The organism is Streptomyces sp. NBC_00461, from assembly GCF_036013935.1.
Lineage (GTDB): Bacteria > Actinomycetota > Actinomycetes > Streptomycetales > Streptomycetaceae > Streptomyces.
On sequence record NZ_CP107902.1, the window covers coordinates 4,217,808 to 4,332,089 of the forward strand.

Annotated in this window: 101 protein-coding genes, 1 tRNA gene and 4 pseudogenes (2 of these 106 running past the window's edge); 50 read left to right on the top strand and 56 right to left on the bottom strand. The window is 69.6% G+C overall.

Annotated features, from left to right (window positions below; genetic code table 11):
* On the top strand, positions 1–912 hold the end of the coding sequence (fxsT, locus tag OG870_RS19690; RefSeq protein ID WP_327691196.1) for an FxSxx-COOH system tetratricopeptide repeat protein. It extends 3,045 nt beyond the left edge of the window; 912 of the gene's 3,957 nt are visible here — the last part of the coding sequence; the start codon falls outside the window, past its left edge; its stop codon occupies positions 910–912.
* A 6-nt stretch (positions 913–918) separates the two neighbouring features.
* On the opposite strand, the gene OG870_RS19695 is transcribed toward fxsT, so the two are convergent.
* The 3 genes from OG870_RS19695 to OG870_RS19705 form a co-directional block, all read right to left on the bottom strand.
* A complete protein-coding gene (locus OG870_RS19695) occupies positions 919–2,784 on the bottom strand; it encodes an HEXXH motif domain-containing protein (protein ID WP_327692321.1) in 1,866 nt (621 codons plus the stop codon).
* Between the two features lie 109 nt (positions 2,785–2,893).
* Positions 2,894–3,094: a hypothetical protein gene (locus OG870_RS19700; RefSeq protein WP_266516023.1), complete on the bottom strand. Its 201-nt coding sequence runs from the start codon at positions 3,092–3,094 to the stop codon at positions 2,894–2,896.
* 130 nt (positions 3,095–3,224) lie between these two features.
* Positions 3,225–4,799, bottom strand: a complete 1,575-nt coding sequence (locus OG870_RS19705) for an MFS transporter (RefSeq protein ID WP_327691197.1) — start codon at positions 4,797–4,799, stop codon at positions 3,225–3,227.
* Between the two features lie 62 nt (positions 4,800–4,861).
* Between OG870_RS19705 and OG870_RS19710 the strand changes: the two genes are divergently transcribed.
* Entirely contained in the window at positions 4,862–5,827 is a 966-nt protein-coding gene (locus OG870_RS19710; RefSeq protein WP_327691199.1) for a helix-turn-helix transcriptional regulator, read from the top strand.
* A gap of 599 nt (positions 5,828–6,426) precedes the next feature.
* On the opposite strand, the gene OG870_RS19715 is transcribed toward OG870_RS19710, so the two are convergent.
* Positions 6,427–7,050 carry a TetR/AcrR family transcriptional regulator gene (locus OG870_RS19715; protein ID WP_266588366.1) on the bottom strand — a complete coding sequence of 208 codons (624 nt, stop codon included), beginning with the start codon at positions 7,048–7,050 and terminating at the stop codon, positions 6,427–6,429.
* A gap of 636 nt (positions 7,051–7,686) precedes the next feature.
* On the bottom strand, positions 7,687–8,685 hold the full coding sequence (locus tag OG870_RS19720; RefSeq protein ID WP_327691200.1) for a sigma-70 family RNA polymerase sigma factor: 999 nt from the start codon (positions 8,683–8,685) through the stop codon (positions 7,687–7,689).
* 195 nt (positions 8,686–8,880) lie between these two features.
* Here OG870_RS19720 and OG870_RS19725 point away from each other — a divergent pair, with 195 nt between their 5' ends.
* The gene (locus OG870_RS19725) at positions 8,881–9,399 is read left to right on the top strand and encodes a GNAT family N-acetyltransferase (protein ID WP_266516037.1); all 519 of its coding nucleotides are present in this window, start codon (positions 8,881–8,883) and stop codon (positions 9,397–9,399) included.
* 76 nt (positions 9,400–9,475) lie between these two features.
* Here OG870_RS19725 and OG870_RS19730 read toward each other — a convergent pair whose 3' ends face one another.
* The gene (locus tag OG870_RS19730; RefSeq protein ID WP_266516039.1) at positions 9,476–10,267 is read right to left on the bottom strand and encodes a dioxygenase family protein; all 792 of its coding nucleotides are present in this window, start codon (positions 10,265–10,267) and stop codon (positions 9,476–9,478) included.
* Between the two features lie 139 nt (positions 10,268–10,406).
* On the opposite strand from OG870_RS19730, the gene OG870_RS19735 reads away from it, so the two are divergent.
* Positions 10,407–10,937 (top strand): MarR family winged helix-turn-helix transcriptional regulator, encoded by a 531-nt coding sequence (locus OG870_RS19735; protein WP_266516042.1) that lies wholly within the window; start codon positions 10,407–10,409, stop codon positions 10,935–10,937.
* A gap of 109 nt (positions 10,938–11,046) precedes the next feature.
* On the opposite strand, the gene OG870_RS19740 is transcribed toward OG870_RS19735, so the two are convergent.
* Positions 11,047–12,594: an MFS transporter gene (locus OG870_RS19740; protein WP_327691201.1), complete on the bottom strand. Its 1,548-nt coding sequence runs from the start codon at positions 12,592–12,594 to the stop codon at positions 11,047–11,049.
* A gap of 138 nt (positions 12,595–12,732) precedes the next feature.
* Positions 12,733–13,398: a TetR/AcrR family transcriptional regulator gene (locus tag OG870_RS19745; RefSeq protein ID WP_266516047.1), complete on the bottom strand. Its 666-nt coding sequence runs from the start codon at positions 13,396–13,398 to the stop codon at positions 12,733–12,735.
* 316 nt (positions 13,399–13,714) lie between these two features.
* Between OG870_RS19745 and OG870_RS19750 the strand changes: the two genes are divergently transcribed.
* Both OG870_RS19750 and OG870_RS19755 read left to right on the top strand, forming a co-directional pair.
* A complete protein-coding gene (locus tag OG870_RS19750; protein ID WP_327691202.1) occupies positions 13,715–14,992 on the top strand; it encodes a M6 family metalloprotease domain-containing protein in 1,278 nt (425 codons plus the stop codon).
* 68 nt (positions 14,993–15,060) lie between these two features.
* The gene (locus OG870_RS19755; protein WP_266924691.1) at positions 15,061–16,728 is read left to right on the top strand and encodes an IclR family transcriptional regulator domain-containing protein; all 1,668 of its coding nucleotides are present in this window, start codon (positions 15,061–15,063) and stop codon (positions 16,726–16,728) included.
* Between the two features lie 159 nt (positions 16,729–16,887).
* Here OG870_RS19755 and OG870_RS19760 read toward each other — a convergent pair whose 3' ends face one another.
* Positions 16,888–18,381, bottom strand: coding sequence for an RICIN domain-containing protein (locus OG870_RS19760; protein WP_266583850.1), 1,494 nt, complete (start codon positions 18,379–18,381; stop codon positions 16,888–16,890).
* A gap of 306 nt (positions 18,382–18,687) precedes the next feature.
* Between OG870_RS19760 and OG870_RS19765 the strand changes: the two genes are divergently transcribed.
* From OG870_RS19765 to OG870_RS19780, 4 genes are all read left to right on the top strand, one after another.
* Complete coding sequence (locus OG870_RS19765) at positions 18,688–20,622, top strand: glycoside hydrolase family 97 protein (RefSeq protein ID WP_327691203.1); 1,935 nt, start codon at positions 18,688–18,690, stop codon at positions 20,620–20,622.
* Positions 20,623–20,975: 353 nt separating this feature from the next.
* Positions 20,976–23,666: an RICIN domain-containing protein gene (locus tag OG870_RS19770; protein ID WP_327691204.1), complete on the top strand. Its 2,691-nt coding sequence runs from the start codon at positions 20,976–20,978 to the stop codon at positions 23,664–23,666.
* 179 nt (positions 23,667–23,845) lie between these two features.
* Positions 23,846–25,396: an alpha-L-arabinofuranosidase B gene (locus OG870_RS19775; RefSeq protein WP_266839962.1), complete on the top strand. Its 1,551-nt coding sequence runs from the start codon at positions 23,846–23,848 to the stop codon at positions 25,394–25,396.
* Positions 25,397–25,560: 164 nt separating this feature from the next.
* Entirely contained in the window at positions 25,561–27,117 is a 1,557-nt protein-coding gene (locus tag OG870_RS19780; protein WP_266516065.1) for an alpha-L-arabinofuranosidase B, read from the top strand.
* Between the two features lie 353 nt (positions 27,118–27,470).
* Here the strand turns inward: OG870_RS19780 and OG870_RS19785 are convergent.
* Positions 27,471–27,911 (bottom strand): annotated as a pseudogene (locus OG870_RS19785) (ricin-type beta-trefoil lectin domain protein); the annotation flags it as partial.
* Positions 27,912–28,778: 867 nt separating this feature from the next.
* On the opposite strand from OG870_RS19785, the gene OG870_RS19790 reads away from it, so the two are divergent.
* Positions 28,779–30,731 (top strand): RICIN domain-containing protein, encoded by a 1,953-nt coding sequence (locus OG870_RS19790; RefSeq protein WP_266583841.1) that lies wholly within the window; start codon positions 28,779–28,781, stop codon positions 30,729–30,731.
* Between the two features lie 473 nt (positions 30,732–31,204).
* On the opposite strand, the gene OG870_RS19795 is transcribed toward OG870_RS19790, so the two are convergent.
* From OG870_RS19795 to OG870_RS19805, 3 genes are all read right to left on the bottom strand, one after another.
* Positions 31,205–33,547, bottom strand: coding sequence for a xyloglucanase (locus OG870_RS19795; protein ID WP_266583839.1), 2,343 nt, complete (start codon positions 33,545–33,547; stop codon positions 31,205–31,207).
* Positions 33,548–33,619: 72 nt separating this feature from the next.
* Positions 33,620–33,748 carry a hypothetical protein gene (locus tag OG870_RS19800; RefSeq protein ID WP_266520619.1) on the bottom strand — a complete coding sequence of 43 codons (129 nt, stop codon included), beginning with the start codon at positions 33,746–33,748 and terminating at the stop codon, positions 33,620–33,622.
* 44 nt (positions 33,749–33,792) lie between these two features.
* On the bottom strand, positions 33,793–34,218 hold the full coding sequence (locus OG870_RS19805; RefSeq protein ID WP_266516075.1) for a hypothetical protein: 426 nt from the start codon (positions 34,216–34,218) through the stop codon (positions 33,793–33,795).
* A 1,219-nt stretch (positions 34,219–35,437) separates the two neighbouring features.
* Between OG870_RS19805 and OG870_RS19810 the strand changes: the two genes are divergently transcribed.
* From OG870_RS19810 to OG870_RS19820, 3 genes are all read left to right on the top strand, one after another.
* On the top strand, positions 35,438–35,974 hold the full coding sequence (locus tag OG870_RS19810; RefSeq protein WP_327691206.1) for a zinc-binding dehydrogenase: 537 nt from the start codon (positions 35,438–35,440) through the stop codon (positions 35,972–35,974).
* Between the two features lie 100 nt (positions 35,975–36,074).
* Positions 36,075–36,380, top strand: coding sequence for a hypothetical protein (locus tag OG870_RS19815; RefSeq protein ID WP_266583831.1), 306 nt, complete (start codon positions 36,075–36,077; stop codon positions 36,378–36,380).
* A 240-nt stretch (positions 36,381–36,620) separates the two neighbouring features.
* Positions 36,621–36,696, top strand: a tRNA-Arg gene (locus tag OG870_RS19820).
* Positions 36,697–36,919: 223 nt separating this feature from the next.
* Here the strand turns inward: OG870_RS19820 and OG870_RS48185 are convergent.
* Positions 36,920–37,042: pseudogene (locus OG870_RS48185) on the bottom strand (helix-turn-helix domain-containing protein); the annotation flags it as partial.
* Positions 37,043–37,433: 391 nt separating this feature from the next.
* Between OG870_RS48185 and OG870_RS19825 the strand changes: the two are divergent.
* Positions 37,434–37,793, top strand: a complete 360-nt coding sequence (locus tag OG870_RS19825) for a hypothetical protein (protein WP_266516089.1) — start codon at positions 37,434–37,436, stop codon at positions 37,791–37,793.
* 105 nt (positions 37,794–37,898) lie between these two features.
* Here the strand turns inward: OG870_RS19825 and OG870_RS19830 are convergent, their stop codons facing one another.
* From OG870_RS19830 to OG870_RS48190, 8 genes are all read right to left on the bottom strand, one after another.
* Positions 37,899–38,210 carry an SCO5918 family protein gene (locus tag OG870_RS19830; protein WP_266839959.1) on the bottom strand — a complete coding sequence of 104 codons (312 nt, stop codon included), beginning with the start codon at positions 38,208–38,210 and terminating at the stop codon, positions 37,899–37,901.
* A 54-nt stretch (positions 38,211–38,264) separates the two neighbouring features.
* A complete protein-coding gene (locus OG870_RS19835) occupies positions 38,265–38,666 on the bottom strand; it encodes a CBS domain-containing protein (RefSeq protein ID WP_266839957.1) in 402 nt (133 codons plus the stop codon).
* Positions 38,667–38,712: 46 nt separating this feature from the next.
* The gene (locus tag OG870_RS19840) at positions 38,713–40,221 is read right to left on the bottom strand and encodes a DEAD/DEAH box helicase (RefSeq protein ID WP_266516095.1); all 1,509 of its coding nucleotides are present in this window, start codon (positions 40,219–40,221) and stop codon (positions 38,713–38,715) included.
* A gap of 319 nt (positions 40,222–40,540) precedes the next feature.
* A complete protein-coding gene (locus OG870_RS19845; RefSeq protein ID WP_266516097.1) occupies positions 40,541–40,744 on the bottom strand; it encodes a cold-shock protein in 204 nt (67 codons plus the stop codon).
* A gap of 252 nt (positions 40,745–40,996) precedes the next feature.
* Entirely contained in the window at positions 40,997–41,155 is a 159-nt protein-coding gene (locus tag OG870_RS19850) for a cold-shock protein (RefSeq protein WP_405660538.1), read from the bottom strand.
* A 3-nt stretch (positions 41,156–41,158) separates the two neighbouring features.
* Positions 41,159–41,284, bottom strand: coding sequence for a hypothetical protein (locus OG870_RS19855; RefSeq protein ID WP_327691208.1), 126 nt, complete (start codon positions 41,282–41,284; stop codon positions 41,159–41,161).
* A 109-nt stretch (positions 41,285–41,393) separates the two neighbouring features.
* Positions 41,394–41,732: a helix-turn-helix domain-containing protein gene (locus tag OG870_RS19860; RefSeq protein ID WP_266583825.1), complete on the bottom strand. Its 339-nt coding sequence runs from the start codon at positions 41,730–41,732 to the stop codon at positions 41,394–41,396.
* 1,077 nt (positions 41,733–42,809) lie between these two features.
* On the bottom strand, positions 42,810–43,103 hold the full coding sequence (locus OG870_RS48190) for a hypothetical protein (RefSeq protein ID WP_443063435.1): 294 nt from the start codon (positions 43,101–43,103) through the stop codon (positions 42,810–42,812).
* Between the two features lie 324 nt (positions 43,104–43,427).
* Between OG870_RS48190 and OG870_RS19870 the strand changes: the two genes are divergently transcribed.
* Complete coding sequence (locus tag OG870_RS19870; RefSeq protein WP_266516107.1) at positions 43,428–43,976, top strand: DUF5994 family protein; 549 nt, start codon at positions 43,428–43,430, stop codon at positions 43,974–43,976.
* Between the two features lie 650 nt (positions 43,977–44,626).
* Here OG870_RS19870 and OG870_RS19875 read toward each other — a convergent pair.
* The 3 genes and pseudogenes from OG870_RS19875 to OG870_RS19885 form a co-directional block, all read right to left on the bottom strand.
* A pseudogene (locus OG870_RS19875) lies at positions 44,627–44,812 on the bottom strand (tyrosine-type recombinase/integrase); the annotation flags it as partial.
* Positions 44,813–44,925: 113 nt separating this feature from the next.
* Positions 44,926–45,333 carry an SseB family protein gene (locus OG870_RS19880; protein WP_266583823.1) on the bottom strand — a complete coding sequence of 136 codons (408 nt, stop codon included), beginning with the start codon at positions 45,331–45,333 and terminating at the stop codon, positions 44,926–44,928.
* 220 nt (positions 45,334–45,553) lie between these two features.
* Positions 45,554–45,808: a hypothetical protein gene (locus OG870_RS19885; RefSeq protein ID WP_266924766.1), complete on the bottom strand. Its 255-nt coding sequence runs from the start codon at positions 45,806–45,808 to the stop codon at positions 45,554–45,556.
* Positions 45,809–46,336: 528 nt separating this feature from the next.
* Between OG870_RS19885 and OG870_RS19890 the strand changes: the two genes are divergently transcribed.
* Genes OG870_RS19890 through OG870_RS19900 form a run of 3 tightly spaced genes read left to right on the top strand, consistent with a single transcriptional unit; the run spans position 46,337 to position 48,853 of the window.
* Entirely contained in the window at positions 46,337–46,615 is a 279-nt protein-coding gene (locus tag OG870_RS19890) for a polyprenyl synthetase (protein ID WP_266516113.1), read from the top strand.
* Positions 46,605–47,660, top strand: coding sequence for a polyprenyl synthetase family protein (locus OG870_RS19895; protein ID WP_266516116.1), 1,056 nt, complete (start codon positions 46,605–46,607; stop codon positions 47,658–47,660). Before OG870_RS19890 ends, OG870_RS19895 begins: the two co-directional genes overlap by 11 nt.
* Positions 47,661–47,692: 32 nt before the next feature.
* The gene (locus OG870_RS19900; RefSeq protein ID WP_327692322.1) at positions 47,693–48,853 is read left to right on the top strand and encodes an oxygenase MpaB family protein; all 1,161 of its coding nucleotides are present in this window, start codon (positions 47,693–47,695) and stop codon (positions 48,851–48,853) included.
* Between the two features lie 219 nt (positions 48,854–49,072).
* Here the strand turns inward: OG870_RS19900 and OG870_RS19905 are convergent, their stop codons facing one another.
* The 9 genes and pseudogenes from OG870_RS19905 to OG870_RS48195 form a co-directional block, all read right to left on the bottom strand.
* Positions 49,073–49,933, bottom strand: coding sequence for a thioesterase II family protein (locus tag OG870_RS19905; protein WP_266583819.1), 861 nt, complete (start codon positions 49,931–49,933; stop codon positions 49,073–49,075).
* 160 nt (positions 49,934–50,093) lie between these two features.
* A complete protein-coding gene (locus OG870_RS19910; protein WP_266924770.1) occupies positions 50,094–51,041 on the bottom strand; it encodes a GNAT family N-acetyltransferase in 948 nt (315 codons plus the stop codon).
* A 177-nt stretch (positions 51,042–51,218) separates the two neighbouring features.
* Complete coding sequence (locus OG870_RS19915; RefSeq protein WP_266583815.1) at positions 51,219–51,446, bottom strand: hypothetical protein; 228 nt, start codon at positions 51,444–51,446, stop codon at positions 51,219–51,221.
* Positions 51,447–51,548: 102 nt separating this feature from the next.
* Positions 51,549–52,688 (bottom strand): ATP-grasp domain-containing protein, encoded by a 1,140-nt coding sequence (locus OG870_RS19920; RefSeq protein ID WP_327691209.1) that lies wholly within the window; start codon positions 52,686–52,688, stop codon positions 51,549–51,551.
* A 20-nt stretch (positions 52,689–52,708) separates the two neighbouring features.
* Positions 52,709–53,131 carry a hypothetical protein gene (locus OG870_RS19925; RefSeq protein ID WP_266924775.1) on the bottom strand — a complete coding sequence of 141 codons (423 nt, stop codon included), beginning with the start codon at positions 53,129–53,131 and terminating at the stop codon, positions 52,709–52,711.
* 108 nt (positions 53,132–53,239) lie between these two features.
* The gene (locus tag OG870_RS19930) at positions 53,240–53,683 is read right to left on the bottom strand and encodes a hypothetical protein (RefSeq protein WP_327691211.1); all 444 of its coding nucleotides are present in this window, start codon (positions 53,681–53,683) and stop codon (positions 53,240–53,242) included.
* Positions 53,684–53,717: 34 nt separating this feature from the next.
* Positions 53,718–54,725: a guanitoxin biosynthesis L-enduracididine beta-hydroxylase GntD gene (gene gntD / locus OG870_RS19935; protein ID WP_327691212.1), complete on the bottom strand. Its 1,008-nt coding sequence runs from the start codon at positions 54,723–54,725 to the stop codon at positions 53,718–53,720.
* A 17-nt stretch (positions 54,726–54,742) separates the two neighbouring features.
* Positions 54,743–57,250, bottom strand: a complete 2,508-nt coding sequence (locus tag OG870_RS19940; RefSeq protein ID WP_266583807.1) for an amino acid adenylation domain-containing protein — start codon at positions 57,248–57,250, stop codon at positions 54,743–54,745.
* Positions 57,251–57,569: 319 nt separating this feature from the next.
* Positions 57,570–57,842, bottom strand: a pseudogene (locus OG870_RS48195) (IS6 family transposase); the annotation flags it as partial.
* A gap of 299 nt (positions 57,843–58,141) precedes the next feature.
* Here OG870_RS48195 and OG870_RS19950 point away from each other — a divergent pair.
* Positions 58,142–59,362 (top strand): helix-turn-helix domain-containing protein, encoded by a 1,221-nt coding sequence (locus tag OG870_RS19950; RefSeq protein ID WP_266583801.1) that lies wholly within the window; start codon positions 58,142–58,144, stop codon positions 59,360–59,362.
* A gap of 187 nt (positions 59,363–59,549) precedes the next feature.
* On the opposite strand, the gene OG870_RS19955 is transcribed toward OG870_RS19950, so the two are convergent.
* The 3 genes from OG870_RS19955 to OG870_RS19965 form a co-directional block, all read right to left on the bottom strand.
* On the bottom strand, positions 59,550–61,622 hold the full coding sequence (locus tag OG870_RS19955; RefSeq protein WP_266583799.1) for a hypothetical protein: 2,073 nt from the start codon (positions 61,620–61,622) through the stop codon (positions 59,550–59,552).
* Complete coding sequence (locus tag OG870_RS19960) at positions 61,622–62,887, bottom strand: helix-turn-helix domain-containing protein (RefSeq protein WP_266516143.1); 1,266 nt, start codon at positions 62,885–62,887, stop codon at positions 61,622–61,624. The genes OG870_RS19955 and OG870_RS19960 overlap by 1 nt, the downstream gene beginning before the upstream one ends.
* 451 nt (positions 62,888–63,338) lie before the next feature.
* Positions 63,339–63,542 (bottom strand): hypothetical protein, encoded by a 204-nt coding sequence (locus OG870_RS19965; protein WP_266583797.1) that lies wholly within the window; start codon positions 63,540–63,542, stop codon positions 63,339–63,341.
* Positions 63,543–64,046: 504 nt separating this feature from the next.
* Between OG870_RS19965 and OG870_RS19970 the strand changes: the two genes are divergently transcribed.
* The 10 genes from OG870_RS19970 to OG870_RS20015 all read left to right on the top strand — a co-directional run bounded on the left by OG870_RS19970 (position 64,047) and on the right by OG870_RS20015 (position 73,949).
* On the top strand, positions 64,047–65,117 hold the full coding sequence (locus OG870_RS19970; RefSeq protein WP_266583792.1) for a GNAT family N-acetyltransferase: 1,071 nt from the start codon (positions 64,047–64,049) through the stop codon (positions 65,115–65,117).
* Entirely contained in the window at positions 65,110–65,487 is a 378-nt protein-coding gene (locus tag OG870_RS19975; protein ID WP_266516151.1) for a nucleotide pyrophosphohydrolase, read from the top strand. Before OG870_RS19970 ends, OG870_RS19975 begins: the two co-directional genes overlap by 8 nt.
* Positions 65,484–66,158, top strand: coding sequence for a hypothetical protein (locus tag OG870_RS19980; RefSeq protein ID WP_266583790.1), 675 nt, complete (start codon positions 65,484–65,486; stop codon positions 66,156–66,158). Before OG870_RS19975 ends, OG870_RS19980 begins: the two co-directional genes overlap by 4 nt.
* Entirely contained in the window at positions 66,155–67,441 is a 1,287-nt protein-coding gene (locus OG870_RS19985) for a hydroxymethylcytosylglucuronate/cytosylglucuronate synthase (protein ID WP_266583788.1), read from the top strand. Before OG870_RS19980 ends, OG870_RS19985 begins: the two co-directional genes overlap by 4 nt.
* Before the next feature lie 14 nt (positions 67,442–67,455).
* Positions 67,456–68,448: a cytosylglucuronate decarboxylase gene (blsE, locus tag OG870_RS19990; RefSeq protein ID WP_266583786.1), complete on the top strand. Its 993-nt coding sequence runs from the start codon at positions 67,456–67,458 to the stop codon at positions 68,446–68,448.
* A 55-nt stretch (positions 68,449–68,503) separates the two neighbouring features.
* The gene (blsF, locus tag OG870_RS19995; protein WP_266583784.1) at positions 68,504–69,442 is read left to right on the top strand and encodes a CGA synthase-related protein; all 939 of its coding nucleotides are present in this window, start codon (positions 68,504–68,506) and stop codon (positions 69,440–69,442) included.
* A 52-nt stretch (positions 69,443–69,494) separates the two neighbouring features.
* Positions 69,495–70,658 (top strand): DegT/DnrJ/EryC1/StrS family aminotransferase, encoded by a 1,164-nt coding sequence (locus tag OG870_RS20000; protein WP_266583781.1) that lies wholly within the window; start codon positions 69,495–69,497, stop codon positions 70,656–70,658.
* A 67-nt stretch (positions 70,659–70,725) separates the two neighbouring features.
* A complete protein-coding gene (locus OG870_RS20005) occupies positions 70,726–72,045 on the top strand; it encodes an MFS transporter (protein ID WP_266583779.1) in 1,320 nt (439 codons plus the stop codon).
* Entirely contained in the window at positions 72,042–72,176 is a 135-nt protein-coding gene (locus OG870_RS20010) for a hypothetical protein (RefSeq protein WP_266583777.1), read from the top strand. Before OG870_RS20005 ends, OG870_RS20010 begins: the two co-directional genes overlap by 4 nt.
* Positions 72,177–72,329: 153 nt before the next feature.
* On the top strand, positions 72,330–73,949 hold the full coding sequence (locus OG870_RS20015) for an ABC-F family ATP-binding cassette domain-containing protein (protein ID WP_266583775.1): 1,620 nt from the start codon (positions 72,330–72,332) through the stop codon (positions 73,947–73,949).
* Positions 73,950–74,203: 254 nt separating this feature from the next.
* On the opposite strand, the gene OG870_RS20020 is transcribed toward OG870_RS20015, so the two are convergent.
* The 8 genes from OG870_RS20020 to OG870_RS20055 all read right to left on the bottom strand — a co-directional run bounded on the left by OG870_RS20020 (position 74,204) and on the right by OG870_RS20055 (position 83,722).
* Positions 74,204–76,237 (bottom strand): sensor histidine kinase, encoded by a 2,034-nt coding sequence (locus tag OG870_RS20020; RefSeq protein WP_266583773.1) that lies wholly within the window; start codon positions 76,235–76,237, stop codon positions 74,204–74,206.
* A gap of 440 nt (positions 76,238–76,677) precedes the next feature.
* On the bottom strand, positions 76,678–77,331 hold the full coding sequence (gene dhaL / locus OG870_RS20025) for a dihydroxyacetone kinase subunit DhaL (protein WP_266516176.1): 654 nt from the start codon (positions 77,329–77,331) through the stop codon (positions 76,678–76,680).
* A gap of 58 nt (positions 77,332–77,389) precedes the next feature.
* Entirely contained in the window at positions 77,390–78,382 is a 993-nt protein-coding gene (gene dhaK / locus OG870_RS20030; protein WP_266516183.1) for a dihydroxyacetone kinase subunit DhaK, read from the bottom strand.
* Positions 78,383–78,400: 18 nt separating this feature from the next.
* A complete protein-coding gene (locus OG870_RS20035; protein WP_266516187.1) occupies positions 78,401–80,089 on the bottom strand; it encodes a phosphoenolpyruvate--protein phosphotransferase in 1,689 nt (562 codons plus the stop codon).
* Positions 80,086–80,748 carry a dihydroxyacetone kinase subunit DhaL gene (dhaL, locus tag OG870_RS20040; protein WP_266516190.1) on the bottom strand — a complete coding sequence of 221 codons (663 nt, stop codon included), beginning with the start codon at positions 80,746–80,748 and terminating at the stop codon, positions 80,086–80,088. Before dhaL (OG870_RS20040) ends, OG870_RS20035 begins: the two co-directional genes overlap by 4 nt.
* 136 nt (positions 80,749–80,884) lie before the next feature.
* Positions 80,885–81,883, bottom strand: coding sequence for a dihydroxyacetone kinase subunit DhaK (gene dhaK / locus OG870_RS20045; RefSeq protein ID WP_266516191.1), 999 nt, complete (start codon positions 81,881–81,883; stop codon positions 80,885–80,887).
* A complete protein-coding gene (locus tag OG870_RS20050) occupies positions 81,880–82,650 on the bottom strand; it encodes an MIP/aquaporin family protein (RefSeq protein ID WP_266516195.1) in 771 nt (256 codons plus the stop codon). The genes dhaK (OG870_RS20045) and OG870_RS20050 overlap by 4 nt, the downstream gene beginning before the upstream one ends.
* Positions 82,651–82,942: 292 nt before the next feature.
* Complete coding sequence (locus tag OG870_RS20055; protein ID WP_266516198.1) at positions 82,943–83,722, bottom strand: IclR family transcriptional regulator; 780 nt, start codon at positions 83,720–83,722, stop codon at positions 82,943–82,945.
* Positions 83,723–83,783: 61 nt separating this feature from the next.
* Between OG870_RS20055 and dhaM the strand changes: the two genes are divergently transcribed.
* From dhaM to OG870_RS20090, 7 genes are all read left to right on the top strand, one after another.
* Entirely contained in the window at positions 83,784–84,176 is a 393-nt protein-coding gene (dhaM, locus tag OG870_RS20060; RefSeq protein WP_327666994.1) for a dihydroxyacetone kinase phosphoryl donor subunit DhaM, read from the top strand.
* Positions 84,160–84,459, top strand: a complete 300-nt coding sequence (locus OG870_RS20065) for an HPr family phosphocarrier protein (protein WP_327691214.1) — start codon at positions 84,160–84,162, stop codon at positions 84,457–84,459. Before dhaM ends, OG870_RS20065 begins: the two co-directional genes overlap by 17 nt.
* A 76-nt stretch (positions 84,460–84,535) precedes the next feature.
* Positions 84,536–84,991, top strand: coding sequence for an ATP-binding protein (locus OG870_RS20070; protein ID WP_327691215.1), 456 nt, complete (start codon positions 84,536–84,538; stop codon positions 84,989–84,991).
* 808 nt (positions 84,992–85,799) lie between these two features.
* Entirely contained in the window at positions 85,800–86,771 is a 972-nt protein-coding gene (locus tag OG870_RS20075) for an STAS domain-containing protein (protein ID WP_266583764.1), read from the top strand.
* Positions 86,772–87,019: 248 nt separating this feature from the next.
* A complete protein-coding gene (locus OG870_RS20080) occupies positions 87,020–87,532 on the top strand; it encodes a DUF5994 family protein (protein ID WP_266583762.1) in 513 nt (170 codons plus the stop codon).
* Between the two features lie 140 nt (positions 87,533–87,672).
* Positions 87,673–88,866, top strand: coding sequence for a PP2C family protein-serine/threonine phosphatase (locus OG870_RS20085; protein WP_266588362.1), 1,194 nt, complete (start codon positions 87,673–87,675; stop codon positions 88,864–88,866).
* A 273-nt stretch (positions 88,867–89,139) separates the two neighbouring features.
* The gene (locus tag OG870_RS20090; RefSeq protein WP_327691216.1) at positions 89,140–90,900 is read left to right on the top strand and encodes a SpoIIE family protein phosphatase; all 1,761 of its coding nucleotides are present in this window, start codon (positions 89,140–89,142) and stop codon (positions 90,898–90,900) included.
* Between the two features lie 390 nt (positions 90,901–91,290).
* Here OG870_RS20090 and OG870_RS20095 read toward each other — a convergent pair whose 3' ends face one another.
* Both OG870_RS20095 and OG870_RS20100 read right to left on the bottom strand, forming a co-directional pair.
* A complete protein-coding gene (locus OG870_RS20095; RefSeq protein WP_266516220.1) occupies positions 91,291–91,554 on the bottom strand; it encodes an SHOCT domain-containing protein in 264 nt (87 codons plus the stop codon).
* Positions 91,555–91,588: 34 nt separating this feature from the next.
* Complete coding sequence (locus tag OG870_RS20100; RefSeq protein WP_266516223.1) at positions 91,589–92,068, bottom strand: DUF6325 family protein; 480 nt, start codon at positions 92,066–92,068, stop codon at positions 91,589–91,591.
* Positions 92,069–92,372: 304 nt separating this feature from the next.
* Between OG870_RS20100 and OG870_RS20105 the strand changes: the two genes are divergently transcribed.
* Both OG870_RS20105 and OG870_RS20110 read left to right on the top strand, forming a co-directional pair.
* A complete protein-coding gene (locus OG870_RS20105) occupies positions 92,373–92,720 on the top strand; it encodes a carboxymuconolactone decarboxylase family protein (protein ID WP_327691217.1) in 348 nt (115 codons plus the stop codon).
* A 113-nt stretch (positions 92,721–92,833) separates the two neighbouring features.
* On the top strand, positions 92,834–93,253 hold the full coding sequence (locus tag OG870_RS20110) for an SHOCT domain-containing protein (RefSeq protein WP_327691219.1): 420 nt from the start codon (positions 92,834–92,836) through the stop codon (positions 93,251–93,253).
* 134 nt (positions 93,254–93,387) lie between these two features.
* On the opposite strand, the gene OG870_RS20115 is transcribed toward OG870_RS20110, so the two are convergent.
* The 3 genes from OG870_RS20115 to OG870_RS20125 form a co-directional block, all read right to left on the bottom strand.
* Positions 93,388–94,806 (bottom strand): DUF2252 domain-containing protein, encoded by a 1,419-nt coding sequence (locus OG870_RS20115; RefSeq protein WP_327691220.1) that lies wholly within the window; start codon positions 94,804–94,806, stop codon positions 93,388–93,390.
* A 335-nt stretch (positions 94,807–95,141) separates the two neighbouring features.
* Positions 95,142–96,488, bottom strand: coding sequence for a chloride channel protein (locus OG870_RS20120; protein WP_266516234.1), 1,347 nt, complete (start codon positions 96,486–96,488; stop codon positions 95,142–95,144).
* Between the two features lie 218 nt (positions 96,489–96,706).
* Positions 96,707–97,075 (bottom strand): amphi-Trp domain-containing protein, encoded by a 369-nt coding sequence (locus tag OG870_RS20125; protein WP_266583752.1) that lies wholly within the window; start codon positions 97,073–97,075, stop codon positions 96,707–96,709.
* A gap of 373 nt (positions 97,076–97,448) precedes the next feature.
* Between OG870_RS20125 and OG870_RS20130 the strand changes: the two genes are divergently transcribed.
* Positions 97,449–97,823 (top strand): hypothetical protein, encoded by a 375-nt coding sequence (locus OG870_RS20130; RefSeq protein WP_266583750.1) that lies wholly within the window; start codon positions 97,449–97,451, stop codon positions 97,821–97,823.
* Positions 97,824–98,087: 264 nt separating this feature from the next.
* On the opposite strand, the gene OG870_RS20135 is transcribed toward OG870_RS20130, so the two are convergent.
* The gene (locus OG870_RS20135; protein ID WP_266583748.1) at positions 98,088–98,918 is read right to left on the bottom strand and encodes an alpha/beta fold hydrolase; all 831 of its coding nucleotides are present in this window, start codon (positions 98,916–98,918) and stop codon (positions 98,088–98,090) included.
* A gap of 334 nt (positions 98,919–99,252) precedes the next feature.
* Here OG870_RS20135 and OG870_RS20140 point away from each other — a divergent pair, with 334 nt between their 5' ends.
* The 3 genes from OG870_RS20140 to OG870_RS20150 all read left to right on the top strand — a co-directional run bounded on the left by OG870_RS20140 (position 99,253) and on the right by OG870_RS20150 (position 102,355).
* Positions 99,253–100,461, top strand: a complete 1,209-nt coding sequence (locus OG870_RS20140; RefSeq protein ID WP_266516251.1) for an argininosuccinate synthase-related protein — start codon at positions 99,253–99,255, stop codon at positions 100,459–100,461.
* A gap of 83 nt (positions 100,462–100,544) precedes the next feature.
* Positions 100,545–101,276 (top strand): 2OG-Fe dioxygenase family protein, encoded by a 732-nt coding sequence (locus OG870_RS20145; RefSeq protein ID WP_266516255.1) that lies wholly within the window; start codon positions 100,545–100,547, stop codon positions 101,274–101,276.
* 74 nt (positions 101,277–101,350) lie between these two features.
* Positions 101,351–102,355, top strand: coding sequence for a DMT family transporter (locus OG870_RS20150; RefSeq protein WP_266516258.1), 1,005 nt, complete (start codon positions 101,351–101,353; stop codon positions 102,353–102,355).
* Here the strand turns inward: OG870_RS20150 and OG870_RS20155 are convergent.
* Positions 102,290–103,282, bottom strand: coding sequence for a helix-turn-helix transcriptional regulator (locus OG870_RS20155; RefSeq protein WP_266516260.1), 993 nt, complete (start codon positions 103,280–103,282; stop codon positions 102,290–102,292). The two genes, OG870_RS20150 and OG870_RS20155, sit on opposite strands and share 66 nt — an antisense overlap.
* A 353-nt stretch (positions 103,283–103,635) precedes the next feature.
* Between OG870_RS20155 and OG870_RS20160 the strand changes: the two genes are divergently transcribed.
* The 3 genes from OG870_RS20160 to OG870_RS20170 are packed head-to-tail and all read left to right on the top strand — an operon-like array spanning position 103,636 to position 104,829.
* On the top strand, positions 103,636–103,767 hold the full coding sequence (locus OG870_RS20160) for a hypothetical protein (protein WP_327691221.1): 132 nt from the start codon (positions 103,636–103,638) through the stop codon (positions 103,765–103,767).
* Between the two features lie 4 nt (positions 103,768–103,771).
* Positions 103,772–104,584, top strand: a complete 813-nt coding sequence (locus OG870_RS20165) for a hypothetical protein (protein ID WP_327691222.1) — start codon at positions 103,772–103,774, stop codon at positions 104,582–104,584.
* Positions 104,585–104,604: 20 nt separating this feature from the next.
* Positions 104,605–104,829, top strand: a complete 225-nt coding sequence (locus OG870_RS20170) for a cold-shock protein (RefSeq protein ID WP_266516269.1) — start codon at positions 104,605–104,607, stop codon at positions 104,827–104,829.
* 15 nt (positions 104,830–104,844) lie between these two features.
* Here OG870_RS20170 and OG870_RS20175 read toward each other — a convergent pair whose 3' ends face one another.
* Positions 104,845–108,036 carry an amidohydrolase family protein gene (locus OG870_RS20175; protein ID WP_266583742.1) on the bottom strand — a complete coding sequence of 1,064 codons (3,192 nt, stop codon included), beginning with the start codon at positions 108,034–108,036 and terminating at the stop codon, positions 104,845–104,847.
* Between the two features lie 72 nt (positions 108,037–108,108).
* Positions 108,109–108,909 (bottom strand): alpha/beta fold hydrolase, encoded by an 801-nt coding sequence (locus tag OG870_RS20180; protein ID WP_266583740.1) that lies wholly within the window; start codon positions 108,907–108,909, stop codon positions 108,109–108,111.
* Positions 108,910–108,996: 87 nt separating this feature from the next.
* On the opposite strand from OG870_RS20180, the gene OG870_RS20185 reads away from it, so the two are divergent.
* Positions 108,997–110,028 (top strand): phosphotransferase family protein, encoded by a 1,032-nt coding sequence (locus OG870_RS20185; protein WP_266583738.1) that lies wholly within the window; start codon positions 108,997–108,999, stop codon positions 110,026–110,028.
* A gap of 198 nt (positions 110,029–110,226) precedes the next feature.
* Here OG870_RS20185 and OG870_RS20190 read toward each other — a convergent pair whose 3' ends face one another.
* Positions 110,227–111,432, bottom strand: a complete 1,206-nt coding sequence (locus OG870_RS20190; protein ID WP_266583737.1) for an MFS transporter — start codon at positions 111,430–111,432, stop codon at positions 110,227–110,229.
* An 87-nt stretch (positions 111,433–111,519) separates the two neighbouring features.
* Between OG870_RS20190 and OG870_RS20195 the strand changes: the two genes are divergently transcribed.
* The 3 genes from OG870_RS20195 (at position 111,520) to OG870_RS20205 (ending at position 113,960) form a co-directional block, all read left to right on the top strand.
* Positions 111,520–112,506, top strand: coding sequence for an ArsR/SmtB family transcription factor (locus tag OG870_RS20195; RefSeq protein ID WP_266583735.1), 987 nt, complete (start codon positions 111,520–111,522; stop codon positions 112,504–112,506).
* Between the two features lie 9 nt (positions 112,507–112,515).
* Positions 112,516–113,025 (top strand): glutathione peroxidase, encoded by a 510-nt coding sequence (locus OG870_RS20200; RefSeq protein ID WP_266516285.1) that lies wholly within the window; start codon positions 112,516–112,518, stop codon positions 113,023–113,025.
* 68 nt (positions 113,026–113,093) lie between these two features.
* Complete coding sequence (locus OG870_RS20205) at positions 113,094–113,960, top strand: MerR family transcriptional regulator (RefSeq protein WP_266583733.1); 867 nt, start codon at positions 113,094–113,096, stop codon at positions 113,958–113,960.
* A 4-nt stretch (positions 113,961–113,964) separates the two neighbouring features.
* Here the strand turns inward: OG870_RS20205 and OG870_RS20210 are convergent, their stop codons facing one another.
* Positions 113,965–114,282, bottom strand: the 3' portion of a protein-coding gene (locus OG870_RS20210; RefSeq protein ID WP_266583731.1) for an MFS transporter. The gene runs 1,542 nt beyond the window's last position; the window shows 318 of its 1,860 coding nt (coding positions 1,543–1,860); its start codon lies beyond the right edge, outside the window; its stop codon occupies positions 113,965–113,967.

Genomic DNA, 114,282 nt, shown 5'->3' on the forward strand with positions numbered 1-114,282 from the left:
CTGCGGCTGGTCGGCGACTTCGGCCGCGCCCGCGAACTGGACCAGCTGACCTGGCACAGCTGGACCGAGATCTACGGCCAGGACCATGTGAACTCACTGCGCACCTGGCTCGGCCTGATCCTGGACACACGCGAACTCGGCGACTACGCGACCGCGTTGACGTACCACCGGGAGATCGTCGAGCAGGCGGGCACGCTCCTGGGCAACGACAACCCGCTGACCCTCTCCTGCTTCCGCCATCTCGCGGTCGCCCTGCGCAAGGCGGGCGAGCACGTGGAGGCGGCGGCCACGGCGGAGCAGGCACGCACCGAACTCGTACGCCGCTACGGCGACCACAACCCCGAATCCATGGCAGCCACCCTGGAGTTGACGGTTCACCGGCGGCACAGCGGGGATCTCCAGGAGGCGCTGAGGCTGGGCACCACCATCTGCCAGCAGTACGAGGGGACGTACGGCACACACCATCCGCACGCGCTGTCGGCGGCGCTGAACCTGGCGATCACCTACCGGCTGCTGGGGAACGCGGCGGCCTCGCAGTACATCAACTCGGTGGTGCTGGAGGAGTTCACGGCGACGCTGGGCGAGAACCATCCCTCCACCCTGGTCTGCCGCACCAACCTCGCCAGCGACCATTTCGCCCTCGGCGACTCCGCGACCGCGCTGGAGCTGGACACGCAGACGCTGCGCCGCTCGCAGGCCGTCTTCGACGAGGACCATCCGTCCACCCTGGCCTGCGCCGCCAACCTCGCCATGGACCTGCGCACGCTGGGCCGCACCGAGGAGGCGGACGCCCTCCACACCGACACCCGCGAACGCCTCGCCCGCAAGCTGGGCAGCAGCCACCCCGCGGTGACCCAGGCGGCCGACTGGGAACACCGGGCCGACTGCGACATCGACCCGATGCCGTTGTGACCGGCCCTACCGCACCGGCCGGCGGGCCAGCCAGCGGGCCAGCGCCACCGGGTCGGGCGGGGTGGGCAGCAACCGGCTGACGCCCAGGGCGAGTTCGGGCTGTTCGGTGAGGACGGCACCGGCGGCCGTCTCCCCGCACTCGGACAGCGCCAGCCCGAGGCCCGCCCAGGCCGCGGGTCTCGCACCGCCGTCGGCGAGTTCGTCGACGTACAGCTTGACCGCGGCCTCCGCGTCCCCGCCCACCAGCGCGAGATCGGCGACCCCGACCCCGGGCACCAGCCGGGCGGGCTCCTCCTCCGCACGCAGCGCGTCGAACTCCTGCGGCGCGATGATGCTGAGCCGCGCGAGCAGCGCCAGGGCATCGAGCCGACAGGCACCGGGGTCGGTACGAAGCACCGGTCGCATGTCCGGTGCGTCTGCCCGCCCTCCGCCCGCCTCCCAGGCCCGCGCCAGGGCCTTTGCATGCGAGGAGGGCGTGTGCAGGTGGTGGGCTCGCCAGGTGGCGTGGTGGTGGGTGGCGGCGAGGTGGGCGAGGTGGTGCTCGTGCGTTCCTGCCGGTTCCTCGTGCCAGGGTGCGGTCTGTTCGTCCAGCGTCTTGACCAGGTCGCGCCCCAGCGGCGTGAGCGCCGGATGGTCACGCAGGGTTTCGAGCACGGCCTGCACGGCGCTGCGCCACAACGCGAACTCGAAGCCCGCGAGCCCGTCCGCACCGCGTGTACGCCAGTAGTGCGCGACCCCCGAGAAGGCGTACGCCCCGTGCACAAGCCCCCCGAGCGGGCGCGGATCGTCACGCCACGGGGCATGGAACAGCTCGCCGCACTCGTCGAAGAGAGGGGTGAGGAAGATGAGGCCGTTCAGGAGCGTGTGCCGGAACTCGTGGACCAGGGCCACGCCCAGTTGGGCCGGCAGCCACTCGGCGTCGTCGTCCGGCTCGGACAGCAGCACGCATCCGAAGGCGTCACTGGACGAGGCGGCCCGGGCCCGCAGTCGTTCCCCGCGCGGCAGCGGGACGACGGACAGGAGGCCGACGGACAGGGCGCGCGCCGCGGCGGGGTGGCCGGTGGCGAGGACGGGCCACATCTCGTCGAACCAGCGTTGCCAGCAGGCGAACTGGGCGGGACTGAGCCGCCCGGAGGTCTGCAGACCGGGCACGGCCGGGTAAGGCCCGAGGTCGTCGAGCGTGAGGGTGAGGGTGAGCGCGGTGCCGGCATCGACGGAGCGGAGCCGGCGCAGTCCCTGCCAGCCGGGGCCGTCGGACTCGGGGTCCACGGGAAGCGTGACGGTCTCCTGCGCGACGTCCGCCGTCACCGCCGCCCGCGCACCATCCGCCGTCACGGTCGCCACTCCGTCGCGTGCTTCCACCTCGGCCCAGCCCCATGCCTCGCCCCCGACGAGCGCGCGTCCGAGTCCCGGCAGGAACACCGCGCCCTGCCACACAGGCACCCGGACACGGAAGTCGGCGCCCGCGACGAGGGAGACGGACGCGGCGAGGAGGCTCAGAAAACCGAGTTCGGCGTGCAGGGGCGGCTCATCGGGCGCCGCGTCCCCGGCATCCGCCGCATCCGCCGCATCCGCCGCCACCCGGGACAACCGCCTGAACACACTCGCCGCCCACAGCCCCACCTGCGGATCGAGCAGCGCCGTACGGAACCCCGCGGGTTGAAGTTTCTCGGCGTCCTCCAGCAGCCGCCACGCCTCCCGTACGCCGGCCGGCCCGGCCTCGGGAACATCGTCCGAGGCGTCCAGAACCGCTCGTAACAGAAGCAGCCGCCGGCTGACTTCGGCGTCGAGGAGTTCGGCCACGGCGTGCTCGTCCTCGGTGGTGGACAGCAGCGCCCGCAGGGCGGAGTCGGAGAGGTGGTGATGGTGCATCGGCACGACGTTTCCTCGTTCACGGCGGGAGAGACGTGCGGTGCACCCTAATCGCTACCCGGGAGTCCGGGCACGGCGTGTGCGGACCCGGGATCCGGAAGACAGGCCCTCAGCTGCCGGAGCTGCCCGCGACGGTGCTGAGCGGCCGGTTGACGCGAAGCCTGAGGTGCTCGACGGACGGCTCCAGGGCCGTGCTGTCGAGGGCGGCGATCTCGCCCAAAGACAGCAGGGACAGGGCGGGAAGCCAGTTGGACTGAGCCGCTTGCGGCGCCGCCGCCTCGGGTGAGGAGGCCTGTTCCCTCGTTGCCATGACGTCCGCCGCTTCCGGGGTTCCAAGAGGTGCACGGGACTGCTCGCGCCCGCGCGGGACAGGATTCAGCACGCAGATTACAGGGTGCCCGCCGCCCGCACATCGCGGGAGGCGGGCGGAGCTTCGCCGGTCACCCGACCAGCTCGGGAGCACCCTCGGACGCCGGCTCGCGCGCGGGTCCACCGGCGGTCCGCTCGGCGTCCGCGCCTTGGTCGGCCTCCAGCTGCGCGCCCCCCTCGACGTGCTGCACGGCACGCCTCGGCAAGGCGAACATCAGCAGGAAGATGACACCCATCACGCCCGCGACCCAACCCAGCGCGTGCTGGAAGGCGTTCACGAACGCCGGCCCCACCTGAGCCTGCGTCAACCGGTCGCCGATCTCACCGAAGAACACCACCGAGACCAGCCCCAGCCCCAGCGCGTTGCCCATCTGCTGCACGGTGTTGATGAGCCCCGAGGCCGACCCGGCGTGCTCGCGCGGCACGTCCGACAGCACCGCGTCCGTCAGCGGGGCGACGATCAGGCCCATGCCCACGCCCATCACGACCAGCGGCAGCGCCATCTGCCAGGATGCGATCGCCATGCCATAGCGGTCGGACTCCCAGATGTAGAGCAGGACGCCGAGGGCCATGAGCAGTGCACCCGCCTGGAGCACCCGGCGGCCGAAGCGCGGCACCAGCTGCTGCACGGACAGACCGGCAGCCGTGGAGACGGCGATCGAGAACGGTACGCCGGTCAGCCCCGCCCGCAACGGGCTCCAGCCCAGGCCGGTCTGCATGTACAGCGTCCACACCAGGAAGAACACGCCGAGCGCGACCCCGAAGACGGTCTGTACGGCGATCCCGGCCGCGAAGCTCTTCACACGGAACAGGGAGAGCTCGACCAGCGGGGAACCGTCCCGCACCGCCTTGCGCTTCTCGTACGCCACCAGCGCCGCGAAGACGACGAGCGCGCCGGCCATCGACAGGTGGCCCCACAGCGGCCAGCCCAGCTCACGGCCGCGGGTCAGGGGGTAGAGCAGCATCGTGAGGCCGAGGGTGACGAGGACGACGCCGACCAGGTCGAGCTTCAGCGCCCGCGGGGCCTTCGACTCGGTGATGAAGCGGCTGCCGAGGATCAGTCCCGCGATGCCCACCGGGAGGTTGATGAGGAAGATGGGCCGCCACTCCAGGCCCCACAGGTTCCACTCCGTCAGCAGCGCGCCGAGCAGCGGGCCGGAGACGGCTCCCAGCCCCACGATCGCGCCGAACAGGCCGAACACCTTCCCCCGCTCGTGCGCCGGGAACGTGGCGTGCACGATCGACAGGACCTGCGGCACCATCATCGCCGCCATCGCGCCCTGGAGGATGCGGGAGGCGACCAGCATCTCCGGGTTCGCCGCGAAGCCGCACAGCGCCGACGCGGCGGTGAAGCCGCCGATGCCGATGAGGAACAGCCGTTTGCGGCCGTGGATGTCACCGAGCCGTCCACCGGTGATCAGACCGGCGGCGAAGGCGAGGGCGTAACCGGCCGTGATCCACTGGATCTGGCTGACGGACGCACCGGCGTCGCGCTGGATCGAGGGGATCGCGATGTTGACGATCGTGACGTCGACGAGGTCCATGAAGGCCGCGGTCATCACGATCGCGAGAGCGAACCAGCGGCGGCGGTCCGCCGCGGGGGCCGTGCCGGCCGTACTCGGAACTGGTGTTTCTGTGGAGGTCATGTCTTGAAGCTACGGCCTCACTAGGTCAGATCGTGTCCTAGTTGTGCGGCATGCTCGAACTCATGACGACGGACACCCCGGCCCGGCTGCTCCAGCTCCTCTCCCTCCTCCAGACGCCCCGCGAATGGCCCGGCGGTGAGCTCGCCGACCGGCTCGGGGTGTCCCGGCGCACGGTGCGGCGCGATATCGACCGGCTGCGTGAGATCGGCTATCCCGTGCAGGCCACGATGGGCGCGGACGGCGGCTACCGGCTGGTCGCGGGCAAGGCGATGCCGCCGCTCGTGCTCGACGACGAGGAAGCGGTGGCGATCGCCATCGGGCTGCGGGCGGGGGCCGGACACGCGCTCGAAGGCGTGGACGAGGCGTCCGTGCGGGCCCTCGCCAAGCTGGAACAGGTCCTGCCCTCCCGGCTGCGCCACCGCGTCTCCACACTGCAGGCCGCGACCATGCCGCTGACCAGCGGGGACGGGGCGAGCATCGCGCCCGAGACGCTGACCGTCATGGCGTCCACCGTGGCGGGGCGGGAACGGCTGCGGTTCGCCTACCGCGCAGGCGACGGGACCGAGTCACGGCGCGTGACGGAGCCCTACCGGCTCGTCTCGACCGGGCGTCGCTGGTACCTCGTCGCGTACGACCTCGATCGCGCCGACTGGCGGACCTTCCGCGTCGACCGGGTGCGCGAGCCCTTCGCTACCGGCGCACGGTTCGCCCCACGGGAACTGCCGACCGGCAGCGCGGCGGAGTATCTGCGGCGTTCGATGCAGCGGCACCAGGAGTCGTACGACTTCGAGGTCACCTTCGCCGCCTCCGCGGAGGCCGTCGCCGCGCGCGCCCCGTCGTGGCTGGGCACGCCGGACCCACTCGACGCGGATTCCTGCCGACTGCGCGGACGAACCGGAGACGCGGTGGAATGGCTGGCAGCCCGCCTCGCCCTCCTGGGCTTCGACTTCACGGTGCACGAGCCAACAGAACTGGTCCAGTCCGTACGGGAGTTGGGCGAACGCCTGGCCCGAGCGTCAGGCGCCTGAAGCCCACCAGCACCAGGACACCAGCCCGCCACACCGACAGCCGCCACGCCGTCACACGCCGAGCCAACAGGCGTCAGGCCGCCACCCCCACCCCACCACGCCGTCAGGCGCCAGCCCGCCAGACCGTCGGCACCAGCCCGTCGACGTCGGACATCAGACCGCCACCCCGCCCGGCGTCGGGTGCCAGGACGCCACCCCCACCACGCCGTAAGGCGCCAGAGCGCCATCCCGCCAGACCGTCGGCCTCGGACATCAGACCGCCACCCCGCCCGGCGTCGGGTGCCAGGACGCCACCCCCACCACGCCGTAAGGCACCAGAGCGCCATCCCGTCGGCGTCGGACGCAGGCCGCCAGGCCGCCAGGCGTCGGGTGTCAGGACGCCACCCCACCACGCCGTCAGGCGCCAGGACTCCAGCCCGCCGGCGTCGGACATCAGGCCGCCAGGCGTCAGGCGTAAGTCCGTCACGGCGCCAGCCCTCCACGTCGCCATCAGGCGCCAGCCCGCCAGGCCCCGCTGGGCGCTGGGCCGCTGGGCCGCCAGCCCGCCACCCGTGCTGCACCCGCTGCACCCGCTGCACCCGCTGCACCCGCGCCGAGCACTACGCCCCCACAAGGTCCGTCCACGGAAAGTCCCGTAGCGCTTCCAGGTTGTGCAGTGCCAGTGCGGCCGGGCCCCCGGGGCCGCTTGCCGGTGCTGTGCCGGCCGCCCAGCTCTCGACCGCCACGCGTACGGCGGCACCGGCGACGGCTGCGGCGAAGCGTCGTGTGGAGGAGTGCCCGGGGCTCGTCGCCGCGTCCTTGCCAACGTTGTCGGAGTCGCCGGCCTCGCCCCGACCTGCCAGTACCTCCGCCAGCCTCCCCTCCGACGTGTGGCACACCTCCGCCCACACCTTGCCCAGCGCGGGGCTGGTGTCGGTCAGGCGGATCAGGGTGCGGACCAGTTCCCAGGAGGCCGCCGAGACTCCCTGGCCGGGCGTCAGCGTGTGGCGCGCGGCGTGTTCCAGGGCCTGTGGGAGGGGCAGGTCGGCGGGGGCTGCGGCCACCGCTTCGGTCCAGCGCTGGGCGCCCGCCGCGTAGAGGGGCGCGACGGCCTCCTCCTTCGACGCGAAATAGCGGTAGAAGGTGCGCGGGGCCACTCCGGCGGCCTGGGCGATGTCCTCGGCGCGGGTGGCGCGAAGTCCCTGTTTCACGAACAGTCCCGCGGCCGCGCGGGCGATGTCCATACGGGTTGCGGCCTTGCGTCGCTCGGTGAGGGAGACCTGCGCCGCCCGGGGGGAAGTACGGGGGTTCGATGCGGGGGTGGGGCTGCTCACACCGGCAGGCTATGCCCATGTGGCACAATCTGCCATCCGGCGGGCCACCCCGGGGTTCAGGTACGGGGTGCCCCGCCCATCAGCATGCTCGCACAAAGAGAGCCGGGCCCCGGCACCCGGGGGGGAAGGGCGCCGAAGCCCGGCTCAGGGAAGTCCCGGCACCGGGGGGGTGTGCGTCGGGACTTGGTTCAGGTGGGCCAACCGGGGGGCCTGGACGTGATGTAACGGCATGGGACGGCGTGGAACAGGGAGTGACACAGGGCCCGAACTCCTGTGCCCTGAAGTCTTGTTCCCTCGGCTCCGACGGTTGAAGCGGCGTTACATCGCCATGTTTGCGCGGTCTTTCGCCACCCGGCGTGCGCGGCGCAGGGCGTCGTACCCCGCCCGGCGCCGGCCGAGCACCGTACGCGCCCCGTCACCGCCCCCGGGCTAGCCGCTCCCGGGCCCGCCGCTCTCGGCCTCGGCGGCGCTCCCGAGGCCGATCCTCGCCCCTCGGACTCCGGCCGCCCCTCGGATTCCCGTCGCCCCTCGGACTCCCGTCGCCCCTCAGGCCGCCGCCTCGAAGCCCGTGGACCGGGCCAGCTTCTTCAGCTCCAGCAGGGCGTGCTTCTCGATCTGGCGGATGCGCTCGCGGGTCAGGCCGTGTTCCTTGCCGACCTCCGTCAGGGTGCGCTCGCGGCCGTCGTCGATGCCGTAGCGCATCTTGATGATGGAGGCCGTGCGCGGGTCGAGGCGGCCGATGAGGTGGTCGAGCTCCTCGCTGCGCAGCAGGGTCAGGACGGACTGCTCCGGGGAGACCGCCGAGGTGTCCTCCAGCAGGTCGCCGAACTGGGTCTCGCCCTCGTCGTCCACGGCCATGTTCAGGGAGACCGGGTCGCGGGCCCAGTCCAGGACGTCGATCACGCGCTCCGGCTTCGTGTCGAGCTCCGCGCCGATCTCCGCGGGCTCCGGGTCGCGGCCGTGCTCGCGGTTGAACTCGCGCTGCACACGGCGGATCCGGCCCAGCTCCTCCACGAGGTGGACGGGCAGGCGGATGGTGCGCGACTGGTCCGCTATCGAGCGGGTGATCGCCTGACGGATCCACCAGGTCGCGTACGTCGAGAACTTGAAGCCCTTGGCGTAGTCGAACTTCTCGACCGCGCGCACCAGTCCGGCGTTGCCCTCCTGGATCAGGTCGAGGAGGGGGAGGCCGCTGCGCGGGTAGCGCCGGGCCACGGCCACGACCAGGCGGAGGTTGGAGCGGATGAAGACGTCCTTCGCCCGCTCGCCGTCGTCGACCAGGGCCTGAAGCTCCTCGCGGGAGGCCTCGGCCTTGGACTCCTCGTCTCCGTCGAGGACCTGTCGCGCGAACACACCCGCCTCGATGATCTGTGACAGCTCGACCTCCTTGGCAGCGTCGAGCAGCGGCGTGCGCGCGATCTCGTCGAGGTACATGCCGACCAGGTCACGGTCGGCGATCTCGCCGGCGTGAGCGCGAACACTGCTTGCCGCGTCGGCCGTCTCGCCGGTGGCGGACTTACGACGGGCGACGGCACGGGTTGCCATGCGTGCTCCCTTGCGATGGTGGGCTGGCGGGTCATCTTTCAGAGGCCGGGCACTCGCGGGCGAGTACCACTGAGCACCTTGGTCGGGTGCCCTGCTTCTGAAGGAAACAACGACTGGAATCCGGACAGAATTCCCAACCCGCCCCCCGATTTTTCTGATCTTGCAGTATCCTGTCCGGCCACCGGAGGAGGCCTGATGTCGTCGAAACGTACAGAGGTGCAGGTGAGGCCAGGAGTCGAGGGAGACCTCGACGCTCTCACCGACATCTACAACCACTATGTACGTGAGACGCCCATCACATTCGATACCGCCGTCTTCACTCCGGAAGAGCGCCGCCCTTGGCTGCTCTCCCACCCTGAAGACGGCCCGCATCGCCTGATGGTTGCCACAGAGGCGGACACACAGGAAATTCTGGGTTACGCCACATCCAGTCCTTATCGCGCCAAGCGCGCCTACGACACCTCGGTCGAGGTGACGGTGTACGTCGCCCCGAGCGCGGGCCGGCGCGGCATCGGCACGCTGCTGTACAAGGCGCTCTTCGAGGCCCTGGCGGACGAGGACCTGCACCGCGCCTACGCGGGCATCGCCCAGCCCAACGAAGCGTCCACGCGGCTGCACGAACGCTTCGGATTCCGGTACGTCGGCACCTATCGGGAAGTGGGCCGCAAGTTCGGGCGGTACTGGGACGTGGCCTGGTACGAGAAGGACCTCTAGCCCTCCCAGCCCCCGACCCCGACCCCGTCAGCCGTAAACCGCCATCGGGCGGCCGTCAGCCGTCAGCCGTCAGCCGTCAGCCGAACTGTACGGACCTCTTGGCCATGCCCATCCAGAAGCCGTCGATCACGGACTTCTGCGCGTCCAGCTCGCCGGTCACCTCCGCCGCGCCCATGGTCACGAACAGCGGGGCGAAGTGCTCGGTGCGCGGGTGGGCGTAGCGGCCGGCCGGGGCCTTGTGGAGGAAGTCGAGCAGGCCGTCCCAGTCCCGCCCCTCCAGCGCCTTCCTGCCCCAGTCGTCGAACTCCGACGACCAACTCGGCACTCCCGCGCCGGTGTGCCGCAGCGCGGCCAGGTTGTGGGTGAAGAAGCCGGAGCCGACGATCAGCACGCCCTCGTCGCGCAGCGGCGCCAGCTTGCGGCCGATGTCCATCAGCCTCACCGGGTCGAGGGTCGGCATGGAGATCTGCAGGACCGGGATGTCGGCGGCCGGGAACATCTCGACGAGCGGGACGTAGGCGCCGTGGTCGAGGCCTCGGTCCGGGATGTCCTGCACGGGGATGCCGGGGGCGCGCAGCAACTTCCGTACGGACTCGGCGAGTTCGGGAGCGCCCGGCGCCTCGTAGGTCACCTGGTAGTAGTGCTCGGGGAAGCCCCAGAAGTCGTAGACGAGCGGGATCGTGTCGACCGCGCCCAGCGCGAGGGGGGCCTCCTCCCAGTGGGCGGAGACCATGAGGATCGCCCTGGGGCGGGGCAGATCGGCGGACCAGGCTGCGAGTTCGCCGGGCCAGATCGGGTCGTCCGCGAGCGGTGGGGCGCCATGGCTGAGATAGAGGGCGGGCATGCGCTCCTGGGTGGCGGCGGACATGACGGCGGCTCCCTTCGGAGAGCAGTTGCTTCGAGTCGTTTCGAGTCGCCGCAAGTTGCTTTAACTCTAAAACGTCTGTCGAACAAAAGGGTACGCGCCATTTGTTTAAGTTTCAAGGAGAGCCTCGTACAGTGGATACATGAACACGGCATCCACATCCGCGCCCGACCGGGAGACCTCCGCCGGGGAAGCGCGCTGGCTCAGCGATGACGAGCAGCGCGTCTGGCGCTCCTACCTGCACGCCACCACGCTCCTGGAGGACCACCTCGACCGCCAGCTCCAGCGGGACGCGGGCATGCCGCACGTCTACTACGGGCTGCTGGTCGGACTCGCCGAGGCCCCGCGGCAGCGGCTGCGGATGACCGAGCTGGCGATGAAGTCGAAGATCACCCGCTCCCGCCTCTCGCACGCCATAGCGCGTCTGGAGAAGAACGGCTGGGTGCGCCGGGAGGACTGCCCCTCCGACAAACGGGGCCAGTTCGCGGTGCTGACCGACGCGGGTGCCGAGGTGCTGGCCCGGACCGCGCCGGGTCATGTGACAGCGGTGCGGCAGGCGCTGTTCGAGCGGCTGACGCCACAACAGCAGGAGTCCCTCGGCGAGATCATGGAGATCGTCGCCGAGGGACTCCAGCCGAACGAAGCGGGTGCGGACCTGCCCTGGCTCCGCTGAGCCGCTCACTCAGGGGAGCCAGGGCACAGGCCCCGGGGTCGTACGTGGGAGGCGTCCCCTTCCTCCCACGTACGGATGGTTCCGAAGGGGTATGACCGGGCGGTCGCCGTCAGTGGGCGACGACCGGGACGGCCAGCTCCTCACCGGCGTCCTCGCCGGAGGACGAGCCGGACACGACCGAGGTGTCCGGACGGCCGGCGTTGACGAGGGTCACGACGATCACCGCGGCCAGCGCCAGCATGCCCACCGCGAACCAGATCGCGTTGGTGTAGCCGTGCACCTGCCCCTGCAGCTGGACCAACTGCTGCTGCGACTTGGAGGCCGCACCACCGATGTGGTCCTTGATGTACGCGGTCGTCGCCGAGGCGGCGATCGTGTTCAGCAGGGCGGTGCCGATCGCGCCGCCCACCTGCTGCGAGGTGTTGACCATCGCGGAGGCGACACCGGCGTCCCGGGGCTCGACACCCAGGGTGGCCAGGGACATGGCCGGCATGAACGCCGTACCCATGCCGAGGCCGAGCAGCACCATCGCCGGCAGGATGATCGAGGCGTACGACGAGCCGATCTCCAGCTGGGTCATCAGGAGCATGCCGACGGCCGCGACCAGGAAGCCGGGGCCCATCAGCGCCCGGGCCGGAACGCGGGTCATCAGACGCGTGCCGATCTGGGTCGAGCCGATCATCATGCCGACGATCATCGGCAGGAAGGCGAAGCCGGTCTTGATCGGCGAGAAGCCCTTCACGACCTGCAGGTAGTAGGTCAGGAAGAGGAACGTGCCGAACATCGCGATGATCGCGATACCGAGCGAGAGGTAGATGCCACCGCGGTTGCGGTCGGTGACGACGCGCAGCGGCAGCAGCGGCGCCTTGACCCTGGTCTCGGTGACGACGAACGCGATCAGGAGGGCGGCCGACGCGACGAACAGGGAGATGGTCGTGGTGTCGCCCCAGCCGTCGGACTCGGCGCGGGTGAAGCCGTAGACCAGCGAGACCAGGCCGAGGGTGGACAGGAGCACGCCCGGGATGTCGAGCGGGTTGCGGTTGCGGCCGCCCTCCGGCTCACGGATGACGAAGTACGCGCCCAGCGCGGCCACGATGGCGAACGGGATGTTGACGAAGAACGTCCAGCGCCAGTCCAGGTACTCGGTGAGCACACCGCCGAGGATGAAGCCGACGGCGCCGCCGCCACCGGCGATCGCACCGTAGATACCGAACGCCTTGGCGCGCTCCTTGGCGTCCGTGAACATCACGGCGAGCAGGGAGAGCGCGGCGGGCGCGAGCAGCGCGCCGAAGGCACCCTGCAGGGCGCGGGCGCCGAACATCATGGCGCCGGTCGTGGCCGCTCCGCCGAGCGCGGAGGCGGCGGCGAAGCCGGTCAGACCGATGACGAAGGCGCGCTTGCGGCCCCACAGGTCGGCGATCCGGCCGCCGAACAGGAGGAGTCCGCCGAACGCGAGGGCGTAGGCCGTGACGACCCACTGACGGTTGCCGTCGGAGATGCCCAGGTCGGTCTGGGCGGACGGCAGAGCGATGTTCACGATGGTCGCGTCGAGCACGACCATCAGCTGGGCGAGCGCTATGAAGACGAGCGCTTTCCAGCGGTTGGCGTCGCCGCTGTTCTCGACGGCGCCTGGAGCCTTTGCGGCTGTTTCAGACATGGGTCTACCCACTTCGGGACTTCGTGACGGAAAAAAGGTGTTGGTACGGGGACGGCTCACCCAGGGGGACGGCCGGTAAGTCGCAGGAATCTCAGTAGTGGTGGGAGTCGTAGGAGTTGACTGGCTTGGAGCGCTGAACTAATCGGTGCAGGACCGGCGCAGATCCTCGACGGTCACGGCCGTGCCCGGCAGGACCGACGGGGCCGGTGCCCGCAGTCCGTCCAGGAACAGCTGCAGATGGCGGTGTACGAAGCGGTCGTTGACGACGCAGTCGGTGCCGGCCGGGGGCCGGCTGAGCTGGGCCACGACGATCATCAGGTCGCCGACGCCGACGTCGGGGCGGAGTTGGCCGGCCTGCTTGGCGCGGTCCATGAGCTCCGCCACGAGCTCCTCGACGCGCTCGCGCGCCGCTTCCAGGTCGGGGTGGTTCTGGTCGAAGGTGGTCTGGATCATCGGGCACAGCGCACTGATCCGCTCGTCTGCGGAGGTGTGCACGAATCGTTCGAGCGCCTCGAAGGCGTCCCCGGTCTCGGCGAGCGCGAGCTCGGCCGCCTCGGACGTCCGGTCCATGACGGAGCAGACGACCTCACGGACGAGTGCGTCGCGGTCGGGGAAGTTGCGGTACACCGTGGCGTTGCCCACGCCGGCCCGGCGGGCGATCTCGTCGAGCGGCACATCGGGGCCGAACTCGGTGAACATCTCCCGGGCTGCGGTGACGATCCGCTCCCGGTTGCGCAGGGCGTCGGCGCGCGGCCGGGTCACCTTGCGCTGCACGGGGTCCGGCGCGGTCGTCGTGGCGGTCACGGCGCACTCCTCGTAAATCGGCGGTTCCGCGATCCGGGGAGGCAGTCCCCGTTTCGCTCGGACGCCTGGTTAAACGGGGAAACGATCCCCGGTTATTTCCCGGACTCGAAGAACTTTTATGTGACCTGAGTCACACCTCCCCGCCGGCCTCCCCGCCGACCTCCCCGCTGGCCCCCACCGGCCTCTCCTCTGGCCCGCTCCGCCCGAGAAACCCACGTTCGGGCCCATCCAGCGCGCGCCCGCGCAGCCCCCGAATCAGGGTGATCGAAAGGGCGCAGCCCGAAGACCGGCGGCTGCCACGACGAAGGGCCCGTGCATGCAGCTCAGCCGTCGGATACGCCCACGCCGCACGGCCGCCCTCGCCTTCGTCACCGCCCTGGTCCTCGCGGTCGGCACCTCGGCCGGAAGCGGGCATCCGACGGTACGTTCCACCGCGGCCGGAGCGGGACCGATCGCACCGGCCCGCACCGCCGCGCTCAACCCCTGCATGATCAGGGGCGGCCATGCCATCCAGCTGTCGGAGGGCGTCCCGACCAGCACCGGCTACTCCCGTTCCACGGGCACCGTCCACGCCCTGACCCTGATGGTCGACTTCTCCGACGCACCCGGCCCGGGCAAGGCGCTCGACCGCTTCCACGAGTTCTTCCCCCGGACCCAGCAGTGGTTCCGCACCTCCTCCTACGGCCGCCTGGACTACCGCCCCGAGACCCCGGTCCCGCACTGGCTGCGCATGCCGAAATCGTTCAAGGCGTACGCCATAGAGCGCGGCGCCCCCTTCGACGCCGGCTACCGCGACCTCGTCCAGGACATCGTGAGCGCCGCCGACCCCGAGGTGGACTTCCGCGACTACGACTTCCTGAACGTGCTGATGACGCCGAACGCCGGGCCGTCCGCCCTGGACACGGTCCTGTCGGTGACCTTCGCCGGGAACCCGGACGCCCCGGTCGCCGACGGCGTCCCCGTCGCCAACGCGTCCTTCGTCTACTCCCGCCAGGACGACGGCTCCGGCTCCTACGACCGCACCGGCTACCGGGTGCTGCCGCACGAGAACGGCCATGTCTTCGGCCTGCCCGACCTCTACACCCAGGAGGGCGGCGGCGCGGTCGGGCACTGGGACATCATGAGCGAGGACTGGGGGGCCAACAACGACCTGCTCGGCTGGCACAAGTGGAAGCTCGGCTGGCTGGACGCGTCCCAGGTCAGCTGTGCGTCGGCGCACGGCGCCACGGAGTACACGCTGACGCCGCTGGAGCGCGCAGGCGGCCCGAAGATGGTCTTCGTCCCGCTCAGCGACCGGACCGGGTACGCCGTCGAGGTGCGCGTCCGCGCGGGCAACGACGAGGCCGTGTGCCGGCCGGGGGTCCTGGTCTACAAGGTCGACGCGGACGTGGACACCGGCATGGGACCGGTGACGGTGTACGACTCCCGGCGCGACAGCGGCGGCTGCACCCGCAGCCCCAACGTCCACGCGGAACTCTCCGACGCCCCCTTCACGGCGGGCGAGGTCTTCAAGGACCCGAAGAAGGGGATCAGGATCGCGGTGACGGGCGCCAACTCGACCGGAAGCTACCGGGTGCTGGTGACCCGGAGGTGAGCAGGCCGGAGTGAAGGTGGGCCCGCGCATTACGGTAGGCGTGCCCCGACCGCCGTACCGGAGATCCGATGCCCGCGAAGCCCACGACGGCCCCCGACGCCGCTCCTGCCGTACCGGCCGAGGCGGTCACGCCCCTCATCCGTGGCGTCGCCGTCCTGCGACGGCTGACCGAGGCGGGCGGGACGCTGAGCCCGAGCGCGCTGGAACGGGCCACGGGTCTCGCCCGCTCCACGGTCGACCGGATCACCGCCACCCTGGCCCGCATGGGATACGTCCGCCTCGACGGCCGTGACGTGCTGCTGGCCCCCCGCCTGATGGAGCTGGGCAACGCCTACCTCTCCGCGCTGCGCCTGCCCGCGCTGCTGGACGCGCGCGCCGACGCCCTCGCCGACGAGCTGGACGAATCCGTGTCCCTGGCGGTCGCCGACCGCGACGGCATCCGCTTCATCCACCAGGCCACCCGCCGCCGCGCGATGTCCCTGAGCTTCCGCATCGGCGACCTGCTGCCGGCCGAACGCACCGCGCCCGGCTCGCTGTTCGCGGCCGAGTGGACCAAGGAGGAGTGGAGGGCGTGGCGGGAGCGCAGGGCGGCGGACCCGCAGGCGACGGCCTTTCCGTCCGTACCGCCTCCCCAACACACCGAAAAGGACGAGGAGTTCGAACGCCGGGTCGCCGGATCGGCCGCGGACGGCTGGGCGTTGGACGACCAGCTGATCGAACCGGGGCTGGTGGCCGTCTCGGTGCCGGTACGGGATCCGCGTACCGGCAGGATCGCCTGCGCGGTGAGCGTGGTGAGCCACACCAGCCGGCACACGGCGACGGGCCTGCGCGACACCCTGCTCCCCCGGCTGCGGGCGGCGGTACGGGCGATGGAGGACGACCTGCGCGAGGTGCCGCCCGCGGAGCCGGCCGCCGCACCCTCCGGGCTCGCGACCTGGACCGGCGCGTCCAAGCAGGAACTCGGCAGGGAGTTCGTCGAGTCCCTGGCGCGCGGCCTGACCGTACTGACCGCCTTCGGGGAGGGACGCGCCGAACCGACCCTCACGGAGGTGGCGAAGGCCACGGGACTGGCACGGGCGACGGTACGCAGGGCGCTGATCACTTACGAGCATCTCGGGCTGGTACGAGCACGGGAGCGCACCTTCGAGCTGACGCCACGCGTCCTGGAGCTGGGCTTCCCGCCCCTGTCCCGGATCTCCCTGCCCGAGATCGCCGCCCCGCACATGGCCGAACTGGCCCACCGGGTCCACGAGTCGACCTCCCTGTCCGTCCTGTCGGGGGACGAGATCCAGTACACGGCGCGGGTCGCCACCAGCCGCATCATGAGCGTGAACATCACGGTGGGCACGCGCCTGCCGGCCTACGCGACCTCGATGGGCCGCGTCCTCCTGGCCGACCTCCCCCCGGCAACCCGCCGACTACCGCTCCCTCTCGCACCCCTCACCCCGCACACCCTCACCGACCCCGACACTCTCACCCGCCTCCTCGAAGACGTACACACCAAGGGTCACGCCCTGGTCGACGAGGAGCTGGAGGAGGGCCTGCGCTCGATCGCGGTCCCGGTCCACGACCGCACCGGCCGCGTGGTCGCCGCCCTGAACGTCGCCATGCACGCGGCCCGCCACACACCCGAGGAATGCGAACGCGACATCCTGCCCCACCTGCGCACCACAGCCGACCGGATCGAGGCGGAACTGGGGGTGGCGGGCCGCTTCACGCGGGTGGGTTTGTCCTGAGCGGGCGCGCCTTGAGCTGCCGGTGGTGACGTGAGGCCCGGTGTTCGCCGAGCACTGTGCCGTATCCGTTCGGCAGCTCCTCGATGAACAAGGCGGCAAAGGCGGCGCGGGGCGCCGCCCGTACCTCGCGTGATCCGCGTCAGTGGTCCTGGCGCACCGTCAGGAAACGCTCCACTGCTGACTGGTCGCACCGGTGCCGGTTTCCTGGTCCACCATCGCGCCCTGAGTGGTCGAGGCGCCCCCGACACCGATGTGCAGGTCGCTGCCCACCCCGGCGAGCAGGTAGGTGTGGCCGGTGTAGCTGCCGACCAGGTCGAGGAACCACTGCTGGTTGGTCCCGCCGTTACAGGTCCACTGCTGCAACTGGACGCCGGTGTCGGTCGAACGGCTCGGTACGTCCAGGCACAGGCCGCTCTTCACGTTCTTCAGCGTGTAGACGTTGTCCGCCAGCTTCGTCAGGGTCCACTGCTGGTTGGCGCCGCCGTTGGACGGCCACTGGATGATCTTGGCGCCGTTCGCCGTGGAGCCGCTCGCCGCATCCATCAGCATCGAGCTGTTGACGTTCTTCAGGGTGTGGACGCCCTCAGCGGGGATCCCGCTGCCGGCCGTCCAGGTTCCCGCTGCGGTGTCGAGTGACCAGGTGGGGTACTGGCCGAGGTTCACTGACGTGCCCCGGATGGTCAGCGGCAGCCAGATCAGCTTCGAGGTGCCCAGGTTGGAGGGGTCCCAGCGGTCGCCCGCGTAGATGTAGGTGGTGCCGGAGGTGCCCTGGACGGTGATGACGTTCGCCGTCTGGCTGCCGTAGGTGCTGGTGCCGGGGGCGGCGAAGTTCTTGAACCCCGACCAGGGGCCGCTCAGAGAGGTGGCGGTGGCGTAGATGTTGTCGTTGAGCCTCCAGCCCGTCAGGCGGGAGCCGAAGACGTAGTAGGTGCCGTCCTTCTTGATCATGGCGGGTGCCTCGACGCTGCCGCTGCTGCCGCCGCTGCCGAGCACCGCCACCGCGCTGTCCACGGACAGATAGTCGGCGGACAGCCTGTCGATGCGCAGGCCGTTGTTGCGGTCCTCGCTCAGCAGGTAGCCGGTGCCGTCGGTGTCCTGGAACAGGCCGAGGTCACGGCTGATGTTGCCCAGCGGCCGGAAGCTTCCCCGGTAGGTGTAGGGGCCGCACGGGGTACTGCTGGTCGCCACGCCGACCTTGGCCTCGGAGTAGTCCCTGCTGTCGATGTGCATGTACATCACGTACGTGCTGGTCGACTTGTTGTAGATGACCTTGGGCCGCTCCACGACACGGCTGGGGCCGAGGTCCCCGCTGCTCTGCCGGCTCAGGGCCTGGCCCTGGTAGGTCCAGTCGGAGAGATTGGTGGAGGTGTAGCAGGGGATGTCCTGGAAGGACGTGTCCGACGAGGCCTCGCCGGTCTTGTCCTCGCCGAAGCCGTACCAGGTGTCTCCCACCTTGATGATGCCGAGGCCGTGCAGCTGAAGGGTGTTGCCGTTCTGGTCGGTGCGTGCGGCACCCGTGGTGAACGACACCGTGGCCGCGTGCGCCTCGGCCGCCGGAAGCAGCAGCGCCGCAAGGCCTCCCAGCAGGGTCAGGAACGCGGCGGCTCCGCGCCCCCATCGGCCGGCGGGGGGTCGGGGAACTCCCTTGAACATGCGCGTCCCTCTTTCCCGAAATTTGACGGTCTCTTGTTGCCAGCGAGGACCAATGAGAGTCGCGGCATGTTCGCGGCGTCAAGAAGCGCGTTCGAGTTTGTTTAACCTTGACTGGCTCTGGGTGCCCCCAGTGGGGCTCGCCAGGGCCGTAAGTCGCCCGGACTGTCCGGGATTTCGGACATATGAGGGGCGGGCGCGAGGGGTTGACCATGGGTCGGGGGAGGCGTAGAAACTTCGCGACCGTCAGAATCTGTTACTTGCTGGTTGAGTTTGTTGGAAACCGTATCCAAGCGAGGTGGACCGACAGTGGACGTGCCAGGCCGTCAGGAACCTTCCCGCCGCAGAGTGCTCAAGGGCGCGGCTGTCGCCGCCGCAACGGCCGCGCTGGGCATCGGCAGCACGTATCCGGCCGAGGCCTCGGACGCCTCGGTCACCGCGACGTCGCTCGACGGCACCACCAGCATCACCATGTCGCTGACGGGCGGCACGCTCCAGTGGTCGGCCCGGCGTAACGGCGCGACAGTCGTGGCCGGTTCGGCCATGGGCCTGCGCCTGAGCGACGGAACCACCCTCGGCACCGACGTCGTGCTGACGAACTATCAGCACTGGCACGTCGACACCACCTGGAACCCGTTGTACGGGCGCAACGCCACCGTCTCCGACGCCTACCAGGAGATGCGCTGGAACCTCCGGGACAACCAGACCTCCATCAACTTCGGTGTCCAGATCCGGGCCTACGCGACCGGCGTCGCGTTCCGTTACGTCCTGCTGGACTCGGGCACCGCCGGCATCGCCGGCGAACTGACGACGTTCGTCTTCCCGGACGGCACACTCGTCTACAGCGCACGGGACGAGGACGACTACAACCCGGTCGCGCCCGGCTCCATCCCGTCCACCGGATCCTCCTCCACGGACACCGGTCCGCTGACCGACCTCCCCCTCACCGCGACCTACAGCGACAGCGGGCTCATCGCCTGCGTCTGCGAGTCGGCCCGCGCCAACTACCCGCGTACGATGCTCAGTTCGGTCCCCGGACAGCCCAACACCCTCGCGGCGTATCTGATGCGGCACACAGCGCGCGGCTCCGGACCGGTCCAGACGACGTTCACCGTCCCGACGCCGTTCGCGACGTCCTGGCGCGCCGTGGTGATCGGCTCCACCCACGCCGAACTGGTCGACAACGCGGAGCTGGTACTCAACCTGGCCCCGGCAGGCGCCCTCGCCGACACGTCGTGGATCAAGCCGGGCAAGGTCTTCCGGAGCAATCTGACCACCGCGGACGGGCTGGCGGGCGTCGACTTCGCCGTCGCTCGCGGCCTGCAGTACATCGAGTACGACTCGGGGTGGTACGGCCCGGAGCACACCTCGACCGACGCCACGCAGCCCATCGCCGCCATCGACCTGCCCAAGGTCATCTCCTACGCCGCCGGCAAGGGAATCGGCGTCTTCCTCTACGTCAACCCCATGGCCATACCCAACGCGGACAGCCTGTTCGCCCTGTACCGGAGCTGGGGCGTGGCGGGCATCAAGCTGGGCTTCATCAACGACGGCACCCAGGCGATGACGAATCAGATCATCGCCTGGGCCAGGACGGCGGCGGCGCACAAGCTGCTGATCGACATGCACGACGACGTGCGGCCGTTCGGCTACGAGCGGACCTACCCCAACTGGATCAGCATGGAGGGCGTGCGGGGCAACGAGCACTTCCCGACCGCCACCCACAACGTCACCCTGCCCTTCGCCCGCAACATCGGCGGGCCGATGGACTACACCATCTGCTACGGCCAGTCCCGCGACCGGACGACCAACGCCCACCAGATGGCGATGGCCGCCGTGTACTACCAGCCCCTGGACTTCCTGTACTGGTACAGCGCCCCCTCGCAGTACTCCAACACCTCCAACTGGCCCGGGCTGCCCTGGTTCGACGCCATCCCCACCGTCTGGGACCAGAGCCGGACCCTCGCCGGTTCGATCGGCGAGTACATCGCCGTCGCCCGGCGCAGCGGCACCACCTGGTACCTGGGGGCGATGACCAACGAGTCCGCCCGGACCCTCTCGATCCCGCTGTCCTTCCTCGGCAGCGGCACCTACACCGCCACGATCTACGCCGACGGAACGCCGGGAAGCAGCCCGTACCGGACCCCCGTCACAGTGAGCACGCAGACCGTGACATCGTCGACCACACTGCGCCTCGCGATGGCCCCTGCGGGCGGCCAGGCAGTCGTCCTGAGCCATGACTGAGGGGTCGTAACCCGGGATTTCGCCGCCTCGAACCCCGCATCCGCGCCCACCTGTTGCTGTGATGGACGGCGACAAGGTTGCGAAATGAGTACTACTCATTTCGAGAAGCGGCTTCGCTGAACAGGCCGAGTGGATGCGGTCGGCGGTCGATCGACACGAATAACTGCACTGCCACCTGGGGCTTTTCTTCGCTACAGGTGGTTCGCGCAGCGCCGAGTCTGATGCGTTCGCATGTCATCGGTGTTGCACCAGTGAAAAATAAGTATGCCTATCGTCTTGACTGGGGCGCCTGCTTGCACTGATAAATGCAACTTAAAAGTAGCCGGGGGGGTTGGCGAAAGGGACACCACACAATGAGACCTCTACGCATCGGTGCGGGGACGGTCAAGGCGCTTGCGGCGGCGGCTGTCGTCTTCGCGGCCGTGCTACCCGCTCAACCTGCCTACGCGGCCACGACGAACTTCTACGTCGACCCTGTCAACGGCAGTGACAGCAGCTCGGGAACCAGCACCGCCGCGGCGTTCAGGACCGTCCAGGCCGCCCAGGCCGCGGTCCGGGCAGTCAACGCGAACATGTCCGACGACATCGTCGTGAACCTGCGCGGAGGCACCTACCCTCTCACCGCTCCGGTCACCTTCGGCACCAGCGACTCGGGCACCAACGGCCACACGGTCGTCTACCAGGCGTACAACGGTGAGACGCCCGTGATCACCGGCGGCAAGGCGGTCACCGGCTGGACGGCGGCGGCCAACGGCGAGTACAAGGCGCCCGTGGGCAGCCTCAACTTCCGGCAGCTGTACGTCAACGGGGTCCGCGCCACCCGGGCCCGCTTCCCCGACGTCGGCTCGGACTTCCAGCTGCAGGGCAGTGACAAGACCAACAAGCTGCTGAAGGTGCTCAGTTCACAGGTCTCCAACTGGGACCAGCTCAGCAAGGTCGAGATGATGCTGGAAACGCAGTGGGGCGAGAGCTACCTGCGGCTGAAGTCGATCAGCTCCAGCAACGGCACCGCCAACATCTCGATCCAGGACCACGAGGCGGGCATCCTGTTCCAGCGCCCCTTCCCGGTGCTCTCCGACGGCGTTCCCCTGCACTTCGAGAACGCCCACGAGTTCCTCAACGAGCCGGGTGAGTTCTACGTCGACACGGCCGCGCAGACCGTCTACTACAAGCCCCGTCCCGGCGAGGACATGTCCACGGCCACCGTGCAGGCGCCGACGCTCAAGACGCTCTTCGACATCAAGGGCACGAACCTCGGCAGTCCCGTCCACGACCTGCGCTTCTCCGGGATCACCTTCACCCAGACCACCTGGATGGAAGCGACCGACAACGGCTACCTCAACGCCCAGGGCGGCAACTACAACCTCTCGGCCGACAACTCCAACAACCAGTTCGTGGGTCGTCCGCCGGCCGGGGTCCAGGCCGCGAACGCCGACCGTGTCTCCTTCACCGGCAACACCTTCACGCAGATGGGCGCCACCGCCCTCGACCTGTCCCACGGTGTGCACGACAGCACCGTGACCGGCAACCTGATCCACGACATCGCCGGCAACGGGATCATGGTCGGCAAGTTCTCCGACCCGACCGTGGAGTACCACACCGTCTACAACCCGCCCACCTCACCGGCCGGTGAGGACGCCCGGGAGGTGGTCAAGAACGTCACCGTCAAGGACAACCTGATCACCCGGATCGGTGAGGACTACCTGGGCACCGCCGGCATCGACGCGGGCTTCGTCAACAGCACCACCATCGACCACAACGACATCTCCGACGTTCCGTGGGCCGCCATCTCGCTCGGCTGGGGCTGGCAGTCGGCGGCCAACGCCGAAGGCAACAACAGCATCAGCTACAACCGGCTCGGCAACGTGATGAACCGGCTCTGCGACTCCGCCGGCATCTACCACCTCTCGAACGACCCGGGCACGGTCATCAACGGCAACTACATCCACGACGCGATACGAGGGCCGGCCGCCTGCGGCTCCGCCGTGGCCGGCATCTATACCGACGAGGGGTCGAACAACATGACCCTTTCGAACAACGTGCTGTCGCACACCGACGGATTCATCAACCAGAACCGCAACGGCTCCAGCGTCACGCTCACCAACAACAAGACGTCCGGCGACTCGGTGATCAAGGCCTCCGGTCTCGAGTCCGCCTACCAGGGACTGGCGGCGAAGCTCAACCTCGCCTACAACAAGCCGGCGTCCTCCTCGTCGGTCTTCGGCACCGGCACGGAGCCCTCGAAGGCCGTCGACAACAACGGCGCGACCGGCTGGTCGCCGACCGGCAGCGACACCTCGGCCTGGTGGCAGGTCGACCTGGGCAAGTCCTACCAGCTCGGCCAGTTCGCCCTGACCACCCGTCAGGACCTTGACCAGTCCGAGACCCGCGGCAACTTCGAGGTCCGGGGCTCCAACGACCCGAACTTCGGCAGCTACACCGTCCTGGGACGCCAGACGAGCACCCTGCCGCTCGCCTCGACGCGCACCGGCGACATCGACGTCCGCCAGGCCTTCCGCTACGTGCGGGTCGCCAAGACCGACGGCGCGTACTTCTACATCACGGACTTCAGTGTGCAGCGGGCCGGCGGGGCACTGGAGGACGCCACCGGTACGCCGAACATCAACCCGTCGACGAACTACACGATCAAGAACGTCAACAGCGGGCAGCTGATGGACGTCAACGCGGGGTCCACCGCCGACGGTGCGAGGGTCATCCAGTGGCCGTCCAACGGCGGCGCCAACCAGCAGTGGAACATCGTTCCGGTCAGTGGGCAGCTCTACAAGATCGTGAACAGGAACAGCGGCAAGGCCCTCGACATCAACGCCTCCAGCCATTCGAGGGGGACCGCGCTGCAGCAGTACGGCTACGGAGGCGGCAACAACCAGTTGTGGTACTTCGAGCCGACCAGCGGTGGATACGTCATCCGCAACTTCGAGAGCAGGCAGATCCTGGAGGTGAGCGGCGGATCGACGGCGAACGGAGCCGCCGTCGCTCAGTACATGCCCTTGAACCAGTCCAACCAGGCTTGGACGATCCAGTGACAGCGTGACCCACACGTCGGCGGATCCGCTCGCCCGGACGCGTCCGCGCGCCTGGACGCGTCCGCGCGCCTGGACGCGTCCGCTCGCCTCACTCCCCCAGCAGCCCGCCCCTGCCATCAGCCCACGCGAACCCACAGGGGCACGGCGTGCTGTCCCCGTATCGATGAACAAGGAAGTTCATGGTGCCCGAGTTGCATATTTTCCGCCGACTGCGCCGGGGGCTCATTGCCTCCCTGGCCGCGGTGGCCCTCGCCCTCACCGGCCTTGTCGCCTTCAGCGAAGCCTCGCACGCCGCCACACAAGGGCCGTGTGACATCTACGCGGCGGGCGGCACGCCGTGCGTCGCGGCGCACAGCACCACCCGCGCGCTGTTCGCCTCCTACAACGGCCCGCTCTACCAGGTGCAGCGGGCGTCGGACAGCACCTTCAAGAACATCGGGGTGCTGTCCGCCGGAGGCGTCGCCGACGCCGCGGCGCAGGACTCCTTCTGCGCGGGCACCACCTGCACCATCACCCGCCTCTACGACCAGACCGGCAGCAGCGGCAACACCCTGGTCTACCAGGGCCCCGGCGGGACCGGCGGCGCCGACACCGCGGCCAACGCGACAACCGAAGCGGTGAGTGTGGGCGGCCAGAAGGCCTACGCGCTGTACATCAACCCCGGCAACAGCTACTTCGCCGGCGGCTCGGGCGTGCCGACCGGCAGCTCACCCGAGGGCGCGTACATGATCACCAGCGGCACCCACGTCAACAACGGCTGCTGCTTTGACTACGGCAACACCGAGACCGACCACCACGCCGACGGCAACGGCGCCATGGACGCGATCAACTTCGGCACCGAATGCTGGTTCGGCGGCTGCAGCGGAACCGGTCCATGGGTGCAGGCCGACCTGGAGAACGGCCTGTTCACCGGCGGCAGCAAGGCGTGGAACCCCAGCCAGGTCTCCGAGACCAGCCATTTCGTCACCGCGATGCTCAAGAACAACGGCACCACCCAGATGGCGCTCAAGGGCGCCAACGCCCAGTCCGGGAGCCTGACCCAGTTCTACAGCGGCGCACTGCCCACCGGATACAACCCGATGCACAAGCAGGGTGCCATCATCCTCGGCAGCGGCGGCGACTGCTGCCAGACCAACCGCAACGCGAGCGCGGGCACCTTCTACGAGGGCGCCATGGTCAAGGGTTACCCCTCCGACGCCACCGACGCCGCGGTCCAGGCCAACATCACCGCGGCCGGCTACAGCACCACCAGCCCCTTCACCCCGGGTGCGAAGGTGTCGCTGCAGGCCACCACCTCCTGCTGCACCGGCGACTACCTGCAGCACGACGCCGGCGACGACAAGGTCGTCATCGCGCCCGTGACCTCCTCCAGTTCGGCCACCGACAAGGGCGACGCCACCTGGATCGTCCGCGCCGGGCTGGCCAACAGCAACTGCGTCTCCTTCGAGTCGGCCAACGCATCCGGCAAGTACCTCAGGCACTACGCGTTCCAGCTCCACCTCCAACCCAAGGCCGACACCAACCAGTTCGCCGCCGACGCCACCTTCTGCCCCAAGCCAGGAAACAGCGGCACAGGCTACTCGCTGCAGTCCTTCAACTTCCCGACCAAGTACATCCGCCACTACAGCTTCACCGGCTACGTCGCAAGCAACGGCGGAACCAACGCCTGGGACAACCCGTCCTCGTGGGCCCAGGACACCAGCTGGCTCGCCGCCGCTCCCTGGAGCTGACGAGCAGCCCACGCCGGGTCCGGTGCCGGAAACAGCCGAGGTCGCACCGGACCCGGACCCGTCAACGCAGCTCGCTGTCCGCACAGCCGGACAACGTCCGATGAGCCGTACAGCGCGGGTTCGTCGACACTCACCCTCTCCCCCACCTTGAGAAGGAGTTCTTCATGATCAAGTCACCGTGGATACGCAGCGCCAGACGCGCGCTTCTCGCGGCGGGCGCCACCGCCGCGCTCGCCGCCGGCCTGCTCACCGCCACAGCCACCACCTCGCAGGCCGCCACCCAGGGGCCGTGCGACATCTACGCCACGGGCGGCACCCCCTGCGTCGCCGCGCACAGCACCACCCGCGCCCTGTACGGCGCGTACAACGGCCCGCTGTACCAGGTCAAGCGCGCCTCCGACAACGCGACCAAGGACATCGTCCCGCTGACCGCCGGAGGTGTCGCCGACGCCGCCGCGCAGGACTCCTTCTGCGCCAGCACCAGCTGCGTCATCACCGTCATCTACGACCAGTCCCCCAAGGGCAACAACCTCACCCAGGCCCCGGGAGGCGGAGCCGCCGGCGGGCCGGACAACCTCGCCAACGCCGTCGAGGCGCCGGTCACCGTCGGCGGGCACAAGGCGTACGGCGTCTACGTAGCCCCCGGCACCGGTTACCGCAACAACAACACCAACGGCATCGCCACCGGCGACCAGCCCGAGGGCATGTACGCGATCTTCAACGGCAAGCACTTCAACGGCGGCTGCTGCTTCGACTACGGCAACGCCGAGACCAACAGCCGCGACACCGGCAACGGCCACATGGAGGCCCTCTACTTCGGCAACAACAAGGGCTGGGGCTGGGGCAGCGGCAACGGCCCCTGGGTCATGGGCGACCTGGAGAACGGCCTGTTCTCCGGCGTCAACCGCGGACTCAACGCCAATGACCCCAGCGTCGACAACCGGTTCCTGACCGCCATGCTCAAGGGCGGCCCGAACCAGTGGGCCCTCCGCGGCGGCGACGCCCAGTCGGGCGGCCTGTCCACCTTCTACAACGGAATGCGCCCCACCGCCTCCGGCTACAACCCGATGCACAAGGAAGGCGCGATCATCCTGGGCATCGGCGGTGACAACAGCAAGGGCGCCCAGGGCACCTTCTACGAAGGCGTCATGACCCAGGGCTACCCCTCGGACGCCACCGAGAACGCCGTCCAGGCCAACATCACCGCCGCCGGCTACAACAGCGGCTCCACCGGCACCGGCTCACTGACCCCCGGCTCCCGGATCTCCCTGCAGGCCACCACCGCGCCCTGCTGCACCTCGCACTACCTGCGCCACAACGACGCCGACTCCAAGGTCGTCATCTCCAGCATCAACTCCTCCAGCCCGGCCACCGACAAGGCAGACGCCACCTGGATCGTCCGCGCCGGCCTGGCCAACACCTCCTGCCTGTCCTTCGAGTCCGCCAACACCCCCGGCCAGTTCCTGCACCACTTCAACTACCAGCTCAACCTGAACTTCGACAGCGGCTCCGGCTCCTTCGCGAAGGACGCCACCTTCTGCCCCACCACGGGCAACAGCGGCGTCGGCACCTCCTTCCAGTCCGTCAACTTCCCCACCAAGTACCTCCGCCACTACAACTACACGGCCTACATCGCCAGCAACGGCGGCTCCAACACCTGGGACAACACGAAGTCGTGGGCCCAGGACACCAGTTGGCTCACCGCGTCTCCCTGGAACTGACGAGCAACCGGCGTCTCTGAGCGCCACCAGCATCTGAGCGCCACCAGCAGCGAGCACGGCAACCCTGCACAAGTGCGGGGAGGCCGTGCTCGCTTCCTTCTTACTCTCGCCGGAGCCCGGGGCCCCCTGCGACCGTGCGAACAGCGGAACATGAGCACGTGCCGGCTCTGTCTCGTCTGCGGGAGCCCGGGCCGTGTCACTGCAGCGCCCGGCCGGTGACCGCGGCGATGGGCTCGAAGTCCCGGTCCCGATGAGAGAGGGCGGTCCCCGCAGCGTGGCGCGCTGTCGTGGGACCGCCCTCTTCGGATCGGGCTTCTCCCTGCGTGGTCAGGGGTGGCGGGTTACGGGAGCGTGGTCCACTTCTGGTTGTTCTGGCCGTTGCAGGGCCAGATGATGACCTGCGTTCCGTTGGTGGTGCCCTGGTTGGAGGCGTCCAGGCACTTGTCGCCGTAGACGCGGATCTCGCCTCCGGCCCATGTGGTCCAGAGCTGGTTGGCGGCGGTGTGGCAGTCCCAGATCAGCGTCGTCGACCCGGCCGCGGTGGAGGCCTCGTCCACATCCAGGCAGCGGCCGGACCCGGTACCGCGCAGGCGGGCGGTGGTGGAGGCCAGCGGGCTGCCGCCGGTCATCTTGAACACGGCGACACCGTGCGCCGGGACGCTCGCCGAGATCTGGCCGGAGGTGCTCTGTGTGCCGCCGGTCCACAGGTCGGTGAGGGTGAACGGCCCTCCGGTGAGGCCGACCTGCGCGGCCGTGGCGGTGATGGTCGCGGTGCTGCTGCCCCGGTTGAAGATGCTGGGGTCCCGGATCAGACCGGACGGCGGGGTGTAGGCGGGGCCCTTCTGCAGGGTGAATCCGGTGGCGTCCGGCGAGTCGTACACATACATGTTCGACTCGCTGCTGTTGGTGAACGCGGTCATCGTGTACCGCGTGGCCTGCCCGGCCGGTGGGGCGACGGGGCGACGGCGGAGGCGGTTCCCTGAAGGGCGGGGACACCCAGTAGGACCAGCAGTAGTGGGCCCAGCAAGGCGAGCAGGGTTCTTACGGCTCTGTTCAACTCTTCCTCCGGGCTCGGCCAGTCCGCTTGGCCAGTCGCCGTGAACGAGTGGCAAGCTTGTTCGACATTGCGAACAACGTGCGGCACTTCGAGCAGAAGATAGGTTTGAACGGTGATTCCGTCAATGTTTCTGACGGGTTCCGTTCCGGTACAGCTCGCGCTCGTCGGCGGCGACCATTTCCGCAGATCGACCCACGTTCGGAGCACCGGACACACACGGTGCGACAGCGGTCCGGCCTCCGTTGGAAATCGAGCGCGAGGGAGAGTCCGTGGACCGTGAAGTCTGCCCGCAGGGACCGTTCCTGAAATGGTTGCGGCGTCTCCGCCGGCTGCCCTCCGCCGCTGCGAGACATCGCATGTCTACGGCAGAGCAAGCAGGTTCTTAGTGGGATGAAACAGCCCATTCCGCTTTCCGCGGGCGTACTTTCATCCTCTTACCTGTTGACACAGGGCAGTTACGTCATCGAACTTCATGCGTAACATCCGGCGCCTTGGAGCCCAGAGGGAGGGCCGCGCCTGAAGGCCTGAGACCGCACGCCCTCGGGCTGCCACCCCAACCGCCTCACCCCGAACACCTGAGCCACCCCACGCCGGAGGTACACGCATGCCGTCAGGAAGACTGTCCCGTCGCACGGTGCTCGGTGCCGCGGGCGCCGCTGTGGCCGCGACCGCGCTGCCCGTGATCCCCGCGTTGTCGCCCCTGTTGGCGGAGGCGGCAGCCGCCGACCCGCAGACCAACCTGGAGAAGCTGGTGAACATGCGGTTCGGCATGTTCAACCACTTCAACCTGGGCACGTTCACCAACGAGGAGTGGGCCGCCCCGAACCAGAGCCCCACCCTGTTCGCCCCCACGGCCGTGGACTGCGCCCAGTGGGCGGACGCCGCCGCGGCGGCGAAGATGAGCTACGGCATCCTGACCACCAAGCACCACGACGGCTTCGCCCTGTGGCCCAGCGCCCACGGCACCCAGAACGTCGCGAACAGCTCCTACAAGCACGACGTGGTGCAGGCGTACTGCGACGCCTTCCGGGCGAAGGGGCTGAAGGTCGGGCTCTACTACTCGATATGGGACCGCACCTTCGGCGTCGAGGCGTGGGAGAGCCGGCACAAGGTGTCCGGTCTCGAGATCACCGATGCCATCCAGCCCAGCGACATGACCTTCATCCTCGGTCAGATCACCGAACTGCTCACCAACTACGGCACCATCGACCTGTTCGTCACCGACGGTTACGGGTGGCAGATGGGCCAGCAGGCCGTCTCCTATCAGCGGGTCCGTGAGCTCGTGAAGTCGCTCCAGCCGGACATCGTCATGCTCGACCACGGTGCTCTGTCGGTGCCGTTCCTCGGCGACGCGATCTACTTCGAGGAGCCGCTGGGTGTCTCGTCGCCGGCCGGGAACACCTACGCCTCCACGCAGGGGCAGACGATCAGCAACGGCTGGTTCTGGCACCCGGCCACGCCGACCACCGACCCCATGAGCAAGGCGGCGATCCTGTCGCACCTGGCGGACCTGGAACCGAAGTACACCTCGTTCATCCTCAACTGTCCGCCCAACCGTGACGGCAGGCTGGACACCAACATCGTCAACCGACTCGCCGAGGTCGGGGCGGCCTGGAGCCCGAACACCTCCCGCCCGCCACTGCCGACGCAGATGCTGCGCGCCGAGCACCCCGTGACGCCCGTCAGCGCCTACGCGACCGGATTCCACACCGGCGAGGGACCGCTCAACGCCATCGACGGACTGAGCGACAAGGGCTACGAGACCTGCTGGTCGACGTGGGGGCTGTCCCCGGCCCTGCCGCACTCGATCACGATCGATCTGGGCGGGGTGTGGAGCAACGTCTCCACCCTGGAATACCTGCCCAAGCAGTGGAACCGCAGCAACTCAACCGACGGCGACATCACCTCCTACACCATCTCCACCAGCACCGACGGCACGAACTTCACCCAGGTCGCCACCGGAACCTGGGCCGGCGACCGCGCCACCAAGGTGGCCGAATGGCCCGCCCGGAACGTGGGCTTCGTACGGATCCAGGCCAACGCGGCCACCGGCGGCTACGCCAACATGGGCGGCGTCCACATCGGTGGCCGGACGGCCAAGCCGGCCCTGGTGTCGAGTGTCCTGCCGGGCGACGGCACGGTCTACCGCATCGTCAACCGCAAGAGCGGCAAGGTCGTCGACGTGTTCAACTTCGGCACCGCCAACGGCACCAACATCCAGCAGTGGCCGTGGCTGAACAACACCGCCCAGAAGTGGACCTTCGCCTCTACCGGAGACGGCTACTACGAGATCAAGAACATCAACAGCCGCAAGCTGATGGAGGTGGCCGGACTCTCGCGGGCGGACGGCGGGAACGTCTCCATCTACGCGGACAACAACGTTCCCCAGCAGCACTGGGCGGTCACGCCCACCGGCGACGGCTACTACTACCTCACCAACCGGTTCAGCGGACTGTCGCTCAACGTCGAGGCAGGCTCGACCGCCGACGGGGCCAACATCAACCAGTTCACCTACACCCGTGCGCCCGAGGAGCAGTGGCAGATCATCGCCCTCTGATGATTCCGCCGCCGATCATCCTGTGACCGGATCGCTCAACGCTTGTCCTTGAGGTTGTTGGCGGCCGCATGAAGGGACGGGCGAAGTCGACCGTCGTGGCACGCAGTTCACCGCGGATGGCCTGACCGCGTTCGGCCGGCGCGGACCCGCCGGGGTGCCGGAGAGTCGGACGCCGTCTCCGCACCGCCGGACTCTCCGTACGGAGAGTCCGGCGGTGCTTGCGGTCAGAGGCGGTTCGTCACTGGTCCGCCTTCTTGGTTTGTCGTGGCGTCAGAAGCCCGCGGTGCCTCAGGAGCCGGCGGTGTGGTTGCCCGGCCCGAAATCCCAGCAGGGTTCGGCCAGTTGTACTCGTAGATGTCCCAGGTGCGGCCGCCGAGGCTGATGTTGGTCGCGGTCGGGACCCTGGCGGCAGGGCTACGTCGGTCTCCCCTTCGGGACGGCGGGTGCGGAGCGCGGCGTGCGGGAGTCGGACCTCACCTGGGGTCGCCGTAGATGATTCCGCGTCCGTTGGTCCCGAAGTAGACGCGACCGTGGACCCGGGGGTCTCCGGTGATGGTGTTGCCGGTCCAGGCGTACTGGTGGCGGTCGTCGTTGATGCGGGTCCAGGTGCGGCCCGCGTCGTCGGAGCGGAAGATGCCGCGCACGCCGTGGATCTTGGAGCTGGTGTAGACGGCGGGGTACTTGGCGCCGGGTGCGGCCTTGCCGAATCCGACGACGTCGCCCTGGTCCACCGCCGTGAACCTGGTGAAGGACGTACCGGAGTCGGTCGACCGCCACATCCCGTACGGCGTGGGGGTGGCGGGCTTGGTGGTGCCGCCGGCCAGCCAGATGTCACCCTCGTGACCCGGGACCGGCTTGAACCGGACGTTGCCCGCGGTGGGCAGACCGGTGGCCGCCGTGGCCGTGAAGCTCTTGCCGCCGTCGGTGCTGAGGTAGAAGACGCCGGAGTCGCAGGCGTAGAACTTCGCCGGGTTCACGCGGTCGGAGCGTACGGCGGCCCCGGCAGGCAGCCCCTTCGACGCCGTCCAGGTCGCTCCGTGGTCGTCGGACCAGCTGACCGGCGCGCCGGCCGGTGACCACACGATCCGCCTGCCGTCGGCGCTGACGGCGACTGCCTGGTCGTCGACCCCGGCCCCGGTGACGCCGGGCGGCTCACTGCCCGAGGGCGTCCAGGTCGCGCCGCTGTCGGTGGAGATGGCGAAGTGCTGGGTCCAGCCGCTGGTGGGGTTGCCGACCCGCACGATGGTGTGGGGCGCCAGCTCCGCGTAGTCCATGGCCGGGGTCGCGCCGAAGGTCGGGCTGTCGTACATCTTCGGCGCCTTGTGGAGATCCGTGTGCCGGAAGCCGCCGACGTCGCCGACGCCGGAGAAGAGGTGAGCGGCACCTGCGGGCGGGCTGATCACGCAGCCGATCGAGGTCTCCTCCAGGCCCTGCGCCCGCACGGACAGGTGAACCGTGCCGCCGCTGTCCCAGTCGGTCAGGTTGTCGGCGCCGTAGATCGTCGCGCCGGTTCCGTACATGAAGTGGCCGGAGTCGAAGGGGTCGATCTGGACGGACTCCATCATCCAGCCCAGCTTGGGGGTCATCTCGGGCAGCGACGGCGAGGCGTTCCAGGTCAGCCAGGGGGCGGCGGAGATGTCCATGTCGTAGCGCAGGGTGCGCCCGGAATCCGTGCCCAGCTCCCAGGCGCGGGTCCAGCTCGCGCCGCCGTCGGTGGAGCGGAACAGGAGGCAGTCGGGATACCAGTTGATCTGGGTGGACACCATCAGGGTGTCCGGGTTCTGCCGGTCGATGGTCAGGCCGCTGTAGCCGTACTTGTTGTCGTCGCTGGTGGAGGGGACCGGGCTGATGCGGGTCCAGGTGTCGGTGGCGGTGTCCAGCTTCCACACGTCGCCCTTGGAACCGTCGTAGGGGCCGGCGGTGTTGCTGGTCGCCAGGTACAGGTAGCCACCGGCGTGGTCGAACACCGCGTGGTGCGGGATGAAGCCGGTGGGCTGCCCGGGCACGCGTTCCCAGGTCACTCCCGCGTCGGTGGACCGGTACAGGATGTTGTCCTTGTCGGCGACGGTGACGTAGAGGGTCCGGGTGGCCCTGCCCGCTCTGCCGGTGCGCTTGTCGAAGACGACCTGCAGCACGCCCAGGTTGTCGCCGTTGTAACCGTCGGGGTCCGTGGGGTCGATGACGAAGTTGCCCGGGTTGGGGAAGCTGGTCACCTTCGCGAACGTCCTGCCGTGGTCGGTGCTGCGCCACAGCCCGTGGCCCCCGCGCACTCCCAGGTACAGGATGCCGTTGCGGTTCGGGTCGATCACCAGCCGCTCGCCGATGCCCCGGCCGGGCATGTTGCCGCCCAGCCGGAACGGCAGGGCAGTGGACTTCCAGGTGCGGCCGCGGTCGGTCGACCGCAGGATCGCCGCCATGCTCGGGTCCCATTCGGGCATGGTGTAGGTGCCCGCCGCCAGGTAGACGCGGTCGGGGTCCACCTCGTCGGTGGCGACGCTGATGATGCCGGTGTGTCCGTACTCGTCCCAGCCGATCCAGTCGGTGAGCGGAATCCACCGTTTGGTCGCCGTGTCCAGCCGGTAGGCGCCGCCGATGTCGGTGCGGGCGTACACGAGTCCGGGCTCGCGCTGGTTGAAGACGATGCCGTGGACGAAACCGCCACCGACTATCTCCGCGTTGCGGAAGGTGTACGGCGTGCGTCTGGTCTTTCCGTTCGCGTGAGCAGATGCGGTGGAGGGGGCGAGCACAGGGAGTGCGGCCGCGGCCGCGCCGGCGGCCAGCAGCCCTCGGCGGGAGAGGTGCGAGTCAGGGGACATCGGCAAGTCATGCCTTTCTGATGTGGACCGGTGGCCGTCGTGCCCAGGAGGAGCGAGCCAACGGCCCTGCGGTCAGGGGACTGGTGGTGTCCACTCGAAGCTGGAGCAGACGATGTGGTGGTCGCCACCGACGCGGCGGTCACCGGGGTCGGGGCGGAAGCCGGGGATCACCGGGTTGGCCACGGTGGCGTACGCCCGCAATGTCCTGACACTCCGTCAATCCCTTCCGGTGGGGGTAAGCGCGCTCAGGGTGCGTCCGGCGCTACGTGGCCGAGGCGGAGCAGTACCGCGGACGGGGCTGTGGGAAGCGTCAGCGTGAGGTCGGCGGTGTCGCGGTTCCAGGAGGAGACGGCCTGGGTCGCGGCGGGGTAGAGCACCTCGACGTCAACCGCGTGGCCGCGGAGGTGAGTCAGAGGAAGAGCCGTGGTGGCCTCGGTCCCGGGGCGGCGCCAGACGGTGAGGAACGTGGTGGTGGGTGTGTGCAGGGCGAGGGCGAGCCATGGGTCGTCCCAGGCCGGCAGCCCGAGCGGCCACGCGGGGACGGCCTGGGCCAGGTCGGCTCGGATGGTCTTGTACACGGTTACGGCCTCGTGGACGAGCGCGCGGGCCTGCGGGCGCAGTTCCGGGAGCAGCCCGGAGAGATGCATACGGCCGAGCAGAGCGTTGGCCATGGTGAAGGCCACCTCGTCCGCCGAGTCCTCCGGCAGCGGCTAGGACCAGACGGCGCCCTGCTCGGGGTGACGGCGGTGGGCGCGGAGGCGGCGATGGGCGCGTAGAGCTGGAGGTTCTGCTGGTCGCTGGTGGACTGCAGTTGCAGCCGGGACAGCAGGGCGTGGTCCCAGCGCATGCCGCCGGAGGAGCAGTTCTCCTCCGCCCGCGCAGCCGTCCCGCAGGGCCAGGTTTCGGCTCCGGCCCGGGACTGCCGCCGCATGAAGGGGACACCCCGCGAACCGCGTGCGATGTGGCCGGGTGTGTGGCGCAGGACGTCCCCAGGCTCCTTGGCGAGGACCCGATCACGGTCGTTGTCGGTGCTGGTGCCGTGCTCCATCAGCAGCCGGAGTGAGGGCGGTGTACCTGCCGCCTTTGCCGGGCACATGGGCGGGCAGCGTCTTCTTCAGGCCCGCTGTGCCGTTCCCGTCGGTCTGCTGAGGCCCGCCGTCTCCGCACGCGGAGGGCACAGAGGCCATCGCGACCCCTCCCGCCACGACGGCGGCTCTGCCGACGAAGCGTCTGCGGTTCAACTCGTTTCTCATGACGGCGGCCCTTCCCCGAAGAGGGTGTCGAAGCGCTTCACTGGCGGCGAACGCTAACGGCGCATTTCACGCGGAACAAGAGGGCCCACAAGAAGAAATTTTCTTGCATTCCAGTCATTGACAATCCGACAGAAGCGGTGGCAGCGTCGAAGCGCTTCAACACTCTGTACCAGCCCGCTTAGAGGTCATCCTCGTGCGTTCTCCGTCCCTGCCTGCCGCCGAGAGGCTTCCGTTCCGCACCGCCGCGCTGCCGATGGGCAAGCGCATCGACGATCTGCTCGGTCGGCTGCCGACGCTCACCCTCTCAAGCGCTTCCCCACCACGCCGTTCTGCCAGTACGTCAGGCGGCCGCCGATGCCAACGGGACGACACAGCAGCCGAGTTGCCGACACGAACGGCGAGCAGCCCCCAGATTCAGCGCTCACTCGCAGAAGAGGACGTCTGCATGAGAAAGCCTTGGATCCTGCCCCTCATCACGCTGGTCACTGCCGCGCTCGGGATGACGGCAGCAGGTGTGGCACCTGCCTCCGCCGCCTCGAACACGCCTTTACGGGTCATGCCGTTGGGCGACTCCATAACCTGGGGGGGTGGGAAGCAGTACGGGCAACGGCTACCGGGGTCCGTTGTGGAAAGGGTGTTGGTCACCGGGGCCTCCGGCGGGGTCGGCCGGTTCGCCGTCCAGCTGGCGGCGCGGGCCGGTGCTCACGTGATTGCGTCCGTGGGCTCGGCAGCCCGCGGGGAGGGGCTGGCCGAGGCCGGCGCCAACGAGGTGCTGATCGGACTGGACGGACTCCAGCGACCGGTCGACGTGGTTATCGACAGCGTCGGCGGACCTCAACTGGTCGCGGCATGGAACCTGCTCAGTCCCGGGGGCAGCGTGCAGAGCGTCGGCTGGACATCCGGGGAGCCGGCAGTCTTTCCGCCGTATGCGACCGTCGGCCCGGCAAAGTCGCTGACCTCCTTCGTCATCGAGGGCGGAGTCGGCGCGGACCTGGCGGTTCTCACGGAGCTGGCCGCTGAGGGGTTCCTCACCGTCGAGATCGGCTGGCAAGGATCCTGGGACCGCTTCGACGAGGCCTCCAAGGCCCTCCGCGGGCGCCGTGTCTCCGGAAAAGCGGTGCTGGCGGTGGCATCCGGTGAACTGCATGCCCCGGTACCTTCTCTGCAGGATTAGGAGGGTGACCCGACCCATGGCGTCACCGACGGCCAGACGGGTGCCTTCGCGACTGAACGCCACGACGCTGATCGTCTCGTCGCCGAGTACACGTGACTCCATGCGTCCCCGGCGCAGGTCGGCGACCAAGCCCTCCTGCGTCACACGCTGCCGTTGCCGGGGCGCAGGACCCTGCGCGCGGTCCCACTCGTCGGCTGAGGACGCGGACCGGCTGCTGCCTACCGTCTTCTCAGGGGATTCCGCCAGGACAGCGAGTCACCACTCCCGCTTCGACCAGTGCTACCCGCACAAGCACGTCCCTACCTACGGCGCCAACACCGCCCTCCTGATCTACATCGGCTACGCCTGGGTCGACAACTCCATCACCCGAGGCCTGGCCCATGGGCAATACGACCTCGCGGCCTGACCCCGTCATCCTCACGGTCGGACGCCCGGCCCTGGGCTCCCACACCGGGCTGTCTGCCCGATCTGCCTTGCCACCCGGCAGCCGGCAAGACCAACGCCTCAGACACACCAGCGCCAGCCGCTACACTGTGGGCGGTGGCACGGCTGCACGCCAGCCATGCCGCCACACCCTGCCGGGAGCACGTCTGACGCCCGCACCATCTGGGCAATAGTTTTCAGACACGTTTTCCGACAGATCCCCGCCTTCGTAGCTCAGGGGATAGAGCACCGCTCTCCTAAAGCGGGTGTCGCAGGTTCGAATCCTGCCGGGGGCACCACAAAGCTGCAGGTCAGCACACTGAAGGCCTTCCAGGGAAACTCTTTGGAAGGCCTTCAGGCATGCAATGGGAACGCCTTGGGAACATCGAACTGGACATTGCTCATATTTCTGACATTTTTGCGCTTCCGGGGTCACTCATCGACCACTTCGGGGTCCCCGTAGTACTCGCTGCGAAAACAACCGATACCGCTGACCAGCAGGGATGCGGCCCGGATCACTGATCAGTCTTTGTGGCTGGTGCGCTCGCGGTGCTTGCGTAGCTCTCGGTACAGCGTGGAGCGGCTGACGCAGAGTTCGGCGGCGACCTGCTCGGGGATCGCGCCGTCCTCGATCCGCTGGGCGGCCTCGGCCCGGTTTGGTGGCGTTCAGCTTCGCCGGGCGTCCGGTCGGCAGTCCCCGGGCCTCCTTGGCGGCGCGGAACCTGCGTCAGCGGCGCCATGCACCAGCACGCGAGCCTCCACGGCCGTCAACAGCCGTTGCTGCCGCTCGTCCAGATGTGGGAGCAACACCGCGAACTTCACGGCGAGTTGGTCACGAGTCTCGTCCGGGATGCGCATACCACACCAACAAGCATCAGGACGGGAAGCAACACCTTGATTCCCTGCAAGCCCCTAGCTGGGCAAAGAAGGAACGCAGTGGCCCGCGACGTCCTCGTCTGCGCGGTTCGATCTTGCATCTTCCATGTAGCACCACTGCTCAAGCTGACCGGACGGCCGGTGATTAAAATCGTCTCTCATGTCGAAGCCTGACGAACTGCTCGTTGACGTCGCCGCCCTGGTGGAGTCCGGGCACAGCAATCAGATGTCTCTGACCGTGGTCGCCGGTGGTGCTGTTATCACGGGTCGGCTGGCTCCCGAAGCCGTCTGGAGGCAGCGGGTGTCGGAGGTTCTGGCGGACTCGGCCCGCCTGAGCGATTTCTCCGCCGCCTTCACCGCTACTGCGCGCAAGGAGGGGCCGCCCACACATCTGCATTTCCATGTGGCGCGGATTCTGCAGGGCACGGTGGGGATCCCGGAGACGGGCGGGATGTACCGCGTGGCGATCGAGGACGTCAGTGCCTGGACCATGGGCGACTTCAGCTACTCCGACCACTGACCCCTGCCGCGTGTGGAAGCCGCTGGTATGCGTTGAGGGCCCGACCGGTGCATGCCGGTCGGGCCCTCAACGCTGTTTTGGCGGCGGCTCGCGCCTGCCCGTCGGTCAGACGACCGCGGGGGCGCCGAGCATCGCGGAAGCGTGTTGGAACGGGTTGAGGACGCGCCTGGGCACGGCGGCCTTGGGAAGCCCGCGGCAGGTGAAGCCGAGCTGGGTCATGGCCCGGAGGACTTCGCCGGCGCTGAAATCGCGGCGGTCCTGGCGCGTGACGACCTGGCCGACCTGCTTGACGGGGTAGGTGCGGCGGCCGATGATCACGGACTCGCCGAAGACCTGCTCGGGCCTGATGCCCTTCATCGATTCCAGGACGCCGCTCTTGGTGAGGTCGAACGGGAAGCGGGCGATGACACAGCGCATGATGCCTCACAAGGAGAAGAACGAACTGGGATGGTTCTGCCGTGGTGAGGCGGTTCAGCCGGCAAGGGCGAGGACGCCCAGAGCACTGCCTTGTTCGTCGACGACAGGCAGGGCATCGAGCCGGCGGCAGCGCATGGCGTGCTCGGCTTCGGCCATCGAGGTCTCGGGCGAGGTGAACGGCAGGCGGTCGCCGAGGATGTCGCGCAGCTGGACCCGGTCCGTGTACGCGGAGCTGTCGCGGACTGCGGCGAGCTGGGCCTGGGTGACCAGTTGGGTGCACAGGTCGTCGTTGTCGCAGACGAGCAGGTGCCCACTGCGGGCGCTGTCCATGACGGACAGGGCGACCTCGATGGTCATGTCGTCGCAGACCTGCGGTGCGCCTGTGTCCATGTCGGCCGCCGTCCTGTGTACGGGGGTGGCATTCGCCGAGCGGGGCTGCATCTGAATAAGCGTCACAACGTGCCTCCTGCAGAGATGGGTCAGTTTCCTGATCACGAAGGTTCTAGGCCGCCGCATTGAACGAGGACTGCCGCACGGTCACGCGCCGGGCAGCCGAAGCGGGGCTGCGTCGGCCGCGTGAGGCCGCGCTGCGCTTACGCCGCTCGGCCACCGGCGCGGTGATCGTCACGGGGATGCCGGAGGGGGTCTGGGCGCCGGTGATCCGGCTGAGTGCCTCTTCGCCGGAGCGGACCTGGGTGGTCTGGGGCACGATGCCGGCGGCCGTCATGAGCCGGGTCATGTCGCGGCGCTGGTTGGGGGTGACCAGAGTGACGACGCTGCCGGACTCGCCGGCCCGCGCGGTACGGCCGCCGCGGTGGAGGTAGTCCTTGTGATCGGTCGGCGGGTCGACGTTGACGACAAGGTCGAGGTTGTCGACGTGGATGCCGCGGGCGGCGACGTTGGTGGCGACGAGGACGGTGACGTGGCCGGTCTTGAACTGGGCCAGGGTCCGGGTGCGCTGCGGCTGCGACTTCCCGCCGTGCAGGGCGGCGGCCCGGACACCGCTGTTCAGCAGGTCCTGCGTCAGACGGTCGACGGCGTGCTTGGTGTCCAGGAACATGATCACCCTGCCCTCGCGCGCCGCGATCTCCGTCGTCGTCCGGTGCTTGTCGGCGCCGTGGACGTGCAGCACGTGATGCTCCATCGTGGTGACCGCGCCTGCGGACGGGTCGACGGAGTGGACGACCGGATCGGTGAGGTAGCGGCGGACCAGCCGGTCGACGTTGCGGTCGAGGGTGGCCGAGAACAGCATCCGCTGGCCCTCGGGGCGGACCTGGTCCAAGAGCGAGGTGACCTGGGGCATGAAGCCCATGTCGGCCATCTGGTCGGCCTCGTCCAGGACGGTGATCGCGACCTGGTTCAGTCGGCAGTCACCGCGGTCGATGAGGTCCTTGAGGCGGCCCGGCGTCGCGACGACGACCTCGGCGCCACCTCGCAGCGCATTGGCCTGCCTGCCGATCGACATTCCGCCGACGACCGTGGCCAGGCGCAGCTTGACCGAGCGGGCGTAGGGGGTGAGTGCGTCGGTCACCTGCTGGGCCAGCTCGCGGGTGGGAACAAGGATCAGGGCCAGCGGCTGGCGGGGCTCGGCGCGCTGTCCGGCGGTACGGGCCAGCAGGGCCAGGCCGAAGGCGAGGGTCTTGCCGGAGCCGGTGCGCCCGCGTCCCAGGGCGTCGCGGCCCGCGAGGGTGTTGGGCAGCGTCGCGCCCTGGATCGGGAACGGGACGCTCACGCCCTGCGCAGTGAGCGCGGCCAGCAACTGCTCGGGCATGTCGAGGTCCGCGAACGCCTCGACCGCGGGCAGCGCGGGAGTGATCGTTTCCGGCAGGGCGAACTCGCCCTGGACCGCTGCGGGCCGCCGGCCGTGGCCGTGGCCGCCAGAGCGGCTCGGACCCCCTGAACGGCTCGGGGCGAGGCGGTCGCCCCGCCCCGAACGGGCGCCGGAGCCGAAAGCGGGTCCGTCGGTGCGGCGGGGGCGGGAGGAGCGGCCGTTCGTACGTGTGGGGTTCATCGAGAACCTTCCTTGATACGGCACGTATCAAGGAATTCCCGCAGCGGAAGAGCAGCGCGGGGGATCACAAGAACGGGCCGAATGGAATGCGAATCTGGTTTGCAGCGAATCCGGTGCGAGGCACAGGCGATGAAATGGGTGACGTCATGTGGACGTGAAATCCCGGACGCCGACGGGTGCAGCTCCGAAGAGGAGTGCATCCCTGGGTAAGGGGCTGCGGGCGGTGTTGTCCCACAGGTGGCACCACTGCGGGAAATGCCCGCAGCTGGGGCCCGCACCCCGAGGGATGCGGGCCCCAGCTACAAAGTGCGCGTCAGTGTCAGGCGAGAACGATGTTCTCGGCCGTCGGACCCTTCTGACCCGGCGCGATGTCGAAGGTGACCTTCTGGCCTTCGAGCAGCTCACGGAAGCCCTGGGCGGCGATGTTCGAGAAGTGGGCGAACACGTCAGGGCCGCCACCGTCCTGCTCGATGAAACCGAAACCCTTGGCTGCGTTGAACCACTTCACGGTGCCTGACGCCATGTCATATCTCCTTTTGGGGCAGTACGCCGGGACCCGCGATGCGCGGATACCGGGTCGCCGCGATGATGCCCCGTCCGGAAAATGACCGGCAATACGCAAACGCTTCCAGTGGCCGAAAATACCGGCGAAGGCGCTCGAAGTTTTGGGAACCACAACTGCAACTGAGATCAACAGTAGCATGCGGTAGCGGCCCGCGTACGATAAATAATTCCACTCTGTTAGTTGCGGTAAAAACACTCCCCGCGTGGCGCGTTAAACCCTCACCTCGCGGTCATAGATATTGATCCACCCGGCACGGAAGCCCGACGAGCTGATCGCGGAGTAGCGGGCGAAGACGTCCGCGCCGCCGCCGTCCTGGGCGATGGAGCCGAAGCCCTCTCCGCGTTGCCACTTCACAGATCCCGTAGCCATGTCTCATGCCTTCCAGTCGATGAACGCCTCCCACGACATGCGGAAGGCGGAGGTGATCGCCCCTGTCCGGCGGCAGCACAGCAGAATGCCCACGCCGACGACGTGGGCGAAGGGGAACTTCCGAACCATGACAGCTGACGCAGACGCTAAACGTCCGCACAACCTGTCACCGCAGGAAGCGACCCATGCGCCACACCCCCGCGTGTGCGGGACCCCCCGGTACCTGGCGGGCGCCACCTCAGACTGTGGGCGGTGAATTGACCGACTCGGCGGCACGGCGGTATTCGGCGTTGATGCGCCGGGCCTCTTCGAGCTGGTCTTCGAGGATGATGATGCGGCAGGCGGCCTCGATGGGGGTGCCCTGGTCGACGAGCTCCCGCGCGCGGGCCGCGATGCGCAGCTGGTAGCGGGAGTATCGGCGGTGTCCGCCCTCGGAGCGGAGCGGGGTGATCAGCCGGGCTTCGCCGATGGCGCGGAGGAAGCCCTGGGTGGTATCGAGCATCTCGGCGGCCCGGCCCATGGTGTAGGCGGGGTAGTCGTCGTCATCGAGACGGCCGAACGAGTCGTCTGCTGTCATTGCACCTCTCTGTGAAACGCGTGGAGGGGCCCTGGTGCCGTATGGCACCAGGGCCCCGAAGGAACTGCTACACCATCTGCCGGCCCTAGTACTGCGCCGGCCTTCTGTTTCCGCGCGCCCACCTGGGAGAGGGCGGGGAATGCGGGGATCGCGGTTGCTTGACCGGAGACCACCTCACTATCGATGTCCTGCGGTACCCGGACCCAAGACTTCCGGCCGGGCGATCCTGATGGCGCTCAACTCCTCCGTTCTTCCCTCTGGATGAGCTACTTACCAAACGGGAACTGCGTACTGCTGGTACTGCGAACGGCGTGTGGCCTCGAACAGCGCCACTCTTCGGCAGCCAGCCCCGTCGCCCGTCCTGCGTCTGCTCTGGCTTGGAACCCCACTGCCGAACTTCCCGGTGCGCGCGTCCGCAGCCGACGCCTTCACCGAGGTACTGCTCACTGATTTCACTGCTGGGTACTGCGAACTGCACTTACGCGTATTGCCACTGCGGTACTGCTCACGGCGACCCCTCATCACTGCGGGCCACCCGGTCCGGCCGTCAGTCCCGTCGCCGTCCGTCAACAACCCTGGCTTCGGAACTCCACCACCGCACCGTCCTGCGAACTGCGTGTACTGCTGCCCGGCAGTTCGTCTCTGCCGGGCCTTGCTTGATCTCGGCTACGAGAGAAACCATAACCACACCACCGCTCAATGTCTACTCTGGCTGACACAGATTTTTGTGCGCTGGTCAGAGAGATAGTCGTCCTCGACCAAAGAAGGGGCAGGCGGCGACCCCACTCCAGCCGGGGCACCCGCTCCAAGCAGTGCCGTTACGCCGCCTCGACTCCGGCGAGCACCACAGCCTCCCCGCCTGACTGCATGGGAGATCGGCCAGGCACGCTCCACAGCCAGGGCCAGGTGCGGTTAACGCGCCGCAGGCCGGGGCACAGCACCGGGCAGACAGGACCGGCATTGACGATCCAGAGACCAGGGTGACCGGATGGACACGATGAGCGTCAACGTCGCATCCGTCCGCTCCGCGACGTCGCCGGCGCACGCGAGAGCACCCGGGATTTCCTCGGAGGTCTCTCACAGCCGACGATCCCAGCCGAGACCGCCGATACCGTGATCCTCGTCGTCTCGGAGCTCGTCACCAACGCCCTGCGCCAGGGCGGCGGCACTGGACCTGACCACGGACCCGGACAGCATCGAGGTGGCCGTGGCCCACGCCGACGGCCACCGGCGCACCAGGGTGAACGTCGCTTCCTTCATCTCCGACTTCTGCGGCACGGACCTGAGCACGGAGAAGGGCCTGCGGGAGGCGCTGACACGTGCGACGGACACCCCGTCGAGGTCGAGCAGCAACGTCCTATCGTTGACCAAGCCCGCGGCTCCTGCGTGATCGTTCTGCGTCGAGAACAGAAATGATCAGGTATGACCACGGGCGCTCTGCATTCGGATGCCGACAACCACCACGACCGTCACCATCGTGACGACAGGTCAGCACCGCCAGCGAGTACAGGGCTCAAGTTCGAAGACCCGTCAAACGCCCCGATATCCGTAACCCCGAAACTGCCCGGCGGGCTGTATCCGGGAGTATCCTGAAATTACCGAGGACATTTCGCATAAGAGTTTCTGAGCTCCTGTCGTTCTCGGCGATTCACAACACCGGGCCGGTGTACACCGGCCCGGGGACAGGTCCGCGTCATGACCGCGACCATTCTGTATACGTCGGCGGTCGAGGAGCGGACCTTTTCGCTGCCGCTGCGTCTCGCGCTCGCCTCAACGGACACCCCTGGTGCTCTTCTGGACGGCGCCTGGTGGCCCCGCTCCCGCGACCTGGCGGCGGAACTTCCTGCGTTGGCAGCGGTGCTGGATCCCCTTTGGGGGCGCATCACGCATGTCACGGTGAACCCGACCCTGTGGCCGGTCATCCCACGGAAGGTGCCCGTTGATGGGCACGTGATGAGCGTCGGCTGGTTCAAGGCCGAACAAGACCCCCACAAGCTGTTGCTGCTCTCCTACACCGTCGGCCGCTGGGACCTGCTGGTGATTCCGCCGCAGACGGATCCGGCCATCGCCGCCTGGCTGATGACCGCGGCCACCGGTCCGCTGCGCAGCCACACAGCGAGTGATCTGCTGGAGAGGGCCGAATTCCAACGGATCGTGAGAGAAGCCGACCAGGCCCGAGAAGCAGTCTGGGACTCCGAGGGCGGCCGTGGCGCCCGTGTGACCGCGCCAGCACGCTCAGCGTGATCCCCGAAACGGCCCCGGTGAAACCGCCGGGGCCGTCCTTTCAGGCGCAACACGTGAGAGTGCGCAACCCACAATCCACGGTACACCTGCAGGCAGTTTCCGACGTGATTCCATAGGCTGACGCGAAGCATGAGCACATTCTGCTCGGCCTCAAGCACCGACGACCGGGCCCAGCAGCCGGCAGCGCCCGGCTAGCCTGCAGTGTCAGGAGGCTGACCTGCGAAAACGTCCACTGGCCCAACTCCCGGGCCAAGGGAGCGAGCCCTGCTACTCCTCCAAAGCATGTGCGGTGCTCAATGGAACCCGACTGGGCGACGGAGCTTCATAGACACCTCCTGCCGGCTCTCGAAGACCGTTCCCAAGGCCTCAGTTGGGAACCTGATGGGAACAGCAGGACAGAGAAAGCCCGCGAAGGATCGCGAAAGATCACTCCCCCGCCTTCCTCATCAGGCCGCTGACCTGCGAGAACAGCGAAACATCAAGCCGGACAAGGAAAGACAAGTAACCTTATGATCATGCTCCTAAAGCGGGTGTCGCAGGTTCGAATCCTGCCGGGGGCACACAACTAAGGGCCAGTTCAGAGGCTTGATCCTCTCGAACTGGCCCTTTCGCATGATCACGGCCGTGCCACACCCGTGCCACAAAGCCCGCTAGGAGTTCGCTTCACCCCGTTCCTTGCGGATCATCGAACCGAGCCGATCGGCGATCTCGCGGTCACGGCCGTTGACCATGTGCTGATAGATCAGTGCCGCCCTAGGTGTGCTGTGGCCCATCCTCGTCATCAGCTCACGCAGACCCGCGCCGGACGCGGCAAGAGTGTTCCCCGTGTGCCGCAATCGACACCAGACCCGTACCGGCCAGGCAGTTGTTACAGGTTTCTCTACCTCATCAAGCACCCGTCGTCGCTACGCCGACCGCCGAGTTCGAGACAGCCGTACAGACCTGGCGATCACACGAGGCATCGGCCGAGCAGCCACCGCGCCCTGTGCGCGGACAGGGTCAGCTCGTCCTCGTCCCCGGCGTCGATCACCAGCACCACCTCATCGCTCGGCCAGCGAGAGGCCAGGTCCCGCAGGGTGACAGGCCTGTAGCAGGGCACCTGAGGAAAGGCACTGCGTAGCCGTTCCTCGGAGGTGAAGACCATGACCGCGGGGACGTCGTTGACGCTTTCGATCACCGGCAGCACAAGCCGCACAAGTTCACTGCGGTCACGCGTGTATCGGATGCCGCCGATCGCGGGAATCAGCACGTCACAGCCGGCCAGTGCTTCCAGCGCCCGCAGGTCCACCGCGGTGGACAGGTCTTGCAGAGCCTTCCGCGCCACCGATTCGAAAACCTCTGCCGGGATCTCAGTCATAGCGCCGCACCCTTTACACGGAACCGCCCGCGGGACGACGGATCGTCGGGAGGCGCGTACCCACGATCGGTCCAATCATGCGTGAGTTCGAGCGCCGTCCGGGCCGTCCGGGGGCCGTAAAAGGGCGCTCAACGACGACCAACGCTGACAACCACCGACAGCCAAGTCGGAGGTCGCAGGGTTGATCGATAACACGTTCGCAGGTCAGAGACCCGGCTCTTCACTTCTTCGGCTGCTGACCGTCTTGCCGTCCCTCAAGCACAACCAAAGAGCCATCCTGCTCGAACCGCAGCACGCGGGGCCGGGGAGCTTCCTGGGCTGAGACCGGCTCAGGATGAAGCTCTCCGTAGCGCTGATGGTAAAGATCAACCGCTTCGTGGAGCGGGCATCCTTGTGCCTCACGAATCGCCTTCACTGCGAGGATGGTGCGCCCTTCCAGAATGTCGCGATCTACACTCTCCGGCAGTTCTGCCACACGTCCTCCCTGGTCCGGCATCGCAGTAGAGCAACCGCGGCTCCTCCGGTCAACTGAGTTGAGCAGCCGACCACGGAAGCCCTCGGCCGTGCCACTCTCGTGCCAGAACGGACGGGGACTCACGGGGACTTGGGGTTCGCCGGGGCCAGGCCAGTGCGCCGACGTCCGCCCGAGGTAGGTAATCCGCTGGTCACGCCCATGATTGCCCAACCTCGCTCCTAAAGCGGGCGCCGCCATACCTGGGGCTGCGGGCCATGTCCCAGCGCCTGGCCCGCGTGGGAGGCCGGCTGAGTATCGGCCGCAGCGAGGACGGCGGGGCACCGTGCAGGCGTGGGCGGCGGAACCGCCACGGTGACCAGCCCGGCGCCGGACTGCTGAGTCCAGGGCCACCGCAGCGGCGATCCGCACGATCGAGCGATGTGATCACCCGTTCGTGAGTTCTTCCGGACTCACGCCGGGTGTGACGCGATGCTCGGAGGGACGGCGCGTGACCGGCGCCGCCCGGATGGGCTGTGGGTGGGGAAGAGCATGACGCGAGAAACGGGACGGCGCGAAAGCCTGGACGGGCAGGCGTTGCTGCTGGTGGCCGGGCTGGCCGATCTGGCCGTGAGCACGCTGGGTTCGGCCGTCGGCGCGGTACGGGGGCTGTTGCGCCGCTCGGACGCCGCGGAGCTCGCCGCGCAGGCCGAGCACGACCTCGCGGCGCGTGGGCGCCTGGTGCTGGACCGGTACGCGGCCGTGCCTCCGGCTCACCTGGAGATCCTCGCCCGGCGCGTGTCGGCTCGGAAGAGCGCCGATGATGACTGACCGGTGGGAGCCGGTCGCGTTCAAGGTCCGCATCGACGAGGTGCTGCGCCGGTTCGTCGCCCAGGAAGCCGATCAGTTCGCCGCGATCGATCCGCTCCTGGGCCCGGTGGCCGTGCAGTTGGAGGCCGCGGTCGCAGAGGGCAAACGCCTGCGCGCGGCGTTCTGCTACTGGGGCTGGCGCGCGGGGGGCCAGCCGGACAGCGACGCGCTGGTACGGGCGGCGGCGTCGATGGAGCTTGTGCACGCCGCCGCGGTCGTTCACGACGACCTCATCGACGGCAGTCCGCTGCGGCACGGGCGCCCCACGGCCCATGTCGCCCTGCGCGATGCCGTACGGCGTCGTCCGCGCGGTGCGGCGGCGGCGAGGTCGCTGGCGATGCTGATGGGAGACCTGTTGATGGCGCTGGCCGGGCAGTTGTTCGCCACCAGCGGCCTGCCCGCCGCGTACCTCGCCCGTGCCCGCCCCCTGTGGTCGGTGATGGCCCGGGAACTGATCGCGGGCGAGTGCCTGGAGATCCTGCGTACCGGAGCCGGTCCGGACACCGCGGCGTCGCTGAAGGTGATCCGCTACAAGACCGCCAAGTACACCGTCGAGCAGCCCCTGCTGATCGGCGGCGCCCTGGCCGGGGCCGGCACACGGCTGCGCGAGGGCTACTCCGCGTACGGGCTGCCGCTGGGCGAGGCGTTCCAGCTGCGGGACGACCTGCTCGGTCTGTTCGGGGACCCGGGACGCACCGGCAAGGCCAACGCCGACGATGTGGAAGGCCACCGGCCCACGGCCTTGCTGGCAGAGACCTGGCGCCTGGCCGGGGAGGACGACCGCGCGCGGTTGCGCGCCCTGCTGGGCCGGCGCCGCCTGGACTCGGAGGCCCTGGACACGGTCCGCGAGGTGATGCGCGTGCTGAGGGCGCCCGACCGCATCGAGGACATGATCGGCGTACGGGTGGAGGAGGCGCTCGGTGCTCTCGACGAGCTGGACGTGGCGGCCCCCGCCCACACCGCCCTGACCGCACTGGCCCGCTCCGCGGCGGACCGCCAGTTCTGAGAACTCAGCCACAACGGAGCCCCGCCATGACGATGACGTACACCGACGCGTCGATGGACGCCCTGCGGCAGGCCGGTGACGAACTCGCCGACGCCACCGTCGCCACGCTCTTCGAACGCGGCGAGGTGGGCACGTTCAACACCCTGATGCGCTACGTCTCCAGCGCCGGCGCTCCCCTGCCGGAAGGTCTGCCCGACGTCGCGCGGGAGTACCTCGAGGCCACCCGTGTCCCGCCGGCGTGGGTGGACTGGTCGGAGATGGAGAAGGCCCGGCTGTTCTTCATCGACAACAACGTGCACATCTCCACCGCGCTGTCCTTCGCCTCCATGCCCGCCTGCTACGTCGTACCGCATGTGGCGAAGCTGCTGTCGGCCACCCACGGACTGAAATACCCCTCCAAACGGATGGCGGAGACAGGCCAGTTCACCGTCTACCTGATGCAGCCCGACGCCTTCGAAGCCGGCGGCCGCTTCATCCCCGCCGCCCAGAAGGTCCGCCTCCTGCACGCCTCCATCCGCCACCACCTGGGGCGCGAGAACCGATGGGACGCCGACGCGCTGGGAGTGCCGATCTGCCAGGAGGACATGATCGGCGGCCAGATGTTCTTCTCCCTGCTCGTGCTGGACAGCCTGCACCGCCTCGGCATCCACATGTCACAGGAAGGCGCGGAAGCCTACTACTACGCGTGGCGGGTGGTCGGAGCCGTGCTCGGCGTCGACCAGGACGCGGTCCCCCAGACCCTCGACGAGGCCCGCCAGTTCCTCGACCTGTACATGATCCGGCACATGGGGCCTTCCGAAGAGGGCGCGCAGCTGACCCGGCAGCTCATCGACCTCTACGAGGAGATCGTGCCCGGCACCTTCTTCGACCCGATCGTCTCCGCTCTGATCCGCCACCTCATCGGCGACACCTGCGCCGGCTGGCTCGACGTACCGCGCACGTCGTGGGACACCGTCGTGAAGGCCGTGCCCCACCTCCTCGGCGTCCTGGAGACCATCGAGGACCGCTCCCCCCTCGGTGCCTGGGCCCTGGACCGCCTCGGCCACCTCACCACCGTATTCGAACTGTCCTCCCTCACCCGCGGGCGCGTCATGCACTACGCCATCCCCGACCAGCTCAAGAAGGACTACGGCATCTCCCATCCGGTGCCCCGCACCCGCCGATGGGATCCACCGGCGGCCACAGTCTGTTGATCACGCACATGCCCAAGCTCCGTAGCAGTTCCTCCCGGTCGGCCGGAGGCTGGTCCAAAGGGAATTCCTCACTGACGCACCTTCAGCATCGGCCACGCTCAACAACGTGACAGTGCCGCCCACGGAGTTCGAACGAACCGTCACCGCGGCCCGGTCACGCTCGCACCTGGAGCCTCAAGCCGCATAAGGAAGTCCTCCGGGGGAGCCTCCCCTTGCCGCTCAGCCCCGGCCCTCCTGCACACCCAGGGCGACGCGGAGCATGGCGAGCACCTCCTCCTGCCTCGGAACCAGATAGAAGTGGTCTCCGGCGAACCTCTCCATCCGGAACCCGGCCTGCGTGGCCCCCGACCATCCGGCCATCTCCGCGCCGGTTACGTAAGGGTCGGCAACTGCGCTGAGCGCCAGAACCGGTGTCACTGCGAGTGGTTCAGCCAATGGCTCGTAAGCCTCAAGCAGGTTGAAATCTGCACGGATATAGGGCAGGACCAGATCGCGCAGCTCCAGATCCTCCAGGACCAGAGCATCGGTGCCTCCCATCTTCATCAGTTCTGCGGCGAGGGTCGCGTCGTCCAGCCCTGCGATGGGTGGTCTGCTGTCGGCGACCTGCGGCGAACGGCACGCCGAGGCGAACAGATGAACGGGTGCCTGACCGATCTCCTCAAGATGACGAGCCGCCTCATAGGCAACCAGAGCGCCCAGGCTGTGACCGAACAGGGCCGTCGGGCGCTCGTCCAGCGTGGCGATCGCTTCGCCGACTTCGCGGCCGAGTTGCTCCAGACTCTCGGGAAACGGGTCTCCGAAACGATCGGCCCGACCCGGATACTGGACACTGACCACCTCGACGTCGGGTCCCATGGTCCAGGAGCGGAAGGCCGCAGCAGAGCCGCCCGCGTGCGCGAAACAGACGAGGCGCGCCTGGGCACCGGGTATGGGCCGGGGGCAGCGGAACCAGATATCGGACGAGGTCCGCGGAGCAGGACGAATTCTCAACTCCCCACCATATCTTCCATCTCCGAGTGAATCACCGCCGATAATCCCTGCTCCGACGATCGCGACCTCGGCGGGTGTGCTGTCAGGCATGCTGCCCTTTCGTCCAGGTGATCATGAGGCCGCCGAGTGGCGCCTGGAGTTCGTGATCGTCAAGCAGGCGAAGGACTTCCAGCGCGACCTGAGCGGCCCCGCCATTTCTCGTGAGTTATCGAGGTCACCCATCATCAACCGCCGATCACCGGAGAGGTTTTCACAAGCTGAGGCTCCACTGGACGGTGCACCAGTCCGGATGGTAGGCCGCCGGCATAAGCCCTTCGAGCCGCCATCCGCCCCCTTGCATGAGGGCAGTGGTCGCGGGCGACGCCGGCTGATGCGTATAGAGCTTCCGGCCCAGGGTTCCGAAGAGTCGGGGTATCTCGTCGAGCATGAAGCCGAACGCTTCGGGAGACTTCGCGCACAGCGGCATGAGCTTCACCGGGTCGCCCTTCTTGGGGCCGGCGGCGACGGTTCCCTGGATCGCCCCGGAGGAGTCGGCCGCCACATAAATGATCTTGTATTTCTGATTGAGGTTCCTGCCGAACCTGCGGTCGTGGCCATCGAACAACGCCCGTACCCAGTCGTCGTCCACGCCCTGGAAGGCGCTGGGCATTGAATCCAGGATGAGATCGCGCACCACGGCCGCGTCGCCGTCCTCGAACAGGCGCATGTGCAGGTCACACGGTGACTCGCCGCCTGCCGCGACGAGCCCGCGGTAGAGAATCAGCTCGGTCATGCCGGGCTTGTACTGGCTCGGCGACTCCCCTGCGAGCCTGAACCCGTGGCGCGTGAAGAACGTGATGGCCGGTGTGTTCTCCGCGGCGACCGTGCAGTAGAGCTGCCGAGCGCCCTGCTCCCAGGCGAAATCCAGGGCGGCGCGGAGGAGCACGCTCCCGAAGCCGTCGCGCCGGCGACGGCTCGGAATCAGGATCAGCGGGCTGATCTTGACAGTTCCCTGCCGTTTGACCGCGAGGTGCAGGACGCCCAGTCGCTGCGCTTGCGGCGAGCCGTCCGACCAGAGGACAAAGGTTCGCTGCGCCACTGAGAAATGGCCGTAGCTGTCGGTTCCCGCGGCGAGATGAGCGTCGAGGACCCTGTCCGCGTGCGCCTCGTGATCTCCGTCGTAGAAGGGGTCGAGACTGGACGCGAAGAGACTTCTCAAGAATTCCCGGTCGTCTTCAGTCGCGAGCGCTACGACGGGACCCGATGGACATCGTGAGGCTTCATCGCTGAATTTGTTATTTATAAGGATTGTCATCGAACATCAGCCTTGTCTGGTCGGGTAATGTAAGACGCATTCAAGTGATCTCCGGGACGCGTGAGCAGCGCGTCAGGCGGGTCATTCGCCAGGCCGGGCCATGAGGTGACGGCGCCCGCCGACCCCGGAGACCTCGATGACGAGCCCTCCGAGCTGTGTGCCGAGCGAACTGCCCGCGACGGTCCCCGTCATGACCCAGGTGAAAGCCTGCGCAGTGGTACCGCTGGGCGCATGGGTGCCGACCAGCTCGTACTGAACCGCCGTCAGCGGCCCCAACGCCGTCCCGCCGACGGCTGGAGCCAGCGCCATCGTCCACAAATCCGTCGCGACCAGTGGCAGCAGAAGCCCCGCCGCGAACAGGGCGACCAGAAGGTGACACCAGGAAAAGGGGACAGCCGTAGGCTGAGGCCTTCACGACGCGTCCTCCGTCACGAGTTCGAAGGCGTCCAAGACCTCGGTCATCCGGTCCTCCACGACCTGACGGGACGGGCCGACAATCTGCACGTAACCGGCGGAGGCGTGGGAGGCCCGCTGATCGGGCAGGTCGTCGCCGCTCGCGACGTTCATCCGGCCGCGAACCACCCCGGGCATTGAGAGCAGCGTCTCCAGGGGCGTGACCTTGACGACGCGACCGGGCTTGTAGGGGAGCAACAGGTCTCCGGCACAGCGCGGCGCCGAGTACTCCAGCGATGGCACGCGGCCCAGGTATGTGTCGAGCGTCGCAGCCATCATGTCGAAGTTCCGGGCGAGCCCATGGTTGGTGGGCAGCTCGCAGCCGGCGAGCCTGGCTCCCACCTCGCTCATGTGGACGCCACCGTCGTCTGATCGAAAGAACTCCATGTGCAGGTAGCCGTGGTCGATGCGCATACCGTCGACGATGCGCTGAACCAGTTCCTTCGCGTCTACGCCCAGTTCATCGTCGACGCCGAGGCTGATGGAGCCGTTGATGCCGCCGTAGACGGTCTCCAGCAGCGCGCACGGCGTCCACGAGACGTAGGTGTCGAGGACCCGTCCGTGAGCGACGAGAGCGCACAACTGGTACTCGCGTCCGGTGAGGAACTCCTCCACCATCCACCGCCGTGAGGAAGGCAGTGGAAGGAGCCTCGCGAGATCATGCTCGTCGTCGAGCTTGTAGGTGTCGATGGATGACCAGCCATCGACCGGCTTGAGGATAAGCGGCCATCCGTGCACGGACGCGAAGCCGAGGACGTCGTCGCCGTCCGCGACCTCAGCGAACTCCGCACAGGGGATGCCGATTTCCCGGAACCGCCGCTTCATTGCGGTCTTGTCCCGGACCCAGGCGACCTGCTCGGCGTCGAGGTGTGGCAGGCCAACGAGGCCGGCGAACCTCTGGGAGATCTCCTGCAGGGGCTCCTGTGGGTTGCAGAAGTGGGCCGGTCGTACCGGGAGCCCCGCCACCCAGGTGAGGTAGCGCTCAGCCTCCCGCCAGATGTCGGCGTCGGCGGCGATTGTGAACGTGGGGATGTCCGCCGTGCGCAGGAGGTGGTCAGCGGGCAGTGAGGAGAGGTGCTCTTCGAACCTCAAGAGCACGAGGTCGAGATCGTCTCGGCTCAGGACGTGATCGGTGAAGGTGCCGGGCCGGCCATCGACGAGCAGGAGACAGGGACGCATGACTTCTTTCCGGAGAGGACGAAGCGGACGAGGTCGCTGAAGCGGATCTGTTCTTCGGACGAGTACTCGGGCGCGACCGGGATGCTGAACGTTCGGGCCAGCAGGTCCCTGGTCCGGTCGAATCCGTCACGGGAGATCGCGCATGAGTCGCCCTCGGCGGGGTTCCGGGGGAAGCCGTCGGAGTAGAGCGACTTGCGGTCTGTGAGGACAGGGTGGTCGAGGAGGAAATACCGATCGAGCGCAAATGTCGGAATGGATCGTTCTTCCAGGAGCCGAAGGAATCTGTCGCGGTGTTCGGCGGCAGGCGTCACGATGCGCACGCCCAGCTTCGAGTCGCCTGGCCCCCGCGGTGCGAGCTCCATGCCCGGCAGATCGCTCAGGGCGTCCTGCGGGATCGCGTGGTTGCCTTCGAGGTCGGCACCGGTCTCCTCGAGTAGTCGCAGCTGCTGTGGCTGGGTGGCGCGGACTGCCTAACTGACCCCGAGGTTCTCGCCGTAGAAGGAATTCTCCTGCCACGTCGGGTACGTGACCGGCAACCGCTGCGAGCCGTGATCGTGGTGGCTGCGCATGGTCTTCCAGTCCGCCCTCGGCGCCGACCATGGCACCGTCTGGGGGGACTTCGCCCATGGCCCGGGCGCAGCCCTCAATGACGAGAAGGTCGCCGCCGGGAGGTGGCCCCGGTCTCCCACGGCCGGCCTCGTCGTGGGCGGCGCCAGACGCCGAGCTTGCGTCGCGTCGCCCACGACGAGCATGTGCCGTGCGCCCGGCATCTGACGGAACTCCTCCTCGACCTTGGTGGCGAGGCTCTCCGTGACAGGGCCGTACCGGAAGAGCCCGTCATCGTCGATGGCCGCACGCCATTCAGGTAGGTCCCACCAAGACAGATGGTTGACCCCATAGGGCAGACGCCGCATTTCATTCACCCGCTCGCAGCACGGATCCCCTACCTCAGCCGATCACTCGGCAGGAGGATGAGCGACGCAGACTGCGCGAAGCGCGAAGGTTCCTTGTCACCGTGAGCTTCTTGAGCCAGCGGTCACGTCCGTCGTACTTCGCGCGGAAAGGACGTCGGCCGTGCACCGCGGTGAAGTTGTCGACGTAGACGATGTCGCCTGGCTCGAGGACGACGTCGTACTCGGCGATCATGAGCTTCTCGCAGATCTCCTTGAGCGCCTCCTCGGCCTCGGGATCGGTCCCGAAGGTCGTCATGTAGAAGGGGTCAAGCCGCAGGTAAGGCTCATCGGGGTGACCGAAAAGGACGGCCACGGGCTCCGGACTGTCCTGCAGCTTCCGGATCTCTGACAGTCCGAAATGGGTTCCGTCGTCGAGGGTCTGACCCAGATGCTCGGTGTCGGGATAGATCACGTAACGGGGCTCGGAGAGGATCTTCTTGGCATCTTCGCTGAGCTCGATGTCCCGAATCGAGGCGACCGTCGTGGGAACCCGGTCGAGGTTACGGATGCAGAGCAGGCCGACGTAGTCGCACCGATAGGGATGGAACGCGTCCTCGGTGTGCCACCCGAGCAGGACGTCACTGCTGTGGCCGCTCTGCTCGTGCTCGACGCCCGGCAGGGGCAGGACGTTCTGAATCAGACTGCCGTTCTGGAGGGTCGACCAACCGTAGACCTCGCCGAGGCACATACCGGTGAGCGCGAGGAAGAGTTCCTCTCTCCGCAACGAGTCGGGTTCGGCCCAGCTCACCGGGGTCGGCTCGATCCCGTCCGGGTCCAGGCGGAAGCCTCGTATCGCGAACGCGCTACCGGTCTCCGCGTTGCGGAAACCGCTCAGCGCCTCGCGCAGACCGGCGGGGACGCCGGCCAGATACCGCCACGCAAGGTCGTACAGGTCACCGGACCTCGGGTCGTGCCCCGCTCGCGCAATGTCGTGGATGACAGCGTCGAGCGCCTCGACATCTTCTTCGCTCAGCACATAGGTCACGAGCGTCTTGGGGGGCATGCGTGTATCCGCCTCTCTCATTTAACGGCTTTGACGGCGACCATCGAGTCGGCCCACCAGTAGGTGCAGTCACTCGGCGGCGCGAGATCGCGCACCACCTCCACCGAGAACGAGGAGAAATGCCTGAGCAAGCTGCGCTGGTGGGAGCGTCCGACGGTGTCGATCTCGTTGGTGTAGTAGGAGAAGACGCCTCCGGTCCGAAGATGGGCGGCGGCCGCCTCGAAGAAGCTCTCCGCGTAGTTAGTGCTGTGCACGACCGTGTCGCGATACTCGCGCTCGTTGGTCGGATAGGTGTCGAAGAAGATCGCGTCGAACTGTGCGAGCTGGTCGATCGCCTCGTCCCAGAACCCGCGAACCAGCCGGATGTCGCGGTCCGGGTAGCCTTCGCGCCACCGTTCGAAGGCGACGATGACGTCTTCGTTCGGCTCGATGACCGTGTGGGAAGCTGCTCCGAACTCCTGGATGAAGGTGGCCGAGATTCCCATGCCGAAGCCCACCTCCAGCACGTGCCCTCGGCTCTCGGTGACGTGGGCCGCCATCGCCCGCATCAGCGGGCGCTCCCAGTCCTGCATGACCTCCTGGCCCTCGATGACCAGCTGCGAGGGCGTGTACCGAGCTCCGCTCCGATCCCAGGACCCGTTGATGACAGGTCGGTCGACACCGCGTGTCTGCGACGCGACGAGCCGGTCCAGATGCTCCAGATCCGACTGGAATTCGCTGAGAGAACGTTCCAGCGTCCAGGTGCGACGGTGACCAATCGGCGTCCCGAGAAATTTTGGATCGCTGACCGAGACCGTCACGTCGAACGCTGCGGAACGCGTCTTGAAGGTCTCCTTGGCGGCGGGACGGGCAGAGTCGCGCCGTACCAGGTCCTCCACGAGCTCCGTGAGATCCGACAGACGGCTGTGCTCCATGAGTTGACGCAGCGGAACCCGGACCCCGAACACCGTGCCGATTCGCGCACTGAGACGTGCGATCTTCAGCGAATCGCCACCGAGATCGAAGAAATCATCTGTCCCAGTGGCCGGGGCAGTGCCCAGCAGCGACTCCCAGATGTCCGAGAGCTCGGCTTCGGTGCGAGAGAAGGACCGGGCCCCCTTCGGGTCGGCGACGATAGGCCCGGCAGCGGGCAGCGCCGCCCGGTCGACCTTGCCCCCAGGCGTGAACGGCAGCGCGTCGAGCGTTGCCCACTTCGCCGGGACCATGTGGTCCGGGAGCCGCTTCCGGAGGTCCTCGGCGAGCTCCCGCACATCCACCTCTCCCACGACGTAAGCCGTGATCGCGACCTCGTCGCGGTCCTTTTCGGCCTGAGCGTGAGCCGCGCGAACGCCCGGATGAGTACGCAGAGCGTGCTCCACCTCGCCGAGCTCGACCCGGAAACCACGGATCTTGACCTGGCCGTCCCGTCTGCCGTGAAACTCAAGACCGCCATCCGACCGCCTGCGGACCATGTCCCCAGTCCGATACATGCGTGTACCGGAGTCACCCGCGAACGGGTCGTGCAGGAAGCGGGCGGCGGTCTCCTCGGCACGGTTCAGATAGCCGGCGGCGACTCGCGGCCCGGATATGAACAGTTCCCCGACAGCACCGTCCTCGACGGGGTGCAGCTGTTCGTCCAGCACATGGACACGGGTTCCGGGGAGCGGCGACCCGATCGGGACCGACGCTGACGGGTTCTTCCCCTCAGCCATCGCCGGAGTGACCGGGTACACGGTGGCGGTGATCGTGCCCTCAGTGGGCCCGTAGCAGCAGATGACATCCGCCGGAACGTCCTTGGCGAACCACTCTTGGAGGTCCCCGTAGCGGATGACGTCATTGCCGATGTTCAGCAGCCGCAGGGTGCGCAGCCGGGGATCGCGGCGTTCGACATGGGCGAGCGTCTCGCGGAGGTAGGCCGGAGAGATGTCAACCACCGTGATGCCCAGCTCCGCGATCTTGTCGGGGATCTCCTGCGGCATCCAGAAATCGGCGTCGGGCAGGACAAGCGTGGCCCCGCTGAGGACCGCGAGGCCGACCTGCTCGAGTGACACGTCGAAGACCGGGCCTGCCAGCATCAGGATCCGATCGCCTGAGCTGCAGCCGTAGGCGTCCCGGACCCTCGTCAGGTGGTGGAGGAACGCCTCGTGGCTGACCATCACGCCTTTTGGCGTACCGGTTGAGCCAGAAGTGTGGATGACGTAGGCGAGATCACGCGTATCAGGCGCCGCCGCCGCGAACGCCGACAGACGTTCAATGCTCAGGCCTCGACCAATGAGAACGTGGACCTGTGCGGCTTCAACGATCGACTGCCTGCGCTCGGCCGGCTGGTCCGGATCGATCGGGACGTGGGTCCCGCCGGCCCGGAAGATTGCCAGGAGCGCCACGAAGTGGTCGATCGAGCGCGGGATCTCCACCGCGACCCGCGCTCGATGCGCGACGCCCAGGTCTCGCAAACGGATCGCGAGCTGCGTCGCCTGTTCGTCGAGCTCGGCGTAGGTCAGCACGGCATCGCCATGCTGGATGGCCGGCGCGTCGGGTGTGAGCAAAGCGTACTTCGCCAGGTGGTCAGCGAGGGTCCTGGGGACCGGCTGCCCCGGGCCGTCCAGGGGTGGTGCGCCACGCCGATCAGCGTCTGCCATCGTCCGGTGCTCCACGTGTGCATGAAGGGCTGACAATCGAGACCCTCCTCCGTATCTCCTGTGGTCCAGCGGCAGCGGTCGAGCCCTGCCACAGTTGCGCTTCAGCCGAAAGGAGCCCCCGCCGCATAGCTGGGAGATCCTCGGCACTGAGACGATGTTGCTGCAGTTGACAAAACGATGTCAACTCTTGACAACTTCTCTTGCCTAAAATGTGCCTGGAGGGCAACTTGCCGTCGATCGCGACGAAGACCTCTTCCGGGTTCCATCCGCCCCCGGGCCACGGGCGGCATCGGCGCAGCCGGCTCGCGTACTCCTGGCCGAACTCGGCGCACCAGCGGCGGACGGTCTCGCAGGAGACCTCGATGCCGCGCTCGGGCATCAGCTGCTCGACCTCGCGACAGGAGGGCGGGAAGCGGAAGTCACAGCCGCACGCAGTGGAGATGATCTCCACCGGGTAGCGGTCGCCCTTGTGCGACGGCGCTGCGGACTCCGCGGCCAGACGCTCCCGAGACGATCAACATCAAGATCATCTCGCGGGTCCGGCTCAACGTGACAGCGCCTCAGCCGGGCCTCGGCTCAGGTGGCGAAGTGCAGATCGCCCCCGGCGAGGAGGGTCCCTGTGGCGAGATTACGAAGCTTCACCACTGCGTGTCCTAAAGTAGTGGGTACAGACCCCTTAGCACGTCTGTGGTGCCAGAAATTTCCAACATCTTGCCAAATCTGGCAACGATGTGGTGAGTTCCGAGTGATCTGACACAGCCGCCCTGCACGTACGTGAATCGATCTGACGAGTGGAACGTGGAATCTCTGAAGCAGCCCGACTTCGGGCGCCGCCTCAAGCAACTGAGAACCGAGCGACACCTGTCGCAGGCGGCCCTTGCCGGTGAAGGCGTGTCGCCGGGATATCTCTCCCGCCTGGAATCCGGCGCCAGGCCGCCCACCGCGCAGGTGGTCGCCTACATCGCCCAGCGACTGAACATCACTGTGGAGGAGCTCTCAGGAGAGCCCAGTGAAGTCAGTTCGCTTGCACGGGCACTCATTTCCGCGACCTCTGCGGGGTCGGACGCGGCAGTGAAGGCATTGGCGGACCAGGGGGCCCTCGACCCCGAGGAGGACCCGCTACTTCGCGCCCAGGCTCTTTGGCTACTGGCTGATGTGTCAGGACGGACTGGATGCCGAGAAGAGGAACAGGACTATCTGGAGCGCCTCGTCTCACTCAGTGATGACCTGGGGCTCGATGACCTGAGATCCCGAGCCCGGTCCCGACTGGGCCGCTCCCTCCGGGCGACAGGAGCGATGCGTCGGGCAAGGGAGATCGCAACAGGGGCCTTGGAGATCGCTCGCGGAACGCCGCTGGACGCGCCCGAGACCGCCGGTGCCCTGATTACGATGATCTCCATCGAGGCCGAGGACGGGCAGCTCACTGCTGCCCTGTCCTACGCGGACGAATTGCGCAAGCTCGTCCCGAATGACAGGCCCGACCTGCGGGTCGAGGCACTGTGGGCGTCGGCAACCGTCCGGGTGCGGCTGGGCGACTACGCGACCGCGGAGCGGCACCTGGAAGAAGTGCTGCAGCTGCTCACCACTCACCACGATCCGAATCTCTGGCTCCGCGCCAGGCTCGCGACCGCCTCCCTGTTTCTGCAACTGTCTCCGCCCAACACCGAGATGGCGCGCCGCCGGCTTATTGAGGTCTCCAACGCGGTCGAGATCACCGGAAGCCCCCTGTACCGCCAGGAGATGGAGCTTCTCTTTGGCTACCTGGCCTACCACGAAGGCCGGTTGACCGACGCCAGGGCGGCCTACCAAGCCCTTCACGACTCCACGCTGTTGCTTACATACCGTGATAAAGCGCGATTGGCGGCGCTCGACGGCCTACTCCTCATCAGTGAAGGAAAGACCACAGAAGGTACAGAGACTCTCGAGCGAGTGGCGTCGAGCGCCCGTGACGAGGGCAGCTTGGATCTCGCCGCCGACACCTGGCGCCTCTTGGCCAAGGCGCTGGTAGGACTCCGTTAGGTCGAAGCGGATCTTGCTGGGGGGTGTCTGGCCCGGGGCCGGCCGCTGCCCGGTGGAGATCATTGCGCCCCCGGGAGCGGTGGGCCCAGGTCTGCGCCGTGCCCTGGTGCATCCCCAGGTCCCGCGCGACCTCCGCCGTCGCGATTCCGCGAAGACGGGGGCACGCACGTCCGGGACGGCTCGGGGATCAGCTCGGTACGACGCCGAAGTGGCGGCGGGCCATCGTCACGGCGAGGTCCTGCACGGCGTACGCGGTCAGGTAGTAGGCCTGGGGCGAGGTGTCGGCGGACAGACTCAAAATGAACTCGGCCTCACGGTCCTCATCGGGCGCGACGCGGATCCTGTGCAGTGCGGGCTCCACCGCGCAGTCGGCGCGCAGGTAGCGCGGAACGTAAACGCCGAGGCGCAGCGGGCCGGTGCGGGCGCCGCGAACCACCAGCCGTACCCGGAGGGTGCCGCCCTGGGGCGCCTCGTCGTCGGCGTGGATCAGCACCGTTGGCGCGCCGGGCAGGCGCAAGGAGACGTCCCCGCAGCGCGGGCAGATGACGCACTCGGTGTCGAGCGCGGTGGGCACCAGGGCCCTGCGGGTGTACCGCTCGGCGGGCCGACCGCAGTGGCACAGCACCTGCGCCGTGGAGGACGTGTCGAGACGACTGCGGTCGCCGAAGTGGGCCGGGTAGTCGCTGAGCTCGTTCTCCGGGTCCTCGGCGATCCGTGCAGCTATGGCCTGGTCCAGGGACTGCAGATCGTCCAGGAGGCTGCGCATCGTGCCAGTCTGGTCACGGACCGCCAGTGAGCGGCGGGTGACCAGTCCCTCGACCTTGGCGGCGAGCTTGCCCAGCCGGGGACGCAGCGGGTTGTTGGGGGGCAGCAGCCCGCCGGCGAGGTAGGCGGTGAGGCGGGCTGAGGTGGTGAGGAGCAGCGGCTCGGGGTCCACGGACGGCGGCTCGGGTATGGGGCCCGCGTCGTCGGCGGCCATGCCGAAGTGGAGGTAGGCGGGGAAGGGCTGGGCGGTGGAGATGCCGGCGTTCAGGCTCGGGGCGGAGGGAGCTCCGGAGAGGGCGGCGTCCATCCAGACCCGGTTCTCCACGCGGTCGGAGTCATGGATGGTGACCGCGGCGACAACGTCCTTGGCGGTGCCGTCGATCGCGTTGAGCATCAGCTGGTACTTCGGGTCGTAGATGGCCGCGTCGGCGAAGGGAGCGTTGTTGCACGAGCTCAGGACGATCTCGGCGGCGCGGACCTCGCGCAGCTGGATCAGCTTGTCCATGGGCTTGTAGCAGGTGGGGCCGTAGGCGCAGGCCGGACCGAGAAGCCCTGGGGCACGCGGGGCGGTCTCGTTCAGGCCGCACACGGTGAAGTCGGCGAGGTTGAGCGAGTCGTCCTTGCCGTGGCCCTGGAAGAAGATGCGCCTCCAGCGGGCGCCGAGGATTTCGGTTTTGACGTCCTCGCTCTCCACGTCGCGTTCGTCACGCAGGTGGATGCCCGCCGGGGCCAGGGGGCGGTCGGTGGAGGTGTACATGCCCAGCTGCTGGACGTCCACGGCGATGCGGGCGTACTGCTTGGCGGTGAACCAGGCGAGGGACGCAGCGTCACGGCCGGTGAGGAAGGTGATCGACACGTCGGCGCGGTGGGCGGCAGCCAGCAGGGCGGCCCACAGCGGGTCGAGGGTGAAGTGCTCGTACAGGCCGGCGATCACCAGGGAACGCGCGGGGGCGGGTCCGGCTGCGCCCGAAGTACCCCCGTCCCGGCTCCCCTTGAGCATGTCGCCGTCCTTCGCCGTGCCCCCGACGCCAGGCCCGTCCGCCGGGCCGACACCCAGACGGCTCTCCGCCACTCCCGTGGTCCGAGGCCCGTCCGTGGTGGTGCCATCGCCAGGACCCTCCCCCTCGTCCGGCGCTACGCGTCGCGCGCCGGGTTCATCGAAGAGCGCGGCTGTGAGTTCCTTCTCGTCGAGCCACTCCTCGGCCAGCGGTGCGATCAGTGCCGCGAGCCCGGCGGGCAGGGTGCCGGGGCTCAGCAGGATGCCGCGTGCGTGGGGGGGCGGGCGGCGCACCCCCGCGTACACCGTGGCTGCGCGCCCGACGGAGGCGATGAGGTCCGGGCGGCCACCGGTCCACACCGGGACGGTCGCGGGCGAGGGGTCGGTGAGGAACTGCTCGACGGCCGCGGTGTACGTGGCCGGGTCGTCCACCGCCAGGAAGGGGGAGGAGGCCGGGACCGCCGTCCCGTCGGCGTCAGCGTGGAGCGCGGACTGCATCAGCGGGTGACTCCTTCGTGGAGGTTCGAGGGCTCGCGGAGGCTGGGGGCGGCCTGCCTCTCCGAGGCCCAGGCCAGGGTCTCGGCCAGCGTGCGCCAGATCTCAGAGGCCAGGTGGACGTTGGAGGCGCTCTGGGCCTCCTGGGCGAGTTCCTCGATACGGCGGACGCCGGCTTCGCGGTCGCCCTCAAGGATGCGGATCTGGTGGGCGAGGACCTCAAGCCGGATCCGGTCGCGGAAGGTCAGCTGCGGCAGGGCGTCCGTGAGCTGTTCGCACAGCCCCTTGGCCTGCACCAAGTCCCGTTGGTGAAAGGCGAGATGGGCCTTGATGACGAGAAGCTCCTGGCGGTGCAGCGGGCCTCCGAAGAGACCCACGGCGCGTTCGGCCTCGGCCAGCCACTGTTGGGCCTCGGTCACCCGGCGCGGGGTCATCTGCAGGTACAGGGAAGAGGCGGCCAGCCGCAGCCGCAGCATCAGGTCGTCGTGGCTGGGCAGTTCGGTCAGGGCCCGCTGCAACAGCTCGGCGGCGCCCGGGTAGTCACCCTGGCGGATGCGTACGTTGGCGGCCGACCACAGGGCCTCGGCACGCAGCACGGGGGGCAGGACGTCGATCGGTTCCAGCAGCTGGTCGGCGAGCCGGCGCGCCTCCGTGATCAGGCCCGACTCCGCCGCGACAGAGACGAGTACCAGTTGGGCGCGGATGGTGTCCGCCACTGGGACGGCCCCGTTGTCGGCGGTACCGAGGGCGGTCTGGGCGACGGCGCGGGCCTCGTCGATGTCACCGACGGCACGCAAGCAGCGGGCGAGGAGAGTGCGGGAGCGCACCTGGAGGGTGGACACCCCGAGGCGGTCGCTCAGCTCAATGAGTTCGCGTGCCGCGGCGAGTTCGTCCTGGCGCTTGCCCTGCTTGGCGTGCAGCTGGGCCAGCTTCCACAGGGACAGCCAGCGCAAGGAGAGATCCTCGCCGCTCCCTGCCTGGACGGCCTCGCCGAGCAGCCGTATGGCGTCGTCGGTGTCGTCCGAGGAGCTGGCGGAGGCGAGGGCCTGACCCAGCAGCGAGGTGTGGGTGCCCTGGAAGACGGACGCGGGCACGCCCAGTCGCCGGGTGAGGTGGTCGAGCACCTTGGCGGTCGGGCGCCGGGCCCCGGACTCCAGGCGTGACAGATACGCGGTGGACATGCCCCCCTCGGCAACCTCGGCCTGGGACAGGCCCCGCTCCTGTCTGAGGGTCTTCAATAGCTGTCCGAACTCGGGTTGTTCGAGCACTTAGCCATCCCTGCCATCCCTGAGCCTGTTGCCCCCGTGAACGGAACCATATTCAGTGCGGGACACAGGGTTGTCAACTCTTGGCAACCCTGTGTCCGGCGAGGGGACGGCGACCCGGCAAACCGGGCCTGGCACCGGGACCGCGGACTTCGCAAGCCCCGCCCGGACACCGCTTCCGCCCGGCGTGGGACGCCGCACGGCGGCCCGCCGGTCCCAGGCCGGAACGCAGAGCGGTCCGTCGCGGCGAGCGGGGGCCGGCCGCGGATGTCCGGCGCCCGTCGTCGGGGCACGAGCAGTAACCCCGGCCGCCCACGACGCAGGCCACAGCCCGCCGCACTGGACGCTCCGCGCAGGTCAGCCCGTCACCGCAGATGCCGTACAGGTCAAGGCCGGTCGCAGCGGCCCGTACCGCACCGGGCGCAAACCCTCTCAGCGATCGGGCGCCCGCAGGTTACGGCCAGTCGATGGGGTTCGCCACGGCGGCCGTAGCGGACTGCACGCGGACGTCGTGCGCGCCGTGAAGCGGCCAGTCGATCCTCGCGTGCGCGGCCTGCACCGTACGGCCCTCGGTGCCGACGTGGACGGCGGCCGCCCCGAGTGCGAGGACGGCGGCCGACAGAACGGCGGTGGTGGTGCGACGACGGGCGATCTTCATGAATCTTCCCCCGGAATGTTGAGTGCGGTGGTGTCTGTAGGCCCACCGGAGGCTGGCAAGTGCGCGGTCGGACCGGCCCGGAACGGGGTGTCCCCCGGAAGCCGGCGGCGGCCGCTCGGTCAGTTCGAAGCTAGATCACTTGCCAAAGTTTGACAAGCCTCAATGAGTGATTGACAAACTTGTCCGGCCGCGCCTAGCGTCCTGTCACGAACGAGAGAGCCGCGGTGATGTCGAGGCCCTGTCCCGGACGTCTCGGCGCCCGCCGCGGCGGGCGCGCGGTGACGACAGGGCGTGTGGTCCCGCGGCAGACGGCGACCCACGATGCGGAGTCCCATGGCACCAACCGCTGGCTGAAGAAGACCCCGCCCACCCGGTACATGCGCAAGTCCCGTGCCATGCGGGACCTTTCGGCCGGACGGCACCTGGTGTGAACAGCGACAGCAGCCCAGCGACCCAGACCAAGGTGATCACACGGTGACAGCCCTGACACACATGCCCTTGCCCATGACTGAGCCGCCCCAGGCCGGTTCCCCGCGCATCCGCGCGGCCGGCGAGGACGACCGAGACTTCCTCAGGTCCCTCTTCACCAGCACGCTCAGCCCGTTCTACGACGGTGACCACGCCGCGCACGCCGATCGCGTCCTCGATGCGCACCTCGCCTCCGGAGGCGACCCGTTCGGCCACTTCTCCCACTCCCAGCGCACCTTCGTGCTGTGTTCGGACGACACACCCGACGCCGAGCGGCTGGGTGTGCTGCACCTGGTGATCAAGCGCCAGGGCACGGTGAAGATCAGTCCGCTGATCCTCGTGCCGGAGCACCGCAGCCGCTCCAGACTCGGCACCACGCTGTTGCGCGCGGCGGAGGACTTCGCCCGCGAGGCCGGCGCCCGGCAGCTCTACTGCACGGTCGCCGCCGCCAACACCGCCGCGATCGACTTCTTCCTCTGGCATGGCTTCGTGCTGGCGGGCGGCGCGCCCGGCCAGTACAAGTCGGACAGCACCGAGCACATGCTCTACAAGGACCTGACCCGGCGCACGGGGCCCGCCGGGGACGACCACAGCGGCGCAGTGAGCGGCGCCCGCATCCGCCTGTTCCGGCCACAGGACGCGCCCGGGCTACGTGAGCTGGTGCTGCGCGCGATGCAGCCCGCGTACCGGGGTGTGAACGCGGACTGGGTGGACGCGCTGATAGCCGGGCACAACCGGCGCCACCACGGTGATGTCAACCAGAAGTTCAAGATCGTGCACGTGGCGGTGGACGAAACGAACACCGTGCGCGGAGTGGCCGCCGCCGGCCCGAAGAAGGGCCTGTCCGTCAAGCTGATGCCGCTGTGCGCGGACCATCCAGCCGTCCTCGCCCAACTCCTGGACCAGCTGCCCGACTTGCACCGCGGGCTCGGTCGCAAGCTCTACAGTCACCAGCCGCCGGATCCCGCCATCACCGCGCTCATGCAGAGCCGCGGCTGGTCCCTGGAGGGCCTGATGCCGGCCGCGTACCACCCCGACACCTGCATCGTTCAATGGGGCCTGATCCTGCCCGCAGCGCCACACCGCACCGGAGACGCACATGAGTGACCTGGACCAGTACGCCGTCGAACTGCACTCCTTCGTAGCCGCACGCGGCTGGGACGCCTTCCAGAACCCCAAGAACCTGGCGATGGCCCTCGGCGGCGAGAGCGGGGAACTGCTGGCGCTTCTGCAGTGGCTCACCCCGGAGGAGGCCGCGGCACGCCCCTTCGAGGACCCCGAGTTCCGCCGCGAACTCGCCCACGAGCTGGCCGACATCCTCAACTATCTGCTGCGGCTGTCCCGTTCGGCCGGTATCGACCTGCTCGCGGCCGCCCGCGAGAAGCTCGCCGTCAACGAGCAGCGTTACCCGGTGGAGCTGGCACGCGGTAATGCCCTGAAGTACGACCGGCTGGCCGAGGCAGGTGAGCAGGCATGAGCGGCACCACTCCCCTGCCCCCTACGTCCGCTGCCGCGGCGCACACCGCGGCCGGCCGGCGCTTCGGCGACGGCCTCACCGGTGGCCTGCGTGTCTTTCTCGCCGCGCCGTTCGTGCAGTTCATCGATCCGGCCGATGGCGTGGTCCGTCCGCAGTGGCGGCAGCGGCTGTCGGCCTTGCGTGAGGCACTTCTCGACGGCGGGCATGCAGTCTTCAACGCCCACCACAACGAGGGGTGGGGCGAGTGGGGTCTGCCCCCACAGGAGTGCGTCCCCTCCGACTTCCGCGCGATGCAGTGCGCCGACCTGGTCCTCGCCTACCCGGGGACCCCGCCCTCCACGGGCGTCGCGCTCGAACTGGGCTGGGCCTCCGCGCTGCGCAAGCCCGTCGCCCTGCTGCTCGACCCCGGCACCACCTACAGCCCGATGATTTCGGCACTCGGCGAGATCTCCCCGGTGCTGCAGCTGCCGTTCGACGGCAGCTGGTCCGCGCAGTGCCTCGACGGCGCGGTCCGCACCGCCCTGGACTGGGCGGCCGGTCTCGGCGTCCGGCCGGGGCCGTGGAGCGCACCGGAGCTGGACCCGGCCCTGGCCTACCACCGGCACGCGGCGGACCGCCCCGACACGCCCGCGGTGGAGCCGGCCGCTGCGGAAACGGTGGTGCCGGCATGACGACCGCACTGCGGACACTCCCCGCGGCCGCCGGGCCCGGCCGGCCGCCCACCGCCGTGACCGTCGCCCTGTGCGGTGTCGAGTTCGGCTGGGGCAGCGCCGGAAAGCTCGGTGCGATCGTGCACGCGCTGCGGGCGGAGCTCGGCGACTGCGTGCGCTTCGTCGGGCTCGGCTCGCGGCTCGGCCGCGAGATCGTGCGCGGCCACGGTGTCGAAGAGTGGCACGACGTCGACCTCACGGATGCGCGGGCGCTGCGCGCCCTGGTGGACGAGCGGTCCCTGGACGCCGCCGTGTGCGTCCTGGACCGGGCCGCTGCAGTGGCGCTGGAGGACGCAGGCTGCCCCGTCGTGTTCGTCGACAGCCTGCCGTTCCTGTGGACGAAGGACGATCTGGACAGCCTGCCGCTGCGAGCCAGCGCCTACTGCGCGCAGCTGGTTCCCGGGCTGCCGGGTCCGGCCTGGCCCGTGCTCGCGCGTGTGGAGAACCTGCGCTGGGTCGAGTCGGTGGTCGTCCCCGGGCCGGTTCGGACAGGAGGCGAGATGCGGCCGGCCGGCGAACGCCGAGCGGTGGTCAGCCTGGGCGGCCTGCTGTCACCGCTGCTGGACGATCCCTCCGCCTACCTGTCCCTGACGGTGCCGGCCGCGCTTGACGCTCTCGCCGCGTGGGGCACCCGGCAGGTCACGCTGTGCGGCAACGTGCCCGAGGGGGTGTTCGACGGCATCACCGTTCCGGCGGGCCTCGACGTACGAAGCGGCGCCCTCGGCCACCAGGGCTTCCTGACCGAGATCGCTGAGGCCGACGTCCTGCTCACCTCCCCCGGTCTGACCACGCTGCTGGAGACCAGCACGCGCGGGGTGCCCGTGGTGTGCCTGCCCCCGCAGAACATCAGCCAGATCCTCAACGCCTCCTTCTACGCGCAGGCCACCGAGGCACCGGTCGCCGAGTGGCCTGAGGAGGTGTTCCGCGCCCAGGAGGTGCTCGACGCCCGCCTGGCCACGGCACCCGGTGACGTCGCGGACGGCGGTGGATCGCCCGGCGAGGATGCCGCCCTGGAACTGATCTACGGCGGGATCGAGCGCGCCGCCCGCACCCCCGCGCCGGTCCGCGCGGCCCTGACCGAGCGCATCGGCGCCTGCCTCGCCGCGGTCGAGCGGCAGCAAGGCCAATGGACCGCCCTGGCCCGGCTCGTCGGCACCGGCGGCGCGGCCCAGGTCGCCGACATCGTACTGGCCACCGCGGCTCGCCGCGGCACCAGTCACCGCCCCGCCGACCTCCCTTCCTGAAAGGCTGACCGATCATGCAGGAACGACACCGGTATCTGTTCATCCGTGTGCTGGAGGCATGCAACGCCGACTGCTTCATGTGCGAGTTCGCCCTCTCCCGGGACACCTACCGGTTCAGCCCGGAGGACTTCGCCGAATTGCTGCCGGAGGCGGTGGCGAAGGGGGTGGGTTACGTCCGCTTCACCGGCGGCGAGCCGCTGATGCACCGGGACGTCGTCGATCTGGTGCGCATGGGCACGGAGCACGGCATGCGCATGTCGCTGATCACGAATGGCATGTTCCTGCCCCGCCTCGTCGACCGGCTCGCCGACGCCGGGCTGGCCCAGGTGATCGTCAGCCTGGACGGCTCCTCCGCTGCCACCCACGACGTCTACCGCCGCTCTCCCGGCATGTTCGACAACGGCCTGGAAGGGCTGCGCCGGGCAAAGGAGTTGGGGATCATCCCGCGCGTCAACTCCGTCGTGGGACCGCACAACTTCGCGCAGATGCCCGAGCTGCAGCGGGTGCTGACCGACCTCGGCGTCCAGCAGTGGGAGCTGTCCGCGATCAAGCTGGACCGTGAGATCCGCTATCCGTCGGCGGAGGAGGTCATCGCCGCCTGTGAGCCCATCTACACCGCCGACCCGGCCACCACGCTCGTACCGCTCGGCAAGCGCTTCTACGGCGACACACCCGAGGAGCAGAAGGCCTTCTTCGAGGAGTCCCTGCCGCCGCGCGCCTCGGAGCCGCTGTGTCTGGTCACCGACGACGTGATCTACCTGGACGGCAAGAACGGCCGGATGTTCTCGTGCAGTTGCCTTCCGCACAAGGAGGGGGACGAGGGCCCCGGCGGCGCGCCGCTGCGCACCGACGACGGCAAGGTCATGCTCGACAGCCCGGTCTTCCGCACCCACGCGGGTCTCTTCAAGCAGCAGGGCCCGACGATGTGCGGCGGCTGCTCCGCGACCGCCGCCGGCTACAGCGACGACCTCGCCCGCATGGGCTCCGTACCGGCCTGGAACTACTGACGGCCCCGCCTTCCCCTCACGCCCGCGTCTGGAACCGACCGCGCCCGGAGCCACCATGTCCTCACCCACCACCGCCCCGCATCCCGCCCCGCCGCGGCTGCGCGTGCTCGCCGCCGCCCGACCCACGCTGGAGTCCCAGGCCGCGCTGCGCCATGTCAGCGCCCACCTCACCGAAGTCGAGCTGACCGGTGAGCCGGACGCAGGCCCCGCCCTCGGCGCCGCCGTGGTGTGCGACGACGATGTGCTCGCCGCGCGCCTGAGCGCCTCCGGCGTGCCGGTTGTGTTCGTCGCCTCCGGTGGCCCCCCGCCCGGCGACACCTGGCCGCCGTCGGCCGTCCGCTGCCTGCACCGGCCGGGCTGGCTGGGCGGGCAGCGCGCCATGGGCGTGCACACGGTCGGCACGATCGCCCCGCCCCGGGCCGCCCGGGCGCGTGCGGCGCGCGGCGCGGTCGTCCAGCTGTCCACACCGGATCTGCACCCCGCCGACCACGCGGCCGTCGCCCGGGCGGGCGCGGCCCTGCGCGCCGCCGCGGAGGCGGCACAGTACGACGGGAAACCGCTGCTCGGTGTGGTCCTGGACGCGCCGGTGCTCGCGCGGTCCGCCCTGCTGTCCGCGGCCGGAGAGGACACCGGCGCGCTGCCCGTCGTAGGGGTCGAGGAGGCCGCCACGGAGCGGCTGCTGGCAGAGGCGTCGCTGCTGGTCTCCTCGCCCCTGCTGACTGCCGTCAACCAGGCGCACGTCGCTCGGGTCCCGCTGCTGCTGCTCCCAGCGCTGGACGCGGACCAGGCCACTCGGCTTAACGGGATCACGGAGGCGGCCGGCGTCGAGGTGCTCGACGCGGCCGCACCGGACACCTCGGCCGACCGTGCCGTCCGAGGTGCCGACCCGCTCTGGAACCGCATCTCCCGGGCACTGGAGCACGCCGGCGACGACCGGCGCGGCGCCCAGCGCGTCGCCCGTCAGGTCCGGCAGCTCCTGCTCGCCCCGTTCTGACGCGGCCTCTCCCCGCAGCCCCTGTCCACCCATCTCGAACGGAAGCCTGCTGATGCTGCGTCCCTTCCCCTACGGCGCCAACTACCTCTCCCTGGCGGACACCCCAGAACTGCACCGGTCCCTCAACAACAAGGTCCTCTTCCGCTACAGCGCCCCTGCGCCGAGCAACGCCGACCTGCTGGAGGCGTACGCGGCCGAGCGGCTCGGCGCGGGGCGGGCGCTGACCGTGCCGAACGGCACACAGGCCCTGCGTGTGGCGCTGATGGGCACCCGACCGCGGGCCGGCGACCCCGTGTACATACCGGCGGTCACGTTCGTCGCGGTGGCCGGTGCCGTGCTGTCCTGCGGACTGGTTCCGGTCCTCGTCGACGTCGATGAGCGGTTCGGCCTGGACGCCTCGCTGCTGCCCGCGGACGCGGAGCGAGTGGTGGTGGCGCACATGGAGGGCACCGTCGTCGACCTGCCCGAGCGGGTGCCGTACCTGATCGAGGACAGCGCGCAGGCCATGGGCGGACGCCACACGGACGGGCGGCACGCCGGCACCGTCGGCTATGCGGGCACGTACAGCTTTCACCACGCCAAGATCCTCACCTCCGGCGAGGGCGGCCTGGTCGTGGTCCGCGACCCCGCCCATTGGGACGTCCTGCGCTCCTACACCGACCATGGCTCGGCCCGTGAGCAGGGCAAGTACCCGGGCTGGAACCCCGGCGCGTTCTACGGCGAGAACTTGTGTGCCAACGAGGCCGTGGCCGCCGTACAGCTCCAGCAGTTCCGGCGGCTGGACGAGATCCTCTCCTCTCTGGAGCGGCACTACGCCCTGACGCTGGAGGCACTCGGCGAGCGCTCGGACGTCAGCGTGATTCCCAAGCGCCCCGGTGACGTCAAGACCAGCGTGCGGCTGCGGCTGGAGTCGCCACATCTTCGAGACCGGGCCATGGAGCGGCTGGAGGAACGGGGGCTGCCCTGCTGGAGCCTGGACAAGTACCTTTTGCCGGAGCACCCGGTGGTGGCGGGCCGCGCCTCGCTGTACGCGGACGGGTTCCCGTGGAACCTGGCCGACGGCGACGACCGTTACGCGCCGTTGAGCCGGGACGGTTTCGCCGCAACTCGCGACGGGCTGAGCCGCACCCTGTGCGTACCGCTCACCCCGGAACTCGACGAGGCGGAACAGATCCTGCTGGCCAAGGAGATCGCCGCCGTCATTGCCGCGCTCTGACGGCACCTCCCTGCCCGGCGGACCGTCCCTCCTCGTGGACCGTCCCCACGAGAACCGAGAGAATGCCATGACTCACGCCGCATCCGACACCTGGCCCGAAGAGCCGTCCACCGAAACCGACTCCAAGCCCCCGCCGGCCGGGAACCGGTTCCTCACAGTCCTGAGCGACAAGGCCATGCGCGCCCCACTGCTGTGGAGCACCGTCGGCCGGTTCCCGCTGTACCTGGTCACGCTCGCCCTCGTGGTGTTCGCCACCTCGCGCGGCACGGGCTACGGCTCAGCGGGCCTGCTGCTGGCCTGCTACACGCTGGGCGGTGCGGTGCTTGCGCCGGTCGTCGCCCGCCGCGTCGACGTGCACGGCCAGACTCCCCTGCTCCTCCTGACCGGTGTCGTCCACCCGCTGGCACTGATCGGCCTGGTGTGCACGGCGTCCGACGCCCGCATCCCGCAGCTGGTGTGCGCGAGCGTCGCGGGCGCCACGATCCCACCGGTCAGCGGCTGTGTCCGGTCGCTGTGGAGCGCGCTGCCCAGCGGCCGGGAGGCGGCATTCTCCCTGGAAGCGGTGCTCAGCGAGGTCTTCGTCATCGGCGGACCGCTGCTGCTCAGCGCCGTACTGTTCTGGGGAACCCCGGCCACGGCCCTGGTCGTCGGCGGGCTTCTGGCGGGCGTGGGGGCCATCGGTTTCGCCACCACGCAAGCCTCGCGCAACTGGCGCGCCGAGGAGACCGAGAGCGACCTGCTGGGCGCGCTGCGCTCGCCGGGCCTGGTCCGGCTGCTGGCCGTCCTGGTCTGCGCGGCCGTGTCCATGGGCGTGTTCAACCTGGTCCTGCCCGCCTTTGCCGAGGAACACGGCTCCGCGGACAGCATCGGCCTGATCTTCGGTGCCTGGGGCGTCGGCGGGCTCGTCGGCGGGCTCTGGTACGGCAGCCGTACCCGGGACTGGCCCGCCGAACGCACCTTCGCCATCGGCCTGCTCATCCTGTCCGCGTTCACCGCACTACCCCTGCTCGCCTGGGACAACTGGTCGATGGGCGTGGCCCTCGCCCTGGGCGGCGTGATCATCGCCCCGGTGACGGCCGTGGAGTACGAACTCGTCGCGCGCACGGCCCCGTCGGGCGCCATCACCGAGGCCTTCACCTGGGTCATCACCGTGAACGTCGTCGGCACCGCCGTCGGCGCCCAGCTCGGCGGTCTCCTCGTCAGCGCCTACGGCACCTGGGCGGCCTTCGTCGCCGCGGTCGCCGCCCTGCTCGCGGGCGCCGCCATCGCCTTCGCCGTACGCCACCGGTTCACGGCCCCGGCCGGCACCCCCGGCTCTGCCCACCCCGATCCAGCGGACCCGGAGCTGTACGACTCCACCACCCTCGGCCCACCCGATGGCGCATGACCGATCCCCCCGGCGCCGCTGGGTGGGCGACCTGTACGCACGTGGAGGGCAGCGACGTGGCCGAAACCATCTCCCGGATGCAAGCCGTGCTGGACCATTTCCGGATGAAGGTCCTCGACCAGGCAGCCTGAACGGATGCCCCGGCGGCCCGGAAATTAATGAGCAGCCGTCGACCAAGCTCGCCTGGCACCGTGGTCCGGGAGCCGCCTGCCCCACACAGCGCGCCGGCGCACCCACGCCGTATCCGTACAGCAGCCGTACAGCAGACAAGGACACAGGAAAGAATGGGACATCTGGAGGCCTCTCACCTCGAGTACTACCTGCCCGACGGGCGGATACTGCTCGGCGACGTGTCGTTCCGGGTGGGCGAGGGAGCGGTGGCGGCCCTGGTCGGCGCGAACGGCGCCGGCAAGACGACCCTGCTGCGGCTGCTGTCCGGCGAGCTGAAGCCGCACGGCGGCACGGTCACGTCGAGCGGCGGTGTCGGGGTGATGCGGCAGTTCGTCGGTTCGGTGCGGGACGAGAGCACGGTCCGCGACCTGCTGGTGTCAGTGGCGTCGCCGGGCATCCGGCGAGCCGCGCAGGCCGTGGACGCGGCCGAGCACCTGATCCTGACGGTGGACGACGAGGCCTCTCAGATGAAGTACGCCCAGGCCCTGGCCGACTGGGCGGAGGTACGCGGCTACGAGGCGGAGACCCTGTGGGACATGTGCACCATGGCCGCGCTCGGCGTGCCGTACGAGAAGGCGCAGTGGCGTCAGATTCGCACGCTCTCGGGCGGTGAGCAGAAGCGGCTCGTCCTGGAGGCGCTGCTGCGCGGTCCCGATGAGGTGCTCCTGCTGGACGAGCCCGACAACTACCTGGACGTACCGGGCAAACGATGGCTGGAGAACCGGCTCGGTGAGACCGGCAAGACGGTGCTGTTCGTCTCGCACGACCGGGAGCTGCTGGCGCGGGCCGCCGAGCGGATCATCGCGGTGGAACCGAGCCCGGCCGGCTCCGACGTCTGGGTGCACGGCGGCGGTTTCGGCACCTTCCACGAGGCGCGGCAGGAGCGGTTCGCCCGGTTTCAGGAGCTGCGCCGCCGCTGGGACGAGAAGCACGCCCAACTCAAGAAGTTGGTGCGCGACCTGCAGCAGTACGCCGCGCGCAGCGACGACATGGCTTCTCGCTACCAGGCGGCGCGGACCCGGCTGCGCAAGTTCGAGGAGGCCGGTCCGCCGCCGGAGCCACCGCGCAAGCAGGAGATCCGGATGCGTCTGCACGGCGGGCGCACCGGGGTGAGGGCCGTCACCTGTGCGCAGTTGGAGCTGACTGGGCTGATGAAGCCTTTCTCTCTGGAGATCTTCTACGGCGAGCGGGTGGCGGTGCTCGGCTCCAACGGGTCGGGCAAGTCGCACTTCCTGCGGCTGCTGGCCGGAGAGGGCGTGGCGCACACGGGCACGGCGACACTGGGCGCACGGGTGGTACCGGGTCATTTCGCCCAGACACATGCGCATCCCGAACTGATGGGGCGCACCCTGGTGGACATCCTGTGGACCGAGCACGCCCGGGACCGCGGCGCGGCCATGTCGGCGCTCCGCCGCTACGAATTGGACCGGCAGGGTGACCAGGCTTTCGACCGGCTCTCCGGCGGGCAGCAGGCGCGCTTTCAGATCCTGCTGCTGGAACTGCAGGGAACCACCGCCCTGCTCCTGGACGAGCCGACCGATAACCTGGACTTGGAGTCGGCGGAGGCCCTGCAGGAGGGGCTGGAGGCGTACGAGGGGACGGTCTTGACGGTCACCCACGACCGCTGGTTTGCACGGTCCTTCGACCGCTTCCTGGTGTTCGGCAGCGACGGCCGGGTACGCGAGACGCCGGAGCCGGTGTGGGACGAGCGCCGCGTGGAACGGGCACGCTGACGGAGTGCTGCGTGTGCCGTTCAGAAGTGCGCCGCTGCAGCTCATAGGGGGTCTGGCGGGAACCCTAAAGCGGGTGTCGCAGGTTCGAATCCTGCCGGGGGCACAACGCATTGATCCGCTGAACTGGGCTTTCACCCCCAAGGAGGCGCTCCATTCGGCCTCGGACTCCTCGTCCGGGGCCGTTTGCGTGAGCGGAAGGAGTGGCAGGCCCGAGCGACGAGCCGCTGTTCCACCGGGGTCGGCGCGTTCAGGACTTACTCACTGTTGGCAGGGCTGATGCCGGGACGGCGGTTCCGGTGTGCGCGTCTGGACGGCGCCCTTTCGTCGGGTTGCTCGGCCGTGTCGTAGTTGCGCCAGCCGGTGAGGCGTCCTTCCGGGTTGTACCTGGCTGACAGTCCGGGAGGATCCATGTGATCTTCGTGTTCCCGGACCAGTTGCTGGGGCAGCATGACCACTGCTGTGATGCCGTGGGGCGACGAACTGCGGAGCTGGACGCGGATGTCGTGGCGGCCGGAAAGTCGGCCTACGACGAACATGCCCATGCGTCGCGCCACCGCGACGTCGACGACCGGAGGGTTCAGGAGCCTCTCGTTGGCCTCCACAAGGTCCTCGGCGGACATGCAGATGCCGTTGTCCTGGATCTCGACCTTCGCGCCGCCGCCGGACAGCAGCCGGCAGGTGACCCGCACCTCGGTGTCCGGAGAGGAGAACGTAGTCGCGTTCTCCAGCAGCTCCGCGATGAGATGAACGATGTCGTTCACCGCCCGGCCGTCGACGTCCGCGGTGACCAGTCCGCGCAGCTGCACCCGCTGGTATTGCTCGATCTCGCCGATGGCGGCCCGGAGGACATCCACGAGCCGGACCGGGGCGCTCCAGCGGCGGCCCGCCTTTCCGCCCGCCAGGACGAGCAGGTTCTCCCCGTTGCGGCGCAGGCGGGTGGCCAGGTGGTCGAGTTTGAAGAGGCTGGCGAGCAGGTCGGGGTCCTGTTCGCCGTTCTCCAGGTGGTCGATCAGCTCCAGCTGCCGTTCCACGAGGCTCTGGCTGCGCTGCGACAGGTTGACGAACATCGTGTTGATGCGCCCGCGCAGGTGCGCTTGCTCGAACGCCAGCCGCACGGAATCGCGATGGACATCGTCGAACGCGCGGGCGACAGTTCCGATCTCGTCAGTCGAGTCGACGGCCGTGGATTCGACCTCGATGGGCTTGAGTTGGGTGCCGCCGGCCTCCCGCAGCAACCGGACCACCTCGGGCAGGCGGCGTTGCGCGATATCGCGGGTAGAGGCACGCAGGGTGTGCAGCGGGCCGACGATCGACTGCACGAGGACGTGCGTCACGCCGATCACGAGCAGGAGGATCAACAGCTCGACGAGCGACGCTGTGAACAGTGAGTGCTCGGCCTGGCGCTGCTCGCGCGAGCTCTCGTCCTCGACCGATCCGACGAGCCGCTGCTCGACCCGTCGCATCAGGTCCAGCTTGCTCGTCATGGTGTCGAACCACACGTCGGCGTCGAGGTTGGGGCGACGGGTGCCCTGCAGGGCGAGTGCCTGCTTCTGGAACGTGTCGGCCCTGTCGACGTCCCTTCCGGTGAGGGTGCGCTCGTAGAACTGACGCTGGCCGGCCGGCGCACCGGACAGGAACTGGTCGATCAATGCCTGTTGCCGACGGCCGGCCAGGGTCAGGCTCTGGGCCTCGTTCGAATCGAAGTGTCCATCGGCCAGTGCGCCGCCGAGCAGTGCGCGTTGCTGGGACGCTTTCTCCGTGGCCTGGGCGAAGGTCTCGAGTGTGCCGGCCCTCATGAAAAGGGCCTGGCCGGCGATGCCCGGCGCCAGAAGGTCAAGGGCGTCGGTGAGCTCGGTGAGCAAGACCGTGTATGCGTCGACCACGGTCGGCCAGCGCATCGTCGCCCCGGCCACCGTGTGGCGCAGCGACGCCACCTTCGGGCCGAGGGCGTCGAGCACCGCGAGCTGAGTGCCCAGGACCGAGTTCGTCCTTCGGTGGACACGAGCGGCTTCGCCACGGACCCGGGCCAGCGCCGCGTCTGTCTTCGAGCGCTGCGTGTCGATTCGGCTCGTGTTGCCCGTACGGCCTGCGGCGACGTGGACGGCGGTGAGATCGCGTTCGTCCTCGATCTCCTGCACCAGCGTCGCGCCCTTGTCGACGACGCGGACGAGCTGACGGGCCTTGTCGATGTCCCGTGCCTTGTGCACGGCGGATCCGACCCGCAGACCGCCCAGTACGAGCGCGGTGACGATCGGGATGACGACCACAGCCAGCAGCTGGGTGCGCACGCTCCAGTCACTCGGGGTGAACCGCCTCTGGTTGCTGCCAGGTTGTGCTTGCACTTGCCCTCGTACCCTCTCCCCGTCCTTGAACGTGCGCGATGCAGGGGCGTCCACGTGTCGCAGGCACGCCGCTCATCGCGCGAGTGCGCTTGTCGTGTCGTGTCGTGTCATGTCTTGATGAACGTGCCGTCGATGGATGAGGCCATTGCCTCGTCCGTCCGCCGGCAGGTTCCTGCGGACGCGAACCACGCGTCGGCCTCGGAGCTGTTCGAGACCTCGGCCACTTCCTCGGCGGGGGTCGCTGTGGCGATCCGCTCAGTACCGGGGCTCAGCCGTCCGTCGTGTTCGCCAGGCGGGGTGGGCCTGGCATCGGCGGCGAGGTCGGCCGTGTCTTTGCCGGTGGCGAGGCCGCCTTCGCCACCGGGCCAACCAAACGTGCAAGGGGCTTACTTAAGACCGTCCGCACGCCGCTCGCCTGCCGAGCAGACCGTCGCGAGTGCGGACAGAATGAGCACGGTCGACGCCGCGCCGGGGTCCTGGTGGCCGATGGTGCGGGCTCCGAGATAGCTCGCGCGGCCCTTCCGGGCCTGCATGTCGGCGGTCTGCTTCAGCCCCCGCATGGCGGCGTCGGACGCCGCGCGGGTGGCGCCGGTCAGCTCGCCGCCGGTGTCGATGACGGCCTGATAGGCGGTCACGGCGGGGCTGAGGGCGTCGATCATGGTCTTGTCTCCCTCCAGCGCCGCGCCGATCCGCTGGATGCCCGTGAGGGCGGCCGCAAGCGCGGCACCGAGTTGTGCGGCGGAGACGTCGGGATGCCGGCCCAGGGTCTGCGCGGCCTGCCGGAACCCGGTGCCGTACAGCGGTCCTGATGCGCCGCCGGTCTTGCTTATCAATGCCCGGCCTACGGTGGCGAGCACTGCGCCGGGGGTGGAAGGGGTGGTTTCGTCCAGCATCGCCACCGCCGCCTGGAGGCCACGGCGCATGTTGATGCCGTGGTCGGCGTCGCCGACAGCGGAGTCGAGGCGGGTCAGGTGATCGGCATTCTCGGTCACCGATCGGGCGGCCTCATGGATCCAGGCCCGGAACATGCTTGCGTCCATCGTCGTCCCTGCTCCCTCGTACGTTCTCGTACGGTCCGGCGTCGATGGGCTTGGCCGCTCAGCGTCCCCAGCGCAGCGCGGGGGTCACGACCGGGGCGTCCCACAGATGGGTGAGCTGTGGTGTGAGCCGGCACACGGTGATCGTGCAGCCGGCCATCTCCAGGCTGGTGACGTAGTTGCCGACCAGGTTGCGGGTGATCCACACGCGACGGCCGGCGAGCCACTCGGCGACCGCGGCATACACCACGTACAGCTCGATCAGCGGGGTGCCGCCCAGGCCGTTGACCATCACGAGCACGTCGCCCGAGAGCGGCATGTCGGTGTGGATGGCGTCCAGTGCGACACCGACCAGTTCCCTGGCGGAGGTGAGCCTGCCGCGGGCGCGGCCGGGCTCGCCGTGGATGCCGACGCCCAGCTCGACCTCGTCCTCGCCCAGCTCGAAGCCGGGTGTGCCGGATGCGGGCACGGTGCACGGCGTGAGCGCGACTCCGAAGGATCGGGAGCGGTCGTTGACCTCCTGGCCCAGAGCCGCGGTCGTGCCCAGGTCCGCGCCGAGTTCGGCGGCCGCACCGACGATCTTCTCCACGAACACGGTCGCCCCGGTGCCGCGTCGGCCCGCCGTCCACGTGCTGTTCTCCACGGCGACGTCGTCGTTGACCACGACGCCCTCCACCCGCACGCCGTCGTCGGCGGCCAAGTCGGCTGCCATCTGGAAGTTCAGTACGTCGCCGGTGTAGTTCTTCACGATGTGCAGGACCCCCGCCCCGCTGTCCACGGCGCGCGTGGCGGCGAGGATCTGGTCCGGCACGGGAGAGGTGAACACCTCACCGGGGCAGGCCGCGTCGAGCATCCCGTATCCGACGAAGCCGCCGTGCAGGGGTTCGTGCCCGGATCCGCCGCCTGAGACCAGGCCGACCTTCCCGGGGGTCGGCCCGCCCGCGCGGGCGATGTAGCGGTCGGAGGTGTTGACCGTCAGCGACGGGTGCGCGGCGGCCACACCGACGAGAGCGTCGTCGAGCACGTGATCGGGCGAGTTGATGAGCTTCTTCATGCTTCCGGCCTCTTCTTCTCACGGCAGCGAGAGCCGGCCGCACTGCTCGACGAGTCGCCAGACCTCTTCGGGGGTTTCGCGGGTGAGGGCGACGGCGGCCAGGGAGGCACAGGTGTCGTGGCGGAGCCGGCGGATGCGGGCCCGGACCTCGTCGAGTGCGGCGGGGCCGACCGAGAGGCTGTCGCAGCCGAGGCCGATGAGGAGGGGTGTCACGAGGGGGTGTGCGGCGGCGTCGCCGCAGACGGAGACCTGACGATCGTGTCGGTGGGCGGCGGTGACGACCCGTGAGATGGCGTCGAGTACGGCGGGGTGTGCCGTCATGGCGGGGGTGGCGGTGGGGTCGCGCCGGTCCAGGCCCAGGATCTGGCAGGTGAGGTCGTTGCTGCCGATGGAGAAGAAGGAGGCTTCGCGGGCGAGGTCGTCGGCCGCGGCGACCGCTTCGGGGAGTTCCACCATGATGCCCAGGGGTGGTATCGGAACGCCGGCCTCGGTGGCCGCGGCCTCGAGGAGGCGTCGGCAGGCGCGCAGTTCGTCGACGCTCGCGACCATGGGGATCATGATGCGCAGGTCGGTGTCGGCTCCGGCGCAGAGCAGGCTGCGGAACTGGTCGGCGAAGACGTCCGGTTGGGCCAGCATGAGGGGGAGGCCGCGCCCGAGCCGCCCGCCCTCGCGGCCTTCGGCGAGGAACGGCGGCAGTTTGTCGTCGGCGAAGTCGAGCGTGCGAGCCGTGACGACCTGCCCGGCGAGAACGCGCAGGACGGGGACGAGGGTGGCCGCGTGCTGCTCGCGGGTGGGCCAGGCGGGGTGGTTGAGGAAGGGCAGCTCAGTGCGGAGCAGGCCGATGCCTTCGGCGCCCGTGGTCAGGGCCGCGCGGGTGTCGGCCGGGGTGGCCACGTTGGCCCGCAGAATGATGCGGTGCCGGTCGAGAGTCTCCGCGGGCAGGTGACGTTCTTCGGCGAGGGCGAGCCTGCGCGCTCGGGCGGTCTCCATGGCTCGCAGGGCCCTGGTGCGTTCCTCGTCGTCGGGGTGGGCGACTGCGCTGGCCCGACCGGCGTCGAGCAGGATCTCCTGCCCGTCCGGCAGTTCGAGCAGCAGGGGGTTGACGGCGAGGAGGAAGGGGATGCCCAGCGAACGGGCGACGATCGCGGCGTGGGAGTTCGGGCCGCCGGTCACGGAGATGGCGGCGGTCACCGTCAGGCCGGGTTCCAGCAGGTCGGCGGCGCCGATCTCGTGGGCGACCAGGACGAGCGGCTGGTCGGGGGCGGGGCCCGTCTCGCCGTGCAGGTGGGCCAGCACACGGCGGCCGACCTGCCGGACGTCCGCCGCCCGTTCGGCGAGGGTGGGATCGTCCAGTGCGGCAATGGTTCCGGCGTAGGCGTCGATGGCCTGGCGGACGGCGATGGGTACCGGCCGGCCGTCGTCCGCCCTCTTGACGGCCTGGTCGCGCAGATCCTGGTCCTGGGCGATGTAGCTGTTGACCTCCATGATGTCGGCCTGTTCGTCCTTGCCCTGTTCGCGCAGCAAGGTGGACAGGTCGAGCAGTCGGGTGGCTACGGCGTCGAAGGCGTCGGTGATCTGCTGCGTGGGGTCGCCGCCGATGCGGTGCGGCAGCGCTGTCCTGGTGAGTGGCCGGTCGGTGCGGTGGACGACGCCGAGGGCTGTGCCGGGTGCGGCGGCGTGCCCGGTGTAGGTGCGGCGGTCGGTCATCGGGCCCCCGGCGTCTCGGCGTGGTCCCCCACCGTCTCGGCGAGGGCGCGGAAGACGAGGGCGGTGGAGGTGGCGCCGGGGTCCTGATGGCCGACGCTGCGGGCGCCTAGGTAGGAGGCACGGCCCTTGCGGGCCTGCATCGGGGTGGTGGCTCGCATGCCCTCCTCGGCGGCGTCGGCGGCGGCCAGGGCCGCGGCGGCCAAGCCGGCTCCGGCGTCGGCCTGTTGCTGGAACGCGGCCAGTGCCGGGGCATAGGCGTCGATCATGGTCTTGTCGCCGGGTGCGGCCGCACCGAGCTTCTGGACGCTCGCGAGGCCGGCGGCCAGGGCGGCGGCGAACTGCGGTGAGTCAGCCGTCGGGATGTCCAGGGCCTTGCCGATGGCGCGGAAGGCACCGCCATAGAGCGGTCCGGAGGCGCCGCCGACGGTGGAGATGAGGGTGGTGCCGGTCTTGACCAGTACGGCCCCTACGGTGTCCGGCTCGTAGTCGGCCACGGCCGTGGCGGCGGCGGAGAAGCCACGGTGCATGTTGGTGCCGTGGTCGGCGTCGCCGATGGCCGAGTCGAGCTGGGTGAGGTGGTCCTTGTTCTTGTCCACGGCGGCTGCGATGGCCTGCACCCACGTGCGGGCGAGGTCGGTGTCCACGGAGACTCCGTTCATGGTCGGTACGGGGCTGTTCGGAGGTTGGTTGAGCCGAGGGCCGAGGGAAGACGCGAGGGGTGCGGTCCGGGCGGGCGGGCGGCGGGAAGGACCCGGCCCGGCCCTCGCGTCGCGCGTGGCCCGGCCCCCGGCTCGGTCAGATGCCCCAGCGCAGGGCCGGGGTGTTCACGGGAGCGTCCCACAGGGACAGCATGTCGGCATCGGCCTTGCACACGGTGACGGAAACACCGGCCATGTCGAGGCTGGTCACGTAGTTGCCGACGAGGTTGCGGGCGATGACCACACCCTTGTCCGCGAGTGCGACGGCTACCTCGTTGAAGACCACGTACAGCTCGATGAGCGGGGTGCCGCCCAGGCCGTTGACCATGACGATGGTCTCGTCACCGGCCCTCAGTGGCTGGTCGGCGAGGATCGCGTCCAGCGCGGTCGCCACGATGTCCTTGGCGGGTCGGAGCTTCTCGCGGCGGCGGCCGGGCTCGCCATGGATGCCGACGCCGACCTCCATCTCGTCCTCGGGCAGGTCGAAACCGGGCTTGCCGGAGGCGGGGGTGGTGCAGGCGGTCAGCGCCACCGCGAAGGACCGGGACGCGGCGTTGACCCGCTTGCCCATCTCGGCGACCTCGGTGAGGCTGCCGCCCTGCTCGGCGAGGGCTCCGGCGATCTTCTCGACGAAGACGGTGGCTCCGGTGCCGCGGCGCCCTGCGGTGTAGGTGGAGTCCTGGACGGCGACGTCGTCGTCGACCAGGACGGTCTCCACCGTGATGCCCTCGTCGACGGCCAGTTCGGCGGCCATCTGGAAGTTGAGGACGTCGCCGGTGTAGTTCTTCACGATGAACAGCACGCCCGCGCCACCATCGACGGCCTGGGCCGCGGCCAGCATCTGACCCGGCACGGGCGAGGTGAAGACCTCGCCGGGGCAGGCCGCGTCGAGCATGCCCCCGCCCACGAAGCCGCCGTGCAGGGGCTCGTGCCCGGAACCGCCGCCGGAGACGAGGGCGACCTTGCCCGGCTTGGTACCCGAGGCGCGGGCGATCACCTTGTTCTCGGCGTCGACCTTCAGGCCGGGGTGGGCGGCGGCGATCCCGGACAGTGCCTGGGCCAGCACCGCTTCGGGGGCGTTGATCAGCTTCTTCATGACAGGGCTCCTTCAGCGGCGGCGACCGGCGCGGTCGTTGCCTCGGTGGCGGTGGTGACGCCGCGGCGGGCGTTCAGGGCGACGTAAAGGAAACCGGCGGCGACCGCGCCGATGACTTCGGCGGCGAGATAGACCGGCAGCTGGTTCCAGTGGACCGTGCCGCCGAACAACTGGCCGGTGATCATCGGACCGAGCGTCCTGGCCGGGTTGATGGACGCCGCGGTGGCCGGTGCCACCGGGATGATGATCGCGAACACGCCGAGGCCGATGGCCAGACCGGCGAAACCTCCGGCCGCGCGGCGATCGATGGCACCGAAGACGATGAAGGCGAGGATGAAGGTGCCCACGGCTTCGGCGAAGAAGGCCTGGCCGGCGCCGACTCCGCTGCCGTAGGCGGCGATGCCGAGGCCGACGTCGACCGCCTTCTTCCCCAACACCCCGACGATGGCAAGAGCTCCCAGCGCCGCCCCGGCCACCTGGGCCGCGATGTAGCCGGGAACGTCCCGCCAGGGCATCTTCTTCGTCGCGGCCAGCGCCAGGGTGATGGCCGGGTTGATCTGACAGCCGGAGACATGGCCGATCGCGTAGACCATGGCGATGACGGCGGTGGCGAAGGCCAGCGAGATCATTCCCAGCTGCGCCATGGTGAACGGGGCGTCGCCGCCGACGATGAGCGTCGCGGGGACCGAGCCGACGCCGATGAACACCAGCACTGCGGTGCCCAGCATCTCGGCCACGAGCTTCTGTGAGTAAGTGTTTTCTTCCATGGAAGGCGCCCAGCGCCGAGCGGCGGCTTGGGCGTCTCACCTCCTCGCGTGGAGCGGGCTGTGAAGGGGGAGGTGGCCGCCAGGTGGTCAGGGGTCGGGCAACCTGGCGGCCGCTCAGGGGGAAGCCGGGGAGCTTTAAGTTCCGGCTGTAGAGCGTTCATCATGGATGAACGTTGTTCTGGAAATTAAGGCCGCGTTTCCGGCCTGTCAAGGGCTTCGACAGCCCTCGCGTTCCGTCGATACGAAAAAGGCCCCTCGGCAGCTGCCGAGGGGCCTGGATCAGAGGGGCGGGTCAGGTCACCGTGCTGCGTGCGGCCGTCCCACGGGGAGCGCCCAGGTCACGGGAAAGGTTGCGGGCGGTCTCCCGGACGGCGACCGCAAGCTCCTGACGTGCCGATTCTGCGAGCAACCGCTCGACGGGCCCGACGATGCCGAGAGCGCCGACCACCTCGCCGGAACGGTCGAAGACGGGAGACGCGATACCCGCGTCCCCGATGGCGGACTCCTGGTCCTCGATCGCGTACCCCGTCCTGAGGACTTCCTTCAACTGACCTGCCAGCTCCTGGGCATCGGTGAGGCTGGCACCGGTGAGCACCGCCGGCTCACCCGCGAGCAGCCGCTCACGCTCGCCGACCGGAAGAAAGGCCACGATGGCCTTGCCCAGAGCACACGTGCTCCACGGGATGCTGGCGCCCACCTCGAGAATCTGCACAGCCCCCTCGGGCCGGAACGCATGGTGCACCACCAGGACGTGGTCACCGGTGAGCACGGCCACCCAGACCGCCTCATTCGTCCGGTTCGCGAGCTGGTCCGCCCAGGTCAGTGAGCGGGTCCGCAGCTCCTGGGTGTCCAGGTAGGCATTGCCAAGCTGCACCAGATCGGGTCCGAGCTGGTACTTCGAACTGTCCCGGTCCTGTACGACCAGCCCCTCGGCCTCCAGCGTGCGCAGCAGCGCATGCACGGTCGGCTTGGCCACGCCCAGACGGTCGGCCAGCTCGGTCACTCCGAGCCGCGGACCGGTGGACGCGAGCTCCCGCAGGATCTGCACCGCCCGCTGCACCGCCTGCACCATCGAGATTTTCTCCTTAGTTCACTATTGCTGAACAGTGTTCCGACATTTAATGTAGCTGTTCATGAGCGCATCTGTCGGCATCGTACTCGTGTCCCACAGCGCCGAGCTCGCCGCGGGCCTTCGCCTGCTGGTGGAGCAGATCGGCTCCGACACGGTTCCCCTCGCCACCGCCGGAGGCACCGACGACGGCCGGATCGGCACCAGCTACGACCTCGTCCTCGCTGCCATCCGCAGCGTCGACCGCGGAGCCGGCGTCGTTGTGCTGCCCGACCTCGGCAGCTCCGTCCTGACCACACGCACCGTCCTGGAAGACCATCCCCACCCCGACGTGCTGATCGTCGACGCGCCCTTCGTCGAAGGAGCCGTTGCAGCCGTCGTCACCGCCGCGTCCGGCGCCGACCTGAAGACCGTCGCCGACGCCGCCAAGGAGGCCCGTCATGTCCACAAGCTCTGAGTCCACCACCACGAACGCGACGATCCCGTCCACACACGAGACGACCGTCGTCCTGCCCGCCAACCTCCACGCCCGTCCCGCAGGCCAACTCGCCCGCGCCGCAGCGATATTCACCAGTGCCATACAACTGGAGTACGCCGACCGGACGGTCAACCCGACCGGTGTCCTCGCCGTCATGGGCCTGGGCGCCACCGTCGGCAGCACCGTGACCGTCCGCGCCGAAGGCCACGACGCCGAACAGGCCGTCACGACATTGGCCCAGATCCTCTCCAATGCCGAGTGACCCGGCCGCCACCAGCGGCATGAAGCCAGCAGCTGCTTCCGGCATGAGAAGCAAGGACCGGTGGACATGGCCGAGAGTGGGCGCACCTGCCACGAGCGCGTCTGCCGCCCAGGTGGACCCGCCCGCGCAGGTCGAGCACGTCTGCCGGCTGCCGCACATCCCCGAGGCCGTCTCCGCCGTACGCCGACGGGCACGCACCGCCCTCGCCCAGTGGCGCGTGCCCACCCCGACAGCCGACGACGCCCTCCTGGTGATCTCGGAACTGGCAACCAACGCGATCGTCCACGCACTGCCGCCGGCAGTGCTGCGGTTGTCCCTGCCCGAGGTCGGCGGCCGCCGCGCCCTGTGCATCGAGGTCACGGACTCGGGGCCGGTACCTCGACGACGCCCGTCGCACGACAGCCCCCGCCCTGCCGAACACAGGGAAAACGGTCGTGGGACCGGCATCGTGGCGGCCCTCTCCGCACGACACGGGGTATCACGCCACCCCGAGAGGACCACCCGCTGGGCGGTTCTCCAGATGGGGGCTTGACCAGCCGTGGACGGCAGCCATACCTCCCTGGGCACTTCGCGGCAGGCCACGAGGAACGGCCGGACCGGCGAGGTGCCGACTGGTGCCGCGGCGCCATCCGGCAGACACGAGCACTTGGCCGTGCCCGGCCATCGACCCGGCAGCGTGCCCACTGCCATGCGTGCGCGATGCGTGAGCGACGGCGGAGCACGATCCGCCTCAGCCAGGACCGATCGAGCTGCCGGTCGGCACTGACCTGCGAGGACGGCACCATCCGGCACGAGCGAACACCCTCGGTCAAGGATTCGATCCCACTCCTGAAGCGGGTGTCGCAGGTTCGAATCCTGCCGGGGGCACAGAGAAACACCTGGTCAGCGGCCCTTCCGTCCCAGGGACGGTAGAGCCTTACGGGAGAGGGAGTGAGGAGGGCGTTCGGTTCACCACGTCATAGGGGTGGAGGACAACGCTGGAAGCGGTCTTCGCAAGCCGGGCCTGGCGCCTGGCGCGAACCCCTGCTCCGTACTCGCCCCGGAGCCCGGACCGGGAGACGGCCCGTGAGGTGATGCGGCCCCTGCCGTGCCGCGCGTCCGTCGAAGCATCCGCTTCCGGTTGCGGCCGACGTACGGTTGAAGTACCGAGGGCATCACGCACTCCGGCCGCCACGCCGGGTCGTCCTCAGCGAAAACGAATCCGGGCCGCCCCAGTGGTCGGCGCGGAGACGGGTCGGCATCATGTCCGCCGCTGTCGGAGCAACGCCGCGCAAGCCCATCATGGCTGGGGCCGCGGTGAGTACCCGCGCTGGTCCACGTCTCGGCGGAGGGGAAGCGTGATGGCCTCTTCCCGGCTGGACATCCACCGGCGGAACCGAGGAGAACGGACCCTCGTCACGCTTGCCGGTGACATCGGGTCGGCCACGACGCCGCTGCTGCGGGCCGCAATGGAGCAGTGTCTGCTGGACGGTGTCACCGTGATCGACATCGACCTGACGACGGTCGGCTCCTGCGACGCCAGGGGCTTGGACATCCTGCTTTCGGCATCGCGGCGCGCCGGCCGGGTCCATGCTCGCCTGCAGCTGCACCATCCGTGCGCGCAGATCACCCGGCTCCTCGATGCCACCGGATCCACTTCGCTGCTCCTTACCCCCGTGAGTCCCGTGCCGCCCGCAGCACCCGGCGATCTCATGGGTACCGCGACGCGGGCGCCCGGGGACGCCGCTCGTCGGCCGGACCAGCCTGTCCTCAAGGACGGGATCCGCCTTCGCCGGCTGACCCGCTGGCAGGCCGAAGACATGCGCGAGGACATCGCGGACCTGGCTGCGGAGTCCGTCGCGGGCACCCCCGGCGAGGCGTACCACGACCGTGGACTCTTCCTGCACCACCTGGCGGTCGCCGCCCACCGCCCCGGCTTCGCCCTGCTCGTCGCCGAGACGACGGCGCTGGTCGGTTGCGTCTTCGGTTGTCCAGTGGGCCCTGACGGCTCCGGCCGCCGGTGGTTCGACGGAATGCTCCAGGAGATCATCCAGCGGCTCACCTCCCGCGCGCGGTTCGTCGTCCTCACCCAGGTCGTGGCCCATCCGCACGCTCAGCGACGCGATATCGCCGGCCGCCTGCAACGGCGTCTGCTCACGGACCTGCACGCCTTCCTCGGGGTCACCCTGCTGCATCCCGCCGACCAGGCAGGACAAGCCGCCTTCGCGTCCTGGGGCTGGCAGAACATGGGTGAGGTCGTCGGGCTGCCCGGCCCCGTCGCCCCCTGCGTGTTGATCCTGCCTGTCGAAGGGCTGCCGCCGGCACGCCGATGATCTGACGAAGGGGCGTGAATCGGCCGTCGTGCCGGCCGGGGCGGTCACGCCACGGCCCGCGTCCGCCGTAGACGTGTCCCCGCGCGATGGTTGCCTGCCTCCACGCGATACCGCGGGCCGCGCCGCCCGCCACGGCCGGGCGTAGCCTGACAGGTACCGAGAACCTTCGGGCGCACGAGCACGGCAGCGCCGTGCCCGGCGAGGGACAGAGACGGGCAGCCGGAAGCCGCCCGGAACGGGATCGCACGATGGACGCCATCACAAAGCCCGCCGAAGGTGCGGCACCAGGTGACGGACACTCCTACCGGATGCCCTTGCCCCGGCTGCGCCTCACGCCGGACGTCAGCCACGGCCCTCTGGACGGGGCCTGGTGGCCGCGCTGCGACGCACTGGAACTGGAGCTGCCCGCGCTGGTCGGCTCCTTGGATCCGAGCGTCGGCACGGTCACCCGCGTCACCGTGGGGACCGCCGCCTGGCCCGACGCCCCGCAGGAGGTGATGGCGCCCGGGCATGTGATCGAGGTGGTCCTGACCGACCTCGACGCCGAGGCGCATGCCATCACCGTGGACTGCGGCACCGTGGGACGCTGGGAACTGCTGGTGATCCCACCCGACGAGCCTGCCGGAGCCGCCGCCCGGCTGCTGGCCTCTGCCGCCGACCCCGGGAACCCACTGTCGGCACCGCGCCTGCTGGCACTCGCCGAGAGCGGCCTCGACGGACAGAACACATGGGAGTCGGAAGGAGGGACGGGACTCAGGTGAGAGGCCCGACGTTGTCAGGCCCAGGTGACCGGTCGGCTGGTCCGGTCGCCGACGACCTCCGGTGGAGCGATGACTCTGACATTCCCTTCGTCGTCCCACCCCGCCGCAACCGATAGGCGCGGACCATGGCGGGTGAGCGGATGACGCCCGAACGGCGAGCGGACCGTTCCGAGAGCTTCGGGGAAGCGCTGCTGGGAATGGTCCTCGATCGCGCGCACGAGCTTCCTCCCCATCTCATCGGGCCGCTGGTCGCCGACGTGGTGGAGCGGCTGGGGGGCCGCCGTCCGCAGGTACTGCTGCAGGACTACGGCCAGCTGAACCTCGTACCCCTGCCCGGCGAGGGCCTCACGGAGGGGGAGCCGCAGATGATCGACGGCTCCGAGGCGGGGCGCTGCTTCCTCGACGCGGCCCCCGTCGAGGAGTCCGATGGCGACGGAGTACGGCTCCATTTGCCGCTGCTGGACGGCGGTGACCAGGTGGGCGTCATGGCCGTGACGCTGGACAGCGTCGACGACCACGACCGCCGCCTGCTGGGCAGGATCTCCGGCCTGGTGGCCGACCTGCTGGTGACCAAGCACGGCTACTCCGACCTGTTCTTCACTGTCCGGCGTGATGAGCCGATGAGCGTCGCCGCGGAGATCCAGTGGTCCCTGCTGCCACCGCTGGCGATGATCATGCCCAGGGTCGCGGTGGCCGGGATCCTGGAACCCGCCTATGACGTGGCGGGTGACAGCTTCGACTACGCGCTCAACGGGGACATCCTCCACGTGGTCATGATCGACGCGATGGGGCACGGCCTGGACGCGGCCACGATGGCCACCGTGGCCATCGGCGCCTACCGCCACGCCCGCCGCTTCGGCATCGGGCTGTCGGAGATCTACGACTTCATGGACCGCGCAGTGGCGGAGCAGTTCGGTCCCGAGCACTTCGTCACCGCGCAGATGATGCAGCTGGATACGACGACGGGACAGGTCCAGTGGGTCAACGCAGGGCACCCGCCGCCGATCCTCGTCCGCAACCACCGCGTCACGGACCGCCTGATCGCTCCGACGACCCTCCCTGTCGGCCTGGGTGGTGCGGAACCACGGATCAGCGAGCTGAGACTGGAACGCGGGGACCGCGTCGTCTGCTTCTCCGACGGACTGATCGAGGAGCACGGGACCGGTGGGGAGGAGTTCGGGGAAGAGCAGCTGATCGACTGTGTGAACCGGCTGGAGAAGACCGGCCGCGGGATCCGGTCGGTGGCCCGCTCCCTGTCCAACACACTCAAACGGGCGCGGGGCGGACGCACCACGGATGACGCGACGCTGCTCATGGTGGAGTGGCGCGGCTGACCTCACCATTGGTGTCCGCCGCCGCTCTGCCACCGCGGCCCGCTCGTCAGTCCGGCGGCTGGGCGGCCAGGACGGCCGCCGCGATCCCTACGGGCAGTGACGAACACGACCGGAGCAGTCGTACAGCGGTGTCGCGGAGGCGCCGTCGTGTCGGGCGTGCGGCCGGATTCTCGTTCTCGTACGGGACCGACGGGCACCGGCGTCCGCTGCGGCCTCGCAGGCCGAGGCACCGGTGGAGTGCGCCGTGAAGGGGATAGCGGCATCGTGGAGGACGTGAGGCCCGGCCAAGAGCACGAGTGGCGGCTGTCGGCGGCGGAACCGGGACTGTGGCAGCGGGTCGTCGAGCAGCTGGGCACGGCGGTGACCGTGATCGACCCGGCGGGGCGGATCGTCGCGGTCAACCCGGCCGCCGAGCGACTGCTGGGGCGTGCGGCAGCGGTGGTGGACGGGCAGGACCTGCACGACCTGTGCCATCGGGATCCGGGAGGCGCCCGGATCCCGCGCGAGCACTGCCCGCTGCTGCGGGCACTGGCCGAGGGGCGTCCGGCACGCGGGGACGACGACTGGTTCCTGCGGGGTGACGGACGGCTGGTCCCGATCTCCTGGTCGGCCACTCCTCTGACGCGGGACGGTGTCTGCCTGGGCATGGTCGTGCTCGTCGTCGAGACCGCGGCGGTCCAGAGCGCCCACAGGGAACGCGCGGAACGTGCCGAGTGGGCGGAACGTACCGAACAGGCGGAACGAGCCGCTCGTACGACCGCTCTGGAGAGCCGCGCCGAGCGGTTGACGCTCGTCGCGGAGATCACCGAGGTGCTCGGTCAGACCCTGGAGGTGGACGAGGCCCTCGCCCGGTTGAGCCGGCTCCTGGTTCCCCGTTTCGCCGACTTCGCGGCGGTGGACCTGCGAGTAGGCGCCCGTCAGGTGCACCGGGTGGCGGTGACCGGCCCGGAGGGTCGCGACGCCGGGCAGGAGGACTGGCGTGGGCACCTTCCGCCGCCGACCGGGGAAGCGGCCCACTCGGCCCTGGTCCAAGTGCTGAACGGAGCCGGGCCCGTCCTGCAGGAGCGTTCGGACATGGAGGCAACCCCCGACTCGCCGTTGGCCGCCGTCCACCACGCCTTCCTCGAAGCGACCGGCGCGGCATCGGTCATCACGGTGCCGTTGAACGTCGGCCAACAGGTCACCGGCGCCCTGACACTGGTGCGCAGCGACCCGGCACGGCCCTTCGACACCGGCGATCTGGATGTGGCGGGCGACATCGGCCGCCGGGTCGGCCCGGTCATCGACAACGCCCGCCGGTTCGGCCGGCAGCGCGAGGTCGCCGAGGCCATGCAGCGCAACCTCCTGCCCCCGCTGCCGGAGCACGGCCGGGTCCAGCTGGCAGCGCGGTACCAGCCCGCTCCGGCCGGCTCGCAGGTCGGCGGCGACTGGTACGACGCGTTCACGCTGAGGGACGGCACGCTCGCCCTGGTCATCGGCGACGTCGTGGGCCACGATCTGACCGCCGCGGCCGGTATGGCGCAGTTGCACGGCATCCTGCGCTCCCTCGCCTGGGACCACCCCGGCCCGACCGGTCCCGTCGTGGACCGACTCGACGACGCCATGCACGCCATCACGGCCGTGTCGATGGCCACCCTCGTCCTCGCCCGGGTGGAAGGTCCGGACACCGGCCCCTGGACGCTGCACTGGACCAGTGCCGGGCACCCGCCGCCCCTGCTGCTGACCCCCGATGGGAACGCGCGGTACCTCGAAGCCGGGCAGGGGCTGATCCTCGGAACCCACCTGGGCGGCAGCAGCCATCGGCCGAGCGCCACCCACGCCCTGGCGCCGGGATCGACACTCCTTCTCTACACCGACGGCCTGATCGAGGTTCCCGGCAGCGACCTGGACACCGGGCTCGGCCGGCTGCGCCGCCACGCCCTCGCCCTCGCGCACGAACCGCTGGACACCCTCTGCGACCAGTTGTCCGCCCGGGTGCCCCCCGGCAGCACCGACGACATCGCCCTCCTCGCCGTGCGCCTGCCCATGCCCTGATCCGGGCGGGGGCGTGATCGACGCCGGGGGCACACAGGACGCCTGGGAGGGACGATCCGCCGACACATGCCCGGCCACGCCGCCCTGGGCCACGCGGGCCGACGAGCCTGCCTCGATCGGCGAGGTTTTCCAGTACGACGGCAGATCAAGCGTGCTTTACGGGTTGGAAGGCCAAGGATGTGGCACTCGGCCTATGAGCGGGCCGAACGCGCGAACCGCGTCCCGCAGGGGCCAACGGTTCGGCAGTGAGCCGCAAGCCGCACGAGGCCGGTGCGACCCACTCAGCCCGGTCGGTTGTCGCCGCGAGGCTGCCTCGGCGACAACCGTCCGTCCGAGCTGGTGCCCTCCATCTTCCGGGTGCCGCGTTGATCGCTGGTGGTACAGCGCTGGTCATCCGCTGAGAATCTGACGCTTCTGGTCCTCGAACTCGGTTTCCGTCAGCACACCCTGTTCTTTCAGTTCGCCCAGCTCCTTGAGCATGTCGATCTTGTCTTCTGTCGATCGTGATGCGGCCGGAGGCTGCGCGGGCGGGGCCTGCTGTGCGTCCTGCTGGGCCCACCGGCCCGCCTGCCGCCGGGACACGCGATTGGAGACGGCCGTCGCGGTACCGGCTACGACAGCTGTGCGGGCGATGCCGCGAATGAGGCCTGGCATGTCGAACCTCCTGTGATCTGCACGCTGTTCACCGTCAGGTGCCGGCGGCTGCGGCCTCCGCCGAGTCGAGTGCCGCGATGACGTCCTGGACGGGGATCCTTCCGGCGGCCACCAGTCGGGCGCCGCCGCGCCTCAGGGCTTGGGCAAATGGTGCGGCCCAGCGGTTCTCGTACATCGCGATGACGGCCGTACTGCCGGGTCCGATCGCCTTCCCTGCCTCTTCGATGTCGGCCTGACCGAGAAGTCCGGAGGTGGCGCCGTCGAATACCGCGAGGTTCGTGTTCCCGTCCCGGGTGAGATCCGCCATTTCGACCGCTGCCACGGAGCCGTCGGAGGCCTTGCGGACGAAGGCCATGTCGAGGATGCGAATCAGGCCCCGGTCGACCAGGTCGACGAGGTACGGAAGGGCTTCGCCGGTGGGGCTCTTGCCCGGGTATTCGACCACCAGGTAGTCGATGGGGCCCAGGTCGTCGATGGGGCCCAGGTCGTCGAATGCGTCGCTTTCGTTTCTCAAGGCAAGCTCCTCCTGGTGCGGAAATCTCGGCACCCGGCCTCAGCCGGACGTTCGGCTGCGGTGGCCACGAGGATCGGGAGGCCGGAACCGCCCCCTCATTCCAGTGGACCACCCGGCTGGGGGAGACGCACGTTGGTCGGGCCCGACGGTTCCCGCCTGCCGAGGGCCGCCATGGGCGACGGCCGCGCCCGGCCGCCGACGGCCGGCCGGTCATCCGCACCGGGTGATGCGGTCCGGCGTACGTCGGGGCTCTCCTGAAGACGTAAGTCATCCCAAAGCGCCGGAACAGAGCAAGGAGTCCGAGATGGCTGAGCAACCGACAGGTGCAAGTGGCTTCGCCGCCCTCGCCGAAGCCGACGCACCTGTGTTCGAGACGCTCGTCCAGATGACGCTCGACACGTTCGAGCGGTCGGGACTGGATCAGGAGACCTACCTGCTGGCACGCATCGCCGCTCTGGTGGCCATGGATGCCTCCGCTCCCTCGTACCTGCTCAACATCGGCACCGCCGCGGAAGCCGGCGTGCCGCTGGAGAAGATCCAGGGAACGCTCGTGGCGATCGCCCCCGTGGTGGGCAGCGCCCGTGTCGTGTCCGCCGCCCGCGCCATCGACGACGCCTTCGCGCTGGAACTCCCCGCGGAGAACGAGCAGTGACCACCGGCCCGGCAGGGGCGGCGAGCCCCGGCCGGGCTCGGCAACGGTCCTGAGGCCCCTCCTCCCGCACAAACCGCGAACCTCGACACGGACGACACCACACAGGAGAAGCAATGGGCAGCAATGTGTACCTGGCCTACGACTATCCGGTCCTCGGAGCCTTCTGGACGATCATGTGGATCTTCCTGTGGGTCATATGGATCTTCCTGCTCTTCCGCGTCATCGTCGACATCTTCCGCGACGACTCCATGAGTGGCTGGGGCAAGACGGGATGGCTGGTCTTCACGATCGTCCTCCCCTTCCTGGGCGTCTTCGTCTACCTCATCGCCCGGGGCAAGGACATGGGCAGGCGTGAACAGAAGCACGCCCAGGCCAAGATGGAGGAGACGGACCGGTACATCCGCGAGACGGTCGGCACCACCGGCCCGGCCAGCGAGGCGGACCAACTCGCCAAGCTCTCGGAGATCCGGGCCCGCGGCGACATCTCCGACGAGGAGTTCCGCCAGGCCAAGGAAAAGGTGCTCCACTCGTAACCCCACGCACCTGTGACGGCAGCCCGCGTCGGGCCCTCGGGCCCGTGTGTCAGGTTCGCGAGCCCGTCACGTCTCGAACCGGACCCGGAGCCCTGTCGAACAGATCACCACCGGTGACGCCGCGCCGCGGGGCGTCAGGCTGCTTCGGCCGGGACCCGTCCGGCCTGGATGGCGTCGACCAGGGCCTGGTGGTCCTTCTCGTTCTGGTCGGCATACAGCTCGGCGAACGTCGCCAGCGCGCGGTCGAAGACGTCGCCGCCGCCCAGGTAGGCGGCGATCGCGATACGGTCCCCGGACCTGGCGTGGGCGCGGGCCAGCGTGGCACCGCACAGCCGGCCGAACAGGGCCATCCTCTTCGGCGACATGTTCTCGGCCACCGCGATTCCCTTCCAGTCCCGCAACTGGCGTATGTAGAAGTCCCGCTGTCTGCCGTCCATGCCCGTGAGGCGTTCCCAGCCCAGGAAGATGTCACTGGTGGCCTGCATGAGCCGCTGGCCGGCGACGACGCGCTCGCCCTGGGTGGCGAACGCACTGCCGCCGACGTAAGGCGCCAGAACCGACTCGTCGGCCTCCTTGGCCTGGAGGAACAAGGGATCCTCGTCGTCCTTGCCGAGCAGCAGGATGATCCAGCAGCGGGTTCCCACACTGCCCACACCGACCACCTTGCGGGCCACGTCGGCGAAGCGATAGCCGTCCAGCAGGAACCGGCGGTCCGTCTGCAGGGTCTGGCCATAGCGCTCGATCAGCCGGCTGAGCTCCTTCTCCAACTCGCCGCGTGCGGCGTCCGGCAGCAGATCCTGCAGCCGCATCAGCAGCGGCGGATCGGGAGCGATCAGACGCCTTCCGTCAACGACGTGCGTGAGCTTGTCGAAGACCTGCAGCGTGTCATGAGCACGAGCCCGCTCCCGGGTCTTCTCCCAGCGATCGCGCACCCCCGCACTCAGCAACGGGGCGAACTGCTCCTGCAACTCGTCCGCGTCGAAGCGGGTGTACCAGACCTCGAGATTGCCCAGCCCGGCGAAGCTCCGCATGCGCTCGCGATAGGACTGCACCGCCGCCCGCACCACCGACGCCCGCTCCTTGGCGCTGAAGCCGTTCGCCCGGCCCGCGATGACGAAGCTGGCCGACAACCGTTTGACGTCCCATTCCCACGGTCCGGGCAGCGTCTCGTCGAAGTCGTTGATGTCGAACATCAGACGGCGTTCCGGCGAGGCCAGCAACCGGAAGTTCAACATGTGCGCGTCACCGCAGCACTGCACCCTGAACCCGCTGCGCGGCGTCTCCGCAAGGTCCGCGGCCATGATGGAGGCGGCCCCTCGATAGAAGCGGAACGGCGCCTCACTCATCCTGCCGTAGCGGATCGGCACGAGTTCCGGCACCCGCGTCGCGGACTGCCTCTCGATGATCTCCACCGGGTCCGTTCGCTTCGGCGGAGCCGTGAACTCGGCGTGACTCGACCGGGGTACGTCGGCTCGCGCGGCCTTGCCGCGAGCCACCCGCTCCTGGGGAGTGAGGTGCCGCGTCTCGTGGCCGGAGAGATGGTTCTGGGTCATTGCAGACGCTCCACGATGGGATGTGGTGGCCGATGCGCAGGCGTTGGCCATGCCCGCCGGAACGGGATCGACTGCGCCGAGGCTCGGGACGAAGGTCGCGCCAACGACATGAACGTCGCCGAGGTCGTGAGCCGTGCCGTTGACGTGGGGTGCGGGACCGGCCGGGCCACAGCCACAGCGGACGGTGCGGCTCCGGTCCCGTCGAAGGAGGTACGCGCGCGTGGATACAACGTAACTCCGGACGGCACTCCCGACGACTTGGGCCAGCCTGGCCGCCGGACCGCCCGGCCGCCCGGGTTTCTCTGCGATGGGCCACGCCGGCACGGTGAAGACCGCTACTGCCGACGTGGCCCCGATCCCTCCCCTGGCTTCGGGGGAAGAGGCGTCAGCTTCGCCGTCGCGACGTACGAGACCACGACCGCGACGATCACGAGCGGCATGACGGTGAGCCCCTGCGCGCCGATCAGCAGCGTGGCAAGCAGGACGGAGACCAGCGGAAATCTCAGCATTGCGGCGCTCATCGCTCCGATACCCATCGCGAACCCCGCGACCAGGGACAGCCCCGGCAGATGCGAGAACAGGGTGCCACCCGCCGCTCCCACGAACATCGCGGGAAAGATCGGGCCTCCCCTGAAACTGCTGAGCGAGGCGCAGTAGGCCAAAGACTTGCACAACACCAGCAGCAACAACGCTCCCACCGAATACGCGGTGCTGTGCCTAAGGAATGGATCCAGCGCCGTCTGCCCCGAATACAGCACGTCGGTCGCTTTTTTGCCGGTGCCCTCCGCGTATCCGATCGCCAGCCCCGCCACGACCAGGCCCATGCCCACCGTGGCCACCACTCGTCGCCTCTCGACGAGCGTCTTGAGCCGGACGGCGAGCCATCGGATTCCCAGGCCCACGAGTGCGGCCGACAGCCCGATGACCAGGGCCCAGCCGAATTCCGCCGCTGTCGGGCGCACGGCCGTGGGTACGTCGTGCAGTACCAGCGAATAAGTGCCCAGTCCGGTCCAGGATCCCAGTCCGACGAAGATGAGTGCGCCGATGCCCGCGGCCAGCAGGCCGGGCACCAATACCACCGCCATCATCGGCCCGCCCAACCCCGAGGCTTCCATCAGGAGGAACGCGCCGAGCAGGGGTGATCCCAGCAGGGAGCTGACGGCCGCGAAACTGCCCGCCGCGCCCAGCACCGCGGTCGCCTGCTCCGGGGGGTCCCGTTTGACCATCCGCACGGCGCCGGCGCCGAGCCCGGCGCCGAGCACCAGGAGAGGGGACTCGGGCCCGAGGACAGCGGCGAAACAGAGCGTCGCCAGGGCGGCGAAGAAGATGCCGGGCAGCTCGATGGGTGTGGGCGGAGCGGAGGTCTTGAACCCGGCTGTCGGCTCATGGCCACCGTGCCCCGGCAGGTACTGGATCGTCAGTGCGGCAAGCAGCCCCCCTACGGCGAGCAGAGGCAGCGGCCACCACGGTGGCGTTCCATCGAACCCCAGCGACTTGGGCAGATCCGTGTAGATCAGTGGCTGAACCTCGCCGACCAGTGCGAGGAAGCCGAACGCCGCCGCGGACACCGGTACGCCGATCAGCGCGGCCATCACCAGAAGCACCAGGTACGCGCGGCTCCGAAGGAGGGTCAGCGGGTCCTGGGGTGATGCGGCCTCGGATCCAGCCTTGGCGACCGGCATGCGTATTGCCTCCTCGCGATGCGGACCTCGTCGATGGTCTCGTCGGCCGCTTTCAGCGAACCGGGAACGCTCCGCCACCTGATACGAGAGGCGCTGCTCCGAGCCTGGCACGCCGCTCCCGTGCAGGCATTTCAACGCCGCCCACGCGGGTGGTAACTCCCCTGGTGAAGCCTGTAACAGACCTGTCTGCGAACGCCATCGGCTGACGGGCACACAAATCAGCGCGATTTCGAAGCGGACCGCTTCGCGCTTTTACTCCTGCCGGCGCCTGTGCCGCTCCGACCGGGCCCGGCGGAGGCGTCCTTCCCCTTTTTGGGCTTCTCCGTGTCCGCGACCGTCCGCGATGGCGTTGTCGGAGTCGGGGCGGTCGGCCACTTGAACTCGATCTCCAGCTCGATCTCCCCATTGCCGATCTCGACCTCCATCTCGCTGCGAAGGTCGTCGGGGATCCGCAGGCTGAGCGTTCCGGGGCTGAGTTCCAGTTCGGCATCCCCGCCTTCCCTCAGTGCGGCTGCGAGTGCCGTGAGCTGGTCAGCCGCCTCAAGGCGCGACAGCGAGCGCTTCCGTTCAAACTTGAGGTCCTTCACGGACGTCTCCGATCTGGAAGGAAAGGGTCGACAAAGCCCATTCTGCGGCCATGTACGAGATCGGACATCCTCATGGCCGGGCGCCTGAAGCTTCTTGGCAAAGAGGTCCGGCGGCGCCGAATGGCCCACGCCGCCTCGCGCTCGCGGCGCGGCCACACGGGTGGTTCGGTGCGGAGCGCCTACGCCCGCGTTCGGCGCCGTAATGCCTTGACCGCGCAGGGAAGTTGAGCCGGCCGCCGAGCCGACGCCCGTGCTCGTTGATCAGATGATCCGGCGTGCCGACGGGCTGATATCAGACATTTACTTATTAACCTCTCGCCATCTTATGACGTGGCGGATCGCAAGTGCGTCCGCTTCAAGGCTCGGAGAAGACATGCGCAAGACTCGCAAGACGGCTGTCGTAGCCGTCCTCCTCGGCACCCTCGGCTTTCTCGGCGCAGGCACCGCCTACGCCCACGGGTACGGGGACGGGGACGGCAAGGGGCACGGGCACGGGAAGGGCCACGGGAAAGGCCACGGGCACGGAAAAGGTCATGGGAAAGGCCACGGGTACAAGCACCGCGACGCGGAGACCAAGACGGTCGTGATCACCCAGAGCACCACATGCAGTGCGACCGACGAGAACACCGACGTACAGGGCGAGTCCGCGTACGGCAACTGGTTCAACGGCGAGGTCTCACCTGGTCCGCAAACCACCAACATCGGCTCACACCTGGGGTGCGACAACACCCTCGTCCTCGGCAAGTAACTCACCCGGGTCCCGGCACCGGGACCCGGACTCGGGGGTCTCCTGGATCTGCTCATCCGATGCCGGGGGTGATGCAGGGGTACAGCGTGCGCAGGCCCTCGTTCAACGCGTACGACAACGCCGACCCGTGGGTCCGCATCGACCCGACGATGTCGGCGGCGGCCACGTAGGGATCGGTGAGCTCCGCCTCGGTGAACCTCGTGATGGGTGGTGCCGGTTGCCGGAAGCCGTGATGCGTCGCCCTCCGGCAGCCGGGGGGTGCGGTCAGGACCGCAGGAACGCGAGGATGTCCGGGTTGAGGACATCCGGGTTGGTCGACAGCATCCCGTGCGGAAGCCCCTCGTAGCTCTTGAGCGTGCCGTTCTTCAAAAGCGTGACCGTGAGCGGCGCCGAGTCCTCGTACGGGACGATCTGGTCGTCTGTTCCGTGCGCGACGAGGACCGGTACGTCGATCGCCTTGAGGTCCTCGGTGAAGTCGGTCTCGGAGAATGCCTTGATGCATTCGTAGTGGGCGTTGGCCGCACCCATCATTCCCTGCCGCCACCAGTTGTCGATCAGCCCCTGGGACACTTTCGCGCCGGGGCGGTTGAAGCCGTAGAACGGCCCCGAAGGCACCTCGATGTAGTACTGCGCGCGGTTCGTGGACAGAGCCTCGCGGAAGGCGTCGAAGGTCTCGATGGGCAGGCCGCCCGGGTTGGACTCCGACCTGACCATGACGGGCGGTACGGCGCCGACCAGCACCGCTTTGCCGACGCGGCCGGGCTTGGCGCGGGCGACGTAGCGTGCGACCTCGCCGCCGCCGGTGGAGTGGCCGATATGGAACGCTTCCCGCAGGTCAAGTGCGTCCGCGAGTGCGATCACGTCGGCGCTGTAGGTGTCCATGTCGTGGCCGGTGGCGGTCTGGCTCGAGCGTCCGTGCCCACGGCGGTCGTGGGCGATGACTCGGTAGCCGTGCGCCAGGAAGAACAACATCTGGTTGTCCCAGTCGTCGGCGCTCAGTGGCCATCCGTGGTGGAAGACGATCGGCTGGCCGTCGCGTGGACCCCAGTCCTTGTAGAAGATGCTGGTGCCGTCGTCGGTGGTGACTGTACCCATCGCTGATCCTCCGCTCGCCCGGCGTGCCCCGGCGGTGCAGCAGGGGTGCGGGGGCACGCGGGACCTACGAATTCACCCCTTGGGGCGCGGTCCGGATGTACCCGCACCACACTACGCGCGGGCCGTGTAGGGCACATCCTCGAATGGCCGACCCGCCCTACCGGTCAACTGAGTTGCGGCTTGCTCTCCCAGCTCCCAGCTCCCAGCAGCCGGCAGCCGGCAGGGCGCTTCCGGGTCCGGTCATGGCCGGGCGCGGACGCCGGGAATCCATTGTCGGGGGGCGGTCGGCACGGAAGTCTCCTCACCTGTGACCAGTGCAGAGGTTGGAGAGGCCATGCGTTCCCCGCTCATACGTTCCTTCTCGCAGCTCGACTCCCTGGACCCGGGCCGCCCCGTCGTGACCCTGTTCAGCGGCGGGCTCGACAGCTCGTATCTGCTGCTGCGGCTGCGGCGGATGGGCATCCGCGAGGTGCACGCCGTGAGCGTCGACATCGGTGAGGACGAGTCCAGTACGTACAAACGCCAGGTGGCCGAAGCGCTCGGCGCGACGATCCACATCCTCGACCGGCGTGCCGAGTTCGCCGGCCGGTACGTGGCCCCCGCGATCGCCGCCCAGGCCGTCTACCTCGGCATCCACCCCGTGAGCTCCACGCTCAGCCGTCCGCTGATCGCCCACAGCGCGGTCGAGCTGGCCCGTGCGCTCGGCGCGCAGGCCCTGCTCCACACCGCCAACCGCTCCCAGAACACCCTGCGCCGCCTCAACGGGGCGCTGGCGCTGCTCGGTTACGAGGGTGCGTTCGGCAGCCCCTACGACCTCGATCCCGTCACTCGCGAGGACAAGCTCCTCGAACTGCGGGCCGCCGGGATCGATCTGCTCGCCGGGCGGATCGTCAGCGGCGACTCCAATCTGTGGTGCCGTGAGTTCGAGTCGGGCATCCTCGACGATCCCGAACTCCACGAGGTTCCCGAGGAGATGTACGCCTGGAGCCGGCCGACCTCGCTCCCCGGCGCCACCGACACCCTGACCGTCACCTTCGAGCACGGGCTGCCCGTCGCCCTCGACGGACAGCCGCTGCCGCTGACCGCGCTGATCGACCGGCTCAACCGGAGGGTCGGCGCGTACGGGCTCGGCCGCTACTCCGGCCTGGAACACCTCGACCACGGCGAAAAGGTTCTCGAAATCCGCGAGATGCCCGCCGCCTGGCTCCTGCTCAGCAGCTACCGGCACGTCGAGAGCGCCTGCCTGGACGCCGAACTCATCCGCGAGAAGCGGCACCTGGAGCAGGTGTGGACGCGAGAAGCCCTCGAAGGCCGCTGGTTCGGCGAACTGCGGCTCGCCACCCAGGTGTTCATCGACGCCTGCGCCTCCCGCACCACCGGGTCCGTGACCTGGCTACTGCGCACCGGCGGCGCCGACACGCGCTCCATCACGGCCGGAGCGCCCCTGTATCTGCGCGACCGGGAGGCCTGGGAGGAGCGGGCGATCAGCGCGGAGTCGGCGCCGTTCGACCGTGCGACCGGGGCGGTTCTCGCCACCGTCTGAGTCTCCTTCTCTCATCCCTTCTCACCTCTCCCCTTGCCCTCTCTTCTCTCGTCTTCTCTCGTCTTCTCCCTACGGAGTACGCCATGACCACTGCCGCCACCCGTCACCCCGTCGCCGTCGACGCCGTCACCGCCCTCGCCGATCCGGGCGGACATCTGATGCCCTCGGCCCGGCTCTCGGCGCTCGCGGGTGTCGACGCCGCCGACTGGACGCGCTTCGCCGGCCACTGGGACGAGCTCACCCTCGACACGTACATGGCCGATGGAGGCACGTACCGTTTCCGCCGCTACGGCCAGTTCGAGCTCGACCCGGCCGCGGGTGAACTCACCCTGCTCCCGCACGAGCCGTACCGTCAGGAGTCGGACATCAACCCGCTCAACGGCGGCATCGAGCGGGTCTTCGACCCGCTGACCGAGTCCTTCGCCGGTGACCCGCTGCTGCGCTCCGTGCTGGTCGAACTCGGCCGGATCTTCAGCGCCGTCGACGGCACGGGGTCGTGGAACGTGAAACTGCACCCGTACCGCATCAGTGCCTCCGCGGACCAGCAGGGCCGGCCTGCGCCCGAGGGCCGGCACCGTGACGGTGTCACCTTCATCACCTCGCTGCTGATCGGCCGCACCAACGTCACCGGCGGCGAGAGCGCCGTCCATTCCGACGAGGGCGAACACCTCCTCACGGTTACCCTGTCCGAGCCCGGTGACCTGCTGCTGGGCGACGACCGCCGCACGCTGCACTCGGTGACCCCGGTGCGGCCGGTGGATCCCGAACTCGCCGCCCACCGTGACGTCCTGGTGATCGCGTACACCGCGCGCTGAGCCGCCGCGTCACCCGCACAGCGGACCGTCCGCCGCCCCGCCCTGTCGCCTGCCCTGTCACCTAGGAGTCCCCCATGCCCGTCCCTGCGGCCCGCCGCGCCTGGCTGACCGATCTGCCCGTCCTGCTGGTCGCGGTGGTGTGGGGCTCCAGTTATCTCGCCGCCAAGGACGTCACCACGACGCGGACCGTCCTGGCCGTGCTCGTCCTGCGGTTCGCCGTGGTGCTGCCGGTCCTGGCCGTCACCGGGTGGCGCAGGCTACGGGCGCTCAAGTGGGCACAGATACGGGGCGCCGGCGTCCTCGGGCTGATCCTGGCCGGGATCTTCCTCCTGGAGACGTACGGCGTCGTGCACACCTCGGCGACCAACGCCGGGCTCATCATCAGCCTCACCATGATCTTCACGCCGCTCGCGGAGAGCCGGCTCACCGGCGTCCGGCCCTCCGGGGCGTTCGTCGCGGCCGCCGGGCTCTCGGTGCTGGGTGTCCTGCTCCTCACGCAGGGCGCCGGGTTCAGCGCACCGTCCCTCGGCGATCTGCTGATGCTGGGCGCGGCCGTGGCCCGTACCGTGCACGTCCTGGCGATGTCGCGCATGCGGTCGGTGCAGGGCGCGGACGCGCTGTCGATGACCACGGTCCAACTGGGCAGCGCGGTCGTGGTGTTCGCGTTGCTCTCCACGGCACCCGGCACCGGCAGCACCCCGTGGGCCGCCGCGGCGGCCTTCGACGCCGGGGACTGGCTCGGGCTGCTCTACCTGTCGGCGTTCTGCACGCTGTTCGCGTTCTTCGTGCAGATGTGGGCCGTACGCCGTACGTCGCCCTCCCGGGTCAGTCTGCTGCTCGGCACCGAGCCGGTGTGGGCCGCCGTCGTCGGAATCGCGCTCGCGGGGGACCGGCCGGGATGGCTGGGGCTGCTGGGCGCGATCCTCGTGCTCGCGGGCACGGCGTGGGGCCGCGGCGCCGCCGCCCCGCAGCAGAAATCAGAGCAGGCAAAGCAGGCAGAGCAGCAGCCGGCGTCAGTCGTCGAGCCATCCCAGCCTGACGGCGCAGACCCCGGCCTGGAATCGGCTGGCCGCGCCTAGCCGTTCGGTCAGCTCGGAGACCAGGCGGCGGACCGTGCGCTCGGAGATCCCGAGTTTGCGGGCCATCGCCTCGTCGGTGAGTCCTCCCGCGAGCATCCGTACCAGCTCACGGTGGCGGCCGGTCGGGTGCCAGTCGCCCTCGGGGCTCGCGGTGGCGGACTCGGTCAGCACCGTGGCACTGGCCCAGCAGTGCTCGAAGATCCCCCGGAACACCCCGACCAGGGTCTCGCTGCGCAGCACGACGGCGGCGATCTCCCCGTCCGCCGTCTGGGACGCGGGCACGATCGCCAGCGAGCGGTCCACCACGATCAGCCGCAGCGGCAGGGTGTGCGCGGTGCGGACCTGGGCGCCCGCGCCGTTCAGCCGCCGCAGATAGGCCGTCATGTGCGGGACGGCGGCCGCCGAGCCCAGATGGACCGTACGGATGCGTACGCCGCGGCCCAGCACGAGCCGGTCGCGTTCGAGCCCCGCCTCGACCATCCCGGCGGGCAGGGCCCGTCCGGGGTGCAGCGAGAGCACCTCCTCCTCCACCCGTTGCGAGGCGTCCTGCAGGGCGGCCGACACGTTGGCCTCGCCGGTCACCACCTCCATCTGCACGGAGGACAGCTCGCGGGCGTGCACCGGCTGGAAGTCCGCGACGACCTGGGCGAGCGCGGAGCGTGTCTGCCGTACGGCGGTCAGCAGGGCGTGGGTGTGCTGCTCCTCGTCGAGGAGCAGATTGCGCAGTGCGGTGTCCGGGGCGAGGGCCGTCCAGCCGTTGCGGTTGTCGGACGACGGCACGAACAGGCCGAGCCGGCCGAGCAGTCGGAGCGCATCGGCCAGCTCCGTCCCGCTCCAGCCACGGCTCCCGGTGAGCGTCTCCGGGCACCACGCGGCGTTGTCGAGAGCGAGACGATAGAGCTCCTGCGCCCGCGCGCGTGCGTCCACCTGGAATCGTCCCCCACCTGATTCACGAGCGCTGTCCCCCTGAAGCGCTCCCTCGTGGATCTTAGGAACGGCCCATCCAGCGGAACAGCCGCGGTCCGCGATACGGACAGCCGAACAGTCCCCCGCCCCGTCCCGTCCGCCCCTGGCCATGGCCGGTTGCGGAACTCCCGTCGGCATAGCCGCGCACGGCCGGCCCGGAACATGCTGATCACACAGCGATCACCGCTGAACACACACGCATCACCCATGCATCACCACGCAGCACCCACGCATCGCCCAAGAACGACGATCTTCCAGGGGGACCCTTCATGTCTGCTTCGTCCGCTTCGGCTGCTTCACATCTCATACGTCGCATGTCCGCGATGCTCGCCACGGCCCTCATCCTTGGCGTCGTCGGCGTCGTCGATGGCGCGCAGGGCCCCGCGACGGCGGGCGCCGAGGCCCGTGTCGTCGCCGCGGGCGGCGACTCGCTGATCTGGGGCTGACCCGGTGACCAGGCCGAGCGTCGCCGTCGTCGCACCGTTGACCGGTCCGCGCACGGCCTGGGGAGCGGTCCTTCTCGACCAGCTGGAACAGATCAGAGCGGTCAGCCCGGATGCCGCCGAGTGGCAGGTGTACGACGAGACACCCGATGTCGCCCGTACCGTCGCCGACGCCGGACACGCGGCGGTCGTCGGCCACACCGACACGGAGGGCGCCCGCCGGGCCCTGCCGGTGTACGAGGCCGCCGGGCTTGTCTGTCTGCTCCCTTTCGTCCGGGCCGGGGCGCCCGCCCTGAGCTGGGCGCCGGACGAGGACGCGCTGGCCCGTACGGTCGTCGAGGCAGCGATGGCCCTGGGCGTGACGGCGCTCACCGTGTCCCAGGACGAGGAACCCGGCTGGACGGCGCTCGGGCGCGCGGTCGCCGAGGAGGCCCGGAGCGCGGGGCTCACCTCGGGTCCCGGGGGCGCGCTGGCCGTGCTGGCGCCGCAGGACCGGTTCGCACGCTTCGCGCGGGGTGCGGGTCCCGTGCTCACACCGGCGGACTGCGGGCTGAACTCCTTCACCCGGCTGCGGCACGCGGCAGCAGAGCGTGAGGTGTGGGCCGTCCATCCCCGGATGTGCGCGGTACGCCGGGTCCAGACCGCCGTCACAGCCCTCGCGGGCTCCCTCTCGGGGGCTCCCGCCCTGCGCGGAACGGCACTGGCGGACGCCGTACGGGCCCGCTCGGGAGCCCTGCTCGCCCGCGGGGGAGCACCCCTGGACGACGGCTGGCTGGTCTCCCGGCTGTCCTGGACGTGCCCGGTGAGGGACCCGCTCTGACCGCCCGTAAGGTTCCCTCCATGGTGACTGCGACCGTCCGTGAGTGGCGGGACGAAGAAGGGTGGGGAGTGCTCGACTCCCCCGAGACTCCCGGCGGGTGCTGGGGCCACTTCTCCGCCGTCCACATGGACGGGTTCCGGTCGTTGTCGGCCGGACAGCGGGTGGACCTGGAGTGGGAGGCCCCCGGCTTCAGGCAGGACGGGTACGACTACGTCGCCCTGAGTATCGTGCCCAGGCCCGCCTGACCCCGACGACTCGCTCTACATGCCGTGCCCGTCGCAGCACCCGTCCCTGCGCATCAGTCGGCCCGTCTCCAGCCAGTCGTCCCGGGATACGGCTGTATGCCGGGCGGTCGGCTCGAAGGCGGAGACCAACTCCTCGGTGGTGTACGGGACTCCGCCCCGCAGGACCGCGACGGTGCGGACGAGGGTGGTGAAGTCCGTGAAGGGGTCGCCGTCGATGACCGTCAGGTCCGCGATCTTGCCCTCCTCGACCGTGCCGAGGTCGTGGTCGACGCCGAAGAGGCGGGCGGGCAGGACGGTCGCGGTGCGCAGGGCCTGGGCCGGGGAGAGACCGCCCCGGTGCAGGGCGCGCAGGCCGAGGTGGAGGGACAGGCCGACGGGGACGAGCGGCTGGTCCGTGCCGAGGGCGACCAGTCCGCCGGCGGCCAGGATCCGGCGGTAGATGTCCGTCTCCGTGCGGAGAGTGGCGAGTTGGGCCGCGGTGGGCGGGACGCCGGCCGACTGTCGCACGGCGGCCGCGTCCCACGGGGGCATGACCACCGTGACCCTGGGATCCTCGGCGAGGGCGGGGTCGGCGCCGAGGAGGGGCGAGGCGGTGAAGGGGGTGGCGATGAGCGAGAAGTGCACGGCGTGCGCGGTGTAGATCTCCAGCACGTCCTCGTAGGCGCGGCCCGCGGCCGTGATGGCGTGGCCGAACTCGGCTCGCTGCGTGGCCTGCAGATGGGTCGTCAGGTCCTGGCCGAGCTGGACCCCGGGCGAGAGGAGATGCCCGCCGGTGCGTACGCCGAGGCGTTCGTGGGCGAAGCGGGCGGCTTCCTCCATGACCCAGCCGGGCGCCCGGACGTACGTCTTGACGAAGTCCCAGTCCAGGGCGGCGCCCCGCTCCAGTGAGCGGCGCAGCCCCTGCCGGGTCCGGTGGGCGCGGCCCATGCTGTAGGCGACGCGTGCGCCGTCGAGGAGTTCGCCGGTGGTCAGCAGCCGCGGCCCGGCGAGTTCTCCGGTGGCCACCGCCTCCCTGATGCGGGCCTGTTCGTACGCGAAGCCGCCGAGGGAGACGGCCGTGGTGATGCCGTAGGTGAGCTGGCCGGTGGTCTGGCGGCCGCCGTAGGTGCTCTGCCAGGGGTGGGTGTGGGTGTCCCACAGGCCGGGCACGACGGTGCGGTCCGAGGCGTCGATGCGGCGGAGGGCGGCGGTGCGCCCGGAGCGGTGGGGTTCGACCGCCGTGACGCGTCCGCCGCGTACGACGATGTCGGCGTCGTCGCGGGTCGTCTCGCCCGTGCCGTCCCACAGGCGCCCGGCGTGCACCACCAGGTCGGCGGGTGCGGGTCTGGGGGCGGCGAGGGGGACGCGGACGGTACGGGCCGGGCCGCCGTCGACGCCGACGAGCCGCAGCCGGGCGCCGGACAGGTACAGCAGGGTGGTGGAGTCGCCGGACCAGGAGGGGTGGTCGGCCGGTTCGGTGGTGAGGGTGCGCAGGTCGCCGCGCGGGGTGCCGTCGGGGTCGACGGGCAGCAGGCACAGCGCCGACTCGACGATCACCGCCATCCAGCGGCCGTCGGGCGACCAGACGGGCCCGGAGTCGTACCGGTCGGCGATCGACGTGTGCGGCGCGACGGTGTGCAGGCGGTCGGTTCCGGTGGCGGTGTCGATGATCCGGATGAGGTTGTAGCCCTCCCGGAAGCGGGAGTTGAGGCGGTTGCGGTCGCAGAGGGCGAGGTGGCGGCCGTCGGGCGACCAGCTCGGACGGCCGGGCAGCCCGCCGCCGCCGAGGGGTGCGGCCAGGACGCGTTCCTCGCCGGACGTCAGGTCGCGGACGAGCAGTCTTCCGGTCAGGTCGAGACAGGCCAGCCGCTGTCCGTCGGGGGACAGCGCGGGGTGGACCCGGCCGCCGGTGGCGAGCGCGGTCTCCTCACCGGTGGCCAGATCGTGGCGGTACACGCCGAGGAGTCCGTCGCGGTCGTCGGCGTGGACGAGGGAGCGCCCGTCCGGCGCCCAGGTGGGCGCGAGGAGATAGCGGGTGCGGGCCGCCCTGTGCAGTCGCCTGGGCGGACGACCGCCCGAACTGCCGGTGAGCCACAGGGAGTTGAGGGCGGCGAACGCGATCTGCCGGCCGTCGGGCGACAGCGCGGGCAGGTGGATGCCGCGCGCGGGGCGGGCGTGGGCCGCCTCCCCGAGGTCGTACTCCTTGGTCTCGTACCGCGGCCGCCGCACGGGGAGCACGCCCTCGAAGGGCAGGGTCTCCGGCTGCCCGGGACTGTCCGGGCGTACGAGGGTGAAGGCGCCGTCGAGGGTGAGGAGCAGCTCTCCCGCCGGCGTCCAGCGCGGGGGCACCGGGGCGATGTCGCCGGCCACCGGGACGGGCCGGCCGTCGACGACCAGGGTGCAGGAGGCGTTCGGTGGGGCGGTGGTGCGCAGATGTGCCAGGCGGCCGTCGGCGGCGACGGCGGGGGTCATGACCTGCGTGCCCGCGGTCTCGGTGTGCCGTGTGGCGACCGGGCCGGTGCCGTCGGCGGGCACGGCGGCGATGGTACGGGCGTCCAGGCCGGTGCCCAGCGGGGTGGCGACGGGCTTCGCGCGGACGAACAGGATGCGGGTGCCGTCCGGTGACCAGGTGGGGTCGAAGTCCTCCCAGGGACCGTCCTGCAGGGGGCCGTCCTGGCCGGTCAGGCCCGTGATCCGGGTGATCCGGCCGGTGCGCAGGTCGAGGACGTGGAGGCGGTACGGGCTTGCGCTCACCGGGCCTTCGGGGTCGCCGCCGCGCTCGGAGGCGAAGGCGAGCCGGGTGCCGTCGGGCGACCAGGCCGGGCCGCGGTCGTCCCAGGGGCCGTCGGTGCGCTGCGTCAGGCCGGAGCCGTCGGGGCGGACGGTCCACAGGTGGAATCCGCCGCCCCGGTAGGCGCAGAACGCCACGTGGGCGCCGTCCGGGGAGTGTGTGGGCCGGCCCGGTTCGAGGTCCGGCGGGGTCAGCGGCCGGGCGGTGCCGCCGCTGCGGGGCAGGGACCAGAGCACGCCCTGCACCTCGGCGACCAGCCGGTCGCCGCCCGGGGCGAGGGTGGCCGAGCCGTTGGTGGCCCGGGTGAACGTCAGGAAGGGGGTGCCGGTGTGGGGGCGTGCCGCTGCCGGGACGGCGCCCACGAGGGGCACGGTGCCTGCGGCGGCGAGGAGTTGACGGCGGGTCGGACGGAAAGTGGGGGTCCGGTCACGGTCCATGGCAGTACACACTGGCGTACCGGCCGTCTCTCGTTCAACGGCATCCCCGGCCAACACTGGATCACTGCCGGCTCACTGGGGCCGAGTGACGGGGGCGCGGCGGATCGGGAGCATCGTGGGCGCCGGGTCCTTGGTGAGGAAGTCGAGTACGAGGGTGTTCACCAGGGCCGGCTTCTCGATCGGCACGGCGTGGGAGGTGCCGGGGACGACCGCGAGTTCCGAGGCGGGGATCGCCCGGTAGAGGTCGATCGTGTGCTCCAGGGTCATCATGTCGTCGTCCCCGACGAGCACCAGCGTGGGCGCGGTGATGCGGGACAGGTCGGCCGGGGTGAGCGCCGGTTCGACGGCGAACATGTCGGCCAACTTGCCCAGTACCACCGGCCAGTGGTCGGCGCCGTCGGGTGACACGGCCGCGTACATGTCGCGCAGCGCCGCCGTGAAGGGGCCCTCGGCCGTCATGTCGTCGAGCATTCCCGGGTCCGCGAGGATCTCGGGCGTGGGGCGGAAGTTGGCGCCGATCGCCACGACCTTGCGGACCAGGTCGGGGCGGGCGAGAGCGACGAGCAGGGCCACGATCCCGCCGTCGCTCCAGCCGACCAGGTGGGCGGGTCCCCGCACGACCCTCTCCAGGAAGTCGACGGTGTCCTCGGCCATGTCCCCGTACGACAGCGGGCCGTCCACGTCGGGGGTGTGGCCGTGGGCGCGGCGCTCCGGGAGGTACAGCCGGTGGGACGCCGCGAGGTCCGGCCGCTGGGCCGCCCAGGTCTCGTTGGTGCACAGCCCTCCGTGCAGGAGGAGCAGCGGCTCGGCGTCCTCGGGTCCGTCGGTCTCGTACCACGTCCTGACGCCGGGCAGTTCCGCGTATGCGCCCATCGTTCGCCACTTCCTTCGCACAGGTGGTCACGGTTGCCACGGTTAATACAGATGATGCCCCGGCGCCCGCGGTGATGAGATGGAGCGATGCAGGGTGACGTGTCGCAGGTCGTCGATCGTGGGCGCTATCCGGAGGCCGTGACGCCCTGGGAGCGGGAGGAGTGGCGGGCCGCCGCGGTGGGGTGGGTGAGCGCCGCGCTCGCCGCACGGGGGCTGCGCGAGAGCGGCCCGCGGCAGGTGCGGCTGCGGCCCTGGTCGGTCCTGGTGCGGCTGTCGGTCGGCGAAGGCGTCGCCGTGTGGTTCAAGGCCAATCCGCCCGGCAGCCTGTTCGAGGCCGGGCTCACCCGGGCGTTGGCCGGGTGGGCTCCGCGGCAGGTGCTGAGGCCGCTCGCCGTCGACGCCGACCGGGGGTGGTCGCTGCTGCCCCACGGCGGGCGGCGGTTCGCCGATGTGCTGGAGGCCGGGGAGGCCGGGCCCGAGGCGTGGGAGGAGATGCTGCGGCAGTACGCCGGCCTGCAGCGCGCCCTGATGCCGCACGCCGCGAAGATCGAGTCGCTCGGGGTGCCCGGGGCCCGTACGCGCGCGCTGCCCGATGTCCTCGACCGGCTCGTGGCGGAGAACGAGGCGCTGACGGACGGGGAGCGTGCCACGCTGGCCGGGCTGCGGCCGCGGATGGTCGAGTGGTGTGCGGAGCTGGCGGAGCTCGGCATCGGGGACTGTCTCGATCACGCCGATCTGCACGAGGGGCAGGTCTTCTTCGCGCCCTCCACAGGCCGCTTCACCTTCTTCGACTGGGGCGACGCCGCCGTCTCGCACCCGTTCTGCAGTTTCCTGGTGCCCGCCCGCCAGGCCGTCGAACGGTACGGCGCCGACGTACTCCCCCGCCTGCGGGACGCCTATCTGGAGCCCTGGGCGGCCGACGGGCACACGCTGCTGGACCTCCGTCGCGCCCTCCGTCTGGCCTGGCGGCTCGGTCCGATGGGGCGGGCCTGGTCCTGGGGGAGGCTCTTCCCGGGCGCGTCGGACGGCACGGGCCTGGCGGGCGGCACCTCAGCCGCCCGTTCCCTGCTGGACCTGACGACCGAGCCCCCTTTCGCCGAGGGCCTGCGCGAGGCCTGAACGCGCGAGGCCGGGGCGGCGCCAAGCGCCACGACACCGGCGTGCGGGCGTGCCGTCGTTCCGTCGTGCGCGTACTGCCCTGTGCGGCCTGGCCAGTTGGCGACATGGCCGACCACCGGGCGCGCGCTGCCAGGACTCGCAGGACCCTCACGTCGTGCCCCGGAACCGCGCCCGCGCCCGCACCACGGCCGGCCCCGCCTACGACTCCTGCGGGGCCGGGGCCGGGGCCGGTGCCGCATCCGCCGACCGCCCTCGGACGGCAGCCGCCGCCAGCGCCAGCGTCGCGCACACCGACGCGAGCGCCATCAGCGCCATCGCCGTGGCGGGCGAGGTGAGTTGGGCCACCGAGCCCGCCAGGGTCGCGGCCACGCCCTGTGCCGTCAGCATTCCGGCCGAGTGCAACCCGAGGGCGTGGCCGCTGAGTTCGTCGGGGGTGAGGGCCATCAGGCGCTCCTGCTGGACCAGGCTCGCGCCGAACCCGACGGAGGCGACGCACGCGGCCGCCGCGGCCCAGTACAACCCCGGCCGCAGCGCGAAGAGCAGATACGGCGCGGCCAGCAGCAGGAGCAGCGGAGTGGCCAGCCTGGGCCGCAGCGCGGGCGGTACGAGGCGGCCGACGGTCACGTCCCCGACGAACATGCCCAGCGCCCCGCAGGCGAACAGCGCGCCGGCGGCGTGGGGGTCGTAGGAGACGTAGAGGGACTCGCAGCCGACGACCAGGCCGTTGGGGATCCACAGGCCCAGGTAGGTGAGGCGGCGGGGGCGCGAGGACCACAGCAGACCGTTGGTGCGCCAGGTCGCCGTGACGGACGGGCGGCCCGAGGAACGCGGCGGGCGGGCGGTCAGGCCCAGGCGGGTGGCGAGGGCCGTCGTGGCGTAGAGCGTCGCCGCCAGGAGCAGACACGCGCGGGGAGTGAGGACCGTCAGCAGGATGCCTCCGGTGGCGAATCCGGCGATCTGCATGAGCCCGGAGAGCATGTTGAACACCGAACGCCCCAGCAGATAGCCGTCCTTGGAGAGGATCTCGTTCAGCAGCCCCCAGCGCACTCCCCCGCCCAGCGAAGCGATCAGACCTTGCAGGAGTACGACGCCGAAGACCGCGCCGATCGGCAGTCCGGGCAGCGCCAGCACCGCCGTACCGGCCGCGAAGGCGAGACCGATGCCGGTCAGCGTCGACCGCGGCGGCAGCCGGTCGGCGCCCGACAGCAGAAGCGTGGCCCCGAGCACCTGCGCGAGCTGCGGCCCGAACATGCTCACCGCCGACAGCAGCGGCGAGTCGGTCGCCCGGTAGACGAGCGTGCCGAGCGCCAGGGAGCCGATCGTCTGGGCCGCGGTGTGAGCGGCGGAGGACAGGAAGAACGGGGTGAACTCCGGGGTGCGGAAGAGGTCTCGGTAGCTGCGCATGCGGGAAGTCTCGGAAGGGCCGGAGAGGATGGTTATTGTTTCGCGCACACGCGAAACATCCGGACTGCGGAGGACGGCGGAGGACCCATGGGCTGGTGGCAGATGAACGCCGACACCCTCGCCCGCAGCCGTTTCGTCCTCTCCCCGCTCGCCGAGACCTTCGCCTGCCTCCAGCTGCTGCACCGGGGCGAGCCCGCCCACCCCGGTGAACAGGCCTGGCTACGGACCCACCTGCCCGCCTACCGGGCCCGCCTGGCCGCCGACCCGGTGACCGCGTGCCTCGTCCGCGCGGGCCTCGGCCGCGGCTGGATCGCCGACTTCCTCTCGCCCACCCCGAGGGACGGCGAGACCATCGAGGAGGGAGTGGCGCGCGTCCGGTCCGCCGACCCCGCCCAGGCCCGGGCCGACATCACGATCGCCCTGGAACGCGGCCCGCTCCCACCTGAGCTGGACCGCGACGACCTTCCGTCCCGCGCGGCGGACCTCCTCTCCTACGTCTGGACCGAGACCGTACGGCCGTACTGGGACCGGCGTCGGCGCGTCCTGGAGGCGGATGTGGTCGCCCGGACCGCGCAGGTCAGCCAGGGAGGCTGGGCGGCGGTGCTGGACGCGCTGCGGCCGGGCCGCACCCGCTGGCTCGGCGAGAACCGCCTCCAGGTCAACCTGCACGAATACCCGCCCCGCGAGATCTCCGGCGCCGAGCTGGTCTTCGTTCCGGTGACGCCCAAGGCGGGCTGGGTGTCCTGGGAGGAACCGGACCGGTACGCGATCATCTACGCCTGCGAGGGCGCCCTCGCCGACCACACGGCCCGCCCCGCCCCCGCGAGCCTGGCGGCCTTGCTCGGGCCCGCCCGCGCCGGTGTCCTCGCCCTCCTCAGCTCTCCTCTGAGCACGAGCCAGCTCGTCGCCGTCACCGGCCAGGGCCTCGGCTCGGTGGGCCGCCACCTGAAGGTCCTGCTGGACTCGGGGCTGGTTCAGCGCAGGCGCTCCGGTCGTTCGGTGCTGTACTCGCGGACCGCGGCCGGCGACGTCCTGACGGAGGCCCAGAACCGGCACGACATGTACCGGAGTTAGCATCCGCTCATGACGACTGCAGACAGCAACGGCGCCGCTCCCCTCGACGTGGAGATCGACGCCCTCCAGGGTGGTTCCGCCGATCTCTCCCAGTACACCGGCAAGGCCGTCCTCATTGTGAACGTGGCTTCCAAGTGCGGGCTGACCCCTCAGTACACCGGCCTTGAGCGCCTCCAGGAGCGCTTCGCCGAGCAGGGCTTCACCGTCCTCGGCGTGCCCTGCAACCAGTTCATGGGGCAGGAGCCGGGCAGCGCCGAGGAGATCGCCGAGTTCTGCTCGGCGACGTACGGCGTGACCTTCCCGCTGACCGAGAAGATCGAGGTGAACGGCGACGACCGGCACGCCCTGTACGACCGCCTGGTCGGCTTCGCCGACGCCGAGGGCCACACCGGCGACATCCGCTGGAACTTCGAGAAGTTCCTGATCGGCCGGGACGGCAAGGTCCTCGCCCGCTTCTCGCCGCAGACCGAGCCGGAGGCGGCGGAGATCGTGGCGGCGGTCGAGGGCGCCCTCGCGTAGCGATGTGTTGACCTTGCCCCTGGGGCAGGGCCGAGCGTCCTGGTCACCGGGCGGAAAGGACCCGTCCGGTGACGGAGGATGCTGAGGTGGACGACGAACTGCTCACCATCGGCGCGTTCGCGGCCCGGTCGCGGCTTTCGGCCAAGGCGCTACGGCTGTACGACCGCCTCGGCCTGCTGGCACCGGCGCACGTCGACGAGGCCAGCGGCTACCGCTACTACCGCGCCGGCCAGGTGGAGCGGGCCCGCCTTGTGGCGCTGCTGCGGCAGCTCGACATGCCGCTCGCCCGGATCGCCGGGGTGGTCGAGGCGGACGGGGAGGCGGCGGCCGACCTGCTCGCCACCTACTGGTCGGACGTCGAGACGCGCATCGCGGGGCAGCGGACGCTCGCCGAGTACCTCCGTGGACGGCTGTCGGGGAGGAGCTCCGAGATGTACGGAAAGTTCGTGGTCGAGACGGTGGATGTGCCCGAGCAGGTGGTGATCACCCAGTCCCGGCACACGCTGCAGGACGAACTGCCCGCCTGGATCGGGGCGTCGCTGGATCGCCTTGAGGAGGCGGCGGGCGCCTGCGGAGGTGCCGCGGGAGCGCCCTTCGTCGTCTACTACTCCGAGGTGTCCATGGAGAGCGACGGGCCCGCGGAGTCCTGCGTGCCGATCGCGGACAGGGCGGCTGCCCGGTCGTGGGCCGAGCGGCACGGGAGGGCCTGGGAGACCACCGTGCGGGTCGAGCCGGCGCAGCGGCTGGCGTACACCCGGATCACCAAGGCCCAGGTGGCCGCCCCACAGATCGGAGCCGCCTTCGAGGCGGTGGAGCAGTGGATCGCGGCCCAGGGGCTCCGGCAAGCGGGTCCGTGCCGGGAGATCTACTTCGCCGACTGGGACGCGGCGGGACCCCAGGACGCGGTGTGCGACGTGGCGTTCCCGGTGACGTGAGACGTCATTTCAGCTCGTCCGGGCAGGGCGTGCCCCGCGGCAGCGTGTAGGGCGCCGCGAGCCGGTACGTCCCCGGGTGCGGAGCGTTCAGCATGGTCCACCGGTCGCCGTTGGCGTCCTCCTCCGTCTCCATGAGACAGCCGTTGACGTTGTCGTACGTCTTCGGCGTGTTCTCGGCCCGGTGCTTGGACGCCTGCGTCTCCTGGGGCGACTTGAGCTTCTTGCCCTGGGCGTCGACGATGCTCAGCCACGGCGAGTACGGGATGCGGATGAGGATCCGGCCGGCCTTCTTGACCTGCATCGTCATCTCGCCCTGCTCGGC

Bases quoted from the DNA above. Each gene is read 5' to 3' on its own strand.
- OG870_RS19695 (WP_327692321.1), bottom strand. From the start codon at position 2,784: ATGCACCATCACCACCTCTCCGACTCCGCCCTGCGGGCGCTGCTGTCC.
- OG870_RS19700 (WP_266516023.1), bottom strand. From the start codon at position 3,094: ATGGCAACGAGGGAACAGGCCTCCTCACCCGAGGCGGCGGCGCCGCAA.
- OG870_RS19705 (WP_327691197.1), bottom strand. From the start codon at position 4,799: ATGACCTCCACAGAAACACCAGTTCCGAGTACGGCCGGCACGGCCCCC.
- OG870_RS19710 (WP_327691199.1), top strand. From the start codon at position 4,862: ATGACGACGGACACCCCGGCCCGGCTGCTCCAGCTCCTCTCCCTCCTC.
- OG870_RS19715 (WP_266588366.1), bottom strand. From the start codon at position 7,050: ATGGACATCGCCCGCGCGGCCGCGGGACTGTTCGTGAAACAGGGACTT.
- OG870_RS19720 (WP_327691200.1), bottom strand. From the start codon at position 8,685: ATGGCAACCCGTGCCGTCGCCCGTCGTAAGTCCGCCACCGGCGAGACG.
- OG870_RS19725 (WP_266516037.1), top strand. From the start codon at position 8,881: ATGTCGTCGAAACGTACAGAGGTGCAGGTGAGGCCAGGAGTCGAGGGA.
- OG870_RS19730 (WP_266516039.1), bottom strand. From the start codon at position 10,267: ATGTCCGCCGCCACCCAGGAGCGCATGCCCGCCCTCTATCTCAGCCAT.
- OG870_RS19735 (WP_266516042.1), top strand. From the start codon at position 10,407: ATGAACACGGCATCCACATCCGCGCCCGACCGGGAGACCTCCGCCGGG.
- OG870_RS19740 (WP_327691201.1), bottom strand. From the start codon at position 12,594: ATGTCTGAAACAGCCGCAAAGGCTCCAGGCGCCGTCGAGAACAGCGGC.
- OG870_RS19750 (WP_327691202.1), top strand. From the start codon at position 13,715: ATGCAGCTCAGCCGTCGGATACGCCCACGCCGCACGGCCGCCCTCGCC.
- OG870_RS19755 (WP_266924691.1), top strand. From the start codon at position 15,061: ATGCCCGCGAAGCCCACGACGGCCCCCGACGCCGCTCCTGCCGTACCG.
- OG870_RS19760 (WP_266583850.1), bottom strand. From the start codon at position 18,381: ATGTTCAAGGGAGTTCCCCGACCCCCCGCCGGCCGATGGGGGCGCGGA.
- OG870_RS19770 (WP_327691204.1), top strand. From the start codon at position 20,976: ATGAGACCTCTACGCATCGGTGCGGGGACGGTCAAGGCGCTTGCGGCG.
- OG870_RS19775 (WP_266839962.1), top strand. From the start codon at position 23,846: ATGGTGCCCGAGTTGCATATTTTCCGCCGACTGCGCCGGGGGCTCATT.
- OG870_RS19780 (WP_266516065.1), top strand. From the start codon at position 25,561: ATGATCAAGTCACCGTGGATACGCAGCGCCAGACGCGCGCTTCTCGCG.
- OG870_RS19790 (WP_266583841.1), top strand. From the start codon at position 28,779: ATGCCGTCAGGAAGACTGTCCCGTCGCACGGTGCTCGGTGCCGCGGGC.
- OG870_RS19795 (WP_266583839.1), bottom strand. From the start codon at position 33,547: ATGTCCCCTGACTCGCACCTCTCCCGCCGAGGGCTGCTGGCCGCCGGC.
- OG870_RS19805 (WP_266516075.1), bottom strand. From the start codon at position 34,218: ATGGCCAACGCTCTGCTCGGCCGTATGCATCTCTCCGGGCTGCTCCCG.
- OG870_RS19815 (WP_266583831.1), top strand. From the start codon at position 36,075: ATGCGTCCCCGGCGCAGGTCGGCGACCAAGCCCTCCTGCGTCACACGC.
- OG870_RS19825 (WP_266516089.1), top strand. From the start codon at position 37,434: ATGTCGAAGCCTGACGAACTGCTCGTTGACGTCGCCGCCCTGGTGGAG.
- OG870_RS19830 (WP_266839959.1), bottom strand. From the start codon at position 38,210: ATGCGCTGTGTCATCGCCCGCTTCCCGTTCGACCTCACCAAGAGCGGC.
- OG870_RS19840 (WP_266516095.1), bottom strand. From the start codon at position 40,221: ATGAACCCCACACGTACGAACGGCCGCTCCTCCCGCCCCCGCCGCACC.
- OG870_RS19845 (WP_266516097.1), bottom strand. From the start codon at position 40,744: ATGGCGTCAGGCACCGTGAAGTGGTTCAACGCAGCCAAGGGTTTCGGT.
- OG870_RS19850 (WP_405660538.1), bottom strand. From the start codon at position 41,155: ATGGCTACGGGATCTGTGAAGTGGCAACGCGGAGAGGGCTTCGGCTCC.
- OG870_RS19855 (WP_327691208.1), bottom strand. From the start codon at position 41,284: ATGGTTCGGAAGTTCCCCTTCGCCCACGTCGTCGGCGTGGGCATTCTG.
- OG870_RS19860 (WP_266583825.1), bottom strand. From the start codon at position 41,732: ATGACAGCAGACGACTCGTTCGGCCGTCTCGATGACGACGACTACCCC.
- OG870_RS19870 (WP_266516107.1), top strand. From the start codon at position 43,428: ATGACCGCGACCATTCTGTATACGTCGGCGGTCGAGGAGCGGACCTTT.
- OG870_RS19880 (WP_266583823.1), bottom strand. From the start codon at position 45,333: ATGACTGAGATCCCGGCAGAGGTTTTCGAATCGGTGGCGCGGAAGGCT.
- OG870_RS19890 (WP_266516113.1), top strand. From the start codon at position 46,337: ATGACGCGAGAAACGGGACGGCGCGAAAGCCTGGACGGGCAGGCGTTG.
- OG870_RS19895 (WP_266516116.1), top strand. From the start codon at position 46,605: ATGATGACTGACCGGTGGGAGCCGGTCGCGTTCAAGGTCCGCATCGAC.
- OG870_RS19900 (WP_327692322.1), top strand. From the start codon at position 47,693: ATGACGTACACCGACGCGTCGATGGACGCCCTGCGGCAGGCCGGTGAC.
- OG870_RS19905 (WP_266583819.1), bottom strand. From the start codon at position 49,933: ATGCCTGACAGCACACCCGCCGAGGTCGCGATCGTCGGAGCAGGGATT.
- OG870_RS19915 (WP_266583815.1), bottom strand. From the start codon at position 51,446: ATGGCGCTGGCTCCAGCCGTCGGCGGGACGGCGTTGGGGCCGCTGACG.
- OG870_RS19925 (WP_266924775.1), bottom strand. From the start codon at position 53,131: ATGGAGCTCGCACCGCGGGGGCCAGGCGACTCGAAGCTGGGCGTGCGC.
- OG870_RS19930 (WP_327691211.1), bottom strand. From the start codon at position 53,683: ATGCGGCGTCTGCCCTATGGGGTCAACCATCTGTCTTGGTGGGACCTA.
- gntD (WP_327691212.1), bottom strand. From the start codon at position 54,725: ATGCCCCCCAAGACGCTCGTGACCTATGTGCTGAGCGAAGAAGATGTC.
- OG870_RS19955 (WP_266583799.1), bottom strand. From the start codon at position 61,622: ATGCAGTCCGCGCTCCACGCTGACGCCGACGGGACGGCGGTCCCGGCC.
- OG870_RS19965 (WP_266583797.1), bottom strand. From the start codon at position 63,542: ATGAAGATCGCCCGTCGTCGCACCACCACCGCCGTTCTGTCGGCCGCC.
- OG870_RS19970 (WP_266583792.1), top strand. From the start codon at position 64,047: ATGACTGAGCCGCCCCAGGCCGGTTCCCCGCGCATCCGCGCGGCCGGC.
- OG870_RS19975 (WP_266516151.1), top strand. From the start codon at position 65,110: ATGAGTGACCTGGACCAGTACGCCGTCGAACTGCACTCCTTCGTAGCC.
- OG870_RS19980 (WP_266583790.1), top strand. From the start codon at position 65,484: ATGAGCGGCACCACTCCCCTGCCCCCTACGTCCGCTGCCGCGGCGCAC.
- OG870_RS19985 (WP_266583788.1), top strand. From the start codon at position 66,155: ATGACGACCGCACTGCGGACACTCCCCGCGGCCGCCGGGCCCGGCCGG.
- blsE (WP_266583786.1), top strand. From the start codon at position 67,456: ATGCAGGAACGACACCGGTATCTGTTCATCCGTGTGCTGGAGGCATGC.
- blsF (WP_266583784.1), top strand. From the start codon at position 68,504: ATGTCCTCACCCACCACCGCCCCGCATCCCGCCCCGCCGCGGCTGCGC.
- OG870_RS20000 (WP_266583781.1), top strand. From the start codon at position 69,495: ATGCTGCGTCCCTTCCCCTACGGCGCCAACTACCTCTCCCTGGCGGAC.
- OG870_RS20005 (WP_266583779.1), top strand. From the start codon at position 70,726: ATGACTCACGCCGCATCCGACACCTGGCCCGAAGAGCCGTCCACCGAA.
- OG870_RS20010 (WP_266583777.1), top strand. From the start codon at position 72,042: ATGACCGATCCCCCCGGCGCCGCTGGGTGGGCGACCTGTACGCACGTG.
- OG870_RS20015 (WP_266583775.1), top strand. From the start codon at position 72,330: ATGGGACATCTGGAGGCCTCTCACCTCGAGTACTACCTGCCCGACGGG.
- dhaL (WP_266516176.1), bottom strand. From the start codon at position 77,331: ATGGACGCAAGCATGTTCCGGGCCTGGATCCATGAGGCCGCCCGATCG.
- dhaK (WP_266516183.1), bottom strand. From the start codon at position 78,382: ATGAAGAAGCTCATCAACTCGCCCGATCACGTGCTCGACGACGCTCTC.
- OG870_RS20035 (WP_266516187.1), bottom strand. From the start codon at position 80,089: ATGACCGACCGCCGCACCTACACCGGGCACGCCGCCGCACCCGGCACA.
- dhaL (WP_266516190.1), bottom strand. From the start codon at position 80,748: ATGAACGGAGTCTCCGTGGACACCGACCTCGCCCGCACGTGGGTGCAG.
- dhaK (WP_266516191.1), bottom strand. From the start codon at position 81,883: ATGAAGAAGCTGATCAACGCCCCCGAAGCGGTGCTGGCCCAGGCACTG.
- OG870_RS20050 (WP_266516195.1), bottom strand. From the start codon at position 82,650: ATGGAAGAAAACACTTACTCACAGAAGCTCGTGGCCGAGATGCTGGGC.
- OG870_RS20055 (WP_266516198.1), bottom strand. From the start codon at position 83,722: ATGGTGCAGGCGGTGCAGCGGGCGGTGCAGATCCTGCGGGAGCTCGCG.
- dhaM (WP_327666994.1), top strand. From the start codon at position 83,784: ATGAGCGCATCTGTCGGCATCGTACTCGTGTCCCACAGCGCCGAGCTC.
- OG870_RS20065 (WP_327691214.1), top strand. From the start codon at position 84,160: ATGTCCACAAGCTCTGAGTCCACCACCACGAACGCGACGATCCCGTCC.
- OG870_RS20075 (WP_266583764.1), top strand. From the start codon at position 85,800: ATGGCCTCTTCCCGGCTGGACATCCACCGGCGGAACCGAGGAGAACGG.
- OG870_RS20080 (WP_266583762.1), top strand. From the start codon at position 87,020: ATGGACGCCATCACAAAGCCCGCCGAAGGTGCGGCACCAGGTGACGGA.
- OG870_RS20085 (WP_266588362.1), top strand. From the start codon at position 87,673: ATGACGCCCGAACGGCGAGCGGACCGTTCCGAGAGCTTCGGGGAAGCG.
- OG870_RS20095 (WP_266516220.1), bottom strand. From the start codon at position 91,554: ATGCCAGGCCTCATTCGCGGCATCGCCCGCACAGCTGTCGTAGCCGGT.
- OG870_RS20105 (WP_327691217.1), top strand. From the start codon at position 92,373: ATGGCTGAGCAACCGACAGGTGCAAGTGGCTTCGCCGCCCTCGCCGAA.
- OG870_RS20110 (WP_327691219.1), top strand. From the start codon at position 92,834: ATGGGCAGCAATGTGTACCTGGCCTACGACTATCCGGTCCTCGGAGCC.
- OG870_RS20115 (WP_327691220.1), bottom strand. From the start codon at position 94,806: ATGACCCAGAACCATCTCTCCGGCCACGAGACGCGGCACCTCACTCCC.
- OG870_RS20120 (WP_266516234.1), bottom strand. From the start codon at position 96,488: ATGCCGGTCGCCAAGGCTGGATCCGAGGCCGCATCACCCCAGGACCCG.
- OG870_RS20130 (WP_266583750.1), top strand. From the start codon at position 97,449: ATGCGCAAGACTCGCAAGACGGCTGTCGTAGCCGTCCTCCTCGGCACC.
- OG870_RS20135 (WP_266583748.1), bottom strand. From the start codon at position 98,918: ATGGGTACAGTCACCACCGACGACGGCACCAGCATCTTCTACAAGGAC.
- OG870_RS20140 (WP_266516251.1), top strand. From the start codon at position 99,253: ATGCGTTCCCCGCTCATACGTTCCTTCTCGCAGCTCGACTCCCTGGAC.
- OG870_RS20145 (WP_266516255.1), top strand. From the start codon at position 100,545: ATGACCACTGCCGCCACCCGTCACCCCGTCGCCGTCGACGCCGTCACC.
- OG870_RS20150 (WP_266516258.1), top strand. From the start codon at position 101,351: ATGCCCGTCCCTGCGGCCCGCCGCGCCTGGCTGACCGATCTGCCCGTC.
- OG870_RS20160 (WP_327691221.1), top strand. From the start codon at position 103,636: ATGTCCGCGATGCTCGCCACGGCCCTCATCCTTGGCGTCGTCGGCGTC.
- OG870_RS20170 (WP_266516269.1), top strand. From the start codon at position 104,605: ATGGTGACTGCGACCGTCCGTGAGTGGCGGGACGAAGAAGGGTGGGGA.
- OG870_RS20175 (WP_266583742.1), bottom strand. From the start codon at position 108,036: ATGGACCGTGACCGGACCCCCACTTTCCGTCCGACCCGCCGTCAACTC.
- OG870_RS20180 (WP_266583740.1), bottom strand. From the start codon at position 108,909: ATGGGCGCATACGCGGAACTGCCCGGCGTCAGGACGTGGTACGAGACC.
- OG870_RS20185 (WP_266583738.1), top strand. From the start codon at position 108,997: ATGCAGGGTGACGTGTCGCAGGTCGTCGATCGTGGGCGCTATCCGGAG.
- OG870_RS20190 (WP_266583737.1), bottom strand. From the start codon at position 111,432: ATGCGCAGCTACCGAGACCTCTTCCGCACCCCGGAGTTCACCCCGTTC.
- OG870_RS20195 (WP_266583735.1), top strand. From the start codon at position 111,520: ATGGGCTGGTGGCAGATGAACGCCGACACCCTCGCCCGCAGCCGTTTC.
- OG870_RS20200 (WP_266516285.1), top strand. From the start codon at position 112,516: ATGACGACTGCAGACAGCAACGGCGCCGCTCCCCTCGACGTGGAGATC.